Below are 115343 nucleotides of genomic sequence, written 5' to 3'. Positions count from 1 at the left end.
TCTGGAAGGAATGGGCTTTAACAACGGAAACATCAAGAAGACCGGTCACACCCGCTTTTCTTACAGTTCTATGAACAGTGACAATGCACAACGCGTGGTAGCCCTGCGCGATGGAGGAACAAACCAGATTGTAGCCATCGGATTCGAAGACAATACAGACTACGACTACTGTGACGCCACATTCTATGTCAAGATAGCAGAAGCCAATGCCATTGACCCTGAAGGACCAGAACTGCCTCCGGTAGATCCGCCCAGCAGCCTGGAATATACTGTTTATGGTACACTGACCTATGAGGACCAATGGCCCTCTGAAGGAGATTATGACATGAACGATGTAGTGGTCGAATACCAATCCACCATCTACAAAAGTGCTCTGGACGATAAGATATATAAGATTATGGATGAGTTTACCCCTATCCACAATGGAGGGAGCTACGTTTGCGGATTCGGTTACCAACTTTCCAATATCGACCCGTCCAAAGTAAGGAGCATCAATGTCACCGGTTCAGACAGCTGGGAAATGGAAACGGGACAGTCACACCCCACCATCACTCTTTTTAACGATATCAAGAAAGTGCTGGGACAAAAAATCACTGTCACCACTGAAGTGATAGACATCTCTTCCAAAGACAACTCTGTGAATCCTCCCTACAACCCGTTCATTTTTGTCAACGACAGAAACAGAGAGGTACACTTAGTGAATTATCCGCCCACCAACAAAGCCGATATGGAGCTCTTCAATACCCAGGACGATGTGTCGAACACCTCAGCAGGAATCTATTATATTGCACGCTATAAAGAGGAAATACAACTGATGCCCTTCGGAATCAACCTCCCCAACATCGTAGATTTCAATATACCTGCAGAGGGCGTAAAGATATACAACACATATCCCGACTTCATCGAATGGGTCAAATCGGACGGAAGCACCCACAAAAATTGGTATAAGAAATAAAGGACATGTTGCAAAGCCAACAATAGAACATAAAACAGAAAAACGGAGCATAGCCGAGAATCAATCCGGCTACGCTCCGCTTTCATTTATAAGAAACTTGCGTAAAGTTACATTCTGTCAGGTACCTCAATTCCCAGTAAGCCCATACCTAAGCGTACCACCTTGGCTACATTTTCGGACAATGCAAGGCGGAATATCTTCACTGCTTCGTTCTCCTCACGCAAAATGCTGAAGTCATGGTAGAACTGGTTATATTCCTTCACAAGGTCATACGTATAGTTTGCAATGATGGACGGACTGTAATCCTCACCTGCCTGCTTCACAATAGCGGCAAAGTCGGCAACCATCTGTATCAGTCCCTCTTCCTTCTCACTCAGTTCAATGCCGGCAGGTAACTGGGCAGGGATTTCGATACCGGCCTCTTTTGCCTTGCGGAGAACAGACTGGATACGTGCATAAGTATATTGGATGAACGGTCCCGTATTACCATTAAAGTCGATGGACTCTTTTGGATTGAATGTCATGTTCTTGCGGGCATCCACTTTCAGGATGAAGTACTTTAAGGCACCCAGACCAACGATACGGGCGATATTGTCTGCCTCTTCCTTTGTCAGACCATCCAGCTTACCCAGTTCATTGCTGGTTTCCTTGGCTGTATCAATCATCTCCGCCATCAAGTCGTCAGCATCAACTACTGTACCTTCGCGGCTCTTCATCTTGCCCTCGGGAAGTTCCACCATACCGTAAGAGAAGTGCACCAACCCTTTACCCCATTCGAAGCCCAGTTTGTCGAGCAGGATGGACAATACCTGGAAATGGTAATTCTGTTCGTTGCCTACCACATAAATCATCTTGTCGATGGGATAATCTGCAAAGCGGAGTTTGGCAGTACCTATATCCTGCGTCATGTAGACGGATGTACCGTCCGCACGCAACAGCAGCTTGTGGTCCAACCCCTCACCCGTGAGGTCTGCCCATACAGAGCCATCTTCTTTCCGGTAGAAGAAGCCTTTCTCCAGGCCCTCCATTACCTTCTCCTTACCTTCGAGGTACGTGTTTGATTCGTAATATATCTTATCAAAAGTTACACCCATCATACGGTAAGTCTCGTCAAAACCTGCATACACCCAGTCGTTCATCTTCTTCCAGAGCGCACGTACTTCCGGGTCATTGGCCTCCCACTTTACCAGCATTTCACGAGCCTCCTTCATCAAAGGAGATTCAGCTTCCGCCTTGGCTTTGGCTTCTTCCTCATTCATGCCTTCGCTTTGGAACTTGGCCATCAGTTCTTTCACTTCCGCTTTATAATGCTTGTCGAAGGAAACATAGTAATCGCCAATCAAGTGGTCTCCCTTCTTGCCGGATGATTCGGGAGTTTCACCATTCCCGTACTTCTGCCATGCCAACATGGACTTGCAGATATGAATTCCACGGTCATTGACAATATTTGTCTTTACTACCTTATTACCGTTGGCAGCCACTATATTAGCCAGCGCATTTCCCAAAAGATTATTGCGTACATGGCCCAAATGAAGCGGTTTGTTGGTGTTGGGAGAAGAATACTCAATCATCACCAATGGAGAGTTGTCAGTAGCAGCCACGATACCGTACTGCTTGTCCGCATGAATGCCATTCAACAATTCTATCCACGCAGAGGAGGCAATGGTCAGGTTCAGGAAGCCCTTGATGACATTAAATGCTGCAACCGAAGGCTCGTTTGCCTGCAAGTATTCACCAATTTCCTGGGCCGTCTGCTCCGGTCCTTTCTTGGACATACGGAGGAAAGGGAATACAACCAGCGTGAGGTGTCCCTCAAATTCTTTCTTGGTTTTCTGCAACTGCACTTGTGCGGCAGGAACATCCTGTCCGTAAAGCGCTTTCAGTCCGCCGATGACGGACGATACCAGTTTCTGTTCTATATTCATGATTCAAATGTATTTTCCTGCGTGCAAAGATAGCGTAAACCGAAATCAGTACAAAACAAGCAGGCTTGTTTTTATGGCCTCACAAGATATTCAACATACAAAGAGGGGACGCTCTTTGTAAAACGTCCCCTCTTTGTATGTTGAGTATACTGTTCTTATTCAGCTGTCAATTCCGTACCTGGTTTGAATTTAACAACTTTCTTTGCAGCAATCTCGATAGGCTTTTTAGTAGAGGGGTTGATACCCATACGCGCTCCTCTTTCCACCACACTGAAAGTTCCAAAACCAACCAATGATACTTTATCACCGGCCTTCATTGCCTTAGTGACTGACGCGATAAATGCATCCAATGCTTTCTTTGAATCAGTCTTTGACAAACCAGACTCCGCTGCCATAGCGCTAATAAGTTCCGCCTTATTCATAATGCTTAAAATTAATTAATATGTTACACAAAAGATATTTTTACTTTTCATCACAAACCTCCACAAAAATAGAGCAATATTTCTGAATATCAAATAAAAACATTAAAAAAATATTGGAAAACAACGAAAAAGAAGGAATAGAATCTGCTTTTTCTGTTATAGAACAGAATTTATTCGTATTTTTGCCGGAGAAAGCAAAAACAGACAACTGTTTTTGAACTGTAAAATGAATTGAAACAACAGATTATGAATACTATACCTACTGTAACCAAAAACCTTTTAATCATTAATGTGCTGATGTTTTTGGGCACCATTGTCGCCCAAAGCTACGGCATCGACCTCGCCCAATATCTGGGATTGCATTTTTTCCTTGCCGAAGATTTCAATGCAGCACAATTGATAACATATATGTTCATGCACGCCGGATTCGCGCACATATTTTTCAACATGTTTGCTGTATGGATGTTCGGACGTATTTTAGAGCAGGTATGGGGGCCAAAACGATTTCTGTTCTACTATCTGGTGTGCGGTATAGGAGCCGGAATTATCCAGGAGGTGGTACAGTATATTCATTATGAGACAGTACTTTCCGCCTATGACAGCGTAAATACTGGCATGGCCATCATCCCGATGGAGGAATATCTCAATATGATGACTACCGTGGGAGCTTCGGGAGCAGTATACGCCATTCTGCTGGCATTCGGCATGTTGTTCCCCAACCAGCAAATGTTCATCTTCCCGTTACCGGTTCCCATCAAGGCCAAATATTTTGTTATCGGATATGCCTTGATTGAACTTTATGCCGGATTTGCAAACAGTGCAGGAGACAATGTGGCTCACTTCGCACATCTGGGTGGTATGGTATTCGGCTTTATCCTAATTATGTACTGGAGAAAAAAGAACAGAGGAAATGGCTACTATTATAACTGATTTGAAAGAAACCTTCCGTAGGGGGAACATTTATATCCAACTGATTTACATCAATGTAGCGGTATTCATACTTACTACGCTAACCGAAGTCATGTTCCAGTTGTTCAACCGGAGCATAGCAGGCGTATTCGAATGGCTGGAACTGCCGGCATCAGTCCTACGCTTCATCCTGCAACCATGGTCACTACTGACATATATGTTCATGCATGCAGGATTCATGCACATTCTTTTCAATATGCTGTGGCTTTACTGGTTCGGTGCACTGTTCCTGAGTTTCTTCTCTGCAAAGCATCTCCGGGGTGTATACATTCTGGGAGGAATTTGCGGCGGTCTGCTCTATATGGCCGCCTATAACATTTTCCCGTATTTCCGTCCCATGACAGACTATTCTTTCATGCTGGGCGCTTCTGCCTCTGTACTTGCCATTGTAGCCGCCACCGCCTATCGCGAGCCCAACTATCCGATACGGCTACTGCTGTTCGGAACCATCCGGCTGAAATACCTGGCACTCATCGTTATAGGCACCGATTTACTGTTCATCACCTCCAGCAATGCCGGTGGACACATCGCACATTTAGGAGGTGCGCTGGCAGGGGTATGGTTTGCCGCCAGCCTCAGCAAAGGTAGTGACCTGACCTCATGGATAAACAAATGTCTGGATACCTTAGTTTCCATCGTCAGCTTCAAACCCAGAAAGCCGAAAATGAAAGTACACTACGGTACTGGCAAACAAAAAGATTATGATTACAACGCACGGAAAAAAGCCCAATCCGACGAGATAGACCGCATTCTCGACAAATTAAAGAAATCGGGATACGAAAGCCTTACTACAGAGGAAAAGAAAAGCTTGTTCGACGCGAGTAAACGTTAAACCAATGGAAAATGGAAAACGGAAAATGAAAAATGAGAATATAACCGCCACTCTTATTTTCAGTTTTCACCTTTCAATTTTCAACTATTATAATGAAGCATCTCGGTAATTTTGTCGCTCTCCTGATTTTAGCGGTCAATGCCTTATTTACGGGCCTATTACTGTTCACCGCCTATAGTCCGCACATCCAGCCGGTCACACATCCGGTGCAATCGTGCCTGGGGCTGACATTTCCCGTGTTCCTGATGATAAATGCCGGCTTCCTCATTTTTTGGCTGGTCATCCAGCGCTATAGGTCGGCTTTGCTGCCCCTAATAGGGATGTTGCTCTGCTATTCGCAGATACGCACCTATCTGCCCATCAACTTCCATACAGACCACTTACCGGAAACAAGTATCAAACTGCTCTCCTACAACATTATGGGATTTGACGGTGCCGCCAAACAAGATGGCAAAAACCCGATATTGACCTATTTGAAGGAAAGTGGCGCCGATATCCTCTGTCTGCAGGAATATTCCACAGTACAATCCTCAAAGCATCTTTCGCAAAAAGACGTAGAGCGGGAACTCAAGGCATATCCATACCACCGCATCAACACAGTGGGTAGCGGAAAGGGACATACCAACAAGATAGCATGTTACTCTAAATTTCCGATTCTCTCGTCACGCATATTGGATTATCCCAGCGAATACAACGGTTCGGTACTCTATGAAATCAAGATTGGGGAAGACACGGTTACCCTCATCAACAATCATCTGGAGTCCAACAAGCTGACCAAAGCCGATAAAGTCGTGTACGAAGACATGCTGAAATCTCCCGAAAAGGAAAAAGTGAAAAGCGGCGCACGCCTGCTCATACGCAAGCTGGCAGAAGCATCGGCCATCCGTGCCCCGCAAGCTGACACTATTGCACATGAAATAGCCGCTTCACCGCATCCTTACATTATTGTATGCGGCGATTTCAACGATACCCCCATCTCCTATACCCACCGCACCATCGCCCAGGATTTGGACGACGCATTCACCCAATCAGGACGGGGGCTGGGCATCTCCTACAACCAAAACAGATTCTATTTCCGGATAGACAACATACTGACAAGCAAGAACCTGAGAGCCTACAATTGTACAGTAGACCGCTCCATCAAAGAGTCAGACCACTATCCGATATGGTGCTATATCACTAAGAGATATTGAAAATTAATACTTAACCATTTAATACTTAGAAAACAATGTTCAAGAAATGTATTCTAATTTTAGCAGTAAGTTGTATGATGTACTCCTGTGCCACCCAGACGGAAAGCAATCCGTTCCTTACCGAGTTTCAAACACCCAATGGCGTGCCTCCATTCGATAAAATCAAGTTGGAGCACTATGAACCCGCATTCCAGAAAGGCATGGAAGAGCAAAATGCCAACATCCAAGCCATCATTGACAATACGGAAGCCCCTACTTTCGAAAATGTCATTGTTGCCCTTGACAACAGCTCTCCCACCCTGGACCGTGTAGGTGGTGTATTTTTCAACCTGACGGAGGCCGAAACTACCGATGAACTGACAGCCCTTTCCATGAAACTGGCTCCAACATTGGCCGAACATGAAGACAACATTTCCCTCAACCAAGAGCTTTTCAAGAAAGTGGATGCTGTCTACAGCCAGAAAGATGCTCTCGGCCTGACCCGCGAACAACAAAGGCTGCTGGAAAAGACCCATAAGAAATTTATCCGTTCCGGTGCCAATCTTCCGGCCGACAAACAAGCCCGTCTGCGTGAGATCAACAAGCAGCTTTCCACACTCGGAATCACGTTCAGCAACAACATCCTGAACGAAAACAACGACTTCAAGCTTTATGTAGGAAAAGAGGAAGACCTCGCCGGACTTCCCCAATGGTTCCGCGAAAGCGCCATGGCTGAAGCCCGTGCCACCGGACAGGAAGGCAAATGGCTGTTTACCCTCCATAATGCAAGCCGCCTGCCTTTCCTTCAATACTCTGCTAACCGGCCGCTACGCGAACAGATGTACAAGGCCTACATCAACCGCGGCAATAACAATGACAAGAACGACAACAAGAAAATCATTACCGACATCGTACGCCTGAGACTTGAAAAGGCGCAACTGCTGGGTTTCGACTGTTACTCCAACTTTGTATTGGACAATACAATGGCAAAGAATTCCACCGCCGTGATGGACTTCCTCAACAACTTGTGGAGTTATGCACTCCCCAAAGCAAAAGCCGAAGCAGCCGAACTGCAAAAGCTGATGGACAAGGAAGGCAAAGGAGAGAAACTGGAAGCATGGGATTGGTGGTACTACACCGAAAAACTCCGTAAAGAGAAATATAACCTCGAAGAAGAAGAGATTAAGCCCTACTTCAAACTGGAAAACGTACGTGAAGGCGCCTTTGCCGTTGCCAATAAGCTCTATGGCATCACGCTGACAAAGCTCGAAGGTATCCCCGTCTATCATCCCGATGTAGAAGTGTTTGAAGTGAAAGCCGCAGACGGCTCACAAGTAGGAATCTTCTATGTAGATTACTTTCCCCGTCCCGGCAAAAGCGGTGGTGCCTGGATGAGCAATTACCGCGAACAACAAGGCAGCATACGTCCATTGGTATGCAACGTATGCAGCTTCACCAAGCCCGTAGGCGACACTCCTTCCCTGCTGACCATCGACGAAGTGGAAACTTTGTTCCATGAATTCGGCCATGCCCTGCACGGATTATTGACCCAATGCCAGTATAAAGGTACTTCAGGCACCAATGTCGTACGCGACTTCGTGGAACTCCCCTCTCAAATCAACGAGCATTGGGCTACCGAACCCGAAGTGTTGAAAATGTATGCCAAGCATTACAAGACCGGCGAAGTCATTCCCGACAGCCTGATTGAAAAGATACTGAACCAGAAAACATTCAACCAGGGTTTCATGACTACCGAATTGCTGGCCGCCGCCATCCTCGACATGAACCTGCATAACCTGACTGATACCGAAGGTCTTGATGTCGTTGCATACGAAAAAGAAGCGATGGACCAACTGGGGCTGATTCCGGAAATAGCTCCCCGCTACCGTACCACATACTTCAACCACATCATCGGCGGTTATGCTGCAGGCTACTACAGCTATCTCTGGGCCAATGTTCTGGACAACGATGCCTTCGAAGCTTTCAAGGAACACGGTATCTTCGACAAGCAGACAGCCGACCTCTTCCGCCAGAATGTTCTGGAAAAAGGAGACAGCGAAGACCCGATGACTCTCTATAAAAACTTCAGAGGAACTGAGCCTCAATTAGACCCGATGTTAAAAAATCGCGGTATGAAGTAAGATTTGTGAAAAAAAAGCTATATTTGCAGCCTTGTATGCAACAGAATTTAATTAAAAAGTAATCATAATAAACTAAAAGTAACATGCAAAACAAAGGATTTGTAAGGGTTTTTGCGATATTGCTCACACTGGTGTGTGTGTTCTATCTCTCCTTCTCTTTTGTAACTCGCCATTACACAAGTAAGGCCAAAGAGTTTGCAAAAGGCGATGTGAAAGTAGAGCAGGACTACCTCGATTCTCTGGCTAATGAGAAAGTGTATTTCGGCAATTGGACGCTGAAACAATGTCGTGAGATGGAAATCAGTTTAGGTTTGGACTTGAAGGGTGGTATGAACGTCATCCTTGAAGTTTCCGTACCCGATGTCATCAAAGTATTGGCTGACAACAAGACTGACGAAGCATTCAACCAAGCATTGGCCACTGCCGCCAAGCAAGCTACCACAAGCCAGGATGACGTGATCACCCTATTCGTCAGAGAGTATCACAAGCTTGCTCCGGGTGCTCCGCTGTCACAGCTGTTCGCAACCCAACAATTAAAAGACAAGGTAACTCAGAAATCTACCGACGCGGAAGTTGAGAAAGTATTGCGCGAAGAAGTAAAGGCAGCTGTTGACAACTCCTACAATGTACTTCGTACCCGTATCGACCGTTTCGGTGTAGTTCAGCCCAATATCCAGAGTCTGGAAGACAAAATGGGCCGTATCATGGTAGAACTTCCGGGTATCAAAGAGCCTGAACGTGTAAGAAAATTATTACAAGGTTCTGCCAATCTGGAATTCTGGGAAACATACACAGCAAAAGACGTTACTCCCTATCTGCAAGCTGCCGACACCAAGTTGCGTGCCATCGTTGCAAGCGAAACTCCGGCAGAAGAGGCAGACAGCGCAGCTACCGAAGCTCCTGCCGTAGCCCAAGCTACCAGCACAGCCGACAGTCTTGCCGCTGCTTTAAAGGGTGAAAACAAGACACAAACCGCTGACCTTGCACAAATAAAGAAAGAACACCCGCTGTTCGCAATCTTGCAAGTCAACCCCAGCGGACAAGGTCCTGTTGTAGCCTATGCCAACTACAAGGATACAGCTGAAATCAACAGATACCTTTCCATGCCGGAAGTTCAAGCCGAAATGCCGAAAGACTTGCGTCTGAAATGGGGAGTATCTCCTTATGAATATGATCCGAAAGCTCAGACTTTCGAACTTTATGCCATCCGTTCCACAGAACGTAACGGCAAGGCGCCTCTGGAAGGTGATGTAGTGGTTAGCGCCAAAGACGAATACGACCATTACGGTAAACCTGCCGTAAGTATGTCTATGAACACTGACGGTGCACGCCGTTGGGCTCAGCTCACCAAGCAGAATATCGGCAAGAGCATCGCTATCGTGCTGGACGGTTACGTTTACTCCGCACCGAACGTAAACAATGAAATCACTGGTGGTAACTCACAGATTACCGGTCACTTTACTCCGGAACAAGCAAAAGACTTGGCAAACGTATTGAGATCAGGTAAGATGCCGGCTCCCGCACATATCGTACAAGAAGACATCGTTGGTCCTTCACTGGGACAAGCTTCCATCAATGCCGGTATCATGTCATTCATCGTAGCATTGATTCTGCTGATGGTTTACATGTGCTCCATGTACGGATTCATTCCGGGTATGGTGGCCAACGGCGCTCTGGTGCTGAACTTGTTCTTCACGTTGGGTATCCTTTCTTCTTTCCAGGCAGCATTGACGATGTCCGGTATTGCCGGTATGGTGTTGGCGCTGGGTATGGCTGTGGATGCCAACGTATTGATTTACGAGCGTACCAAAGAAGAACTCCGTGCAGGCAAGGGTGTGAAGAAAGCATTGGCTGACGGTTACTCCAACGCCTTCTCTGCTATCTTCGACTCCAACTTGACGTCTATCATCACCGGTATCATCCTGTTCAACTTCGGTACAGGTCCTATCCGCGGTTTTGCCACTACACTGATTATCGGTATCTTGATTTCGTTCTTTACTGCCGTGTTCATGACACGTCTGTTCTATGATTATTTCATGGGCAAAGACAAATTGCTGAACCTGACATTCTCTTCCAAGATTTCCAAGAACCTGATGGCGAACGTACACTTCGACTTCATGGGCAGAAACAAGCTGTGGTTGACCATCACCGGAGCTGCCGTAGTTGTATGTATCGCTTTCCTCGCTACCCGTGGACTGAGCCAGAGCATCGACTTCACCGGTGGACGTAACTTCAAGGTACAGTTTGAGAACAAAGTGGAACCGGAACAGATTCGTGAACTTATCTCCAGCAAGTTCGGCGATGCCAATGTCAGCGTTATCGCTATCGGTACAGACGGCAAGACTGTACGTATCAGCACGAACTACCGCATTGAAGAAGAAGGTAACAACATCGACTCTGAAATCGAAGCATATCTGTATGAGACTCTGAAGCCGGTATTGACTCAGAACATCACTTTGGAAACCTTCATCGACCGCGAAAACCATACGGGCGGAAGTATCATCAGTTCCCAGAAGGTAGGTCCGAGTATCGCAGACGACATCAAGGTTTCAGCCATCTGGTCTGTTGTACTTGCATTGATTGCCATCGGTATCTATATCCTGATCCGTTTCCGCAATATTGCATACAGTATCGGTTCAGTAGCCGCATTGGCTTGTGATACCATCATCATCCTGGGTGCCTACTCCATCTGTTGGGGCTGGATGCCGTTCTCTCTAGAAATCGACCAGACCTTTATCGGTGCCATCCTGACAGCTATCGGTTACTCTATCAATGACAAGGTGGTAATCTTCGACCGTGTACGTGAATTCTTCGGTCTCTATCCGAAGCGTGACAAGTTCCAGTTGTTCAATGACTCATTGAATACAACTTTGGCACGCACCATCAATACTTCACTGAGTACCTTGATTGTATTGCTGTGTATCTTCATCCTCGGTGGTGACTCTATCCGCAGCTTCGCATTCGCCATGATTCTGGGTGTTGTATTCGGTACAATGTCTTCTCTGTTCGTTGCATCTCCTATCGCTTACATACTGATAAAAGGCAAAAAGAGCAGTGAACTTAATGAAGTTTCAGAATAAAAGGATTTTACTATAATAATATCCCTAATTAAGGGGCTATTCGAAAATAGATAGCCCCTTAATTAGGGATATTCAGTAAATGTCATAAAAAAGTAAGATGGCATATGCAGATGATTTGCTCCTACCATCTCATATGCCATTTTATTGTATTTTCTCTCTCTGAGCTAAAATCTTATCCGTTTGGAAGAAGCCTAACAACTTCCTCTATAGGATTTCTGTTTTCCTGTTCCGTACTTTAATTTTCGATAGTGAGTAATACTGTTTTTGTGTACCGAAACGGCCTTCGAGCCTGGTGGCTTTGAAAATCCTATAAACAGAAGTTACTTAACACCTATTCAATACAAGCGATGATATTCAATTCTAAAACTTGAAGCATAATTGTAAACTTCAGCATGGCCAAGCGAAGGGTTACATTTGCCAAGTTGAGATTGATAGGGCCCGGTACCTTTCACTGAAAAGATCTCTTAATCAAGCTTCATATCAGAATGAGAAACACGAGACCTAAACAATGCCAGCTAGGCATAAAACTGATTGGTCATTTCGACTCCTCCTTGTGATTAAGCCATCAGACAAACGTTACTTATGAACATTTTTAAGTGTTTTCCCAGGGACATCATGCAGTTTCGGGCGACTTGGACGTACGTTATAGATGCTCATCCATTTCTCAAGAATATCGCGTAATTCTTGCAGTTTCTGGCCATATGAGTTTTCCATTATCAGGTTTCTCATTTCCCCTCTGTCATTTTGCATATCAAACAGCTGTTCGCGATATCTTCCTTTATCGTAAAGCACATATTTATAACGTTCGCTACGTACTACCCAGCCCCTCGTCTTGCTACCGTCAAACCGTGTTTCGGTGATGATATATTCTTGATGTAAAGCTTGCGGATTTCCTTCCTCTGCAATTTTCCGGAAAGACTTTCCTGCTGCTCCCTTCGGCATTTTGGCACCTGCCCAGTCACACACGGAGGCAAAGAAATCTACACCGTTACTAATAAGCTGGGGTAACACTTTGCCTGCATTCTTCTTGCCTGGCAGCGTTACAATAAGAGGGATATTGATAATCTCCTCATATAAAGCAGACTTCTGGTTCCAACGATGGGCACCTATACCATCGCCGTGATCGCTGGAAAAGATTACCACTGTATTTTCCCAAAGATTATTCCGATCGATGGCATCAATAATCTTTCCTATTTCTCTATCTACTTTTTCTACCAAGCGATAATAAGTATATCGGTACATACGCCAGTCTTCGGGGGTAAAACCAGCGGTTGGATATACATTGTAGTTATTGATTCTTTCACTTTCAATGACGTCAGCATCATACGGGTTTTTGGCAAAATTGGCAGGCAATCCCGGACAATCCCGTATATCAGGTATATCAATATTTCCATAAGGGAAGTTCTGACGACGTGCATATTCGCAGATATTATGTGGGTTGTCATAGGAAGCCACCAAAAAAAACGGCTTTTTATGTTTGCGCGAGAGATATTCGGCACAAGCTTCTGCCAGCCCATCATCACTATGTTTATATATATTGTCGAAGCCATATTCTTTGTCTGGAACTTCGAGTAAAGGAAGATGCCATTTACCGCCATAGGCACAATCATAACCGGCATTCTTTATTAAAGTGCCCAGTGTTTGTGCCTTAAGAGAGTCGGGCATCGGTGATCCGTTGACAGACAGCCCTACTGCATCCGGATAGTACCCTGTAAACATAGCTCCACGTGAGGGGCCACTGAGTGGAGCTGTACAATAAGCGTTATTAAATAGTATACCGGCCGCTGCCAAACGGTCAAGGTTGGGAGTGTGCAGATCCGGATTTCCGGCACAGCTCATGGCGCTGGCCGTTTGCTGATCGGTGAAGATGTAGATGATGTTAGGACGTTCGATGGCAGAAGCCATAGAAGAGCATAACAACGAAAAACAAGCCAAATACTTCATTGAATTTTCTTTTACCATATTATTTCAATAATTCAATTTTGTTTTAAAGTGATATCATATTTCAAGTTCCGGTAAGGCATCAACCAGCCTTTTTTCTACTTTCTTTCCGTCTACCCGATCTATGATGGTCGTAGCACCTTTGTTTGAGTCATAATTGAAGTCCAGCGAAACACCGTTCTGTTTATTCTCTATATACAAGAACGCATTACCTTCACCTTCCAGATTACATTCGATAACCCATTCTTCTACTGTTATGCGGTTCCTTTCACGATTAATTACAGCATCGGCACGGTTGTTTCCATGTACATCAATCACATTGAGAAAACAGATTTTGCTGCAAGAAGCTGTCGTTGCTGTAAAATGATAATGATTGGAGAGAGTTTTGCCAAGTCGTTTTTTCCAATCAACAGCAGCCACAAAAAAGGTGTCTGTTTGCGCATAAGTCATTTTCTGTGAGGAGAACAGATGAGCTATAGATACTCCGTCTGCCTTGTTCTTTCCTAAGATGCGCAATCCGTCTTTCTCTTCAGCGACTTCCATGGGCAGTTCTACCGTATGCAGCAGATAATTCCATTCTACCGGTTCTTTACCAACCAGTTCGTCATAAACAACGAACAAACCCGAACGTCCCAGCTGAACAATATGTCTTCGAAAAAAATCCAGTTTATTCTCATCCCAACCTTTCTCCGGTGTATACTGAGTACCAGACAAGCGCCCACGTTCCAGCCACAACGGAGAAACCACTTTTCCATAAGCGTTAGAAGCATCACCTACAACGTAGGAGATTTCTTCTCCTTCATAATAGCGAGGAATCCATCCATAACCTTCCGTTCCAATCTTTTGTCCCATACCATTCACCAATATGGAATTATGGGCGCGAGTATTCCGATAAGCATACATGCAATGGTCATCTGTAAAGCCGGTACGATGTCCACTGCTATAGAAAATTGCCTTTCCACCAAAGAAAGTATTGAAGGCGTTTTGATTAGCTAAAGCATGGGAAGTGGCACCATAGGGGCTGCTACGGAAAGAGAGCATGGCATTGTTGGTGTGATGTCCTATGTCTGTGTTCATCAGTGCAGTGCCTGTCTGGCTGAAAACTTTGGACTGAGGCAGCTCCAACAGCTTGCTACTATAAGCAGGCCTCTCCTTTTTTGTCGTACAACGATACCAGGTCAAGTCCGCCGGTTTGGCTTCAAAAGCTTTCGACAGAATATCAGGGTCTTCCTGCATAATTTCGTGTACATAAGCTGCCGCCCACGGATTGTTACATTCGCGTGCCAGCGCATCTGCATATCCTACGCGACCTCCATTCGGAGTGCGCTGTCCCTCATGCGAATTGCCATGTCCTCCGGATTTGGAAAAGGGAGGTTGCTGGTAAATGACATATAAAGCATTGTTGTTATACCACGGATCGGCAAAGAAATTGAAACCGGATATACGGGAGAAAAAGGCCGGTACCTCTATCAGTGTGCGTATATTTACATGAAAATATGAATCTCCATTATGCCAAGCACCATCCTTATTCAGTCCCGGAAGACGGGAGATCCATTCATTATAGCAATAATCTGCCCACACGGATGCTTCCGGAATCTCACCAACTGTGGCAAAGGCCGCCATTGTAAGAATGCGGAAAGTCATTTGCCATACATGATTGTCTGCAATACGGTTCTCCAGATGATTAACGTATTCATTATAGAATTTATTCCCGATATTCCGGATATTATCTAATAATAACTGTTTTTCTGACGGAGACAACAGGTTGTAGAACCCGTCGTACGCCGATGTGCTCATAGAGAGCAAAGTGGATAGATTGAAGTCACCTGCAAAGTATTTGCTTGTTTGCCAGGAAAGGATTTCACTCAACCGGTTGATGCCTTCACGATAATACTTCTTGTCTTTCGTCAGCAGATAGGCGCGTACCAATGCTTCCACATTGGCTTCTTCTCTATCCACAATCTTACGGCTCTCGCGGATAAGGGCTGACTCACGCTGTACTACATTGGTTAATGTAACTACATTTGTTGTATCTATCTCTTCCTGAAGATGCTTCAACGGATGAGAAATGCACCGGGAAGCTTTGTCCATATAGGCCTGAGCTTCCGGATTATTTTTATTCTTCGTTATAATTTCCTCCCAATCATCCGCATCCAATAATACGCGTGGGTGGTGAGACGTATATTTTGCCAAGACTTTCTCCAATGTGGGCGGATTAAATTCCGGTGTATCTTTACCTATATGGAATTGATAAACCGGTGACCATTCTTCTTTACCTCCAGGAGTGACGTAAGCATATTGCCAGTACCATTTTCCCTGAGCCAGGCACTGGAAAGGATTGAAAAAAGCCCAGGCGCGTTCCCCAATCAACACTTCCTTTTGAAAGTTCTTGTCCTGAGAAATACGAATCCGATAGACTACTTTCGGTTTTTCATCCACTTGTCCCGGAACTCCATCCAATACCGGACCTAAATGCGGGAATTTATCCGGCCACATAAAGCGCGGCGGATTCATCTTAACGCAAGCACCATTCGCAGGAGAGGGAGTTGCACGAACTTCGTGCATCAATGTCTCGTCGGAAACTGTTATGACAGCAGATTGCTCGGAACTGCCACATGCCATCAATAGGCAAAAGGCGGGTAAGCCTAATAATATCTTTCTCATTTCAGTATTTTATTTTTGTTTTTGAAACCAACCAGTTCTTTCAGGCTGACTGTCTTATTGTTGACCAGTGGATGTGCCCAAAAACCGATAAACGTAATATATCCCATGAAAACCAAGATAAGGAGCATTCCTATGCGTAATGAAGTGGTATCGGATAGCAGACTGACAAACAGCGGACCTCCTGCGCCTCCCACAATTCCGGAGCAAAGAATACCGGCAAAAGAACCGTGATTCTGGGCTACTGTGTTCAGAGCCAGTGAGAATACGATGGAGTACATCATTGAAATGCAGAAACCGATTGCCGGAAATGCACATACCGCAACTTTTGCAGAACCGAACAATGCGATCAAGAGTAAACTCATGGAAAGCAGTCCTGATATTTGTAGGAGACGTTTACTGTCTATCAGCTTCAGCAAGAACATACCAAATAGGCAACCGACGGTCATCGAACCCCAGAAATAACTGATACTTTGTGCACCGACAGTTCTTGGATCAATGCCATGATACTGTTCCAAGAAGGTACTCATAAAAATAGAGACACCCTGTTCTGTACTGACATAACAGAAGATTCCCAAAAAGAAAAGCCATACGTATTTTTGACGGAACAATTTTTTATAGGAAGAGGAGGAACCACTGCGTTCATCATCTTTCAATTCAATGCGCGGAAAATGAACGAATGACACAACGAGCAGCATAGCCAACAACAGTGCTGTAAATACCCAATACAGAGAAACCCAGGGAAGAGTAACCGGAGTAACTTTTGCCAGAATATCCAGCAAAAAGTTCTGTCCCTGCTGATAAACTTCCGGTTCCAGTGCATGTATCAGCCAAGTGTAAACCAAGGGACTGATAAAAGAGGCTACTCCGAATACAAACTGTGCCAACTCTGCTATAAACGCATAATTCTCCTCTCCGCCGACAACACGTTGCAAAGGGTTGATTACAGTTTGCAACATGGCCATTCCCAAACCAATGATGAAAGAAGACAGAAGCAGTATCAGGTAAAAAGGGAAACATGCAAACAAGGTAGTACCTATAAATGGCATTAGGAAGCCGGTAAATAGCACCGGCTTTTCTCCATATTTATCTATTAATATACCTGCCGGTATCGACATGATGGCATAGGCCAAGAAAAAAGAGGTCGGAATAAACCCTGCCATTGCCAGATCCTTCAGTTCAAAGTTATGGATAATGTCGGGGATTAACGGCCCGAGAATATTCGTAATGAATGAAATAGTAAACCAAAACATCATGATTAATGTCAGCATACTCCATTTCTTGTTACTTTTCATGATATATCGTTCATTTTAAGATTAATGATGCCGCTCCGATAAATCCGGCTTTATTACCCAATGATGCGGCTACAATTTCTGTATTTAAGGCACAATCGGCTATAACATGCTCTCGAACCACTTCCCTTATTTTCTCTAAATAGAAAATACCGGATTCTGTAACCCCTCCTCCCAATACAATCCGTTGAGGGCTGAATATATTGACAAATCCGGCAATTCCTCTTCCCAAATAGTAAAAGTGTTCACTCATGCATTCAACAGCCATCGGAAAATTTTCATGATACAGGCGGACTATTAGTTCTCCGTTTATTTCCATATCAAAACTCAGATTCCGCTCTTTAGCCAACGTGCTGAAATGCCTTACCAAAGCAGAAGTCGAGGCATAATGCTCCAGGCAGCCGATCGCTCCGCAGGCACAACGTTCACCGTTAGCAATCAATGGCACGTGTCCCAGCTCCGTACCCCGATTGGCATAGCCGTTGAATAATTTGCCATCAATGATGACGGCTCCACCGATGCCGGTTCCCACTGTCAGAAACACCACGTGGGTACACCCCCTCCCTGCACCATATTTCGCTTCCCCCAACCCCATCAGGTTGGCGTCATTTCCAACGACTACCGGTAGTTTCATCTGTTCTTCCAAAAGAGAAGCCACATCTATGTTTTCCCAACCGATAATATTTTCTGCACCTCCCAATACGATACGGTTCGTCTCATCTACAATTCCGGGTGTACCAAGCCCAATGCCCAATACTGTCCAGTTTTGTTTGGCAGCTTCATCTTTTAACAACATGACAGCTTTTATCAACTGTTCTATTACTTTTGCAGCTGAAACAGAAGCAAAAGAGGGTAATTTTCCCTCAAAGAAAGAATTACCCGCTTTATCCACCAAAGCATATTTTATAGATGTACCACCTAAATCAATGCCAATTGCATATTCCATAGTTTATTATATCAAATAAGGAAACATTATGTTCTTTCTACCCATATAGGAGAACTCCATGCCCATTGCTGGTCACGCTGGCGAACCCTGACATAGTAATAGTCCGTATCTCTTTCGGGTTGGGTATCCTCCATATAATGCTCAACCGTAAAGCAACTTTCCGGCATTGCACGGTTGAAGAGAATAGCCTCACTGAGCCACCCTATCATGAAATGTGAACGGGAACCTTCCAAAAGTTCACCCAACGAATGCTCAAATTTCTTGCCATTGAATTCGGCTGTAATCACGCCATCTTTAGGCATAGTCACATCCAGAATGACAGCTTGCGTGGCAGGAGTCGTGGTATTGGGGTTTTTGGAACTGTACATATCCAACTCTGCATCCTTACTTGTAACAGACACAATACGGTTAACTTTTGTCTCAAACTCAGATTCTCCCGGTTGCGGAGAAGTGAAAGCGGCGCCACGGAAGCAAGGTTCCACAGCATTGATAGTTCCTTTATTTATGGACAGCTTTCCTTGCCAATGCACATACTGTTCTTCGCGGTTCCAACCGAAATCAACTTTTACCTTGCAACGTACCATATCTCCTTCTGGCATCTCGGGCAACAATGGGCCACTTAAACGAGCAATGCACTTTCTGTTCTTAACGATGTCAATATAATCAATACAGCTACCTCCCTCCACATTCAGATAAATACGACGGCTATTTCCCCGTACGACATCACCCGGGAACGCATCATTCAAACGAAAATCTATATTTATTTTATCACCGGTGGCACAGCAGACATGACGGTTCTTCATGGCATCCCAGATTTTATCACGGCTCAACGATTCTGCAAGGATACCTATGCGACCGTCACCGTAACTGCCCGGATAACCTGCATGTTGGTCGGTCGAACCCATAATACCGAATTTCTTACCTTGCTCCAATCCGCATTGAATAGTACCTTCCCATTGGCGGGGACCCATGTCATGCAGATAACTGTAATCTCCCTGATCGCTTTCTGCCAATCCATGGCGGGAATACATCTCTACAAACGGGGTCTGGTCTCCTTCCGTAAAGAAGTTCCAATTGTATCCGCGATAGCCTGTCTGATATCCCATATGATGCGGAGTAATAAATACCTTATGCCCGCGGGCTTTCCGTTTCCAGTCTTCAATGGAGGTACATTCCACCAGCGGTGCGTCCAAGTCATAATTCAGAGCCACATGGTCGCCATGTTCCATGCTGTGCGCCTCATAACCAACAAAAGCCAGGAATTCTCCTTCCTTATTGTATTCATTGGTCATGGCGACATATTTCTCATAACCTCCCTCTCGCAAACGCTTGAAGGCACCGGTATGATAATCGATCACCCACTTCAGACGGGGATCATCGGCTCCGGGAATATCCGGCCACATGGCATGAGGAGTGACAGATACAAAATCCAGTTGTTCTTTGGCAGCCTCAAATGCAGAACGCATGTCGCCATGACCGTAGGTTATGTTACAATGATTATGCAAATCTCCCCAGAAATACTTCAGATTACTGGCAGAGGGCATGACTTTCTTTCCTGCGGCAGTTCCTTGCTGACATGCAGATAATAGGCTACCGGAAGCGGCCAGCCCGACAAGAGACCAGCCGGTATGCTTTAAAAAATTTCTTCTGTCCATAATTTAAATTTAGATTATCTGTTTTTCATCAATCGTCTGTCACCTTTGAATAACTCTTTGACCTTTTCATCGGGGTCATCATCCTTATACTGTTTTTGAATCTTTTTCAGCAATGAAATGAGTTCCGCTTGTTTGTCGGCATACTCCGGTTTACCAAACACACTGTTCAGTTCACTCGGGTCATTCTTCAAGTCATACATTTCCCATTCGTCCACATCGTTATAGAAGTGAATCAGCTTGAAGTCAGCGGTACGAATGCCGTAATGCCTTTTAACCGAGTGCTCTGCCGGATACTCATAATAGTGATAATAGGCGGCTTTTCTCCAGTCAGCCGGTGTTTTCCCCCCATTCTCCAGAATGGTCCTGAGAGACTGTCCCTGAATATCTGCTGGTATATCTACTCCGGCAAAATCCAGCAGGGTAGGAGCAAAATCCACATTCATGGCAATAGCGCTCGATACACTCCCCGCCTTGATGGCCTTCGGATAACGGATAACCAATGGCATGCGCTGGCATTCTTCATACATAAAGCGCTTGTCGAACCAGCCATGTTCGCCCAGAAAGAAACCCTGGTCCGAAGTATAGATTATGATTGTATTGTCCAATTCACCGTTTTTCTCCAGATAGCCGAGCAACCTTCCTATATTTTCGTCCACAGCTACAATAGTTGCCAAGTAATCGCGCATATATTGCTGGTACTTCCAACTGATCAGTTCTTTCCCTCTTAAGTTGCCGCTACGGTATTCTGAAATACGCTGGGCGTATACCGAATCCCACTTATCTTGTACATCAGCCGGCATACGCTTGTAGACTTGATAGAGGCGATTGGTCGTATCTTTCAGCATTTCTTCACGGGTCAGCAGTTTCAGATCCCAGTCATTGGTCAATGTATGCTCGATGGACATATCCTGTTCTATAGCAGCAGAGCCTCTGCCTTCGTATGTATCGAAAAGCGTGGCAGGTTCGGGAAACACGGTATTGTTGAACATTCCCAAATGACGAGGAGCGGGCATCCAGTTACGGTGAGGGGCTTTCTGGTGATACATCATGCAGAAAGGCTTGCTTTTGTCTCTGTGTTCCAGATATTCGATAGCCTTGTCTGTAATAACGTCAGTTGTATAGCCCTGCTCTACAATCTGCTTTCCGTTCTCGTTGAAATCGGGATTGTAATAATCCCCCTGTTCATGTTGTCCGGTCAGGATACACCAATAGTCAAATCCCTGAGGCTCGGTAATCAGATGCCATTTGCCGACAATTGAAGTCTGGTAACCGGCGGCCTGCAACAATTTAGGGAAGGTCTGTTGGTTACCATCGAAAGTGCTGGCATTGTCTGTGAATCCATTGATGTGGCTGAATTTGCCCGTCAGGATACAAGCTCTTGACGGGCCGGATAAAGCATTGACCGCATAACAATTGTCCATACGAACACCTTCATTGGCAATCCTATCCATGTTGGGAGTCTGAAGGAAACGTCCACCGTAACATGACATAGCTTGCGTAGTATGGTCGTCCGTCATCATAAAGATGATATTCGGACGTTTCACTTCCTCTTTGCCGGAACTGCAAGCGGACATTCCGATGGCAGTCAAAGGCAGAAATATGTATGATAAACGATTCATTATAAAAATCTTTTATAACCCGTTGGCGGAATTTAAGAAAATCCGGACGATTGTGAACTGCAATAAGGCACGGAACAGCAATCTGCATTCCTTACAAATAATACAGATGCAAGAAATAGCAGTATACTGAACCTAATTCAGTCGTATATTGAATGCCATTCAGTCGTATACTGAATAGGGTTCAATCGTATACTGAATGCAATGCATCCAATAGGTACTGATAATCAAAATATTACAAAGCAGATTCATACCTTCAATATATTACAACAAACCATTAAAGTATCATTGCAGTCATTCCGCAGCGGTAATGAATTAATTCCGCCAACGGGTTATTATAGTTTATATTCCAATTGACGTTTCTTTCCGCCAACAGATATTTCTATTTTCACCCCATTTTCGTCAAATGCCTTGTTCAGGAACTTAGCTTTGAATATAGGGAAGGAAGCTGTATTTTTCGACGGATAAAGAATAGTTATGTAACGTACAGCGTCCGAATCCTTTTTATCTATATCAAAAGATACAGTTGTACGGGGTACTCGTAAACGATAGGCAGTTGAACGCCAGCCTTCTTTTTCTTTCATTGAAATTTTCTTCTCGGCAAAGCATTGCAGTTTCACGTTGCTTGGGCCGTCATAAACTGTAGTCAGCATATTATTCTTTCTGTCTATATTTACAGTACCTTCACACAAATGGTAGTTCAGATTCACTACTCCTTGGGCGTTTCCCACGGCTTCATCTACAATTACAAAATAAGATTGGTCTACAAAGAAAACAGAACGTCTGTGTTTCAAACCATCATAATGCGGATTCTCAGTCACCAGAATCTGCTCATTGCCTTCGGGCTTCCATAGTTTGGTGACAGACTGGGTTGTTTGCAGGTTTTTCCCATCCAATGTCAACGTATTGTGAGAACTTGTCCGGCGAAACCAATTACGAAGTTTCATTACTTCATCATCACCGGCATAGACGTAGGAACCGCTATCCGGGAAGAGATTCCGGCCATTGAACCAAAACTCAAAAGTTCCGTTGTCCGGCTGGCAGTGCCATTCCCCTTTGGGACCGGCCTTTACAACCATTACGGTAGCATCCTGCTTCCAGCCGTTTCTGAAAGTAAAGAAGCCGGAAGTCTGCGCACCGTGAGAAAGGTTGGGCAAGGGAGCGCCTTCACGACCTTCTGTGGCATAATAACGAATCCACTCACAATCAGGAAATAGCTTGAGCCAATCCTGATAATTACGGATTTCTGCCGGACGGTCTCCCAACTTGGCATCACTGAAACAAGGATTGCTGTAATCCGGAAAACAAATGTTGGCATAAAACTCAATCATGCTCTTGACTGTATTCACGTATTCGGCTGGAAATTCCTGACGGAAGCCATTAACATCCGCCATACGCAAAGCCTTGCAGAAAATATTGATTGCCGCCAGATGATAATGCGGGTCCAATTCATATTGACCACCATCCGGATAGACTTGTTTTTTAATTTCGCGGTTCAAAATGCTTATCCCACTTTTTCTCCATTCGCTTGCTTCCTTAAATTCGGGGAAAAACGCACCCGCATATACCATGCGCTGAGCTTCAAACAACAAGTGGTTACCCTGATCCGAGTAATTGCCAAGAATATGCAGTGCATGCCGGTGATAATTAATCAGAAATTCAGTCAAGAACTCCGGAGTGAAAGCCTTTGAAGAAACGAACAACAGGAATTGCAGCGTTTGATCCTGCAAACGGTTGCTCACCTCCAGAGGACGCCATGCAAAGCGTACATTTTCCGCATTTCCCTTTACCTCGCCTGCGCTGACCAGTTCGTATTCTTCTTTCTCTACCGCTGTCAAAGGATTCTTTTTAATCCAATCCATATATTGGTATGCCCATTCTTTGGCATATTTCTCGTCTCCAGAGATTCGATATGCCTTACCCATTGGGGTGAACCATTTGTGGCGGTGCAATTGCCAGCGCAACTCATTGTCTTGTACCGGCCAATATTGCCAGTTGATATCTTTGCCGTAATTATAAGAAGGCTGATATCCTTTGTGCACAAAAAACGTATGTTCCAAGGCATCATCCGCCCATTTCTGTTCTTCCTTGGAGATCTTGATATTCTGCATATCGATATCGGGATGTCCTATGCCGGTACGTTGGCGGTAATAGTCCAATAAGGCTTTGGCAGCCTCATCCCATTGTTGTCGGTCACATGCAGCTTTCACTCTCTCCAATCCCGGATAATCCAGATTCAGTAAGTCGAAAGCTTCCTTCCGCAACTGCTGTGCTTCCGCACATAACACAACCAGCAGAAAAGTAAAGCTAAGAATATACTTTGTTATCTTCATGGTATATTAATTTTGTTTATAGCGATTTATAATCAATTCCTTTTACTTGCATATATCGGGTTAAAGCCTCCAGATAGTAATAATCGGCATAATTGATAGGTGTATCAATTTCAGAACCATTAGGCAATGAACCTGTAGAGTGCATCAGAATAAATCCCTGGTTGGTGCCGACTTTTGCCAAGTAAGCATCGGAAGAGAGAGACTTGAGCAGTTTCTCGGCGTAATCAAAATAGACTTGTCCGTCCTCTACAAGAGTACTGAGCTCTATCAGGGCAGAAGCTGTGATAGAGGCGGCAGATGCATCACGAGGCGTCTCCGGTGTGTTCGGGGCATCGTAGTCCCACAAAGGAATCGCATCGTCAGTCTTTACACGTTCCATGATTAATGCCGCGATATTTTGAGCCTGCTGTAAGAAAGCTGCATCTTTCGACTCGCGATAACAAGATGTATATCCATATACTCCCCAAGCTTGTCCGCGCGCCCATGAGGAATCATCATTTTTCCCCTGATGCGTACATTTCATTTCTACGCTGCCATCGCTATTGTAGCTTACTACATGGTAGGACGAATGATCATTCCTAAAGTGGTTTTTCATTGTTGTCTCAGCATGTTTCAATGCGACTTCTTTATACTTGGGATCATTCGTAAGATGATTGACGTAAAACAATAAATCCAGATTCATCATATTATCAATAATCACAGGGAAATTCCACTTCCCAAAATCCCAGGAACGGATACAGCCTATGTTCGAGTCGAAACGACCGCACAAATTATCAGCAGTCTGTACCAATATCTGACGGATAGTGTCGGCAGGAGACAGACGGTGCGCATTACCATAACTGCAATTCACCATGAATCCGATATCGTGTGTACCTTTATAATCTTTCAACGGATATAGGTAATTCGTAAATTTCACCGCATCTTTTTTCAAGTCTTCTATACCAGTCAACTGATATGCGTACCACAAGTTTCCGGGGAAAAAACCGCTTGTCCAATCATAGATGGAACTGCAATATCTACGGCTTCCCAAGGCATCTTTCACAGGTTTCATCCGCAAGGAGTCTTTAAAAGTTACAGGCTCTCTTTGTAACTGGCTACAGAGAAAATCCATATCGTATCCCGTCCAGATGGAACGGGGCAACAAGACTGAATCCCCTACATCCGCCACTGTTTCTTCCAGTTGTTGCACAGAAGTGTCTATCGCGTTTTTCAACCAGCCGTAATCTTCCTTTGGTTGACTGGGTGAACAGCCAGAGAATCCCTGCAATGTAGCAACTGCGTAACAAAATAATAAAAATTTCTTCATAAATATATGCATATTCTATAGGTTATATCTGCTCAAATTATCATCCTTACATACAAGGATGGAGAAACAGTAAGATGTTTATACTTTCTCCATCCATTGTCAGTTCATACCCAGAAAATGAAATTACTCAAATCCCGGATTGTTTTCTCCATTCAAAGCCGCGTTCGATTGGATTTCGGCCAATGGAATGGGGTAAAGTTCATGCTTGCCTGTGGTAAAGTTGTGGCCTGCTACGTAATTGGACTTAGCCCATTTCACCGGATTCCAATCTTTACGTGCAGCATCCGTTATATATTCATCTGGTCCCGGAATCCATGATTCCATGTAGTTCTGAGCAGCTTTTAAAGATGCTTCCAGAATACCCCATCGCAGTAAATCATATTTACGTTGACCTTCGTAGCAAAGTTCAAAAGCACGTTCCCAATACAATGCTGTACGGAATCTGCCGGCATCATCACCATCCGGAATAAATGGCAAATCATACAATTTCGGAGCCTTCAACAAGCTTGAATAATTGGCTGTACTTATAGGAGTAGCACCGGCACGTACACGGACGTCATTCAATAGTTTCCATGCTTCGGTTGTGTTGCCGATTTCGTTATAAGCTTCAGCTGCCATCAGAACAGCATCGGCATAACGCAACGGAGCATAATTGACGCCTGTATTGTTGGGATCCACAAAACCCGGAGCCATCCATTCTCTGCGCCATTTGCCCGGATATCTGTTCAGATTTTTGTTGATATCGGCAGAAGTATGCGATTTTTCCTGAGTTTCTTTATTTTTATTCCACTTGATAGCATAGTCCACGAAATTCACGTCACGACGTATATCCTTTATGCTTCCATCCTCATTTGACTCATAGAAAGACTTCCAATATGGTAATACCACAAAGAAAGCATTGGCACGTCCCATATAACTGCTTGTGCCGGGATAACTTCCCGGAGCATCTACAAGTGGCCCGTTGTAAGTTGCCCACACACCGGCATTGTCCTTCAAACCTTGGTTGGGTTCGAAAGCAATTTCCCAAAGAGATTCCTGATTGTCCAATATCAGCTGAGAATAGTTCTTAAACAGTTGCTCATAACCACCTGCATAAAAATCATGATAGCCTTCAGCCTTTAGAGCTTCCCATTCTTTAATCACCGCTTCAAAATATCCCTTTCGGGCAGTATCATCCGGACGGGTCAATTGACGCGATGAACGGTTCAGGCTATAACCAGCGCGTTGCAAATAGACACGCATCAGTAAAGTACGGGCAGCACCGCTACAAGGTATTTCAGAAGAAGCCACTTCACGACCAGATTTCAAATATGTTTTTGCATAATTCAAATCTTCGATGATTTGGTCATAAATCAGCTCACGGTCGGTACGAGGTTTGGATGTATTAGCAAAACCATTCGTATATTCCGTGCTGAACGGTACATCACCAAAGAATTTCACCAGGTCGAAAGCTATGTAGGCACGGAGGAATCGAGCTTGCCCGTCAATTTCCTGCAGGTTTTTGTTTTCTGCGAAACCCGACATGGCCTCAATGCTGGCAATAGCCACATTGGCACGGTCGAGAGCTTGGTAAGCACATCTCCATACACTGGCAATCCAAGTATTAGAAGCATTGTACAGATAGTGGGATATGTCACGGCGAGTTCCGTCCGAACCGGTTCCACGCACCATGAACATATCGTCCGACCCAAAGAACGGCATGATATTTTGTCCATAATAGTCTGTAGTTTCAAGACAGTCATAGATTCCGACTACAGCCATCTGGGCTTTTCCTTCTGTCACGAAATAAGTATCTTTCTCGTAGAATGAGCTGGGCTTTTCAGTCAGGTCACAAGAAGTAACCCCTACAAGCATCATTGCGCCAAGCGCATATATCATTTTGTTTTTCATCTTATTATTCCCTTTTTAATTCTAATTAAAATGCTACGTTCACACCAAATACGAAAGAGCGGCTTCTGGGGTAAGCACCGAAATCGACACCGGGAGTTAACGCGCTACTCATGGTAGATACTTCCGGATCGAAACCGGTATAAGGAGTCCATGTAAACAAATTATTGCCCGTTGCATACAGACGCAATTTGGTCAGACCAATTTTATTTATCACTTTCTTGGGGAAGGTATACCCTAAAGTGATATTACTCAATTTCAAATAAGAAGCATCTTCAATGGCCCAAGAATGAATGTAGGTGTTGTTGGATCCGTTATCACCGAAATGAGCTACTGTTTTTCCCTGGTTCACTGCTGCCAGTTCTTCCGGATTCGTAATCAGTTCACCATTGGCATTAATAGTCACCCAACGATGAGCATCATCAGCTACCGACAGAACGTTTTTATTAGTAAGGGCAGTCTTGGTATTGGTCAACTTAGTAGCATTCAGTACTTCCGCACCATAGCTGTAAGTAAAGAAGATGCTCAAGTCAAAATCCTTCCAACTGAAAGTATTGTTGATACCGCCATAGAAATCAGGCAAGGCATTACCAATAATGGTCTTATCACTTTCAGTAATTTGGTTGTCTTCACTACCGTCCACGTTCTTAAATTTCCAGTAACCTGGCTGGATATTCTTCTTGTCGCCATGATAAGGTACACCGTCCTTCAATGTATAAGTTTTGGTTGTAGCATCGTAATTGAAGTCTTCCACCTGATACAATCCGTCAGTCACATAACCGTAGAATTGTCCCAATGGTTGATTTACTCCAATCTGATGGGATGCCCCCGCACCACTATAACCAAAGTTGGCCAGATACAACTGTACATCTTCACCTGTCAGTTTCTTAACCTTGTTCTTGTTGTGGGAGAAAGTAACCGAAGTGTTCCAAGTAAAATCTTTGGATACGATGTTTGCCGTATTGATAGTCAAATCCACACCCGAATTTTGAGTTTCGCCTGCGTTGATAACCATACTAGTATAACCGGAAGAGTTAGGCAGTTTGGCATTCAGCAGCAAGTTGCTACTGCGATTGATGTAGAATTCCGGCGAGAATGTGATACGCTGGTTCAAGAAACCAAAATCTATTCCTACGTTGAATGTCTTATTTGCCTCCCATTTCAAATCGGGATTAGGCACCTGACGAGAAGCATAGCCTGCTTGTGCACCGTTGCCATTGGCAGCAGTAACAGAATTCATAAGAGCAAGACTTTGATAACTACCAATACGATTGTTACCCGCAAGTCCATAACCGATGCGGAATTTTAAGTCGGAGAAGATTCCCAGATCCTTGATAAATTCTTCTTCGCCTAAACGCCATGCAGCCGAGAAAGCCGGGAAATATCCCCACTTGTTGTTCTTACCGAACTTGGAAGAACCGTCAGCACGGACTGAAGCAGTAAAAAGATATTTATCCATCAGGTTGTAGTTTATACGTCCAAAGAAGGAAAGCAATTTATCATCGTAGTTTTCACTGGAAGTGGGAACACCCGGAACACCCAGTGAGAGGTCTCCCAAACCTATTTCATCATTCGGGAACTGACTGGCACTTGCAGAAAAGCTGCGTGACCATCTTTCCACATATTCATGTCCGGCAATGACTGTAAAGTCATGAATTTTGTTTTTCCAAGAATAGGTCAAAACATTGGAAGTCTGAAAACTGCTATTTTCCAAATTAGTAATTGAACCTTGAATACTGGAACGCTTACCTGTAATAGACTCATCACCATAGAATACATCATTACGGCGAGTCTGATAGCGCATACCTACCGTACTACGGAAAGATAGTCCTTTCAGCAGCTTAATGGTAGCGCCACCATTGGCCTGGAAAGTACGCCATTCCCTATCGTTGAGCTCTTCTGCTGCCGAAATCAGCGGATTCTGCATAACGTTGCCATTATCATCTGCCAACAGAGGATCTTCGCCGTATAATAAATCTTCATCTACCCCCATAATACCTACTGTAGGACGATACTGCAAGATGTGCTGCATCTTGTTGAAGCGGTCACCACCTTCTGATGTACCCATGCCTTCCACACGCATCTGGTCGTAACTGATACGTGAATTTACCGTTAACCATTTGTTTATCTCATGATTCATGTTGAATGAGATGTTATGCTTTTTACTACCGCTGTATACCATAGCACCTTCTTCGTTGTAGTATGAGTAAGCCAGACTGTAATTCATCTTCTCCGTCTTTCCGGATACACCTACACGATAGTTTTGAGTAATAGCATTACGACCCAAGGTTTCATCTTGCCAGTCGATACCCTTGCGACCATTATATATGGAAGCGAGATCGCTGAACTTACCGTATCTCTCTTCCCATTTGGTCATACCATCCGCACCGGAATCTCCTGTACCCATTCTCCACAATGTACGTTCGTAATCCAATCTGGCAAATTCACCGGCATTAAGTACATCCAATTTGTTTGCAATCTTTTTGACACCGACATAACTGTCAAAAGTCACTGTAGCCTTGCCACCTGATTTACTACCATTCTTCGTAGTGATTACAACTACACCATTGGCACCACGAGCACCATAGATGGCAGTGGCCGAAGCATCCTTCAACACGTCAATGGTTTCAATTTCAGCGGGGTCGAGGGTAGACATACCGTCTTCACTGGGAAAGCCGTCGATAATGTAAAGAGGTTCGTTACTTTGTGTGATAGAGATACCTCCACGCACACGTACGGAAATGGAAGCACCCGGAGTACCTTCACTCTGCTGCACCATCACACCTGCCATGCGTCCGGTCAAGGCTTGTGTAACATCACTTACTGGCACTTTAGAAAGTTCTTTGCTGCTAACGGAGGTTACCGACCCGGTCAAATCTCTACGAGGAACGGCAGCATAACCAATTACCACAACGTCTTCCAGTAATACGGCATCAGCCTGTAGAGTCACATTGATTACACTTCGGTTATTGACTTTCACTTCTTGCGGAGTCATACCTACATACGAGAAAACCAATACATCTTTGGATGCATCATTCACTTTCAGAGTATAGTTACCATTTACGTCGGTAACTGTTCCAACACCGGCAACACCTTTAATGGTTACACTACCTCCAATCACTTCATATCCTTCACTATCAATCACCTTACCGGTTACTGTCAAACTTTGTGCGTATGCAGCCAAACTGACAAAAGCGAGGATAAACATTAAAAACAATTCTTTCAATTTGTACATAATAAATAATCTAAGGTTTAACTTTAGAATTTTTCTGATGACAAACATACGACAAGCACTAAAAAAAGTGCAAAAGTATTGTTTTTGTTACTTTTACTTTTACACTTTTTCCATACCAATATTGTTCACTACACACTATTTTTGTGCAAAAACAACTTCACAGATTACCACAAAAGGAAAATCAACCGATTAAACAGTAGCTTTATCAACTTGTATTACACGAAAAACAAATTGTACAAAGCATCTTTTCAAGGCTTATTTCAAAAAATCAGCTCGCATCGGAGCAAAACAGTCAATCAAAACCCCGGGTTCCAGACAAACGCAGCCGTGCAAAATATCCGGTTCAATATAAATACCGTCTCCCACTTCTACAATCTTCTTTTCATCACCCACTGTAAACTCAAATTTACCACTTGCCACATAAGTCGTTTGCGTGTGGTAATGCGTGTGAGGAGTTCCTATAGCCCCTTTCTCAAATTTGACTTTAACCAACATTACTTGCCCATCATAGCCCATAATCTGTCTGGCCACACCTTCACCTGCCGGCTCCCACGCTTTTTCTTTCTCTATAATAAAAGTATTGCTTCTTGTTTTCTTAATAGGACTATCAGGCACTCTATTATTGGCATTCAAACCCGTTACCGCAAAAAGAACTACTCCAATCATACATACACATCTTTTCCATGTTTTCTTTTTCATAATTAGTAAACTTTAGTTGATTAAATATATTATTCTGATATTGTTTCAAATTTATAAATAGTGACCTGCCGATATATTTCTCCCGGCAACAAACTTGTAGCAGGAAATTGAGGATTATTGGGAGCATCGGGGAAATGCTGCATTTCAAGACAAAATCCATAATATCTGCCATATTTCTTTTCACCATGACCAATAAGATAATCCATATTTGAATTTGGAATATAAAATTGCATTCCCGGTTCAGTAGTGTATGCTTTCAACACTCTACCGGATATAGGTTCCACTACGATAGCTGCCAACTCTAACGAACCTGGGTATTTATCCAGTCTATAATTCACATCATATCCTTTTCCCATTTTCTGTACTCTTTTTTCCACCGATTGTGGAGAAGTATAATCATATACAGTACCCACCACAGGCATTAACTCTCCGGTAGGGATACCCATGGAATCTGTAGGAGTTATGGAATCCGCATAAATCCTATAAATATGATTCAACACGTTTCTGGTGCAACCTGTTAGATTAAAATAACTATGATTTGTAAAATTAACTACCGTAGGCTTATCCGTAGTAGCTGTATATTCCAGAACAATCTCATTATGATTAGTCAGTTTATAAGCTATTGAAAGTTCCAGATTACCGGGAAATCCTTCTTCCAGATGAATACTGCTATATTTAAAAACCACAATAGCTGTATCTTTTACAACATAAAATGTATCCGTTTTAAAGATCCGATGACTAAAGCCGTTTGTTCCACCATGGATAGAATGCCCATTATTATTCTTTTCCAGGTGATAAGTCTGCCCATTCAAACAGAATTCCGCATTTTTAATTCTATTGGCAAATCTTCCTACCGTAGCTCCCAATTTTGGATGTCTTCCCAGATAACATTCCAGACTGTCAAATCCCAAAACCACGTGTTCAAAACGCCCTTGTCTGTCAGGAACAAAGACGTCCGTCAGCGAAGCGGCATAATTCGTCACTTGAACAGACATTCCGTTCGCATTTACCAATGTAAACATTTCTACAGTATCCCTTCCGCTAAGGATGCTACTGTTCTTAAATACAGATAGCTGGCATAAAGAGGTTTGCCCACACGAAACTGATAAACATGAGATAATTATTAACGCCCCAATTACACATGCCTTCATAACCAAGTAACTAATATCATTTCTTTCCATATTCTGTAGGCAAACAACCGATATACTTCTTGAAACGTGCCGCAAAATAAGAAGGAGTGTTATAGCCCACCATAAAACTGATTTCTGAAACGGTATACTTTCCTTCTTTCAATAACTGACATGCTCGGTTAAACCGTATCTTATGTATAAAATCAATAGCAGATTTTCCCGTTATCGCCTTTAATTTCAAATGAAGATTCGAACGGCTCATATTCATCTCACGCGCGAACTGTTCTGTAGAAAATTCCACATTATCCATATTTTTCTCAACAACAGCAATAGCCTTCCGCAACAGTTCCTCATCCATCGTATTGTTCGTAAGCTTTTCCGGTTTTATTTCCGTCATATTGGAATATCGCTCGAATATACGATAACGTGTACGCAGCATATTCAGAATCTTGGTTCTCAACACTTCCATAGAGAACGGTTTGGCAATGTAATCATCGGCTCCTACCTGTAAACCTTCCAACTGATACTTGATATCTACTTTGGCAGACAACATATAAACCGGAATATGGCAAGTACGTAGATTCTGTTTCACTAACTTGCATAACCTAACGCCATCCATTATAGGCATCATGACATCTGTTATAATCAAATCTACATCCTTGTCTTTCAGAATATCCAGCGCTTTTTGCCCATTCTCCGTTTCCAACATATCAAACAGCGCAGACAGACCGTTCACCAAGTACCGTCTCAGTTCCCTATTGTCCTCTACGACCAAGATAGTACCACGTTTACCGTTTACTTCATCCGTACTATCCTCTTCCCCGAACTTTTCGTCATCACCGATATAAATGTCATTTGCATTGGTGGAATATACACGTTGTTCTCCTTCATTCCCACTTCCTCCAAGCAACTCTTCTTGCGTATATACGGATTCATCCTGCGGCAGATAAATCGTAAAAGTAGAACCTTTACCAACTTCACTCTGTAGAATAATCCGCCCATGATGTAATTCCACCAGACGTTGAACCAATGAGAGCCCGATACCACTCCCTTCACGTCCATTTTCCACCTGATAAAAACGTTCAAAAATCTTTTCCTGCTTCTCCAATGGGATGCCAATGCCTGTATCTATCACTTGCAAGACAAGATTGTCACCTTCTATGTAAAGTTTCACAGTGATACTTTCGCCGACTTCGGTATATTTAAAGGCATTCGAAAGCAGATTATTTGCAATTAAATCCAGATAGTTCTCATCGAAAAGAACATTTTTATCTTGCAACTCTGTATAGAAGTTATAGTCTATATCCTTCCTTTTAGACAAACTTTCATAATTCATAAAACAGTTCAATATCCGCTTATAAGCATTGGAATACACAGCCCTGAGTTCAAATATCCCTAACTCAGCACGCCGGAAATCCATTAACTGATTAACCAAATGCAAGAGACGGTTGGTATTCCGCTGCACATAAAGCAACCGTTCATGCTCCCAATGCCCACTGATACGATCAAGTAATTCCTGCAAGGGCGCAACAATCAAAGTCAACGGAGTCCGTAACTCGTGCGAGATATTAACATAAAAACGGATTTTCATCTGGCTTATCTCTTCCCGCTTTTCTTTATCAAGCCGTTCCATTCGTATTTCAGCCTGCATACTCTTGCGTAGCCAGAAGAAGCGTACGATACCGAACACCAACAAAGCAAACGACAAAGCAAACAAGGAAAGCGCCCACCAAGTAGAATACCAAACCGGCAATATATGTATATGAAGTATGGCGGGTTCCTCATTCCATTTACCATCATTGTTTGCTGCTTTTATACAAAAAGTGTAATCCCCTGCCGGTAAATTGGAGTAAGAAACAAGGCTGATATCATTCTGCTTATACCATACATTATCATATCCCTCCAGTTTGTAGGTAAATGTATTATGTTTACCCGCTATATAATTGGAAACGACAAAAGAAATGGCGAATGAATTCTGAGATGAAGATAAAGTTATACGATTCACGTATGTAATACTTTCCTTTAAGATTCCGGTTTCATCATCCGGTAATACCTCCTTATTATGAACAAATAATTTATTGATTACAGGTTTGGGAGCATAAGGATTATCAATCAACGTTTCAGGACGGAATGAAGTAATGCCGTTGACTCCACCAAACAACATGTAGCCATTGTCTTTTCGACAATAAGCCCCAGCATTAAACTGGTTGCCTTGTAATCCGTCCATAATCGTGAAATTACGAAACTTCCCACTCTCCGGATTCAGGCAACTCAACCCTTGATTCGTACTTATCCATAAACGCCCGTAAGCATCTTCCAGAATTCCATAAATAACATTACTCGGCAGACCGTTTTCTGTGGTATATTGCAGGAACTGCTTATCACTCTCTTTCAAAGCAAACAATCCGTTACGTGTTCCAATCCACAGATATCCGGAAGATGTTTCATAAAAACAATTCACAAACGCTTGCTTCAACACAGAAGCTATCTGAAAATCCGTATTAGGGAGCAAAGAGGTACCTACCTGGTTAAAAACAGAAATTCCCATTTCTCCCCCAGCCCATATACGTTTCTTTGAGTCACAAAACAACAAGCGATTGTATTGCTGCAATTTGTGCCCGTCCTCATCTACATCAACAATCGTAAAGTTGCGTTTATCTATATCAAAATGCAATAAATATTCCAGCGATGCCACCCAAAGCCCCCCATACCCGTCTGAAATGATAGAATAGATATTATTGCTCGGCAAATTGCTATTGTGACGATTATAATATTCTATGTAACCGGATTTACGATGCAAAACCATCATTCCTCCGGCATGTGCCCCCACATATATTCTATCTTGTACCTCATCTACATACACCGTCTTGATATCCTTGAAAGGTACATCCAGATTGCCCGAATTGAATAGATAATTCTTATATAGCTGAGAGGCATTATCATAGTAATTCAAACCGCCATCGCTCGTGCCAATCCACAAATTATGCTTGTTATCCTCAACAATGCAACTGACCACATTATTACTGAGTGAGTTCAAGAACGGGACATGTTTGATACGCTGGAAACGGTTACACAAAGGATGATAATAATTCAGCCCTCCCCAGTAAGTACCCAGCCACATGCCACCCTGCGAATCTCTGAAAATACTCCGGACCGAATTCTGCGATAAACTTCCTTCCTGAATCTCAGAGCTTTTAATGGACGAGAAACAGTCTGATCCCTCCTTGTAGATATTCAATCCACCATAGGTTCCCACCCATAGGCGATTCTCTGTATCCAGTGCTAAAGAACGCACATAGTTTGAGTTCAATCCTGATTTCCCATCTTCATAACGATAATTCTTCAGCTCCTTTGTCTTCATGTCGTACAGATAAAGTCCATCTCCCTCCGTAGCCAGCCATATTCTATTAAACATCTGGCACAGAATGGCATGAACCCGGATGCCGGCAGGCATATCCACCAGTTTCTCCAAAATACCGTTTGACAAAGTATAAATATATACACCTTCCTCAGTACCTATATAGATACAATCATCCTGACGTACCAAAGCTGCCGGCTGCAATCCATGCAAAGAAGAGGATAATGTATCCGAAAGGAAACACTCTTTCTTTACATCAAAAAGCAGAATGCCTTCGGCAGTACCCAACATCAACCAATCTTTTTTTATCGGGATAATACTGGTCACAGCTACGTTCAAGCCATTTCTCTTATAATAATAATTGGAAAATTCATCTTTATAATGATTGTAAAGAGACAACCCCTCACGAGTTCCTATCCAAATCCGGTCTGAATCATCCATTGTGATGCAACGGGATATATCGCTGGCAATACTATTGGGATGGGTATATTGATGGCGATATACAGTAAAGTTGTAACCATCATATTTATTCACACCATCATACGTCGCAAACCATAAATTCCCTCCCTTATCCTGATTAATCGCAAAAATCGTACTATGCGACAATCCTTCCTCCAAACCAATATGGGAAAAGTGAATATCTTCAGTGATATCGGCATTCAACATGTAGGGGAATAATACTTCTAAAAGCACTAACAAATATTGCTGTATTTTCATGTTTGTAATCTATTATGAGGCAAATAAATAAAATACATTAGCAAAAGTAAATATTAATCTGTATTTTCTTGCCAATACTTTCCGGTATTATTCGCAAAGGTACAAAAGAGAATCCTGGAACCGGATTAAAGATTCGTCCATCACTATCTGTCGGTGCTACATCTATATATCCTGCTTCGCAAGTGATGTACAATATCCCCTTATTTTTTTTTATGGAAGCTTCTCGCGTACTTATCCTCACCTCTTCTTTGGGCGACGCGATAACTGGCAACACAAGGTAAGCCGAGTCATTGCAACGTTCCACGCTTATGCTCACTCCTTGTTCTGAAAATGCATAGTTCACCTCTACCAGTACTTCTCCCTGCTTTGGAGACTGTTGATTGATATCAACCAAATGAGAATTTACATTGAATCGGCAGAACCCGTTTTCTATAAAACAAGTAATGTCCGTATTCAAATCGTCCAGATTACTATATGCAACTCCATCCTGAGTCAATTCAACCCGGGGGGTACCTCCCATCAGATATTTACGGACATTGTCCTGCATATTGGGAGCTTCAATCAGTTTATACTGGTTCATAGTCGCAGCAAATATAGGTCCTGCCTGAGCATGCCACAACAACGAAAGGGCACCTCCCATTGGATGAGTCCCTTTCACTTTATATTCGGCATCATATCCGGTAAATGTGGCACGCCAATCTCCTTGGGATAAAAGCCACGTACGAATATCCTTAAAATGCTTCACTCCGTAAACGGAGTCACGGGGAAGCTTTTCCAAAGAAGTCATTTTCACAGGAGGCAGTTCCAAAAAAGAAGCCAACGCCTTGGCATGCCCAAATGTATGATGAATACAAGGAGAAACACCGGATGCAAAATAATGCATTCCTCCATAAAGAAGTCCACCATGAGTAGCCTTACTCAATAAACGGATATTGCGGCGAATGGCTTCCAGACATTCCGGATGACGGGCAGCAGCCATCAGATAATAACCTCCCATAAAGCCATCACTGGTACGCCCGCCCCAATAAGTCCATTTAAAGCTTCGTGTTCCCCAACTGTTGTCCCAAGCGCCATCGGGTAACATAAACTCAAGATGAGTTTCCATAGAACGTTCCACAAGCGAAAATAGTTCCATGTCGTTTGCCATCACTGCATAATATGCCATATTAGGCAGTGATTCTTCTACATTATAAAGCAAATCTACCGGACGGCAACCGTTTGGAGTTTCTGAGGCGATATTAGGTCCCTCGCCATACAAGAAACAGTCATTCGCGGTAAAATATTCTTTTAATCCGCGAGCTATCTCTCCGGCTTCCTTCTTAAATTCAGGCCGATTGCACATCTCACCGATAGCGTATAGTGCATAGGTTGCCGAAGCAGAATAGTTTACATTCATATTTCTCATGCCTTCTCGCCTTCGGCTATAAATGAAAGGATTGTTCATCATAAACTCACCAGCCTCTACCAATCGCTGTTTCCAATGATGATGGGTTGAATCATCCAATAGATGTCCGTGATAATGCAAAGCTTCATAAAGAGCAATCGCTGCAAATACCGTCGTACCGTTCCAATCCGATACATGTACATCGTTCATCCATGACCCGTCCGGACGGTGTACATTCTCCATCCACGCCATCAAGCGCTTGGCTCCGAGCAAATATTTTTGGTTCCCGGTCTTTTCTGCCAAATACATCAAAGGAAGTACGGCATCACCTATACGTCCATGCATACGGGCACATGCAGGGCACAAGACTCCTCCATCAAGTGCGGAATCGGAACAAGTGTACTGATAAGCCAGAAAAGCATCCATCCATTCCGTCAACAGCTTATCCGCTTCACTACGCAATGAATCATCAAAAGAGTTCGCATTTACATTCCGTGCTTGTCCTGCCAAAGATGATACACAAAACAGCACCATCATAAACAACATGTTTTTCATATCTCTTTCATGGTTAGATTTTAATGCTCAAAGTTAGTCCTTTGTTATCAGTATTTCACTCTCTTTTTATTCAATATCATGCCAATGGGCGTTTAAACCTCTTGTAATATTGTTGAATCAATGCTAATATTGTTGAAAACTCACTTGCCAAAACAATATTGGTACACTTTTAAACATAAGGAAGTCTCGGTTAAACACAAACGGACTACTTTAGCTGCGGGAAACAAATGTTCTTAATTCTTAATGCCTTATGAGACACCTACCTTTATTAATGTGTACTGCCTTCTGCGGATTGTATTCCACACAGACAAAGGCGGCAGACACAAAAAACGAAAAGCCCAATATTCTTTGGCTCACCTTTGAAGATACTAGTGCATACGAATTCGGTTGCTACGGCAACAGAGGAGTACATACTCCCAATGCGGACAACCTTGCCGCCCGCGGCATACAGTTTATGAACGCATGGTCCGTAGCTCCCCAGAGCTCGGCTGCCCGTTCTTCACTGATTACCGGATGCTATTCAAGCACTTACGGCATGGACATCCATCCTGTGCCCTACGATACACCTGCTGACATCTTCTTTCCACAGAAATTACGCGAAGCCGGATATTACTGTACAAACAACAGCAAGACACACTACAACTCTACCACTGACAATAAAATATGTTGGGACGAATGTAGCAACAAAGCCTCATACAATAGTCCCAAACGAAAAAAGAACCAACCCTTTTTCGCTGTATTCAACACGGTAACCTCACACATGGGACGCATCCGAACTTTCCATACAGACGGACGCAGAGATTACACACGGGAAGGCATATACCCGGCACTGCTTTCATTGCCTGCTTATGTTCCCGACTTGCCGGAAGTACGTTCCGACTATGCCGGTCATTTAGAAGCAGTACAAGACGTGGATACCTGGCTGGGATTCTTCCTGAAAGACCTGAAAGAGAAAGGCTTGGATGAAAATACAATTATATTTTTCTTCAGTGACCACGGCGGTTGTATACCCCGTGGTAAAGGATATTTGTACGAAAGCGGTCTAAAAGTACCTCTGATTGTCTATTTCCCGCCCAAATGGCAACACCTGGCCAAGCAGGCTTCAGGCAAAGAGTACAGCCTGGTCAACTTCACGGATTTAGGGCCTACCGTACTTAGTCTTGCAGGGGTAAAACCACCCAAACAGATGCAGGGCAAAGCACTTTACGGCAAGTTTGCAAACAAAGAAAAACGCCAGATGCAATTTGCATTAGCAGCCAATCAATTGCATCATTTCATGCCGGTACGCGCCGTTACCGATGGGCGTTTCAAATATATCCGTAGTTATATCCCCTATCGTCAGTTTGCCCTGCGCAATTATTATCAATGGGGAATGCCTTCCAACAAAGCATGGGATAAACTAGTATTGGAAGGGCATAATACCAACCCTAACTGGAAACTGACTTTCGAAGCCCATCCGGCAGAAATGCTGTTTGACCTTGAAAAAGATCCGGATGAACTGCACGACTTATCCGGTACTCCCGAATATGCAGAAATCTTGTCCAAAATGCGCCAAGCACTATCTGACCATATTCGTGTCACCGGTGATTTGGGGTTCTTCCTTCCCACTTCACGCACCGGTCATATTCTTTACGACAAAGTGCGCAAGGAGAAATATCCTCTGAACGAACTTTATACTCTTGTTGAAACAGCTGGAACAGCAACCACCGCCTCTCTGCCCATGTTAGAAGAAGCAATTACCAATCCGCTATCCGAAATGAGATTCTGGGGAGTAGTAGGATATGCCAAACTTGCCAGAGAAAAGCAAATATCTTCTTGTCCGCAAGCCTTGTTGGCACTCCTCCAAGACAGTAATCCCTACATCGCTTCCGAAGCCGCCTATGCCGCAGCCTATCTGGGTAAAAGTCAAGAAAGCGTTGCCCGCCTAATTATTCCCACAGAAGAAAAATACAGAAAAATAGGGTACTCTTCACTAGAATGCTTATCTTTAGATCCTGATATGCGTGACTGTATCCGTCCTTTCCTGCCGGAACTGAGAGAAGCCGCAGAAACCCTGCCACGCCTTGAAAACGAAGATGCCGGACTCATGGCACGGGGGATTCTCGTGAACTTGGGCGAAATGGATATCCAAGACTTGCATGGTCCTGAAGCTTATAAAAAAGGTTTGAAACTTAACTACGGCCGTAGGGCAATGATACCCCTACCCAACTAAAAGAAGAAATTTATGCGTACTACAATCAAAATCGTAATTTTATTGTTTTTCATATGTACTTCCATGTCCGGAACTTCGTCTCCGGACATGGAAAAGTATATGCGCCAACATGCCTTGATATGGGAACAATTACCCATGCAATGGAATGAAGGTGCTTTTTTAGGTAATGGATTGGTCGGCATGATGGTATATGCCGATTCCACACTCAATGCATTAGTTTTCCATCTGGGACGTCCCGATGTCACAGATCATAGGAAAGCTCCCTACCGAAAAACCTCCATCGGCACGGAAGAGGCAGATAAAATGGTGGATTTTTGCAGGCTTGATATCGGTAAAATGTTATTATTCCCTGAAGGGAAGATACTTTCAGGCACTTTTTATCTCGACATTTACAATGCCGAACTGACCGGACACCTAAAAACTGACAAAGGTGACTTGACTTTCCACGCCTATACTCCCCAACCCGAAGAAGTGAATATCGTGGAAGTTTCCTCCGGAATCCCTTACCGTTGGAAGGGGATTCCCGGGAATCCATGCTCTCCCCGCATAAGAGTATTTCCCCATTTGAAGGAAAAATTGAAATACAAGGACAACCCCGTACCTGTCGTCAACCAAAAAGACAAAGAAGGTAGTTGGGTACAATCCTTGTTGGCAGGAGGAGACTATGCAACCTACTGGAAAGAAGTGCCGGACGGAAAATCACGCTCCGTATTGTACATATCTACAGCCAATGAAGTACCGGCTTCATCCCTTTCTCTTGCCAAAGCCATCAAAACCGTAGAAGCAGCACAGATTACAGGTACTAAATTATTGAAACAAAAGACACGCCAATGGTGGAACGCCTACCACGAACGTTCTTTCCTTTCCATTCCGGACAAAAAACTGGAGAACTTTTATTTCATACAGATGTACAAACTTGCCACTTGTTCTCATCCGGATGGCCCGGCAATGGACGTAATGGGCACTTTCTTCAAACTGAGCCCATGGCCCAGTTTCTGGTGGAACCTAAATATACAACTGACTTATATGCCCATAGGACCAGCCAATAGGATGGAACAAGGCAAAAACTTCCAGCGACTGATGGATGAAGTGTTTCCTTCACTTGTCCGTTCTATTGAACCATGCAAGATAGGTGACTACACCTGGGCATTGCAAAACTATTATATGTACCTGCGATATGCCGGTGCTGACTGGCAAGATATCAAACAACAAGTAGTTCCAAAAGCACTGGACGCATTTGCCGTATTCGATAAAATACTGTGTTATAAAGAAAACACATGGCATCTCACCCATATTGAGTCTCCCGAATATGAAGGGTTCCAAAAATACAATGACAGCAATTACGGATTAGCTTCACTGAGCTGGTTGCTCCAAACATTGATAGCATGTCATGACAGAACTTCAAGCACTCATCCCGACTATGCACGCTGGAAAGAAATCCTGACACGACTGGCTCCATATCCCACCAATGAAAACGGTCTGATGATTGCCGCCAACAAACCGCTGGAGAAGTCCCACCGCCATTATTCGCACCTATTGGCCTTCTACCCTTTCCGACTTTTACATCCCGATGTACCAGAGAACCGTAAACTCCTGGAGAAATCCATCGAACACTGGTTGTCTTTAGAAGATGGGAAAGGATTAGCAGGATATTCCTATACCGGAGCAGCTTCTCTATATGCCTATTTGGGTAACGGTAACAAGGCTTACGAACGCTTGGCACATTTCATCAACAAACCAATCGGAATCAGCATTCTGCTACCCAATACATTCTATGTGGAAAGTCAAGGCAAGAATCCGGTAATAGAAACCCCATTAAGTGCTGCGGCCTCCCTTACCGAGCTGCTTATACAAAGCTGGGATGAGACTATACGTATCTTCCCGGCTGTGCCAGACCATTGGAAAGATTGTGCTTTCCATGCCCTCAGGGCGGAAGGAGGATTTACCGTCTCGGCTCAACGCCAAGACGGAAGAACCGAATGGGTCAGCCTGACCAGTGAAAAAGGACAACCTTGCCGTATACAGTTATCCGGATGGGATGCCGTCCATCAGCTATCTGCAGGACGTACCGTCTCCATCAAACCGCTGGGTAATGAGACCTATGAACTGGACCTGAAAACCGGAGAAAGCGTAACGCTGGCCCCTGACAAATCAACAAAATGCAAACTACGCCTTATCCGGGCAAAAAACAAATCCCAATCCAACTTCTATGGAGTGAAATCAAGAAAAGGTTTGCCCGAAATAATGGAATGGCCGGAATTAACTCCCATCAAGGAACGTGTGAATGTACAGGCCGACTCTGCTCGTATCCGACAGATTGTCGACGGCTGTTGGGTGGCCGTAGGTACCAATAAGTCCCATGCCATACAACTGGACTACTCCCGTCCCTTTCAAGGACAGCCTTCTTACCGTTTTGAGCTGAAACAAGATGACAACACTCTGGAAGGCTACTCTAAAGGAGAAACCAAAGGTCGCGCCGAACTATGCTATTGCTATGCCGTATCCGACGATTTCAAAAACTATCCGGCAGATGAATATCCCAATGCTCAAAAGATGAAGACCGTCTATCATTATGGCAAGGGAAGTTGCCCGCAAGGTTCATCCATGAGCTACACATTCTCTGTTTACATTCCACATACCCTTGACAAAAACGTATCTACCATCTTTGCCCAATGGCACGGCATGCCAAGCCGTACACTTGTGTCCGATCCTGATGGCAAAGTAATGAGACTCAGTACCAAGGAGTTTCTGGAACTGGAGAGGCGAATGATTTTCAAGAAAAATACGGCATATGATAAAATTATCAAAATCAACGCCCAAGGAGATACCCTCTACAGAGCAGGGAAACCGAACGGTTGGCTGATAGAACAAGGCGGTTATCCCCCGCTTGCCTTCGGCTTTTCACAAGGTTATTTCTACATCAAAGCCAATTCGGACCGCAAATGGCTGACGGACAAGACCGACCGCTGTAATGCCAATCCTGACAAGGCAGAAATCATGCATCCAGTCACCTCTACCTTCAAAACCTCGACAATAGCATATAAAATGCCATTCGAGAATTTCCCCAAAGATTGCTGGATAACTTTTCAGGTAAATATAGACTGGACCGAATATGGAAAAGAAAAAGAAACCATTCTTAAACCCGGACTTCTTGACGTAACCATGTCCTACCGTCAATCAGAAAAGGAAGTGAAAGAACATATCGTAAACAATGAGGAGATACTGATTGGCCGCAATGACGAAGAAGGATATTACTTCAAATTCGGCATATACCGTGTCGGCAACAGTACCATTCCGGTTTGCTATAACCTAGCCGGTTATAAAGAGCAGTTCCGAAAAGTAACGACAAGAATCACGCAATTTTAAATCCCATATTTTTCAACTCAACACAGAACGATTGATTTCTTGTTTTTTCGTAGAAAAACAAAAAAGGAAGAAATAATAGCCGAATTCAACAAGCAACAAAAAGCCCGCCACCTTAATGGAGACGGGCTTGAAAAGTAGCTCCGAGGGGAATCGAACCCCTATCTAAAATTTAGGAAATTCTTGTTCTATCCGTTGAACTACAGAGCCTCAACTGATAATCAGCGGAATATGTAGAATATTTATAGAACTTCTACACTATTTTTACACGACGCAAGCTGATTACGGATGCAAAGATAATGTATTCTGCCGATTTTCCGAAAAAAGTTTTGTTAATCCGATTAACTTTCCGAAATTTGCTGCCTATGTAAACGGAATAGTAATCCTCAAATAATCTATAGTAATTCGTAAGTTATGGCAAACGACATGATGGTCAAAGAACTGGAGCAAGTGGTAGTCCGCTTCTCCGGAGATTCCGGCGATGGTATGCAGCTCGCCGGCAACATCTTTTCAACAGTTTCGGCTACCGTGGGCAATGATATCAGTACATTCCCCGACTATCCGGCAGATATCCGCGCCCCGCAAGGCTCACTCACCGGTGTTTCCGGTTTTCAGGTACATATCGGTGCAGAGAAAGTCTATACCCCAGGTGACAAATGCGACGTATTGGTAGCGATGAACGCCGCCGCACTGAAAACCCAATATAAGTTTGCTAAATCCACTGCTTGTATCATCATCGATACAGATGCTTTCCAGAAGTCAGACTTGGAAAAGGCCGCTTTCAAGACCGATAATCCGATAGAGGAAATGGGTATTAAGCAGGATGTCATCGCCGCCCCCATCTCGAAGATGGTGAAAGACTGCCTTGCCGACACCGGAATGGACAACAAGTCCATGCTGAAATGCCGCAATATGTTTGCAGTAGGCCTGGTATGCTGGCTGTTCAACCGCGATCTGAAAATAGCCGAAGATTTCATCCGCGAGAAATTCGCCAAAAAGCCCGAAATTGCCGGGGCAAATATCAAGGTCATCCATGCAGGATATGACTACGGACACAACACCCATGCTTCCGTAGCCCATACATATAAGATTGAAAGTAAGACTACCGTTCCCGGCAGATACATGGATATCACGGGGAACAAAGCAACTGCTTACGGTTTCATCGCCGCAGCTGAAAAGGCTGGCTTGAAGCTGTTCCTCGGCTCCTATCCCATTACTCCGGCAACCGATGTACTGCACGAACTCTCCAAGCACAAGTCTCTGGGCGTGATGACCGTGCAATGCGAAGACGAGATTTCCGGTTGCGCCACTTCTATCGGCGCCGCTTTTGCAGGTGCGCTGGCTGTGACCTCCACTTCCGGTCCCGGTGTCTGCCTGAAATCGGAAGCTATGAACCTGGCAGTCATTACAGAACTTCCGCTGGTTGTGCTCGACGTGCAACGTGGCGGTCCTTCTACCGGTCTGCCCACCAAGTCAGAGCAGACAGACTTGTTGCAGGCATTGTTCGGCCGCAACGGTGAAAGCCCAATGCCCGTCATCGCCGCCTCTTCACCCACAAGCTGTTTCGACGCAGCCTACATGGCAAGCAAAATTGCACTGGAGCACATGACCCCGGTCGTATTGCTGACCGACGGCTTTGTTGCCAATGGCTCCGGCGCCTGGAAGCTGCCCAAACTGGCAGACTATCCCGCCATCACCCCTCCCTACGTGACTTCCGAAATGAAGGACAACTATACTCCGTACAAACGCAATCCCGAAACAGGTGTCCGCTATTGGGCCATCCCCGGACAAGAAGGCTATATGCACATCCTCGGCGGTCTGGAGAAAGACAGCAATACCGGTGCCATCTCCACCGATCCCGAAAACCATGACTTGATGTGCCACCTGCGTGCCGAGAAGGTTGCCAAAATCCCCGTACCTGATGTAGAAGTGCAAGGCTGTGCAGATGATGCCGATTTGCTGATTGTCGGTTTCGGCGGTACATACGGCCACTTGTATTCGGCCATGGAAGAGATGAACAAGGCAGGCAAGAAGGTTGCCCTCGCCCACTTCACTTATCTGAATCCGCTCCCTAAGAACACGGAAACCGTTCTGAAGAAGTACAAGAAGGTGGTAGTTGCCGAACAGAATCTCGGACAATTTGCAGGTTATCTACGTATGAAGATAGACAACTTCACCCCGTACCAGTTCAACGAAGTCAAAGGACAACCGTTCGTCGTTGCCGAGCTGGTCGCAGCGTTCAATAAATTAATTGATAATTGACAGTTGACAATTGATAATAACCATGCGTAATATGCGGATTATCAATGACCAGCCACCAATTATCAACTATCAATTATCAACTCAATTAAAAAAGATTATGTGCGAATATACAGCAAAAGACTATAAAAAAGGACAACCCCGTTGGTGTCCGGGTTGTGGTGACCACTTCTTTCTGGCTTCACTGCACAAAGCAATGGCAGAAATCGGCAAAGCTCCTTGGGAGAATGCCGTCATCTCAGGTATCGGCTGCTCCAGCCGTCTGCCCTATTACATGAATACGTATGCGATGCAGACCATCCACGGACGTGCTGCTGCCATCTCTACAGGTGCCAAGGTTGCCAATCCCAACCTGACGGTATGGCAAATCTCCGGCGACGGTGACGGTCTGGCCATCGGCGGTAATCACTTCATCCACGCCGTACGCCGTAACATCGACCTGAACATGATTCTGCTGAACAACCGCATCTACGGTCTGACCAAAGGTCAATATTCTCCGACCTCTCCACGTGGTTTCGTCAGCAAGTCGTCTCCCTATGGTACGGTAGAAGATCCATTCCACCCGGCAGAGCTTTGCTTCGGTGCCCGCGGCCGTTTCTTTGCCCGCGCGGTAGCTACCGATGCTCCGGGGACAGTGGAAATATTGAAGGCAGCCATGGCTCACAAAGGGGCTTCCGTTTGCGAGATTCTGCAAAACTGCGTTATCTTCAATAACGGTACGCATGACTCCGTAGCCAAAAAGGAAGACCGCGCCAAGAATGCCATCTACTTGAAACACGGCGAACCGATGCTCTTCGGCGAGAACAACGAATACGGACTGATGCAGGAAGGCTTTGGTCTAAAAGTCGTGAAACTCGGTGAGAACGGCATTACAGAGAAGGATATCCTCATCCACGATGCCCACTGCATGGACAACACCCTGCAACTGAAGCTTGCCCTGATGGAAGGTCCCGACTTCCCGATTGCACTCGGTGTTATCCGCGATGTGGAAGCTCCTACTTACGACGATGCTGTTCATGAACAAATCGAAGAGGTGTCTGCCAAAAAGAAGTATCACAACTTCGAGGAGTTATTGATGACGAATGATACGTGGGAAGTAAAATAAACCACTAAGATTTATTAATATCATGTTTGCACGAAACAAATAAGGTGCAAACATGATATTAATTTCCTAAAAGTAAGAGTACCTCCCTATCCTTTCTCTCCCAAACATAGATACTTATTACGCCAAACATGCAGTTCTTCCATCAAGAATAACTATATTTGCCACAGTAACCATAGTAGTCACATTTTGAAAGTGATTCTCTGATTTATACTGGCTTAATATCAATCTCACAAACCGCAGGCTGATAGCTCTTTCGTTCGAGTAATCCTTCCCGGATAAAGGTCAAAAACACTCCCACCCTGAAAAGAAAATGCAACCACTGCAACTGCACCAGATTTTATTGTAGTGATAGAGCATACCTCCGATGAACAAGGCTACCAATAAGGGTCGACAACAAGACTTCAAGGGAAGAGAGGGAAATTGTAGAATACCTACTGTGGATTTTTTCCACATCTCCACACCACAAACACCCGAACTTTCCTTTTTCCCGATAGAAAATAAGCAATTGATTATCAATATCATTCATTCTTAAAAGGATAGTCTGCCTTTCGTTTGGCATACCTCTTGCTAAAATATCTGCCGAAAGGACGTAACATTTATAATAAGATAAATCAATTATTTTTCAGTAGTATGAAAATCAGGATGAGAAAACGGTGTGACATTCCACATTCAGCGTCGCACTTCCAAAAAAGTTTGATTATTGCAAGTTGGTTATTAACATTTCTTTTCACCGGAACAGCCTTTGCACAAGAGTACCGAACCATTACAGGCATTGTAAGAGATGTAACGGGAGAACCGCTTATCGGTGCCAGCGTCATACAGAAAGGCACCAACAACGGCGTCATTACCGATGTGGACGGCAACTTCACACTGACCGTTCCTGCAGATGCAACACTCTCTATCGCTTACATGGGCTATGCTACCCGGGAGATAAACCTGGCAAAACGAAAAAAGCAAGGCGACCTGAAGATTACACTCAGCGAAGATACCCAGCAACTGAAAGAAGTCGTAGTAACGGCAATGGGTATCAAAAAAGACACGAAACGTGTCGGCTATGCCATCAGTACCATCAGTGCAGACGAATTGGTAAAGGCAGGAGCACCCAACTTTGCCTCTGCCATGTACGGTAAAGCACCGGGAGTCCGCATCACACAGACACAAGGCGGTTCTGCCGGAGCTGTCTCCATCAACGTACGCGGACTGACTTCCATCACTGGAAATAACCAGCCACTCATCATTCTGGACGGTGTACCCATCCGCAACGGCGGCACGGGTAAAAGCACGGACTTCGCCGAATTTGGCAACGACGGACAAATCCGTTCCAATGGTCTGGTAGACATCAACCCAGAGGACATCGAGAGCCTCAGTATTCTGAAAGGAGCTTCCGCCACAGCTCTCTACGGCTCGGAGGCTGCAAACGGTGCGGTAGTCATCACTAGCAAGCGCGCCAAAAGCGGCAAGCTGACGGTGGACTTCAATGCCCAAGTCATGGCAAACTTACCGGCTTATCTGCCAAAAGTACAGACCGTATACGGGCCGGGAACCTACAACACCGCATACAGCGATTATGAGAAACAGACGGGAGGCTTCTATCAGAGAACCCTAAACGGACAAAGCTACAAAAGCCTCCGTTCCACCACCTTGTCCTTCGGCCCGAAATACGACGGCAGCGAGGTACTTTACTGGGACGGGAAGATGCGCCCCTACCAGGCACTGACCGACAACCCGTGGAAAGAGTTGTTTCGCACCGGCTGGACCCAGACTTACAATCTCGCCATCTCACAAGGGACGGAAACCACCAGCAACCGCTTCTCCTACACATTCATGGACGAGATTCCCAATGCCCTGACCGGAAGCTTCACCAAACACAACTTCAAGCTGACCGGTTCGTATCAACTGGCGAAACCGCTGAAACTGGAATACTCCCTTAACTACATCGTACAGAATGTAGAAGACCGCCCGCAAACCTCGCTCAACCTATACAGCGGTTTCGGCAACATGTTCTCCACCTTCCTGGACATTCCCTATCTGAAACAAAGTTACGTCACCAGTCTGGGATACCGTAATACCTTTGTCGGAGGAAACGCCACGCTGACTCCCGAGGAATCATGGGCCTACGACCCCAGTTACGCCACCGGAGTGAACAACATGCTGTGGAATATGTACCATCACCATAGCGACGAGACAGAGAACCGGCTCATCGGTATGATTCGCCCCACCTGGCAGATAACCAACTGGCTGAGTCTGCGTGCCCAGGTTTCAACTGATATCACAGATGTGAAGCAAACACTGAAATATGAAAGCGAACAACCCAATTCCCTATACGACCCCAACGGCAGCTTCCAGTCCATCAACCGCCGTTACGACATTGTTTATGGAGATGTTATGTTGAACTTCAACTATAATATCAACCGCTTCGACATTGCCGCCACCGTAGGCTGGACCGGACGCTACGAAAATATGAACAATATCAGGGTCTCCACCAATGGCGGGCTTGTCACGGAAAACTGGTTCGACCTCAATGCCAGCCGCTACACGCCAAGCAGTACTCTGCAACGTATGGAACTACTGAAAACCGGCTATATGGGTACACTGAGCCTGGGATGGGACAACTATCTATTCCTTGAACTGACCGGACGCCAGGAACGCTCGTCTACCCTAAAAGACCAGAGTTTTTTCTATCCTTCCGCCAATCTGAGTTTCCTCTTCACCCAAGCCTTCCACATGCCGTCATGGTGGAACTATGGAAAATTGCGCCTCTCATACGGTATCGTAGGAAATGCTCCTGAAACCTATACCGCCAATATCGTCTACGAGCAAGGTTCGGACAACGGATTCACCTGGAACACCATTCCCTCTTCATGGGGGAATGCAGATATCCATCCGGAAAAGAAATACGAATACGAGATAGGTCTGGAAAGCAAGTTTTTAAACAACCGGTTGGGTATAGATATATCCTACTACAACAACCGTGTAAAGGACCAGATACTCTCCACGCCGCAACCTTCCACATCAGGCGTAAAGAATGTGTTGATGAATGTGGGTGAGGTAGCCAACCGCGGCTGGGATATATCAATCAGTGCCACTCCCATACTGACCAGAGATTTCCGCTGGGACCTGACAGCCAACTATGGTGTATATAAGAACAAAGTGGTGAAACTGGCCGATGGAGTGCCCTATCTGGAAATACTCAACTCCGGAGGCAGCGGAATAAAAATACAAGCTGTGGAAGGCCAGCCAATGGGTGACATCTATGCACAGGTTCCCCAGGTGAACGAAAACGGTGAGTACCTCGTTTCCGATAAAGGTCTTTACCTCAACCAAACTGAATTGCAGAAAGTCGGCAACATCAATCCGGCAGGCGTAGGAGGTCTATTCAACTCTTTCTCCTACAAGAATGTATTCCTCGATTTCAGTATCGACTTCCGCATCGGAGGAGATGTCATCAACGAAATGAACCAATATGCCACCGCAGTGGGTCTGACACCCGAATCCCTGAAGTACCGTGATACGGAACACGGCGGACTATCCTATTACTATCCGGGCGACAACAATTCCAGCGGAATTCCGGTACAAGTAGACCCTTCCACGGGTGCCGGCCCCAACGGAGAGATAATCTACCACGACGGCATCATTCTTCCGGGTGTAGTGGCCTCCACTGGCGAAAGAAACACACGTATCATTCCGGCAGGCTATTACTACAACACCACCTATAATTGGGGAACGGAGGCCGAACAGCTGACATACCGCCATTCGGTATTCGACAATTCTTATGTCAAACTGCGTGAATTGACCATCGGCTACCAATTTCCCGAAAAGATGATCTCCAAACTGGGACTGGGCCGGCTGAGTGTGTCGGTCTTCGGACGTAATCTCTTCTACTTCTACAAAGCACTGAAAAACTACGATGCGGAGTCGTCCGTCGGAACATCCTGGGCCAACCAGGCTACCGTGGGAAGTTCTACCACAGCTACCCGCAGTTTCGGTGTTTCACTTCGTGCAAGTTTCTGACAAAACAACCATCCAAAAAACAACAAAGAGTATGAAAAAGACAAAGATATTATCTCTTGTTTCATTGGGAGCATTCCTCTTGACAACATCAGGCTGTACGGATTATGACTTCGACAGCAAATACGAAGACCCCTCCAAAGTAACCCAAGTCACCATCAGTAATCTGATGGTAGGAGTCTTCCAAAAAGTAAAGGACTATGATGTTTACGAATACAACCGGTTCTTCGGATTCGATTCACAGTTTACGGGCAAGTATGCACAAACCTTCGGCTACTCCAACACTACGGATATGTATACCCCCGGCTATATACCCGCTATTGACGGACAGTGGGACAATGTGTATTCGGCACTGGCCCAGTTCCGCAAGCTGGAATCTCTCTACGAGGAAGAAAGCGCGGCAGAACAAGCCCAGGACGAGGCATTCTATCTTGCCGCCAAAGTACAGTTGTACGATTTCTTTGCCGCCACAGTGGACGTTTTCGGGGATATGCCTTTCTCGGAAGCTTGTACGCTGCCGCTTACCAACGATGTAGGTAAATCGTATGCTCATTATGACAAGGCCGAGGATATTTATAAAACCATTCTTGATGAGCTCAAAGAAATTGCTCCGCGGTTCCGCTCCATCCCCACACCGAGGAACTTCAATACACAAGACTTTATCAACAACGGGGACATGGACAAATGGGAACGCTATGCAAACTCCTTGCGACTGCGCCTTGCCATGCGCGTAGCCGCGCAAGGAGACTTGCAGGCGGAAGGCCGTACCGCCATCAAGGAAATCCTGGAAAATCCGTCAGCCTATCCGTTGATAGAGGAACAAGAAAACAACATTCTCATTGTCAACCAGAAGTCTGGGCAACTGAACTTCACCGCAGGCCACGGACTGGGTGACTGGGTAACCAACCGACTTGCTTCGGGCGCCATCATCGACCGCATGCTGGGCCATGGCAACTATGATATGACCAGCAATGACCCACTGAGCGGCGTTTATGTGAAAGGAGAAGACGACCCGCGCATCCTGCTCAACTTCAATCCCGTGAAGATTACCAACCAGAACACCGGTCAATTGGACGAGCACCGTTATCTGGGTACAGACCTTACCGTGGCGGATGAGCTGACGGAATATTACAACTCGCAGGCACAAGACGAAGTCAATACCAGCAACACCGGTTTCTCACAAATCACGCAGAAAGGTTTCTTTTGGGAAAACGACAAATTCGACATGCTGATAATGGCCTCACCCGAAATCCATTTCCTGAAAGCGGAAGCCTATGAAATGGGGTATGGAGTGGCAAAGAATGAAGCGAAAGCGGAAGAAGAGTTCAAAAAGGCTGTCAGCCAGTCCATCACGCTTTACTACTATTACGATTCGGTAAGTACGGGTGAAAACGCACGCCGGTATGATGCCCCTACCGCCGAAGAAACCGCCTCTTTCGCCGCTGCCAAATGGAACAGCACGAAATATACAGACAAGCTGGATGCCATCATTACCCAAAAGTGGCTGCATTTCGGTTTCCTAGCCAGTCGTGAGGCATGGAGTGATATCCGACGTACCGGCTATCCGTCCGGCCTAGCCTTCCCCGAAGTGGCCGGTACCATCACAAATGTGCCGAACCGCTGGAGATACCCGAATACGGAAGTCAACTACAATCCCTACTATAAAGAGGTGTCAGCCGAAGACACTTACTACCACAAACTGTTCTGGGCAAAATAAGGACTTTGTTCGCAAACCCATTTTGCCCGAAGAGTATATCATACTCACCACAGAATAACACGGATTAACACAGATTGCCTTAGGAGTTCTGATAATAAAGAGCTTTTAGCAGTGTTAATCCGTGTTATCCTGTGGTGAGTATGTATTTGCCCCCTCTGTTTCTTTTATTCCGAACAGTATCCCTCCTTTTTTAGAAATCTTAAGGATTTCCCGGTAGGGAGATTGCGGGAAACCACTGTCTTTAATGAACGACGGACAAACATCGCTTCCGCAAAAACTGAACTATAACATAACGGACTAAATGAAAAAGTATCCAAATGACTTGATTGGCGACATCATGAAAGCCTTCGGCAAATATGCCGACCGACCGGCATTCGTCATCGAAGACACGGCCTGCACTTATGGAGAGCTGGCAACTTGCGTACAGAAAATATCCTCCCTATTCAAGGACAGAGAAGACAAAATTATCGGCATCGTCGCAGAAAACAGACTGGAAACATACGCATCCATACTATCTGCACTGATTTGCGGAAAGACATACGTCATCCTCCATCCTTCCTACCCCAAACATAGGAACGACAGAATTGCCGACTCGGCAGGCATTCGCCTCGTGCTGCATACCAAGAATATCCATGTCTTGAACCTCGACACCCGGAATCTGGAACTGATATGTACCTCCGAAATAGAGCAGGCAGAGAACTCCGCCACGTTCCATGCCGCAGAAGACATCCTCCATACGGCAGAAGAGGAAAATGCCTACATCATCTTTACCTCCGGAAGCACGGGCGAACCCAAAGGAGTACCCATCTCCCGCCGTAACCTGAATGCTTTCTATACCGCCTACCACCGCCTCGGCTGGCAACTGGACGAGAACGACCGGATGCTGCAGATGTTCGAACTCACTTTTGACGTTTCCATCGTATCCTTTCTATATCCGCTGACGCTGGGTGCTTGCATATACACCGTTTCTCCGGAAGGCGTGAAATACATCAACGTAATTGAAACTCTGGAAAAATACGACCTGACCTTCGCTGCCGTGGCCCCTTCACTGCTCCAGCTGCTACGTCCCTATTTTCCGGAGATACACCTCCCCGCACTTAGATATCTAGTGGTTACTGCCGAGGCTTCTGACGCGGAGCTGTTGGATGCTTTCAGAAAATGTGTCCCCAATGCCTCTTTCATAAACCTATACGGACCGACAGAGGGAACCATCTACTGCACTGCCTACCGGATACCCGTCACCTCCTGCAAGCATCACAACGGCATGACCGCTATCGGAAGGCCTTTCGAAGGCATCGATGCCCTAATTATGGATAACGACGGTCGCCCGCTGCCTACCGGAGAAACCGGCGAACTATGGATTAGCGGCAATCAAGTGATGGGTGGATACTGGAATGCTCCCGAAAAAAACGGGGAATGCCTCGTAGAGACCGCCAATGGAAAAGTATACTACAAGACGGGAGACCTCTGCCGGATGGATGCCGACGGTGACATCATCTATTGCGGACGAAAAGACTCACAGATAAAGATACAAGGATTTCGCATCGAGCTGAGCGAGATTGAACATGTGGCAAAAAACTTTTTCAACGGTGAATGCCGTGTAGTCGTCATTCCCAAATACGACAACGGCAATCAGTGCGAACTACATCTCGTCGTAGAGAAGAAACAGCTCGACAAACAGCAGATGGAGGAATATCTGTATAGCAGGCTTCCCTACTACATGATTCCCAAGCATATGCATTGCCTGGAACAGTTTCCGCTGAACACCAGTAGCAAAACAGACAGAAAGAAAATACAAGAACTAATTTAAACTTGACAATGGATACACAGACTATTTTGAATGAAATGAGCCTCATCTTTCGGGAGGTACTGAAAAGAGAGAACATTGTACTTGACAATGAGACCACCGCCCAGGATGTGGAAGGATGGGATTCACTGACCAACATGCAACTGATAAACAAGATAGAGAAGAAATTCAATGTACGCTTCACCTTCAGAGATATTGTAAAACTCAAAAACGTGGGAGACATCTGCCATGCCATTTTAACCAAAACCAACTAGGAAATGTCATTCATATCCCTGAACTTCGTCGTACTGTTTGCGTGTACTTTCATTCTATACCATACGCTTCCTTCACGATTCAGAAAAGCGACCTTACTGACAGCCAGCTGCCTCTTCATAGGCTTCTACCACCTCACTTTTCTGATAACGGCCCTCATCCTCACGCTTACCACCTTCTACCTTGGCAAATGGATAGGACAGACCAAGCGGGAAAGCAGCATGAAGGGAATTTATTTTTCAGGTGTGTGTTTTCTGGTCGTGAGCTGGTTGGCATTCCGGTATGCCGACCGGCTTACAGACTGCCACATCCTTTTTCCGCTGGGAATCTCTTTCTATACTTTCCAGGCCATTTCGTACCTGACAGAAATCTATTGGCAAGAAGAAGAACCGGAAAAGAGCCTGCCCGACTTCATGATATACATGCTCTTCTTCATGAAGTTCCTTTCCGGTCCCATAGAAAGAGCAAGTGACATGCTCCCCCAACTGAAGTCCTGCAAAGCTACGGACTATACATCCATGGTCTACGGAATGAGACTGATTGTCGTGGGACTAATAAAGAAACTGATACTGGCCGACTCCATCGCCCCATACATAGACGGTGTCTTCGGGTCGGTATACACAGCCTCGGGCGTGCAATTGCTGATGGCATGCCTCCTATATCCGATAGAGCTGTATGCCGACTTCTCCGGATATACCGACATCGCATTGGGAGGAGCGCGCATGCTGGGATTCAAGCTCAGCCCAAACTTCAACCGGCCGTTCATTGCACAGACCACTGCCGACTTCTGGCGCCGATGGCACATGTCGCTTTCATTCTGGGTACGCGACTATCTGTACCTCCCGTTGTCCTCGAACCTGCGTGGATGGGGACAATGGGGCGTATTTCTAAGTCTGGCGCTGACCTTCACGGGACTGGGTATCTGGCATGGTGCCGGATGGAACTTCGCTGTCTACGGACTAATTCAAGGTGTCATCATCTTCTACGAGATGAAGACCACAGCATTTCACCGCAGACTGAAAGCCCAATTGGGAAGCCGCTTATATGCCACATTATCCGTCGTAAGGACCTACCTACTTTTTGCCGTATCTCTGATATTCTTCCGGGCGGGCTCCATGGCCGAAGCGTTCCACTACATCAGCCACCTCTCCTTCGGCGTACATTACAGTTGGAAGGAAATGAACATCGGAATGCCGGACCACAACAGCATTGTGGCAGGAAGCGCACTCGTACTGATATTGGTTTACGAATATTTCATGTCCAAGCATGATTTGCTAGAAGCCCTCGGACGACAGCCGGCAGCCGTAAGATGGAGTATCTATTATCTGCTCGCCATAATACTTTTCACACTGGGACAGTTCAACTCGGACAGCTTCATATATTTACAATTTTGACAATAAAGACACATGATGAAGAAAAACAGCGAACGGAACGCAGCCATACGTTTCATGAAAAAGCTCTTTATCCTTTTTATCCCTTTTATAGCCCTACTGGCAGTCTATTTCCTGGACGACCCTTTCATGGTCCTGAAGAACTATGAACGATACGACCAAACCCCGGTTGTACTAAACGAAGGGCACGTGGGGTGGCAGATGTATCTGAACAACCGGGATACCATCCCCATCGACTCCTATATCATGGGAAACTCCTGCACTATGGCTTATCAATGCCATGAATGGGAGAAATACCTCCACGGCGGAAGAGCCGTACGGCTATTCGGAAATGCCGAAAGCCTTGCCGCCGTCTGCCTGAAGCTGAAGGCACTGGACAAGGCAGGTGCAACAATCAAGAACCTGCTGCTGATTATCGACAAGGAATCATTGCACAACGACCGTTGCCTGACCGGACATTCCAACATTCTGCCACCCGCCATATCGGGAATAAGCAGCTTCAAGTTTCAGAAGGAATTCTGCCAAGCCTTCTTCTACCCGAACTTTCTCTTCCCCTATCTGGACTACAAGCTGTTCCATACCTATCGCCCTTACATGAAAGGGGTTATAAACCCCTATGGCTCCACCCGAAACCCGGTAACCAATGACGTGTTAAATCCCAGAGAGAAAATGATAAAGGAAGAGGGAGATAAGTACTGGGAAAACCGGAAAGGAGAATTCACCAAAGAGAAAATGAAGAATTATAGAGACGGGAAATACCGGGAAGCCCCCCAAGTGCTCAGGGAAAAGCAAATCAATCTGTTGCAGGAAATAAAGTGGATTTGCCGGAAACATGATACCGATGTAAAAATCATTATCAGTCCCGACTACCTGCAAGTCAACATAAACCCTGCCGACGTAAAGACACTGAAGCGCTTCTTCGGAAAACGGAATGTATTTGATTTCACCGGTATCAACGAATACACGGAAGACATCCACAATTATTATGAACCGGGTCATTATAGGCCCGCACTTGGGAAAAGGCTGATGGAAAAGATATATGAACCTTATATCTTGTCACCGAACGCCAAATCTCCGGCATCTCCCAGCCCGGGAACGATATAGGAATGCTCGTTCATCTCCGGGTCGATTGCTGCACACCACAAGGTCACTTCATCTCCAGGGAACAGCTTTTCCAGATGCTCTACGCCCTGCCGGCTGGCTATGACACAAGCTATCTGCAACTTGGCCGGCATCCCCTTGGTGACGAAGGCCTTCCAGGCCAATTCCATACTTTCTCCCGTGGCAAGCATCGGGTCTACAATCAATAATGTCTTCTTGGACAAATCCGGAGTAGCGATGTATTCGATGTGTACATCCACCGTACGGCATTCCTTATCCTTATAATAACGGTAAGCGGAAACAAAAGCGTTCCCGGCATGGTCGAACATATTCAAGAATCCAGTATGCAAAGGCAATCCGGCACGGAAAACAGTGGCAATCACCACCTCGTCATCGGGTGTGCTGACCGACGCCACCCCCAAGGGAGTCTGTACCTGCTTGACAGAATACGTCAGTTCCTTACTCATTTCATACGCCATTATCTCTCCAATGCGTTCAATATTACGGCGGAAACGCATACGGTCGCCCTGGACTGCTACATCACGAATTTCCGCCACGTATTGGTTCAAGACAGAATTTGTCTCGGCAAAGTTGATAACCTTCATAACTATAAATGTGCTAATGTGCAAATATGCTAATGTGCAAATGTGGTGTACGTAATGCCGCATGGCAATTAGCACATTGGCATATCAGCACATTAGCACATTAAAATTTGCTGCAAAGTAAACGAATTTCACTCAATTTGCAACATTCAGTTAGCAGATATTGTTATGGTTTTATAAAAGATTTCCTATTAGAGAAAAATTTCTCTAATAGAGCTTTTCTTTAAAAAGAAAGTATTACTTTTGTAGGCGAAAAACAAGGGACCTGCTGAAAAGCAGGAAAAAAAGAGCTTTTCTACACCCGTTTTCCCTTGTAAATCAAAGGTAAAAGAGATTAAGGAAAGAGATTATAAACCAAATACCAACATTTTAAATCATTAAAAGAAATGGCAAATTTAGATTTAAGCAAGTACGGTATCCAAGACGTGAAGGAAATTATCCACAACCCGTCTTACGATGTACTGTTCGCAGAAGAAACCAAACCAGGTTTGGAAGGTTTTGAAAAAGGTCAGGTAACTGAACTGGGTGCTGTAAATGTAATGACAGGTATCTATACCGGTCGTTCTCCTAAAGATAAATTCTTCGTAATGAATGAAGCCAGCAAGGATTCTGTATGGTGGACTTCTGAAGAATACAAAAACGACAACAAACCTTGCTCTGAAGAAGCTTGGGCTGACCTGAAGGCTAAGGCTGTAAAGGAATTGAGCGGCAAGCGTCTGTTCGTTGTTGATACTTTCTGTGGCGCCAACCCCGCTACTCGTATGAAAGTACGTTTCATCATGGAAGTGGCATGGCAGGCTCACTTCGTAACTAACATGTTCATCCGCCCGACTGCTGAAGAACTGGCTAACTACGGAGAACCCGATTTCGTATCATTCAACGCTTCTAAGGCAAAAGTTGACAACTACAAGGAACTGGGTCTGAACTCTGAAACAGCTACTGTATTCAACTTGAAGACCAACGAACAGGTTATCTTGAACACTTGGTACGGCGGTGAAATGAAGAAGGGTATGTTCTCTATCATGAACTACAAGAACCCGTTGCGTGGTATCGCTTCTATGCACTGCTCTGCCAACACTAACATGGAAGGTACTGACTCTGCTATCTTCTTCGGTCTGTCCGGTACTGGTAAGACTACCTTGTCAACTGACCCGAAACGTCTGTTGATCGGTGACGACGAACACGGATGGGATGACGAAGGTGTATTCAACTACGAAGGTGGTTGCTATGCTAAGGTTATCAACCTGGATAAAGAAAGCGAACCCGATATCTACGCTGCCATCAAGCGTGACGCTCTGTTGGAGAATGTTACAGTAGCTGCTGACGGTAAGATTGACTTCGCTGACAAGAGCGTAACTGAAAACACTCGTGTTTCTTATCCTATCTACCACATCAATAACATCGTTAAGCCGGTTTCCAAGGGTCCTCACGCTCACCAGGTAATTTTCTTGTCTGCCGACGCATTCGGTGTATTACCTCCGGTATCTATCCTGAACCCTGAACAAGCTCAGTACTACTTCTTGTCTGGCTTTACTGCTAAGTTGGCTGGTACAGAACGTGGCATCACTGAACCGACTCCGACATTCTCTGCTTGCTTCGGTGCTGCTTTCTTGAGCTTGCATCCTACTAAATATGCAGAAGAATTGGTTAAGAAGATGAACAAGGTTGGTGCTAAGGCATACTTGGTTAACACTGGTTGGAACGGTAGCGGCAAACGTATCTCTATCAAAGATACTCGTGGTATCATCGACGCTATCCTCGACGGTTCTATCGACAAGGCTCCGACGAAGGTTATTCCTTTCTTCGACTTCGTGGTTCCTACTGAATTGCCTAATGTAGATCCGAAGATTCTTGATCCTCGCGATACTTACGAATGCGCTTGCCAATGGGAAGAAAAAGCAAAAGACCTGGCTGGTCGCTTCATCAAGAACTTCGCTAAGTTCACTGGCAACGAAGCTGGTAAGGCTTTGGTTGCTGCTGGTCCGAAGCTCTAATCTGACAATAAAGTTAGAAACATATGGAAAAGGTATCTCCTCCGGGAGATGCCTTTTTTCTTTTTTAATATCTCTATCTCATTGATAATCCGAAAGTTTTAGTAGTTTTGCAGAAACCATTATTCAAATAAAGCAATATGAAAAGTATCAGATTGATGTTGGCAGGCGCAAGTTTGTTACTGCTCTGCAGTTGCGGTGCCCAGGTCCAGAAAGAGACCCAAGTTGCCAATGCAAATGAAAGCAAAGAGAATGCGGTGATTGAAACCATCATGTCACGCCGCAGCATCCGCCAGTACAAACCGCAAGCCGTGAATCGCGACACCATGCAGATTATCCTGGATTGCGGTATCAATGCACCCAACGGACAGAACAAGCAATCGTGGGAAGTGCGTGTAGTGGATAACCCGGATTTCATCAACGGCATCACGGAAATCTACAAGAAGGAAAATCCCAAAGCCGCCGAAGACCCGAAATTCAAGAACATGTTTCGCAACGCTTCTACAGTAGTATTTATTGCCAATGACCCGTCTTATGACCTTTCGCAGATTGACTGCGGACTGCTGGGTGAGAATATGATTCTATCAGCCTGGTCCATGGGAATCGGTTCTTGCTGCTTGGGCGGTCCCACGCGCTTCATGACCTCTACTCCGGCTGCTGCCGAATACCTGAAGAAACTGGATATTCCGGAAGGCTATCAGCTACTTTACTGTATCGCTTTCGGCTATCCGGACGAAACGCCCACTGCCAAACCCCGTAATGCGGCAAAGGTAAAATTCATCGATTGACTTTCGTTTGAATGACGACAATAAAAAGGAGTGCCTCACCTTTCGGCGGGGCACTCCTTTCATATATAACAACTAAAACTCTTCTGTTTATCAGTTCTTGTTTGCGCGTTTACGCTCAAGCTCATCGAGGATAACCTTACGCATACGCATTGATTTAGGAGTAACTTCCACATATTCATCCTCCTTGATGTACTCCAGTGCCTCCTCAAGAGAGAACTGTACGGGAGGAATCAGACGTGCCTTGTCATCCGAACCACTGGCACGCATATTGGTAAGCTTCTTGGACTTCGTTACATTAATCACCAAGTCGTTGTCATGGGAATGCTCGCCCACTACCTGGCCTGCATAAACCTCTTCCTGCGGGAAAATGAAGAATTTGCCGCGGTCCTGCAACTTGTCAATGGCATAGGCAAAAGCCGTACCGGACTCCATGGCAATCATAGAACCGTTGGTACGCCGTTCAATCTCACCCTTATACGGTTGATATTCCTTAAAACGGTGTGCCATGATAGCCTCGCCGGCAGAAGCGGTCAACACATTGGTACGCAGACCGATGATACCGCGCGACGGCATGTCGAACTCAAGATTTACACGTTCGCCGGCACTTTCCATCTTCACCATTTCACCTTTACGACGGGTCACCATATCAATCATCTTGCTGGCATATTCTTCGGGAACATTGATGGTAAGCTCTTCAATAGGTTCGCATTTCACGCCGTCAATCTCCTTGAAGATTACCTGCGGTTGCCCTACCTGCAACTCATACCCTTCACGACGCATGGTCTCAATCAGTACGGAAAGATGAAGCACGCCACGGCCGGAAACAATCCACTTGCCGTCTTCCTCGCTCTTGCGCACGCGAAGTGCAAGATTCTTATCCAACTCCTTCATCAAACGGTCGTGGATGTGGCGGGAAGTAACAAACTTACCTTCCTTACCGAAGAACGGAGAGTCATTAATGGTGAAGAGCATACTCATCGTAGGTTCATCAATGGCAATAGGCGGCAACGCTTCCGGATTTTCGTAATCGCAGACCGTATCTCCGATTTCGAATCCTTCGATACCTACCAACGCACAGATGTCACCGGAAGACACTTCCTGCACCTTTACACGGCCCATACCTTCGAATGTATGCAATTCCTTGATTTTTGATTTCACGATACTCCCGTCACGCTTTGCCAAAGACACATTCATGCCTTCTTTCAATATGCCACGGTGTACGCGGCCCACAGCAATACGCCCGGTATACGAAGAATAATCCAGCGAAGTAACCAGCATTTGCGGTGTACCCTCCAACTGTTCGGGGGCAGGAATATTCTCCAAGATACAGTCCAGAAGCGGATAAATGTTATCAGTCGGCTGCTGCCAGTCGGTACTCATCCAATTATTCTTGGCAGAACCGTAGATAACGGGGAAATCCAGCTGGTCCTCGGTTGCATTCAGGCTGAACATCAAGTCGAACACCATCTCGTACACTTCTTCGGGACGGCAATTTGGCTTATCCACCTTATTCACAACAACGATAGGTTTCAGACCAATCTGCAGAGCTTTCTGCAATACAAACCGTGTCTGCGGCATAGGACCTTCGAAAGCATCCACAAGCAGAATGCATCCATCCGCCATATTCAATACACGTTCCACTTCACCTCCGAAGTCACTGTGTCCCGGAGTATCAATAATGTTAATCTTGGTGTCTTTGTAGTTGATAGAAACGTTCTTTGAGAGAATCGTTATACCTCGTTCACGCTCCAGGTCATTGTTATCCAACATTAATTCACCTGTGCTCTGGTTGCTGCGGAAAAGGTTTCCGGCCAAAAGCATCTTGTCAACGAGCGTCGTTTTCCCATGGTCCACATGGGCAATAATTGCAATGTTTCTAATCTTTTGCATATAATACCTATTATTTTCAGGCGACAAAGTTAGTGATTTTGGATTAGATATGCAGTATAGATATGATTTTTTTGCTGAATATCATTGTGATATAAAAGTTTATCCCTATCTTTGCAGCCCCGAAAGGGAATATTTATAATAACTTTTAATTAAACATTATGTATTTAGACGCTGCTAAAAAGCAAGAAATCTTCGGCAAATACGGAAAGTCTAACACTGATACTGGCTCAGCTGAGGCTCAGATAGCTTTGTTTTCCTACCGTATTGCTCATCTGACTGAGCACCTTAAGCTCAACAGAAAGGATTATAGTACAGAAAGAGCTTTGACTATGTTGGTAGGTAAACGCCGTGCATTGCTGACTTACCTGAAGGATCGCGACATCACCAGATATCGTGCTATTGTCAAAGAACTCGGCTTGCGTAAGTAATCTACTTGCGGCAAAACCATTAAAAAAGGAAGTTTTCCAAAAGGAAACTTCCTTTTTTGTTTATAATCCGATTTATACGTAATTTTGTATCCATGAAAAGGAAAGTATCAGCAGCAAATCTTTCGATAGCAATCACTTTTCTATTGGTACTGCTATCATTCGGCTTCGGTTATCGCAGCTATTCGCAGGCAGAACAACGTGTGGTCTCTGACCTGAATCAAGCGCTGCAACGCACAGTATTGCAGCACAAGGGATTATGGTTGAATGCAGATACCATCCAAACCTATGCCAAGTTGCAAGAAGTGATGGGCACTCCCGTTTCCGTAAGCGGTTTCCACAGAGCCTTTACCGAAGCATTGTCCATCACCGGATTGAAAGATGTTTCTACCCTTTCGCTACATATACTGAAAAAGAATGCTCCCGCCACCGTATTCAATGAGATTCCTGCCGGATGTCTTGCCAGCGACACATTAGTATGGCTCTCCACCACAGCCGATGCATCTGGGCTGACACTTTCTTTCCGGGGATATGCCCGCTGCTCAGCTGCCATGCTGTTCAGCTTATCCAAGCAGACAATTCCGGCAACATTGCTATTGGCCGCCCTGCTCTGGGGAGGATTCACTTTCTTCTATTTCCACCGGCACACAAAGACTAATGCCAGTAACGGGCAGCAACAAGAAAACTTCATTACCTTCGGCAACCTTTCGCTTTCCCTCCAGGAAGCCTGCTTCTATAACGAACAGCAGGAAAAGCTAAAACTCACCCCCATGCAGTACACACTGATGGAGATGTTCTACCTTTCTTCCTCACACCTACTTTTCAAATCCGACATCTGCCAATCGCTATGGCCGGGAAAAGACAATGCAGACGAAACGCTTTACACATTGATACGGCGTCTGAAGCCCATTGTCGAGGACAACAGCAACCTCAGAATAACAACAGATCGTGGCCGCGCCTACGGACTGGAAATAAAAACCTAAACATTATAGAATCATGAAGACTAACAAACTTATCCTATTAGGGCTAATCTGCCTAACTGTCGCAATGCCGACAACCGCCCAAAACCGTAACGAAAAGAAAGCGCGCACTGAACGTGCTGTAAAAGAAGCTATTGCTGCTAAACAATACAAAATCAACGTAGATCGGATGCAACCGATGAGAGGCGGTAGCCGTAACCTGACCACCAACTATACACTGGAAATTAGAAACGACTCCGTTTTCTCTTACCTGCCTTACTTTGGAGTGGCCTACAATGCTCCGTATGGAGGAGGCAAGAGCCTGAATTTCAATGCATCCATCACCGGATACACAACCAGAGCACTCAAAAAAGGCAAAATCCAAATAGACTTCAAGACCCGTAGTGATGAAGACAATTATGAGTATCGCCTCACCATCTTTCCCGATGGTTCTACCAGTATCCATGTGCAACCCATGAACAAACAGTCCATCTCGTTCACCGGAGAGATGGATACAGAAAAGTAATCATCTTCCCCCTTTAAAAGGACAAAAGAAAGTATTGTCAGTCTATTGTCAGGCAAATGTCAGACAACTATCCGCTTTTTATTTCTTCCATCCCGGCAGAAAGCGGATACCTTCGTGTCCCGAAATCAAACAACAACCGGAACATGAAACAGATAATATGTATTCTTGCCCTGCTCCTAATGAGCGTCACGACAACAAAAGCACAAACCAGCCCGGCAACACCCTCCATCCGAGGTAAAATTCTCACAGAGGAAAAGCAACCGATAGAGTTTGCCAACATCGCCCTCCTTTCCGAAGATTCCACCTTCATACAAGGAACGTGTAGCCGAAGCGACGGTAGTTTTGAACTTCTCCCTCCCGCTCCCGGAAACTATCTACTACAAGTTTCTTCCATCGGTTACAAACCCCTTTGCCAGCCTTGCCCCACCGGGAGTACCCACAACTGGATATTGCAAACCGATGCCGTGCTACTTGCGGAAACCGTCATCACCGCCGCCCGCCCCGTTTTCCGACTAAAGGGCGGAAAGTTGGAGACAAGCGTACGGCAAACCCTGCTCGCATCCTTGAATGATGCCAACGACGTATTGAAACATATCCCCGGACTGCGCTCCTCTGATGAGGGGTATACCGTTTTTGGCAAAGGGACACCGGTCATCTATATAGATAACCGCCTTCTGCAAGACAACTCCGAGCTGCAACGCCTCTCTGCCGCCGATATTGAAAAAGTGGAGCTCATCACCAACCCGGGTGCAGAGTACGATGCTACCGTTAAAGCCGTTGTACGCATACGCACCGTACGTAACAAAAGAGACAGTTTTGGCGGTAATTTCCGTGCAGGAATCACCCAACGGAGACGCAGCAGCCATTACGGACAAGTCAATCTGAATTATCAGAAGAAAGGACTGTCCCTGCTGGGCATGCTGTACACCAATTATGAAAACAGAAAACGCCACCAGGAGGTTCGCTACCAGATACCGTCCGAAATACAATGGGATGTAAATAACCGGGTTCACTTATATAATAAGGGACTACTTGCCGGAGGAAAAGCAAGCGCCAGTTACGACTTCACCCCCCAACACAGCCTCGGTGCCTCCTATGAGTTTCATCGTACCCCCGATTATCACAGCAGTGACCATTCGGCATATACCGTCCGGGCAAATGAAGAATTGGCCGATCACACCATACATTCCTCCCAAAACTTGCAGCAAACCAACCGGCACCAGCTGAATGCCTACTATCAGGGCAGCATAAAGCAACTCCACATAAACTTCAACACCGACCTGGTATACGGAAAAAGTTATAATCACCAGGAGGCTAAAGAAGAAAGCCAGACCGAAGGCAATCGCGACATCAGCTCTTTCAACCACGCCGACAACCGCCTTTATGCCGCCAAGTTGATTCTGACCCATCCCCTTTGGAAAGGTGAACTGAAGACCGGTGCCGATTACACCTTCATCCGGCGAAATGACAATTTCCTGAACCGGCAGCACATACTTCCCGATACAGACAGTCGAATCGACGAAAGCAAGTCCGCCGTCTTTGCCGAATACTCACTGACATTAGGAAAAATCAGCCTTCTTGCAGGACTGCGCTTCGAGCATGCCGTCTCCGACTATTGGGAGCAGGAAAAGTACGTGTCCGGTCAAAGTCGTACTTACAATGACTGGTGCCCCAACCTATCGGTAGACTTTCCTCTCGGCAAAGCCCAAGCCAATCTCAGCTATACAGCCAAAAGCAACCGCCCCAGCTTCTTCCAGCTACGTAGCACACTGAGTTATAACAACCGTTTCATCTACGAAGGCGGAAACCCACTGCTCACCCCCGAAACCAACCACGACCTGCAGTTCACGGCCCTTTACAAGTGGGTACAATTCGGACTTAACTACCAATACCGCCGCAATGCCATTGCCTTCATGACCAAAGAATACGAGGACAATCCGGATGTTGTCATCTTCACTACCGGAAATTTCAAACGGATGCAGTATCTCACCGCCTCTGCCCATCTGTCACCCACCGTCGGCATCTGGAAACCGGAGCTCGGCATCTACTTCGCCCAACCGTTCTTCAAAGTCACCAATCAAGGCAGTAGCAAGAATATGAACCGCGGCAGCATTTACCTCTTTCTGCAAAACAGTCTCCAGCTTCCGGACGAGTGGATTCTCTCCCTTGATGCCGACTACCAGAGCGAAGGCAACTTCGGCGCCATGCTGCAACGTTCCTATTGGGGCATAAACGCCGGCATCCGCAAAACATTCTTCAACAAAAGGCTGACGCTCGGACTGCAAGCCAATGACCTGTGGAATTCCCGGTATGGCTCCTTCATGCTGTTCGGTCCCCGGCTGACCTATACGAAAAAGGCAAACCCGGACTCGCGCAGCTTCTCCCTGAACCTAAGCTATCGTTTCAACGCAGCAGGCAAAGCGTACAAAGGAAAGCACGTATCGGAACAAGACTTGAAGCGGCTATAAACAGAACTTTGGGGAAGAAAGAGAAACAGAACAGAAGAATATTATACAAATAAGCCGACCACCGGAGATATTTCAGCAATATTTTCCCTCAGAATGTTGCATCAAGTAAAAGTTTCTCTTATTTTTGCGGTTTAACAGCTATAAATTATAACCTTTAGACAGAAAATACTATCATTATGGATACCAGCAAAATCGTAGGAGAAAAAATAAAATCACTCCGTGAAAGCCAATCCATCAGTATGGAAGAACTGGCACAGCGTTCGGGACTTGCTATCGAACAGATTGAACGTATAGAAAACAACATCGACCTCCCGTCACTGGCTCCCCTCATCAAGATAGCTCGTGTGCTGGGTGTACGTTTGGGAACTTTTCTTGACGACCAGGATGAGAACGGTCCCGTGGTCTGCCGTAAGGACGAGTCGCAGAACAGTATCAGTTTCTCCAACAATGCCATCCACAGCCGCAAGCATATGGAGTATCATTCACTCTCCAAATCCAAAGCCGACCGCCATATGGAGCCGTTTATCATTGATGTGGCCGCTACGGACGACAGTGACTTTGTACTCTCCTCACACGAAGGCGAAGAATTCATCATGGTGATGGAAGGGACCATGGAAATCAGTTACGGCAAAAATACCTACCTGCTCGAAGAAGGTGACAGCATCTATTACGATTCCATCGTTCCGCACCACGTACACGCCTATGAAGGGCAGGCAGCCAAGATACTTGCAGTAGTTTATACACCAATTTAAATTAATGGAAAATTAAAAGGTGAAAATGGAAAATGATAAATACTTTCTATTTTCACCTTTCAACTTTCCACTTTCAACTTCCACATCATGTTATACGAACGTACCCTCGGCCAATGGTTGGAACATTGGGCCGAAACAACACCAGACAAAGAATATATCGTTTACTCTGACCGCAACCTGCGCTTCACCTGGAGCCAGTTCAACCGCCGGGTGGACGACATGGCCAAAGGACTTATCGCCATCGGCGTGGAACGGGGAACACACGTAGGTATCTGGGCAGCTAACGTACCCGACTGGCTGACTCTATTATACGCTTGCGCCAAGATAGGTGCCGTCTACGTAACGGTAAACACCAACTACAAACAGTCCGAGCTGGAATATCTCTGCCAGAACTCCGACATGCATACCCTCTGCATCGTCAATGGCGAAAAGGACAGTGACTTTGTGCAGATGACCTATACCATGCTTCCGGAACTGAAGACTTGCCAACGCGGACACTTGAAAAGCGAACGTTTCCCTTATATGAAAAACGTCATCTACGTGGGGCAGGAGAAGCACCGGGGCATGTACAACACGGCCGAAATACTTCTCTTGGGCGACAATATAGAAGACAGTCGCCTGAATGAGCTCAAAAGTCAGGTCACTTGCCACGATGTAGTGAACATGCAATACACCTCCGGCACTACGGGATTCCCGAAAGGCGTCATGCTTACCCACTACAACATTGCCAACAACGGTTTCCTTACCGGTGAGCACATGAAGTTTACCGCCGATGACAAGCTCTGCGTCTGCGTACCATTGTTCCACTGCTTTGGCGTGGTACTTGCCACCATGAACTGCCTGACACACGGCTGTACGGAAGTAATGGTGGAACGCTTCAACCCGCTGGTAGTGCTCGCCTCTATCCACAAGGAGCGCTGCACGGCACTTTACGGCGTACCCACCATGTTCATTGCCGAACTGAACCATCCGATGTTCGACATGTTCGACATGTCCAGCCTACGTACGGGTATCATGGCAGGTTCCCTCTGCCCGGTAGAGCTGATGAAGCAGGTGGAAGAGAAAATGTACATGAAGGTAACCAGCGTTTACGGGCTGACCGAAGCTGCTCCCGGAATGACCGCCACCCGGATAGACGACCCGTTCGATGTGCGTTGCAATACTGTAGGACACGACTTTGAACATACGGAAGTAAAGGTTATCGACCCCGAAACCGGAGAAGAGTGTCCCGTAGGCGTACAAGGCGAAATGTGCAACCGCGGATACAACACCATGAAGGGTTACTACAAAAACCCGGAAGCCACGGCCGAAGTCATTGACGAGAACGGTTTCCTGCACTCGGGAGACCTTGGAGTGAAGGACGAGGACGGCAATTACCGCATCACAGGACGCATCAAGGACATGATTATCCGCGGTGGTGAAAATATCTATCCCCGCGAGATAGAAGAGTTCCTCTATCAACTGGAAGGCGTAAAAGACGTGCAGGTAGCCGGTATTCCCTCTAAGAAATACGGTGAAGCCGTAGGCGCTTTCATCATCCTGCACGAAGGAGTGGATATGCACGAATCGGATGTACGAGACTTCTGCATCGGCAAAATATCACGCTACAAGATACCCAAGTATATCTTCTTCATCAAAGAATTCCCCATGACGGGAAGTGGCAAGATACAGAAATTCAAGCTGAAAGACCTGGGATTACAGCTTTGCAAGGAGCAGGGGATTGAGATTGTGTGATAATAAAGGATAAGGGATTAAGGGTTAGGGATTATTGGGGTCGCATAGACTTTAATATAGGTATAAACCCATCCCTAATCCTTAATCCCTAACCCCTTATTTTTCTTCTTTTTCCGGATATTTCATATTCTCCTCTTTCATCTGTTCCAATACCTCATGCAGGTATTTGGCAGACTCCCATTTAGCCATCGGAAGGTCGTGGAGCAGGTAGTTGCCGCAATCTTGCGGAGCGGCACCGGGGACTTCACCTTCATATTCGGCAACAAAGCGGAAGGTGTCCTGCATCAGCACCAGTATGTCCTGCGGCTTCAAGTCACCTTTCATCAGCAGATAATTACCGGTGAGGCAGCCCATGGGGCCCCAATAGATAATCTTGTCCTGCCACTGCGGGTCATTGCGCAGGTAGGTGGCGGCAAGATGTTCGATAGTATGCAGAGCACCTTGTCCCAAGGCAGGCTCACGGTTGGGCTCTTTCATACGGATGTCGAAAGTAGTGACTGTTTCTCCGTTCACTTCATCCTGGCGGGATATGTAAATGCCGCGCAACAAGCGGATGTGGTCGATTGTAAAACTAGGAATCTTCTTCATGAGTTATGAGTTATGAGTTATAAGTTATGAGTTATAAATTGCTGGGAAGGGTGGAGAGGAAGGTCCATATCGTGAGGAACGAACGCTCTGCCATGGTTCCCCAGAAATCGGCATACTGCGAAGCATGGTCCTCTACTCCGGGTGTGTCGCTGATGATGCGGAAGCTGAGAAAAGGAACATTGTACAGATAGCAAGTCTGCGCAATGGCGGCAGACTCCATATCAACGGCAAGACCGTCGGGGAAACGTTGCTTGATGGTATCCAGCTCCGTACGGTTGGTGATGAACTGGTCGCCGGTACAGACAAGTCCGCTGTGGATGCGGCTTTCCATTCCGGCTTCGTTCAGCGACAAGGCATGTTTCAACAGAGAGGAACATCCCTCGTAAGAGGCGGGAAAACCTTGCACTTGTCCGTACTCGTTACCGTCGCCGCACCAGACGTCGTGATACACCAGACGTTGGCTTGCCACTACATCCGTCACCTTCAGGCAAGCATCAATGCCGCCCGCCACACCGGTGCTGACGATGCAGTCCGGAGAAAAGCGCCGTATCAGTTCCGAAGCTCCTACCGCTGCACTCACCTTACCGATGCCGCATTGCGTCAAGATTACATGGTTACCGCCCAATGTACCTTCCACATAGCGGAAACTACCATCGCCCGACGTATTCTTATCCTGCAAGCGCTCCACCAACCGGCGGTGTTCGCTGTCCATTGCACTGATTATCCCTATTGTCATATCTATAATAATTTAAGCTTGCATATTACCATTAAAGCACTTTAATCTTTTTTTGGAAAGGCAAAGGTACAACATTCTGCCGATAACGTGACAATAACAATCTGCATTTATGTATCTTTGCCACAAAAGCGAAGATAGGCTGCACCTCAACAAAACTTTTTCACGCAAGCATGAAAGTTCTGTATTCGGTTTGCACTATCTTTGCCCCACAATTGATTAATTGATAACTCATAACTTATAACTCATGAAGAAGCTTCTTCCCGACCTTATTGCCATCTTGGCATTCGTCCTCCTTTCCTTCGCCTACTTCTTCCCGGCGGATATAGAAAACCGTATTCTCTTTCAGCACGACACGGCTGCAGGAGCAGGGGCAGGACAAGAAGTCAAGGAGTATTACGAACAGACGGGCGAACGCAGCCGTTGGACAAACTCGCTGTTCGGCGGTATGCCCATGTATCAGATAGCCCCTTCGTATGACTCCACCAAGTCACTGCAGTGGGTACAGAAAGCCTACCAACTCTTCCTGCCCGACTATGTGTGCCTCACATTCATGCTGATGCTCGGCTTCTACATCCTGCTGCGCGTCTTCGGCATACCGGTCTGGCTGGCCGGACTGGGCGGTATCATGTGGGCATTCTCGTCCTATTTCTTCATCCTGATATCTGCCGGACACATCTGGAAGTTCATCACCCTTGCCTACGTGCCGCCCACCATAGCAGGCATTGTGCTCGCCTATCGTGGGAAACTGCTGTGGGGAGGCATCCTCACCGCCTTGTTCGTGGCCCTGCAAATCACCTCGAACCACGTGCAGATGTCCTATTACTTCTTCTTCGTCATCCTTTTCTTTGTGGGAGCCTACTTCGAGAAAGCATGGCGTACCAAGACATTGCCCCAGTTCTTCAAGGCAAGTGCCGTACTGATTGTGGCAGCCCTCGTCGGCATAGCCGCCAACGTATCCAACCTCTATCACACCTATGCCTACAGCAAAGAAACCATGCGCGGCAAAAGCGAACTGGTGCAGACCGGCGACGCTGCCAAGCAGACCAGTAGCGGGCTGGACCGCGACTACATCACCCAGTGGAGCTACGGCATCGACGAAACACTGACTCTGCTGGTGCCCAACTTCAAAGGCGGAGCATCTGCCGCCCTCAGCCAGAGTGAAACTGCCATGAGCAAGGCAAACCCGATGTACAGCAGTCTGTACGGCTCACTGACACAATATTTCGGTACCCAGCCCATGACGTCGGGTCCCGTCTACGTCGGAGCATTCGTCTTGTTTCTGTTCGTACTGGGATGCTTCATCGTGAAAGGACCGTTGAAGTGGGCATTGATAGGAGCCACCTTCTTCTCCATCGTCTTGTCCTGGGGCAAGAACTTCATGCCGCTGACGGATTTCTTCATCGATTACGTCCCGTTGTACAACAAGTTCCGCGCCGTGTCCTCCATCCTTGTCATAGCAGAGTTCACGATACCTTTGCTGGCTATCTTTGCCCTGAAACGCCTGCTCGAAGAGCCGGAAATCTTAAAACAGGAAAAGAAGCCCCTCGGCATCAGCCTGCTGCTCACTGCAGGCATCGCCCTGCTGCTTGCCGTTGCCCCGGGCAGCATCGGCTCCGGCTACGTGCCCGCCCAAGAGGCACAGATGCTGCAGAATGCCGTCAACCAGCAGATGATACCCGCCAACGAGCTCTCCGGCATCCTTGCCAACTTGGGAGAGATGCGTGCCGAACTCGTCAGCAGCGACGCCCTGCGTAGCTTCATCATCATAGGCATCGGCTGCAGCCTGCTCTGGCTCTATGCAAGCGGCAAGCTGCGCAGCTCGCTGACCATTGCAGGTATCACCATACTCTGCCTGGCAGATATGTGGGGGGTCAACAAGCGCTATCTGAATGATGCCCAGTTCGTGCCCCACTCCATCCGTACGGAAACCTTCACCAAGACGAATACAGACGAGCTGATACTGCAAGATACCAGCTTGGACTATCGTGTATTGAACTTTGCCACCAGCACCTTCGATGACAACAACACCTCCTACTGGCACAAAAGCGTCGGCGGTTATCACCCGGCCAAGCTGCGCCGCTACCAGGAAATGATAGAGCATCACATCTCTCCCGAAATGCAGGCGGCCTACAAGGCCATTGCCACCGCCGGAGGTGAGATGGACAGCGTGGATGCCAATAAGTTCCGCATACTGAACATGCTGAACACCAAATACTTCATCTTCCCTGCAGGGCAGCAAAGACAAACCGTTCCCATCCTCAACCCACACGCCTACGGCAATGCATGGTTTGTAAACAAGGTGCAGTATGTGAACAACGCCAACGAAGAGATTGACGCCCTGGACAGCATCATACCTACGGAGACAGCCGTAGTGGATGCCCGCTTCAAGGATGTGCTGAAAGGTGCCACGGAAAGTTATAAAGACAGCCTCTCCAGCATCCGCCTGACAAGTTACGCACCTAACCGCCTGACGTACGAAACGAACAATGCCCAAGACGGTATTGCCGTATTCTCCGAAATCTATTATCCGGACGGCTGGCACGTAACCATCGACGGACAGCCTGCCGAACTGGCACGCGCCGACTATATCCTGCGCACAATGTATGTTCCTGCCGGACAGCACACCATCGAAATGCGCTTTGACCCCACCAGCCTGCACGTGACGGAAGGCATCGCCTACGGAGCACTGGCACTGCTGGTGATAGGTATCATCGTGGCAGTGCTGATAGCCAAAAGGAAGTATGTAAAGGCATAAAAAAAATATCATATCATTCCCCCATAAGCACTCGACGCATTCCGCTATTCATACCCTGATACGGAATGCGTCGAGTGCTTATGTCCGTTCCGTTATCCCCTCATGTTTGTTCTGTCATTCCCTTATGTCTGTTCTGTCAACCCCTATATATTGATGAAAAACCACGGCTGTGAAGCATATTCTTCACAGCTGTGGCACGTCTTCTTCACGACTGTGGAAAAGGCGTACCACAGCCGTGCGTACATGATAAACCCAAAGGCTTCTCAAGACAAACCACCGTGCAAAACACAACAGAAGCCTATGTAACACACAACGGAAGCCTATGCAAGAGACAAGAAAGCCCGGTCAGATGCGCAAAAAAACCGTTTCTACCCTCCCGGGTAAAAACGGTTCAAGTCAATAATACATGAAAAAACGCTATTTAGAGAGAGTCTCTTCTATAACGGAATGGTTCTCTTCCTTCTTCACTCATCATCAGCAGTTCTCCGAACTGACATCAAAGTTAGGGAAGCATAACAAGAACAACAAATAGAATCTACGAAAAGGCATATCTCATCGACAGAACGGAAAAGAATGAACCCTACAATAGGGAAAAGAATGAAAAAAAAGCTATAAACAGTCGGCAGAACGATATATTTCAGTAACTTTGCTAACGTGAAAACAGGCTGCACCCCAGCATAAAAAAATGAACAGTATGGAAACTACCAGACAAAATAAAATAGCCCGTCTCCTGCAGAAGGAACTGAGTGATATCTTCTTGTTGCAAACCAAGTCCATGCCCGGCATACTGATTTCCGTCAGTGCCGTACGCATCAGCCCCGACATGAGCGTGGCACGCGCTTATCTCAGTATATTCCCCTCGGAGAAAAGCGAAGAAATAGTCAAGAACATCAACGGAAACATGAAATCCATACGCTTTGAACTGGGTACCCGCGTACGCCACCAACTACGCATTATCCCCGAACTGAAGTTCTTCGTAGACGACTCACTGGACTATCTGGAACGAATTGACGAACTGCTGAAATAATGTCCCTTCCCTTCTTTATAGCCCGCCGCTACCTCTTCTCCAAGAAGAAACACAATGCCATTAATATCATCTCCGGTATTTCGGTGTGTGGAGTGGCATTGGCTACGTTGGCGTTGGTATGCACCTTGTCCGTGTTCAACGGTTTTCAGGACATGGTGGCAGGCTTTTTCACAGCCTTCGACCCGGAACTGAAAATCACCGTCCGCGAAGGTAAGGTTTTCGACCCGCACGAAGCGTGCATCCGGCAAGTACACGCCCTGTCCGAGATTGACGTGTGGACGGAAACACTGGAAGAGAATGCCATGGTGCAGTACAAGGACCGCCAGGCAATGGCCGTCATCAAGGGAGTGGAGGACAATTTCGAACAGCTTACATCCATCGACAGCTTGCTCTATGGGACGGGAAAGTTCCTACTGAGCGACTCGGTGGTGGACTATGGTTTTCTGGGTGTGGAACTTATATCCGAGTTGGGCACCGGCATTCAGTTCGTAGACCCGTTGCAGGTCTATGCCCCCAAACGGAACGTACGGGTAAACATAGCCAACCCCACTGCGGCTTTCAACCGGGAGTATCTCTTCTCGCCCGGCGCCATCTTTGCCGTCAACCAGCAAAAATACGATTCACGCTACATACTGACGTCACTTGACTTTGCCCGCCGTCTGTTCAATTATGACACGGAAGTCTCTGCCATCGAGATGAAACTGAAACCCGGTTCCAACATCGGCTCCGTACAAAAGAAAATAGCAGGCATTCTCGGCGACCGATTCATTGTACAGAACCGCTACGAGCAGCAGGCCGATGTTTTCCGCATCATGGAAATAGAGAAACTCATCTCTTATCTCTTCCTCACCTTCATTCTGGGTATCGCATGCTTCAATGTCATCGGTTCGCTGTCCATGCTGATACTGGACAAACGGGAGGATGTGGAGACACTGCGCAACCTGGGTGCCGACGACCGCCTCATAGCGCGCATCTTCTTGTTCGAAGGCAGGATGATTTCTGTATTCGGCGCCCTCTCCGGCATCGTTTTAGGATTGTTGCTGTGCTTTCTGCAGCAACGTTTCGGGTTGATTTCATTGGGGGGAGGCAATGGAAGTTTTGTAGTGGACGCTTATCCGGTAAGTGTACATGCCACGGATATTATTCTGGTATTCTTAACGGTCATCACTGTAGGCTTCTTGTCCGTATGGTATCCGGTGAGATACCTCAGCAAGCGGCTGCTGAGAAAAAGATAAAAAAAACAGTTACTTCTTACGGATAATCGTCAATCCGTCACGCAGGGGGAGAATGACTTTCTCCACACGCGCATCCCACGCCACCAAATCATTGAAGGCTTTGATACTGATTGTCTGCAGGTCTGTGCGATGGGGTTGTTCTTCCAGCACATGGCCATCCCACAAGGTATTGTCGGCAATGATATATCCACCGCCGGAAAGGCGGGCGAGCACCATTTCATAATAATCGATGTATTTGCGCTTGTCTCCGTCAATGAAGGCAAGGTCGAAAGTGAGGTCCAGTTGCGGTACCAGCTCCAAGGCATCGCCAATGTAGAACCTGATTTTATCCGCGTAATCGGAATTCTCCAGCCACGGACGGGTGAAGTCCTCCTGCTCGTCGTTGATTTCAAACGTATGCAGCATCCCGCCCTCCGGCAGTCCTTCTGCTATGCAAAGTGCGGAATACCCGCTATAAGTCCCTATCTCCAGCACCTGCCGGGGACGAATCATCCGGACAAACATCTTGAGCATACGCCCCTGCAAATGTCCGGAAGCCATGCGGGGATATAGCAACTTGACATGCGTGTCGCGATAGAGCGCTTTCAGATAATCGCCCTCATCATCAATGTGCTGCAAAATGTATTCGTCAATCGTCACTTTGTTAATGGATTATAGGTTAGGGATAAGGGATTAGGGGTTAGGGGTTAGTTCTGCGCACAATTATTAATTAATCATTAACCGCTAATCCCTAACCCCTTATCCTTAATCCCTTATCCTACAAATATCTGTTACTGTTGGGCAACACACTATCTTCAGCATGTTTCAGGGCATCTTCCACCACGTTGATTTCGAGGAAAGAAGTGCGCGTACCGGCTTTACCGCTACTCAGGTAGCCCACCATGTCCGTAGGACATAAACGGCCTTCCTTCAACAAGCGGCGCAAGGCTGCAAAGTAATACTCCTGCCCGTTGGCAAGTTCGGGCATATAGATAGCTTCCACACCGTAGGAAAGGGCAAGGTGCCGCATGGTCTTTTCCTTGTAGCAGATGGCCAATACCGGATATTTGCCACGGAAAGCGGCAAGGTTACGGGCAGTACGGCCGCTGTAACTGTCGGTGATGATTGCACGGATTTTCAGTTTGGTGGTAGCCTTTACCGCTTGTTTGGCCAGGAACGCAGTCACGTCGTTGCTGTTCTCGTCCAGCGGAATACGGATATCGTTGTCAGACAGCTTGTCTTTCTCCGCTTGGGCGGCAATCTTGGTCATCGTCTTCACCGCTTCTACCGGATACTTTCCATAGGCGGTTTCACCGCTCAACATCAAGGCATCCGTACGATAATAGATGGCATTGGCAATGTCCGTTACCTCCGCACGGGTGGGACGCGGATTGGAAATCATGGTATGAAGCATCTGTGTGGCAACAATCACCGGCTTCTTGGCAAGAATACACTTGCGGATGAGCACACGCTGGATGCCCGGAATACGTTCCTGCGGAACTTCAATACCGAGGTCACCGCGAGCTATCATCACACCGTCGGCTACTTCCAGGATTTCATCGATATTATCAACGCCTTCCTGGTTCTCAATCTTAGCAACAATACGGATATCGCTGTTATGAGCGTCAAGAATCGCCTTGATGTCGAGTATATCCTGCTTATTGCGCACAAAGGAGTGGGCAATGAAGTCTATGTTCTTCTCAATAGCATAAAGGATATTGGTGCGGTCCTTCTCAGTCAGAGAAGGCAGATTGATGCGGACGCCGGGAACGTTGACGCTCTTGCGGCTGCCCAGAGTAGCCTCATTCTGTACTTCGCAGAGCAGGTAGTCGGGGGTCTTCTCTACAACAACCAACTCCAAGTCACCGTCATCAATAAGGATATGGCCGTCCACATTCAAGTCTTTGACGAAATGGGGATAGGATACCGAGATACATTCACGGGTAGTCTCCTGCTCCGGGTTGCCTACCACCTTCACGCGGTCGCCCGCCTTGAAAGGAATGGGCTCAGCCAGAACCGTCGTGCGGACCTCCGGTCCTTTCGTATCCATCAGGATAGCGATGCGGTTGGAAACCGAACGCACATTGTTAATCAACTTCTCGGCACCTTCACGGCCAAGATGTGCAGTATTCATACGTACAACATTCATACCTGCATCGAACAACTGCTTTATAAAATCAACATCACAGCGCTGGTCAGAAATCGTTGCGACAATCTTCGTTTGCTTCAATAACATAATCTATATACCTATTTTATTTAATAATCTTTTAATGCCTCCATGGCCAGACGGTAGGAGTTCAGCCCGAAACCGAGAATGACACCCTTGCAAGCGCAGGAAATCATGGACACATGACGAAAAGCCTCGCGGGCATGTACATTAGAGATATGCACCTCAATCACCGGAGAAGTGACCGAACGGATAGCATCTTGCAGAGCGATGGACGTATGGGTGTAAGCACCCGCATTCAAAATGATGCCGTCCACATCAAAACCTACCTGCTGAATCTTGTCTATCAGCTCTCCCTCAATGTTGGACTGGAAATAGTCAATCTGTACATCCGCATATTTCTTACGGAGTTCGGCAAGGTAGTCTTCAAAAGTAACGCTACCGTAAATGGAAGGTTCACGTTTGCCCAAGAGATTTATATTGGGGCCGTTAATAATCTGTATCCTCATAACACAATTTTTTATACCTTTGCGGTGCAAAGATAGTGCAAACCGAAAGCAGATGCAAATTTATTTGCAATTTGCTGAAATGCAGCCTATTTTCGCGAAGCAAAGGTAGAAAAAAGAAATGAAATCAGAAGAAAAATCCACGAATAAGGAGAAACAAACGCTGATAATCAGAAAGTACCACCAGTATCTGAAACTGGAAAAAGCACTCTCACCCAATACAGTGGATGCTTACCAAACAGACTTACAGAAGCTGCTGCACTTTCTGGAAGGAGAGGGTATCGCTATCCTTGACACTACCCTGGATGACTTGCAGCATTTTGCCTCCGGACTGCACGACATCGGCATCCATCCCCGCTCGCAGGCACGCATCTTGTCGGGCATCAAGTCATTCTTCCATTTCCTCGTCATGGCCGACTACCTGGAGGGAGACCCCAGCGAACTGTTGGAGGGACCCAAAATCGGATTCAAGCTTCCAGAAGTACTGACAGTGGAAGAGATAGACCGCATCATCTCCGCCATTGACCTAGGCACAAACGAGGGGCAACGCAACCGGGCCATCCTCGAGACTCTATACAGTTGCGGCCTACGGGTATCGGAACTGTGCAACCTGAAAATCTCCGACTTGTATTTCGACGAAGGCTTCATCAAGGTAGAAGGTAAGGGCAGCAAACAGCGCCTTGTACCCATATCGTCCCGTGCCATCAAGGAGATAAGGAACTGGTTCGTGGACCGCAATGGAGGCTGGAAAATCAAGAAGGACTTCGAGGACTATGTATTCCTGGCACGCTGGGGCAAAAATATCTCGCGCATCATGGTATTCCATCTCATCAAGGAACTGGCGAAGAAGGCCGGCATCACCAAAAACATCAGTCCGCACACCTTCCGCCATTCCTTTGCCACCCACCTGCTTGAAGGAGGCGCCAACCTGCGCGCCATACAAAGTATGCTGGGTCACGAATCTATCGCTACAACAGAAATTTACACACATATTGACCGGCACAGATTGCGCAGTGAAATCATAGAACATCATCCCCGCAATATAAAGTACCGCAAAGAGCGGGAAATTCATTAAATTATGATAAAATTGCTGCGCGAGTTAACAAACTGTAATAGGATTTAATATCTTTGCGTTGTTGTGTCCATGCCCAAACAGCACACTAAAATGGAATAGACAAATTTCAATTACAAACAATTAATTTATACCTAAAATGACTAAGAAATTGTATCTGCCGTTTTTAATGGCAATGGTTGTTGCATTAATGACATCGTGCAGCAAAAAGATGGGTGAATTGTCATCAGATTATTTCACCGTAACTCCTCAAGTTCTGGAAGCTGTGGGTGGTAAAGTTCCCGCTACAATCAACGGAAAATTCCCCGAAAAGTACTTCAACAAGAAGGCTGTGGTAGAAGTGACCCCTGTGCTGAAATGGAATGGCGGCGAAGCTAAAGGCCAGTCGGCTGTGTTCCAGGGCGAAAAAGTAGAAGGTAACGACCAGACTATCTCTTACAAGATGGGCGGCAGCTACACTATGAAGACATCTTTCGACTATGTACCGGAAATGGCCAAATCCGAACTGTATCTGGAATTCAAGGCTACAGTAGGCAAAAAGACTGTCACTATCCCTGCTGTAAAAGTAGCTGATGGTGTAATCTCCACTTCTGAGATGCTGGAACAAACATTGGGCAGCGCTAACCCCGCCAATGGTGACGACGCTTTCCAACGTATCATCAAAGAAAAGCATGACGCCAACATCATGTTCTTGATTCAACAAGCCAACGTACGCGCCAGCGAATTGAAGACTGCCAAAGAATTCGGCAAAGAAGTGAAAAACATAGACGAAGCTGAAAACAAGAAAATCAGCAACATCGAAATCTCCGCATACGCTTCTCCCGATGGTGGTGTAGGCTTGAATACTACACTGGCTGAGAACCGCCAGGACAACACGGCTAAAATCATCAACAGAGATTTGAAGAAAGCCAAAATCGATGCAGCAGTAGACACCAAGTATACAGCTCAGGACTGGGAAGGCTTCCAGGAACTGGTATCCAAATCAAACATCCAAGACAAAGAATTGATTCTTCGCGTTCTTTCCATGTATCAGGATCCTGAACAAAGAGAACAAGAAATCAAGAACATCTCTTCTGTGTATAAGACTTTGGCTGACGAAATCCTGCCGCAACTGCGTCGTTCACGCCTGACTTTGAATTACGAAATCATCGGTAAGTCTGACGAAGAAATCGCAAACCTCGCCGACAGCGACGCCAAGCAGCTGAACATCGAAGAATTGCTGTATGCCACCACCTTGACTAAAGATGCTGCCAAGCAAGAAGCCATCTTCACAAAAGCTACTCAAATCTACCCGAACGATTTCCGTGCTTACAACAACTTAGGTAAACTGGCTTATCAGGCTGGTGATCTTAACAAGGCTGAAAGCTACTTCAAGAAAGCTCTCTCCATCAAGGATGCTCCTGAAGCAAACATGAATCTCGGTCTGATTGCCTTGACCAAGGGCGACAGAACAGCAGCAGAAAGCTATCTGAGCAAGGCTTCCGGTTCTAAGGAACTGAACGAGGCATTGGGTAATCTGTATGTTGCTCAAGGACAGTACGACAAGGCTGTCAGCTCATTTGGCGACACTAAGACTAACAGCGCTGCTTTGGCACAAATCCTGGCTAAGGACTACAACAAGGCTAAGAACACACTGGCTGCTATCGAAAGACCAGACGCTTATACTGACTACCTGATGGCTGTACTTGGCGCAAGAACCAACAATACATCTATGGTAACCAGCAGTCTGAAGAATGCCATTGCAAAAGAACCGGCTTTGGCAAAGAAGGCTGCTTCTGACCTGGAATTCGCCAAATACTTCACTAACACTGACTTTATGAATATCATCAAATAATAAAGGTTAGATTGAAAAGAACGTGCCCGGCATAGAAATATGTCGGGCATTTCTTTTTATTCACACCAAAAAGAAGTATTTTCGCGACGAAGTATCAGAAAAAGAACCGGAATGAAGAAAATCTATCTTGCATACCTTCTGCTTATTATATTGTCTGCCTGCGGCAGCAAAAATACAAATTCAGTCTACCTAAATGGTGAAATCAAAGGGCTGGGGAATGATACCCTTTATATATATGGTACGGACAAGTTCTATAACCGTATGGACACTCTGCTTGTCAAGGATGACAAGTTCTCTGCAACCCTCACCACCGACACACTTGCCTCTACATGGTTGCAATTCAGTGACGGTACGGAATATCCGCTTTACCTGGACAAAGGAGACAACATAAAGATAAAAGGTTCTGCCGCCGAACTTACTTCACTGGAAATCACGGGGAATGTTCCCAATGAAGAACTGACCGCCTTTCAGAAAGAGTTGAAAGGTTTGAGTACTCCCTCGGAGAAAGCATTGGAAGAAAAAGCAGAAGCCTTCATCAACAGCCATCCTTCTTCACTGGTAAGTATCTATCTGCTGGAGAAATATTTCGTGCAAAAACCGCAACCGGACTTCTCCTTAATCAAAGAAATGACAGAACACATGACCGGAGGCCTGAAAGACCGCCCATATGTGGACAAACTGCTTGACCTTATCCAAGAAGAAGAGAAGGTATCCGTCGGGAAAACCATCCCTTACGTCAACCTGCCCAATGCCAAAGGCACACAAATCAGCCGTACTAGCTTTAAGGACAAATATCTGTTGATACATTTTTGGGCATCTTGGGACCCGCAAAGCATGGAAGCCAACGCTGCCCTGCGCCGGATTTACAAGAAAGAAGAAAAGAACAAGCTATTCGCACTCTGGGGCATTTCCTTGGATATCGACAGAAAGGAATGGGAAGAAGCAATCAAAAGAGATACCCTGAAGTGGGAACAGAGTTGTGATTTCTCCGGATGGAACACAGCGCCCATCAAACAGCTCGCCATACAAGCATTGCCTGCCAATCTGTTCCTTAGCCCTTCCGGAAAAATTGAAGGGAAGAATATGAGTGAGGAAGACATCAAAAAGAAACTGGAGGAGATAGAGCAAAAGGAAAAAGAGAAGAAAGAGAGTGAAAAGAAACTCAAAAAACAAAATCGACGGTAGCCTATCCTGCCATCACTAACCCCTAATCACTAAAAACGTGCTCATAAAAGTTTTTGGAGCGGCTGTTCAAGGTATTGACGCAACCCTCATCACCATTGAAGTCAACAGTTCCAGAGGCTGTATGTTCTATTTAGTCGGTTTGCCGGACTCTGCGGTCAAAGAAAGCCATCAACGTATCATATCTGCTTTGCAGGTCAACGGCTACCGGATGCCGACCAGCAATATTGTCATCAACATGGCTCCGGCTGACATCCGCAAGGAAGGTGCAGCTTACGATTTACCTTTAGCCATCGGCATACTTGCCGCCAGCGAAGTTATCCAGTCCGATAAGCTGGAACGCTATCTGCTGATGGGTGAACTAAGCCTTGACGGCAGCCTGCAACCTATCAAAGGAGCACTCCCCATTGCCATCAAGGCCAGAGAACTGGGGTTTGAGGGTATGATTGTACCGCAACAGAATGCCCACGAAGCGGCAGTAGTAAACAATCTGAAAGTGTACGGAGCGGGAAACATCAAGGAAGTTATAGAATTCTTTAATGGCACGCAGGAATTAACCCCTACGTTAGTCAACACCCGCGAGGAATTCTATTCCCAGCAGAGCAACTTTGATTTCGACTTTGCAGAAGTAAAAGGACAGGAAAATGTGAAACGAGCCTTGGAGGTAGCTGCTTCGGGCAGCCACAACATACTTCTCATCGGTTCGCCGGGCAGCGGTAAGTCCATGCTTGCCAAGCGTCTGCCGTCTATACTTCCTCCCCTCTCTTTGGGAGAGAGTCTGGAAACGACCAAGATTCATTCTGTTGCCGGAAAGTTGGGCAAAGACGGTGGACTCATCTCGAAACGCCCGTTCCGCGCCCCTCACCACACCATTTCTACGGTAGCGATGACCGGTGGAGGAAGTTTCCCCCAGCCCGGTGAAATCAGTCTGGCACATAACGGAATTTTATATCTTGATGAACTGCCAGAGTACAGCCGTAACGTATTGGAGGTTCTTCGCCAACCGCTGGAAGATAGGAAGATTACCGTGTCACGCATCCGATGCAATGTAGAGTACCCGGCAAGTTTTATGCTGGTAGCCTCTATGAATCCGTGTCCATGCGGGTATTACACGCATCCCACCAAGGCTTGTGTATGCAGTCCTGGACAAGTACAAAAGTACCTGAACCGCATATCCGGACCTTTGCTCGACCGTATCGACCTGCAAATTGAAGTCACCCCACTCCCCTTTGAAGAGATGGCAGATTCTCGCCCCGGCGAATCGAGCGCCACCATACGCGAGCGTGTGATACGTGCCCGACAAATTCAAGAAGCAAGGTATGCAGACATTCCCGGCATATATTGTAATGCCCAGATGAACAGTAAACTGCTTGCTCGCCACGCCCGTCCGGATGACAAAGGACTTGCCATGCTCAAAACTGCCATGAACCGCCTAAACCTTTCGGCCCGCGCCTACGACCGTATATTGAAAGTATCACGCACCATCGCCGACCTGGAAGGCTGCGAATTGATACAGCCGGCACACTTGGCGGAAGCTATCGGATATAGAAATCTGGATAGGGAGGACTGGGCAGGATAAATCGTCGCGAAATAAAAATATAAAATTCCGTGGAACTTCCCAGCCCCACGGAATCATGATCAAGAAATCTATTATCTTTTTATAATAGTAGTTCTCCACATATTATACAGAAGAAATTCTCACATCTTATTCTTCATTTTGAATACCGAGTATCATATACCCATAAGGAGGCAATGTAATATGATAGTCCTCAGACAATACAGGTGGTATATTATCTCCATCCAATAGATTTAGAGGAGTTTGTCCCAGCAAGATACCCGTATTCTTCAAATTCACAGAAATGGTTTCCGTACTATTCTGGAAATTCATAATGACTAGGGCCGAAACTTTCCCATCTTTATTGCTTCGTTTAAAGACAGTATACTTACTATCATCATTTGAAGGAATACAAGTGCGCTGTCCCATGGGAGCCAACCCGTTATAGCCATTCTGCAACCTGATTAAATCATAAAACTTCTTCTGGTCCTTTTGAGGCCACTTATCAAGAATTAATTGGGCTATATAATCCGAATGATGATCACCATAATGGTTTATTACTACTGTCCCCATGGAAATTAAATAAGCCAATTCAAAAAGGCGCTCCTCATTAGTAGCTGGAATCTCCCACATTGGTGGAGTAATAGTTGTTGCCCCCAATGCCACAATACGGTCTCTATAACTCTTCAACTTTCCATTCAATTCACATGGGTTCTGATTTCTTCTGGCATTTAAGACCTCACTTCTTTTTCCACCGCCCCAACCATACATATCAAAACCTTGAATTAGTTTAAAATCAAACCAGCTAATCCATTTTTCAATATTTGAAGCTCCCTCCGCATTAGTTAGAATGCCTCTACGATTTAAAACTTTTATAATAGACTCATTGATAATATCGTCAGTAATACCATCATAGACCTCAGGAGCATCCAGAAGTATTCCATCCACCCCCTTATCTGCCCAAAAGTCCAGATAATTCCGACACTCTTCCTGCCACTCCCAATTGTTAAAGTTGTAGCTTGGAATGCGTCCTTCAGCCCCATCCGAGTTTCCCCAACACGAATAGTAATAAGCCTGGGCTCTGTCACTCCAAAACCAATTGTCATTCAACTTCTTATCACTGAAATGAAACCAGTTCCTCTCCTTACTATATACACCATTACGCTGATCATCACATGCTTTTTCAAAGAAAGGAGCTTTATACCAGCAATAACCAACATTTCCAAAGAAAGTCAGCCTCATATCCCGTGCATGTACTTCACGGAGAAGGTCCTCAAAATCCTCCAATGTTCCAATAGACGGGTCTATGGCATAGTTATTTGTAGCTCCAAGCCCTCCCCACACACTAGGATCACCTTCATATATAGCCGAAAGTTCAATATTACGATAACCTTGTGCCTGCAATATATCCAAACTGTCTTTTATAGAGTTAAGCGTTTGGCGATAGTATTTGGGGTAATACCTTGTCATACCAGAAGTCTCTTCCCACCACGTTGCATTACGTGGTGAACCAAACCCCTTAATGACCAACGAACGGCTACCTGCTCTACTTTTACTTTTGGCATCCAATATAGTTAATTTGATATACCGATATACACCATTCAATTCTTTTACGTACTCAGTACCGGCAATACCCGAACGACAGTCTGCCAATAAGTCCCATTTTTTATTATCATTTGACCCTTCAATAATAAAGGACCAAACATCTTTTTCCACAAAAGTCTGTTTTATATTCCGAACATCACATGGCAAACCTAAATCCGCACATAACCATTGCGGATAAGCATTATTGTCCGCATACCAAAAAGTAGTATTGTCACCATCAAAGGCCTTCTTCTGAGTATGATTATTGTCGCAAAACGAAGAAGTGGCAGCTAAAGCATTAAAGGCCAAATCCTCAAGTTCCCGACCGCCTAAAGAAACCACATCTTTTTCTGTTCCAAAAACTCGAAATTCACAACTGTGTGCCCAATATCCCTTCGCTGAGCCCAAAATAGTCAGTCTAATATAACGGAATTCTCCTGAAACCGGAGTTTTGAAATCAAATCCACTAATACCATCTGTATTATCAACCAAAACAGCCCAGTGCAATTCATCATTGGAACCTTCAATCTTAAACTTCCAGCTATCATGGTCTTTAAAGATTTGCTGAATTCCAGATAACGTACAAACCTCTTCCAGATCAACAGTCAAAGATTGGGGAAACTGCTCATTATCAGCAATCCAATAGGTTGACATATTTCCATCCAAAGCATCATTCGGATTATGATCCTTTTGCAGCACCACATTAGTGCATTGCTTACCTAAAGCAATATTCTTATCCGCATTTGTTCCATTTATAACAAATTCTTTCGAAGAAGGCAGAAAACCATCTTTAGACTCAAGGACAGTTAATTTTACATAACGGTACACGCCACTCACACTTTCTGCAAAAACATCACCGGAAGCTCCTTTCGTCTTATCTACCAACAGCAACCAATTCTCTTTATCAACAGAGCCTTCTACCTTGAATTTCCAAACAGACGATTCATGAAATACCTGACAAATGCTAGTCAATGAATAAGAGGTTTTCAAATCTACTACAATCCATCCGGCAGACTGGCTAGATTGCCAGAAAGAAGTCAAACTACCGTCTACAGCTTTGGCTGAAGAATGCTTCCCTTTGGAAGAAGATGCCACAGTGGACGCTCCTACCGATAAATTTCCTTTCCTTACTTCAAGAATATCCGTTCCAGACCTTGCAAAAGAGAAACTATCACCATACTTTTCCCGAGAATAGCCATGAAGAGATAGCATCATCACCAATACCCATACAATCTTAAATTTCATAATCATCTTAAATTTGTTTATCATGTTTATTTGAATCTCATAGATAGAACGTTATCGAATTATCCCCCAACTTGAGTTTCATTTCCCCACAGTTTGGCACCATTACCCAAATTCTTTCGCCACTCATGCCTCCATCTATGTATATCCTGATCACGAATAAAAGCTTTAGGCCTTCTATCTTCTTTGGTCGGAGCAGGAGGTAGAACTCCAGCTTCTGATTGATACCAGTATACCACACTACTAATATCCAGTGTCAAATTATTATTATGCCCATGTTCTATTGTCCCTCTTAACGATTTCTCAAAATAAATCGGATCTGCCACAAAGAAACGATACACATGCGTTCTTCCCAACCAACCATTGTCATTATTAACCCTTGCATAACCATAATAAGGATGATTGAACAAGGTCTTCGGACACCACGAAGTATTAAAAAAGTCTTCAGTGCCCGTACCTAACAAAGATGCCTTTTCTTCACCATCAATGAATATCATATCATCTCCTTCTCCATACCACATTGTTGAAGGAGAATGGACATAATAATTTATCCCTACAAAATGTCCTTTACCCTTTATATCAGCAAACAGATAGTTATTAGCACCGTCCACATTATTACCCATTGGTCCTACCAATCCCCATTCGGTTTCACCTTCTGGTAAAGCTTCCGTCAATTCATGATTATACCATGCATGGAAACGTCCTGAGCCCACCGGCAATTTTCTCATTTCTACATAATCTACATAAAAATAGATGCAATCAATATTTATATCGCTTTGATTCTCTATCTCTAAACGGGCACCATTGGCAAAAGGCATCTGGAAATAAGAAACCAAACCAGTCCCATTTGTAGGACCAACTGCCAATGGGAGTGTAGCATATTCATAATGCTCGTCCCATCCATTTCCAAAAAAAGCAGCAATCGGAGACTCTACTGAAGGAGTAGACCGTCCATCCCAATATATCCTGAATATGAGATCATTTCTCATAATATGCATCGGGGCAATAGTAAACCAAATATGGTTAATAATACCAGTACCCGGAATATCAACACTCCATTTCTCTCCTGGTTTTATAGGACCTACATTATCATTATTATTCCCCGTTTTATCGGCACTACTTATTCTACGGTTACGGACACCTTCTTGAATAGTAGTCAACCCTCCTAGTTCTCCACCCCTCACTTGAGTATGACCATCTAAAGTTGCGAACATACTCAAAAAGAACAACATAATCAAATTTATTTTTTTCATTCTTAATGTATTAATCAATTAAACAATACACATATTGATTTTTTACTGGGTATTGGAAGACATGGAAGGTGGAGCATCTTGCGGCCTACTTCCCCATTTATAATTAGGCTTTTTCCCCATTATCAACTCCAGTTTCCCCCCATTTACCAGTTCAGAGTGATAGAACCAAGGTTTAGAAAGTTTCTTCCCGTTCAATTTGGCAGATTGTATATACCGATTCTCATTGGACACATTTTTTGCTTCAATTACAAACTTACCACCTTTATAGTATTTTTCATCCAAATGAATGGTTACCTTCTCAAATAATGGCGAACTAATCTCATAAAAAGGCTCCACACAGCCTCCTCCATTCACTTCAAACAGCCCCATTGCAGCCATTACAAACCAAGCTCCACCTTGTCCCTGGTCTTCATCACCCGGCCAACCATGAATAGGGGTCGAGCCATAATATTTATTCATCATTTCTCGTGCCCAGTACTGCGTTAACCAAGGCTTTCCAGAATAATTAAACAGAAAAGACGCCTGCATACACGGTTGATTACCGTGATTCACATAAGCCGCACTGAACCTATCACCCGGAGGAGAGAAACTGTATTCAGAAGAAATTTCAAATCCTTCATTTAACCGACGGTTAAATTCTTCCCTACCAATCATCTTAACCAACTCATTCATATCATGAGGTACCATCCACGTATATTGCCACGAGTTACCTTCTACAAATCCAGAGCCCAGCCACGACCAACTGGTAGAATGCTCATCTTTATTAATAGGTTCAAAATCCGGCATCCACGTTCCATCACTATATTTCGGCCGGACATATTTCGTTTCCGAATCGAAAACATTTTTATAATTATAAGCACGTCTTGTAAAATAATCATAATCCTCTTCATAGCCAAGAGCCTTGGCAAATTGTGCCGCATTCCAATCATCAAAAGCGTACTCCAATGTATTAGAAGTTGGCCCCTCATAGGTAGTTCCAAAGACATTATGATGAGATTTCTCACCATAAGGCACAAATCCATACTTCAAGTAAACATCCAAATGCCTATTGCCTACAATACCACCAGAAGAAAGTGCTGTTCCCTGTGTTGTCAAGGTCTTTTTAACAGCTTCATACGCTTTATCTACATCATAATTACGAATACCTTTCTGATATGCACTCACCATAAGAGGTATCTCATGCTGAGCTCCCATAATATCACAATACTCCACTCCCGGAGGTCCATTGGGTAACCATCCACCCACTCTGTAATACTCCAATAATGACTCTACCCACTTATTCATAATGTCTGGAGTAGCAAGTGCCCACAATTGATTGAGATTCCAAAAAGTATTCCAAAAAGCATCACAGCCATAAATAGGCGAAGCAGGATCTTTCAATTGTTGTGTTCGCTCATACATATCAACATATTGACCGTCCACATCACTGAAAATAGTCCTTGAACAATAAGAACGATATAAATTCGTATAGAACTTTCGTTTATCTTCCTCAGTTCCTCCTTCAATTTCAATGGTGCTTAAGATTTTTCTCCATTCATTAACGGCATATTTACGGACTGCATCAAAGTTCCAGCCAAAGCCTCCAGACTCCACTTCCAAATTCTTTCGTGCTTGTTCAATACTCACATACGATATAGCAGTCTTAAGCTGGATAATCTCACCCTCCTCCGTATCAAAATTCATAAAAGCACCGATATCATGTCTTCCCCAACAAATGCTTGAAGTAGTATCCACATACCCATTGACCCATGTTCCAAAAGATTTCATCGGTTTATCGACACGAGCAACAAAATATACTGTATAATCATTCAGCAGATTGGTTGGCTCATCATACGACGATTGGGTAGAGAAACCTTCTATTTCATAATCACTGACTTTGGATATAGAAGCCCATCTAACTTCATATGGATATTCCGAACCATTCTCCAAATCAAATAAAATACGGGAACTATCCGATTTTGGAAATGTATACCTTTGAAACCCCGTACGTGTTGTAGAAGTTAGTTCCGCTTTTATATTATAATCATCCAAAAGGACTGAATAATATGATAAAGAAGCTTTCTCATTTTTATGATTAATACGGGAGCGGTAGCCGCTATCAGGTTCGTTTTCTTCTCCCGGCTTAATTTTCAGAGGTCCGGTAACAGGCATGGTCAGTAAGCCCCCCATCGTCCAACTATGTATATGACTAAAACCTATGATCTGATTAATTTTATACTCATAACCACCTCTCCATACATTCCCCTGATTGTCCGGACTAAGCTTTACCATTCCGAATGGCATAGCTGGTCCGGGAAATTGCATCCATCTCGAATCAGAATTTCCAATCATAGGATCAACGTACTCTGTGACATCCCTTGACTGTCCCCAAAGAGAAGAGCTAAAGTATAACAAGAACAATAATATCACCTTTTTCATACTTATAAGTATATGAATTTCATATAAATACTTTACATGCCTACCGAACCTCTTTGATTAAGTTCAAATTCAGCTATCAATTAATTCCACCCCATCCCGGATTCTGTACAAAAATATCAGGATTCTTATTAACTTCATCTTGATGGAACGGCCACAAATAGTGCTTAGGTGCCTCAAATACTCTTTCCTCAACCAAAGTACGTTTAAAGAAACTATTATCACGGGCACCAATATCCATACCATGGACCGCTTTTACCTGATCGCTTATCTTCCAACGATTACAATCGAAATACCGATGAGTCTCCAAAGCTAATTCCACTTGACGTTCGCGTCTAATTTTTTGTCTCATTTCATCTTGAGACAAACCTGCCTTCAACCCTGGCAATCCCGAACGTTTACGAATCAAATTTACATATTTATAGACATCATCCACCGGACCAGAAGCCTCATTCAATGCTTCTGCATAATTGAGGTAAAGTTCCCCCAAACGGAAATAATTCCATGTCTTATTTACAAAAACTCCTCTTAAAATATCTACACCATCCTCATCCAAAAACTTACGCATCAGATAACCAGTAGTTGTATAGTCAGGTCCACCAGTACGTCCATCAGGAGCTCCCATACGGAAATCAATCTGACGTCCTCTCCAGTAAGCACCGCTATAAGTAACTGTTGCATAGAATCTCGGTTCTCTGTCTACAAACATATTAAAAGTATTTTCCGGATAATACCCCTCTGCATCTGCCTCTTCCGTAAACCCTTCTTCAGAATATCCTGATTCAGAATTAATTATTGGACTACCATCAGCATTATATCCTAAAATAGGAGTTGTACCATCTGCCATTTCATATGCATCAACAAGCTCCTGAGTAGGACATAAGCCTGACCAACCGCCTAAACTGAGCGGAGCGGCAGCACGTTCCATCTGGTCATAAATCGCCACATTCTTTGCAAAAATAATCTCCTTATTCCAGTTCTCTACAAACAAGTAACGGTAATTCTCCATTGGGTCACCTGACGGTGCATAATACAACCCATAACCTGCCTTTTCCATTTCATCTATACATGTTTTGGTATATTCGGCAGCAATCTTCCAACGTTCCGCTTCATAAGAGAGGGGGAACAAGTGATTTCCTTCTTTATCTGTAAAGTTTGCATAATCAGGATTACCATTCCACAAGGGGCTAGCCCTATAAAGTAAAGCCCTCGCCTTTAATGCCATAGCAGCAGCTTTTGTCACACGACCATATCTGTCTGCTCCTTCTTTCATTTTCAGCATACCTCCAGCCTTATCACACTCGTTAGTAATAAAATCTACACACTGATCTAACGGCATTCGTTTACACAATTCTGAAAAATCTTCATTGGGATCAAATACTTTCTCTGTAATGTGTATCGGCCCATAAATACGCAATAATTGGAAATGAAAAAATGCACGTAAGAAAGTAGCCTCTCCAATCCAACCGGCACGCTTTGACTCATCCATAGGAACCTTAGCTACATTTTCAAGAAAGATATTCGTTTTTCTAATACCCTGGTATGCCATATTGGAAATATCTTTTAAAACATTATCAGGTGTCCAGGACCCATTATTCATGAAGTAGGCAAAACAATTTGTATAAGGATAATCCAGCTCATCTGCCGCACCAACGAATGGATTGTGCCCCCAATCATTCGTGAAATTCAATTCCCAGGGCATATTCCAATAAATGGATGATAAGAATTGCTCTGCATAATTCTCTCGTGTAAACACATCATCAAGGGTCAAATCTTCATCAGGTGCTTTATCTAAGTAATCAGCACATGAAGTATTTACTCCCAATAATATCATCAACAAAGTGATGCAAACTATATTAATACGTTTCATATTCGCTCAAGTTTAATCGTTCTACTTTTTAAAAATCCACTGCAAGTCCAAAATTCACAGCCCGTTGAATAGGATACCAATTATCAGATTCCGGATCAATTGTGTGATTAATCTTATCCCATGTATAAAGGTTAGTTCCGTTTACAAACACTCTGAGATTATTGATCTTCAATTTACTTACAACTTTCTTTGGCAAAGTATAGCCAACTTCCAGATTCTTCAAACGCAAATAACTAGCATCTTTCTGCCAAACCGTCGACCGCCGCATACTTTGTACATTAAAGCCATCCGTAACCACCGGATATTTTGCTGCACCAGCAGTTTCAGGTGTCCAACGATTGTCATAAATTTCCTTGAATACATTGAAAAAGCCCATACCACTAGCAAATGGCCAGAAAGTACGATCTTCGAAGAAAGTACTCGTACGAGCAGCACCTGTAAAATAGGCACTCAAATCAAATCCCTTATATTCAATCGTACCACCAAATCCAAAAACCAATTCTGGTTCACGAGTATAACCTATTGCGCATTGGTCATTTGAATCAATAATATTATCTCCATTGATATCCTTATATTTCACATCTCCCGGTATTGGACGTCCACCCAATAAAGACTGGTCATACCAATTGTCAATATCTTCTTCTGATTCAAAAAATCCAGCAGCTACCAAACCGAACGGTTGACCGATAGGATGTCCTATCTCGGACAAATTTGAATAGAGTGGATCGGCTTTATCATTCTCAAGTACTTTACTACGAGCAAATGTTACATTCCCGCGTAATGAATAGAACAATCCGGAAGAAGTACGATCTTTAAATTCCAACAATGCATCAAAGCCTTTATTTTCTGCTTTTCCCAAATTACCCCATAAAACACTTGCAGCCAAGAAACCTGCTCCCGTTGGTACAGATTGGCGTTGCATTAAAATACCCTTTCTTTTTTCATAGAAAAAATCCATCTGTAAACTAAAACGGTCTTTCCACAAACCTAAATCAAGTCCTAAATTCGTTTTAACCGCAGTTTCCCAAGTAACATTGTTGTAGCCAATCTTAGATTCAATAATACCGGGCCATCTAATTTGATCTTGTCCAAAATAGTACACTTGTTCCCAATTCTGATCCATCTTTGTCAAATACAAAAAACGATCACCACCAATTTGGTCATTACCAACTTCTCCATGTGAAAATCTTAATTTCAAATTGCTTACTAAATTATCTTTCCAAAAAGATTCTCCAGAAACTAACCATCCTAAAGATATAGCAGGGAAGAAGCCCATTCGCTTTCCTTTCGGAAAGTTCTCTGATCCATTATAGCCCGCATTAAATTCTATAAAGTATCGCTGTGCATAGTCATAAGTCGCGCGCATCGCCAAACCTTGACTTCGATAAGGTAAATTCATAATAGAAGTCCCAGCAGACAAATTATCATATTGTCGACGATTTAAAAGTAACATACCTGCAACAGAATGTTTATCGAATGTGCGTTGATAATTTACCGAAAAATCCATATAGATAGCACGATTTGAATTTTGTTCGATACTATACCCCATTGCCTTATCGTCCCGGTGTGTAATATATTGATCTTCTCCAGTTTGTTCATTCTTGCCAATATATTGCTTTATACCAAATTCCTTATATCTCAATGCTTTGTTTGCGTGATAAAAGTCAAAAGAGAAATGCCCCTTCACCGATAGTCCTTTTGTTACTAAACGAGATAAGTCCCAGGTTAAACCTGCTGTAGATTGTATAGTAGTCAAATGCTCATCAGAGTAACCCGTTTGCGTAGATTGTCCCCATGGATTAGAGCCGATATACGTAGGCAGACCACTGATACTTCCATCCGGATTCGTCACAGGAAATGCAATAGGTCCAGTATCACGTAAACCATTAAAGATACCTGCTGCACCAGCACCCGGATAATTACGGTCATCAATAATACCACCAACACCCAGCTCTACAACCAAGTCTCTAGTCAAGTTTATATCTACGTTAGAACGATAATTATATCTGGAAACTTTTGCATTCGTATTATGAGGATTACTTTTATCCGTTTTATATATACCTGTCTGCATTGAATATCCCAAATTCACGTAATACCGTACTATTTCATTACCGCCAGTTACACTCAAATTGTTTATTGTCTGATATGAATTTTTATTAAGAACCTTATCTATCCAATCCACATTCGGATATAAATAAGGATCTGAACCTGTACGGAATTTCTCCAACTCTTCATTAGACCAACGAGGAGCCTTGCCCACATTAGCCAATCCCTCGTTCATTAATGAGGCATATTCATAACCGTCAATATAATTACGCTCGGCCAAGCTGGAAAGAATAGCAGATTCTGTTCGGAACGAGACTTGAGGCTTACCTTGCTTACCTCTCTTTGTATTAATCAGAATAACGCCATTAGCACCTTTCACACCATAAACAGCAGTTGCCGAAGCATCCTTAAGTACAGACAAACTTTCGACTTCATCTGGATTTACTGAACTTATAGACCGCTCAATACCATCTACTAAAACCAAAGGTGCCTTTTCTCCCCAAGTTGCAATACCACGAATATAAATAGACGCAGCATCAAATCCTGGTTCACCAGATGTCTGTCGTGTTATAATACCTGGCATGCGACCAGAAAGCGCATTTGGTAGTGAAGTGGTTGCAGTTTGCTTAATAGCTTTAGGAGCAATGTTGGATATAGATCCTACTACACTGACCTTTTTCTGAGTACCATACCCTACCACCACAACTTCTTCCAATTGAGTATCTCCCTCTTTCATTATGATTTCCAGATTCTCTTTTCCATTAACTGGCAGTTCAAGATTTCCAAAGCCAACATAAGTAAACAACAATACACCGTCACTAGGAGCTTCTAATGTAAATTGTCCATTAGCATCAGTAATCGTACCGATAATTGTTCCTTTTACTACAACATTTACACCAGGAAGAGTAATACCAGCCTCATCCTTTACGATACCCGTAACTTTAATCCTTTGAGAAGGAGACATAAAAGCAACATTGTCTGTGTCAAAGGAAACAGATTCACCTAATACATTCAAGGGAAATGCCAAACACCCTATAAATGCATACAACTTAAAATTCCAAAGAAAACTCTTTTGAACTTCTGTTCGAACGTTTTTGTTTTTCATAATTTTAAATACCATATTTTTAGTTCAACAAAGAAGTAGATATAGTAATTTACCCATACCTATTACTAAGAGCAAAAGTAGACTATAGAACAGTATTTCGATGAAACAAATGTCTCATTAAATACCATAAACATCCCCTTAAGGAGAAAAAAATAGAATTTTTTTCCTATACAGAACTAATAGGAACTTTGTTGTTTCTTATCAGAATACACAATATATTCCCATGAACGCAATAATGCATTAACATTCTGTTTATCAACCACTACCTTGATATTATGTTTACCATTGGGCAATTGATAATTCCAGAAAAGATCTAAACGACGATAACGGAAACTTGTTGGAAACTCAGCTTCCTCTACAAAATGATTATCAATATAAAGTTTTGCTTTTATAATATCATCCGGTTGACTATAGTCCCTACGAATCGCCTCACCCCTAATTACAAAACCAACCCCATCTATGTCAAAAGATAAAGTATCAATATCTGTACAGTTCAATCCTTTCTTAACCAGCGGATACACTCCTTCAAAACATTGTTCTAAACGTACAGCAGTAGGCTTTTGTATCGGTAGCATTACCTGATTGTCAAACACCGTCCCTCCATTTTTCTCTATCATTAGAAGAGCATGTCTATAACTAATAGCATATAAATCATCTAAACTCAATGAAGTATATTTAAATTTCTTGACTTCTGCTCCTCTCAAACCTTGCATCCAATATTCCGGAATCTGACTATAGCCCAGCATCACACCTAAAATACCACCGGCAGAAGAAGGATTACAATCAGAATCTTGCCCAGCACGTGTAGATATTTCCATTGTTTTAGTAAAATCTCCATTACCATACAACAAACCAAGAACAATATAAGCTGCATTTATCTTTGCATCAATATCTAATGGTGCAAAAACTCCATCAGGACATCCAACTTCTTCCGAATAATGTTTCTGCAATTCAAACCATGTCTGTTTCCAATCATCCGGGTATTGTTTATGCCATTTTATTACATCCGAAATACATTGATAGAATGTACTTTCAATAGGTATGGTTTTCAAAGCTTCCTCCACAATATACTGAATATCATTTGATATAAAAGCCAAACTATACATCGCACCCACATATACTCCACCATACCAACCATCACCATAACACATAATATGTCCAATCTTATCGCTAATCTCAGAAGCAGAATTTGGCATACCAGGATTCATCAAGCCAGCAAAATCAGCTTCAATCTGATAATCTATATCATCCGCATGGGGATTAAACAACCAATGCCCAGACTCCTTTACCCCATGTAAAATATTGTATCTAGCAGCCTGATTAGCATGCCACAAATTATAGTCTGCCGTCGCAAATGCAATGGCAGAAGAATCAACAGGAGCGTCTAGTCCAACTCTTTCCAATACATCTACAAATGTCAAATCCATATAAATATCATCATACAAATCGGGCCAAGAATCCATTAACTCTTGTACATAGCCTTCATGCCATGGGATAGACTGATAATCTTGTATAAATGTTCCCTGATATCTGAACTCCGTATGACTGCCAAAACTAACTCCAATGGTTTGTCCTGCCCATCCTCCTTTTATTTTATCCAAAAGTTGGCTTGTAGACATGGTATTTGTAACTGACGAAGATTGTTGGTGACAAGAAGTCATTGTTCCTCCAGCCAAAAACAAGATTAATACAATAACTAATTTTTTTCCGATTGTTTTCATAATATTATCTCATAAGTATTCTGCAAATCCAATAGCCTATAGTATTCTATTGCGCATAAATTCAATTACTTCTTTTTGATAAGGAATCGAAACTTGCGCTCCAATTCTTGTGACAGACAAAGCAGCAGCTGCTGTTGCAAACTGTACACAATCCTGTAAATCTACTCCTTCCACCCACTGAGCTACAAAAGCACCACAGAACGTGTCACCAGCTCCTGTCGTATCTACTGTATTCACTACATATGAAGGAATCTGTTTCTCCATCTCATCCGAAACAATAACCGACCCCTTTGCTCCCAATGTCAGAATTACGACTTGTCCTACTCTTCTCAATAGACTTCGAGCAATACCTATCGGTTCCGAAAAGTCCAATGACTGTCCTGCTATAAGCATAGCCTCAGTCTCGTTCAGAATAAGAATATCCACTTTCTCCAGGATATAAGAAGGTATCTGCTTGGCCGGAGCTGGGTTCAAAATGATTTTAGTGTCAACAGTATGAGCATACTCAATCAACGAAATCACCGATTCATAAGGAATCTCCAGCTGCAGCACCAATGCATCCGCTTCTTTTATAACTGGAAGAATAGTATCCATTCTTTCTCCTCGCAATAAATTATTTGCCCCTGGAGCCACAGCAATGCAATTCTCTCCATTTTCCGCAACAAAAATAAAAGCAATCCCAGTAGAGTGTCTCACACACTTCTGAATATAATCCACATCAATTCCACTATCTACAAAAGAGGTTATAAGTGTATCTGCATAGGCATCATCTCCCAGACAAGAAATAAATGAGACATGTCCTCCTGACCGGGCAGCAGCAATTGCCTGGTTAGCTCCTTTGCCTCCATATGAAAGGCAATATTCTGCATCTCCTATTGTCTCACCCGGTTCAGGCAGGTGACTGACGCGGGCAATCAAATCAACATTCGTGCTACCGACCACAACTATTTTCTTACATTTTTCCATTTCATCATTAGATATATAAATTACCATTTAAAGTCCCGCATAAATAATCAAACCGATTCCAGACAAGAACAGAATGAACATACATGTCAGTAAAGCTCTGTTTATTTTAGGACCTCCCACAAATTCTTTCCAAATAAATACACCCCAGAATGCAGCCACCATCGTAGCACCTTGTCCCAATCCATATGAAATGGCAGCACCAGCTTTTTCCGTCGCCAACAAACTGAACAGATTGCCAATACCCCAGATTATACCACCCAATATTCCTACAGCATGTAAACGGAAACTACCTGCAAAATAATCCTCATAAGATGTAGGTGTACCGACAAAAGGATGCCTCATTGCGACTGTATTGAAAATGAAATTACTGGTGAAAATACCAATAGAAAAAATCACCATTGCTGTATAGGGAGTCATCTTACCGACTTCAGGACATTCAAAATTCTGCAAATCCATAGAACTTGCAATAAAGCGGAAAAAGAAAGACATCATAATACCTGCCACTATAGCTATCACAATACCTTTTGTTTTTTGTTGCTCCCCACCTTTTCCCATATTCTTATAGGCCCAAGCATTAAAGACAATCGCCACAATCACCAGCAGAACTCCTAAGAAAAGGAATACCGGACTACCTTGCGGTGCATTAAAATAATTAATGAATACTCCCAGAACCAAAGCCAGCCCTACTCCCAATGGAAAGGCCACAGACATACCTGCAATAGAAACAGAGGCAGAAAGTAGAATATTGGAAAGGTTGAATATGACACCCCCGATAAGAGCCGAAGCCAGATTAGATGCGTCAGCCTGCAACAAATCATCAACAAAACCTCGTCCCAATTCCCCTACGCTCCCCATTGTAAACGCAGCCAGAAGTGACAAAAGTAACACACCTATTACATAATCCCAATAGTAGAGTTCATATCGCCAGACACGACTGCCCGCTAGCTTCTGGGTATTGCCCCAAGACCCCCAACACAGCATTGTTATAAAACAAAACACTACTGCCAACGAATAATTTTCAATGATAAACATAGTATTAGAATTGAATTATTAGAATTAAATACTCAAACAGCTACTGACCACAAAATTAACCTGCAAAAAGGATTTAGCATATAATAAATGTCCCAATAAATAATACAAAAGTCTCAATCCCATTCCAAACTATTTCACATCTTATATCCTGAGACTATTTTACCTTTTCTACAGTCAAATAGTCCAATCCTATCAATGAATTAACTGCCTTTTCATTTTTATCCAGCTGTACAAGTTTCAAGAAATTCTCCCCTTTCTTCAGCTCCAATATACCTAGTTCAACTGTCATCATGCTCAACTTTGAATTATAAGTATCAACAGAGGGAAGAACCGGACTTTCATTTACCTCAACAGAAAAGCGACCATAATCTGGGGCAATCGTAAACCTGCACTTTACCGAATATTTTCCTCCCTCATCAACCACAAAACCTAAATTAGCACAATCTCCTTTCCTACTTTCTCTCCATATAAACTGTACTCCATTACTCCAATTCATCTCAGGAATACACTGCGTTCGTTCCATGCCACCAGTTACAGAAATATTCATAAATTCTCCCTCCACTTTTCCATTTTTGTCAACAGAGTTACTCACCAGGTCATTCTTATGCTTCGCTATATCAATTACAGCCATCTTTTCTTCTGGTTTCCGGTTCGTTTTTCCTCCCGGAAGCATATACCAATAAGTAGTCGGTGCGTAATTGACATATGTCGCACTCTGATGCCAAAATTCCATATCAAAAACAAGAGATTTCTTAAACGTTATGCCATCCAACCCACGATATCTCAAATTTGCCACGTGTCCAGGCTGATAAGCTCCTGTGCCATCGGGTTGGGCAATAAAAGGATGTTCAAAGAAATTTGGCATACACCAAGCATAACCGTAATAATCCTCCGTCCCGGTCCCAAAATGTGACGGGAAACTTTCTCCATCAATATATACCTTTTCATCCCCTTCACCCCACCAATCACCAACTGTATTAAAGATTGTTATAGCATCACCAACATAAACACCTTGACCAGTTAAAGTTACAAAGTTTATGTCTTCTGCATCCAATGTCCCATTGATACTCTTATGTAACCCTGTATATTTACGATGATATTCCATCCAGCCTACGCCGAAATACATGGTTCTCTCATTCCATTCCCAATCAGACGAATAAACAGTAAGAGATGTACTCACTACTTCAGTTCTCAAATTCTCCAGAGAAATTTCACATTTATCTTTATACGGCATCACCCAATAACAAGTCATCATAGAATCTTTGCTTACAGTAGTATAAAACGAACTATAAGGCGAAAGACGATTACCCGTTCCATAAAAATCACCAACTGGACACCAAACTGTCTGATTACCATCAAAAGTAATTCTAAGTATCACGGAACGTAAAGCTTGAGCCAAATCATCAGCAGATAGTTTAAGTTGTATACCACGTATAGCTCCTCCACCCTCTAGAACAATCCGATTCTCTCCCGATAAATTCGTAATAGCCTTATCCCCAGATACTTTTTTTTGATATTTTCCTTCAAGAATAGGTTGTTCCATCAGTTCCCTCTGTGTACCATCAAGTACATCAGCTTCCTTTTTCAAATCATCCAAAGTAAATGTTTTTACAATACTTCCCTTATCATATGTGCGATAGTTTACACTATAAAAGAAGTTCTCTCCGGGTGGACGATTCCCTGCTGCAGTGATACCAGGAGTTTCATAAGTAATCTTGCAATGCTTTGCATAAGGAATCGGTAAATACAAATCATGTCCCCGTTGTTTATAAGGAGTCAAAGGAGATACAGACGTAGATATAGGCGCATCTGCCAGAAAGTGACCACTGATAAGACTCAGTACCTCACCTTCAATAGCTGGTATATCCGAATCATCCAAATAAAAACGTAATATACCGTTATCATTATAGTTGGCCACCGTAATCCATATACGTACTACAGCACCAGGTCCTTCTGCGTCAAACATAACAAATTCCCTACGTCCATCCTTTTCTTCCGTACGAAGAAACTGGCTAAAATCCCAATTGGCAAACCAGTCATAAGAACCTTTCACTGCATGATCTGAGAAACGGTCATAACTGCTGAACTGCCGCACAGTGTAATATGGAGATGGATAATCAACCAATGACTCACGGTTGGTCATCTCCTGCAACAAAGAGGAAAAAGTTATCTCATTACCATTAGCAAACGAAGAAAGTATAAACACCTGCATCAGCAAGACCAAAAAGAATTTACTACATGTCATTATTTGTCATGATATTAAAATTATACCAGATATTTTCTATACCAATACATAAGCTCCCTTACAGTCCATACATAGTCTTAGTCAGTATCCCGACGTCAAACGTTGGGGTGTATTCAAATATTTATGGACTACCGGATCTTCCGGTGCCTCTGGAGTATTCACAATAGACATCGGAATATAATACGAATCAGCCATATCAGTGAGCTGCTCAACAGACTGTTTCCCTTCACGGTATGTCAAATCAAACTCAAAATTCATTTCACCGGGAGAATCTACACAGAAGTTAACTACCCATAAGTTATTGTAAAGCATACCATAAAGTTCATTTTCTTTTTTAGGAGCATCCTGCAATCGCATCCCCATATGATGTCCTCCAAAACTGACAATTGGAACGTCTCCTGACGACCAGATCCGTGCACCATCCTCCGCTTCATATTTCACCCAGCTGTCTATAACAAAAAAGTCCTTGCATGAGTTAGGTATTTGTTCTTTGTACAGCTCATAAGGAATTCCTCCATTGGTAGCAACCGGTTGTCTACAATCCTGAGGAAAAGGAAACTTAGCATAGAATACTTCTGGTGCTATTGATGAAATTCTGTCAAAGAAAATATTAACCTTCGCTCTCGGAACCTCTTTGAAAATCTCAACCTGACGGTTCATATTCTTCACCCTTGGATGTTCCATATCCTGCGAAACAATCCATGAATAAGGTGTTTCTCTCACTTTAGCCTTACTTTTCGGTTTTGCCCACTCCATTCTAGTAATCTCATTGAACTTCTCTATACGTTGTGCTTCATCCATATGCATATAGATATCACCTTGAGACCATCTGTCCATATCATTGAAGTGTACTACCATGAAGTCGGCAAGCCCTTCCGTAAACAACGGTTCATCCATACCTTTCCAGCGTGCAGATGTCACCCAACCGTTCTTATCAAAAGATAACTCCGGCAAATCTATTTTCTTATCAATAATCTCTACCTCCGAGGTATCAAGTGCAAAACGAGTAAACGAATTAGCCGGCATATCAGATACCCAAAACCATGCCTCAGTTCCTCCGGGAATCGCCTCACGACTAGTATTAAGATTCTCATCAACTACCCAGCGCCAAACATAATCTCCCTCTTTAAACAAAGGATATGACTTTCCATTCTCCAAGTTTCGTACAGATTTATAGTCTACCTCCCTAAAACCGGTAACATCCAGTTTAACCCATCCTGTATAAGATGCATTTGCCGCATTAACAACATACAAACCAGCATCTGCCTGCGCGAACTTATTACGTGCCAGTTGTGCCAGTAAATATTTTCCCCGCTCCCACGGACGATAAGCAAAACCATTCTTTTCATTCAGCTGTCCTTGCGTATATAAACTATAAGGTGCCTCTGAAGTCTCATTAGAACCATATGTATGTTCAAAATAACGGCATAACAAACGGTTAATCTCTTTCAATTCATCTTTAGCTCCACTATTCAGTTCTCCCCATACTGGCGAACTGATCGCTTTTGTATGGTAAACAGCACGACGTGCCACTTCCATCTCGCGTGGCATAGCTGCACCACCAAAAGCCCACCAATCTTGCCACTCACCTTCGAAAGTTCTCAATTGATTTCCAATCTCCTTTTCTATATTCCTCATCGCCTCACCTGCTGTTTTCATACGCAACATAGGCTTGAAACCCATCTCATTCCATTTTTTGATAAAAGCAAGCAACTGTGGCATAGGACCATCATTATCACATCTCCACTCATTGGTAAAAGTCAATGTAAGGAAGGGGTAATCGTACCCTTTTTCTCTCAAATCCTTCAAGCGTTTCACACACACATCATATGCTCCATGCATAGATACATCATCAGTCTGTAGAATATTACCATTGCGCGGCCATGATGTTTGCGTATTGGCATATTCCCGCTGTTGTAAACGCCACTCCTTTTCCGCAAAGAAAAGATAACCTTGCCAATAAGGATATCCTGACCAAACCAAAAGTTTTCTATCATCAGGCATTTTCCACCAAAAAGCACCAGGTTGCTCTACCGGAGAACCACCCCAATGCGGATTAATGCCAGTCCAAATATAATGTATGTCACGGTCAAGTAACCTTGTTGCTGCTGCACGTGGGAAACCATTCACATCATGTTGCATACCCACTTCAATATCCAATTGAGACCACATATCTTTAGGAATCCAGTCAAACATCTCATCCCATTGTTCCTTATTGGCATAAGGGTGTATATGAAAAGGCATAGCATTGATTCCAATCTGTTTGTTTTCAATCATGTCTAGCATTGATTCCCGTCTGTCCTCAGAAGCTGAATTCCACCATGAGTAAAATGGATCTAACGCTTCTACTGTCCATGCAAACCGATTCTCCGGAATTTCATCTTTGGTCTTCAATGCCAAATCCAATGCCACATCAATAAAACGTTTATGCAAATCAACAGCAATCAATGCATGGTCAGTATAGCCATAATCAGTATGTGTGATATGAACAATATCAATATACTTAAATCCTAGTGTGTCTTTTCCCTCTACACTGCTCTCTACCGTATTTTCCGTTGTGTTTTGACAACTGCAAACCAAGGCGCCCAAAAGGAACAGTGCACCGATAAATAGTTTGTTAACCATACATTTCATAATATTCCGATTTTTGATATTTATTTTTTATTGAAAATACATACTTTACCCTGAGACCTTCCACTTCAGTCCACAAAATCTTTAGGTAATACCCCAAATTGTTTTAAGAAACATTTGGAAAAATAAGAAGGAGAATTGAACCCTACCATATAGCAAATTTCATTGACCCGATTTTCACCATCCTTCAACAATTGGGCTGCACGCTTCAGGCGTTCTATACGCAAATATTCATTAGGAGTCAAATCAAGTACTCCCTTTATTTTCCGATAGAAATTAGAACGGCTCATATTCAGCATTTCAGCCATATCCTCCATACTGAACTCCGGACTATGAAGATTAGAAAGAATTATTTCATTCAGCCTTTTAATGAATTCCTCATCAGCCTTTGTCAACGCCATTGTATTGGCAGCCACAAAGGGAGACTTGGCAAAAGTTTGACGTAGCGTTTCTCTATTCTTAATCAAGCTGGCAATCGCAGCCAAAAGATATTCCGGTGAGAAAGGCTTCTCAATATATGCATCAGCTCCTAGCTCCAACCCCTCTACTTTAGACTGTATATTAGTTTTAGCTGTCAATAGGATGATGGGGATATGACTATAATCCAATTTGGATTTTACAGTCTTGCATAACTCAAAGCCATCCATTAGTGGCATCACGACATCACTTACAATCAAGTTCACAAAATTTTCATCCAATATACGCAAAGCCTCTTCTCCATTGACAGCTGTCAGAACGATATACTCATGCGACAACTGCCTACTTACGAAAGAAAGCATTTCCGGATTATCTTCAACTACCAATACAGTATATCTGTTTTCATTATTTTCTTTAAGCTCCTCCCACTTCGCCTGGAGTTCGGCAGAAGGTTCCATATTACTGACATCCCCAGATTCCATCGTAATAGCATTATCTTGGGTGAGTGGTAGAGTAAGGCAAAATATATTTGCGTCTTCTCCCTCCACCATTCGTAAACTTCCCCGATGCAGTTCAGCCAAAGAACGGGAAAGCGCCAGTCCAATACCTGTGCCGGAAACCACCTTTCCATTTTCCTCCCCATTAAAACGGACAAATGGTTTGAATATTTCCTCCTTCATTGTATCCGGTACGATAGGCCCATCATTCACCGTCCGAATATGGAATATTCCATTCTCCACAGCCATATCCGTTTCCAAGAAAATCTGCACATAGCTCTCTGCATACTTCATGGCATTGCTCAACAGATTACTGAGTATCTTGGTAAAAGCTTCTTTATTGACATGCGCGTAGCAAGCCCGTTCAGGTATTTTCAAAGTGAGATCCAGTCCTTTCTGTTTGGCAAGAGAAGTAAATCTCAAATGTGTCTTCTGTACTACTTCCGTTATATTGCATCTAGTGAAATTCAAACTGAATCCTTGACTTTCAGTCTTGCGAAAATCCAATAACTGATTCGTCAGATTCAGTAAGCGTTCCGTATTCTGTTCCATGATATTCAGATCCTCACGAGTTTCCGCATCAACATCTTTTTTTAGAATGATATTTTCCAAGGGTCCTTTAATCAAAGTTAAAGGAGTACGTATCTCATGTGCCACATTCGTAAAGAAATCGAATTTTGCATTATAGATTTCACGTTCTTTCTCCTGCTCGAACTTTTCCATCTGCCTTTGTTGTTTTCTGTTATTCCGCTGCTTCAGATAGAGATAAAGATAGGCAAAGAAAATCAAGAACAGTAATGCATAAACGACATATGCCCAAACAGAAAGGTAGAAAGGCGGCAGAATACGGATATGTAAAGTCGTCTCTTCTTCATTCCATATTCCATCACTATTGCCTGCCTTTACCCGAAACGTATAATCTCCATAATGCAGGTTAGAATAAGTCACCAACGGACTCTCCCCTACAGTCAACCACTCACTATCAAAACCATCCAACTTATACATCAGTTTATTCATCTTCGGAGCCTGATACCCCAAAGCAGCAAGCCGGAAAGAAAAAGAATTTTGCTCCGCACAGAGTAACAACTTATCCGAGAAAGTAATATTTTCCTGTAACGGCGAATTCTCAGCACCAGCCCGCATCTCTTTATTGAAAAGGAGAAAATCGGTAATGACGGCAGAAGGAACATATTTATTTTCCGAGAATGTCTTTGGATTGAAGGCGACAAAACCGTCAATACTACCAAAATAGATAGTACCGTCCTTATCTTTAAAACTGGAACGATAGTTGAATTGGTCACTCGGCAACCCATTTGCCATCGTATATACTTTTACTGCTCCTGAAGTTAAATCAAAACGGGCTAAACCATTATTCGTCGTTAACCAGAATACCCCGTCTTCATCTTCTGCAATTTGGTAAACCACATCATTCGGCAATCCATTACCGGTATCATAGCGCGTAAAATTGTCTGTTTCCGGATGAAACAGACAAATTCCTCGTCCCTGGGTAGTTAGCCAGACATTCCGGCGTGAATCTTCAAAAACACTCAGAACCTTATTGTTGGAAAGGCTCTTTTCATCTTTTTCATTGTGTACATAATTCTTCCATTCTTTCTTACTGACATCATAACGAAAAACCCCACAAACATATGTAGCCAACCACAAGTTTCCACTGGTATCTTCCTTAATGTCATACACAAATATTCCTACTAATTCCGGAATTATATCAAAACTGTCCGTTTGTCTGTTATAACGCATCAAGCCACATCCTGTCCCAATATAAATGTCCCCTGCAGCAGTCCTGCAAATAGCAAAAACATTATTGTCATTCAAGGAATGTGGGCCGCCGTCATATTGATATGACCTTACAATAGTTTCCGTACGGGTATCAATTACCTTCAGTCCTTTGGAAAAAGTTCCTACCCAAAGCTCATTCTCTACCGAACACAACCCATGCACATTTGTAAAACCAAGACTCGGAGTAAAGAACTTGAATTCCTTCGTCACCGGATCAAACCTATTCAATCCACCATCTTCTGTTCCAATCCATAACTTTCCCTGACTATCCTGGCAGAACTCACGTATCCGTTTCCCATGTAAGCCATCATTCACTCCCTTCGGATAATATCTTTCAAAACAAGTATATGAATGCGGATAGTAATTGATACCTCCAAAATAAGAGCCTATCCAAACGCCACCTTCGCAATCCTTACACAAAGAATAAACTGCATTATCCGACAGTGAATACGGATCATACATAGAACTTTTCAAATGCACATATTTATCTGTTCGAAGATTATAAATATAGATCCCAGACTCACATCCTATCCATAATTCATCGTCAGAAAAAGACATCAACTCACGGCACCATATCCGTTCCCCCGTCTCATCTGTCAACAGCAAATCGCGGACTTTTCCCGAACTAAGATTCATTTCCTTTATACCTCCACCGACAGAAGCTATGTAAAAGCAGTTATAAGCCCCCGGCAGTACCTTCATGAGCGGATCACCTTCAAAGACCTTCTTACCATCGGAAGAGACAAAAGGATGAATCGTCTTGAGTCCGTCTTTTGAATAGAACAATCCGTTTCCATAAATCCAAATCGTTTCACTGTTATCAAAAACAACACAATGTACATTCGAAGTCAAAAAAGGGAACTCCTTAAGTGTATGGTTCCTCAATGCCTTTGTCTGCAAATTATAATGGAATATACCCTGGCGTTCTACCGTAATCCACACATCTCCATTTTTGTCTCCAACAATCATGGCTGCAGCATTATCTATGGTAGTACCTTCATCACTTAACTGTTTGAAAGGCTCAAAAACATCTCTTTCCGGATAATATATATACAATCCCATATCCGTACCCACCCAAATATTGCCTTCCACATCTTCATATAGAGCAAGTATATAGTTGTTCCCAAGACTATACTCATCTGTCCTATCATATTTGAATATCTTAAATGACGAACCGTCATAGCGGTTTAGACCGTCTTTGGTTCCAAACCACATAAAGCCGGCTTTATCTTGTAGAATATCGTATACTGTATTTTGAGATAGTCCGTCCCGGATAGTAAGACTATTAAGATAATAGTGCTCCCCGATTGTTTGTGCATAACAAGTGAAAAAACATATCAGGCATATAAAAGCTATCAGCATTTTCTTCAGATTCGTGTTCTTCATCGCTCTATTATTTAGACCTCAAATATAGGCCATTTTGCCAACGAACGATAAAAAATGCGTCCCAATGAATGAAAGATTCGTCCTATCCCCCTCTATCTCGCTAGATAAGGGGGATTTAGAGCTGCAATATTTCCTACTTCTTTTCTATCCGAATGCGCGCATCCACCGCTATCACCTGCTTTTCAGTCGCCAACAATGGATTGATATCCATCTCCTTGATTTCCGTTGCAAAGCGCAGCAAGGTGGAAAGCCGTACAATAATTTCGGCAAATTTATCTTCATTCACTCCCTTCTGCCCACGCGTACCTTTGATAATCTTATAGGCACGCAACGAGTGAATCATGGAGTAAGCCTCCTCGTAGGACAACGGTGCAAGACCGGAAGATATATCCTTCAGCACCTCCACAAAAATACCGCCCAGGCCGCAGAGTACCACATGTCCGAACTTCTCTTCATATTTGGCACCGATAAACAATTCCGTCCCTTTCAACATCGGCTGCACCATGATAGCACTAGCTTCGGGAATCTGCATCATACGGTCGAATTCCAATGCCAAATGCTGTTCACTCTTGATATTGAGCACAACACCGCCCACATCCGACTTATGCACCGGCCCCACCACCTTTGCCACCACCGGGAACCCCGTGCGACGCGCAAAGGCAAGCACTTCTTCCTTGTTGTCCGAAACAAACTCCTCCACAATAGGAATACCTGCAGAGCGGAGCAATGCCTGCACATAGTGCGGGGCGATATAACCGTCCGCAGGAATGGAATCTATAATCCGGCGGATACGGGGAACATCCACTCCAAAGAGCTCGATTTCATTATTGGCAGGCCGCGGGGCATTCATTATCCGCGAAAGTGCCGTGCCGAGAGTCACCTCATCGGCAAAGTTCACATGGCCCTTTGCCAGGAAAGCGGCAACCTCGGCTCCCGCCGTATTGATGGAAGGAAGAATCGGAAAAATCGGCTTCTTGCAATGCAGCATCTTCTCGTGCAGCACATCATACATTTCAAACATGGTCACCAGCCCCGGAGTGCCGAAAATAGCCATTACAGCATCAATATTGTCAAACTTCTCCTCACAATACTCCAGACAGAGGCGCAGATGTTCCGGCGTACCCGTAGCCAGAATATCAATGGGATTCCCCACAGCCGCACCGGGGAAAAGCTTACCCTTAAGTTCCTCCGCCACCGGTCCTTCCAGTTTCGGAACATTCAGTCCACCCTTACTCAATGCATCGGTCAGCATCACTCCCGGACCGCCGGCATGAGTAATGATGGCGAAGTTTTTCCCTTTCAGTTCCGGCAGTGTGAAGATACAACCTACGGTCGTCAGCTCCTCGCGCGAATAGCAACGCACAATACCCGCCTTACGGAACAAGGCCTCTACCGCCGAATCGCTACTGGCAATGGCCCCCGTATGCGAACTCGCCGCCCGGCTGCCGCTTTCGCTACTGCCCGCCTTGATGGCCGCAATCTTGCAGCCCTTCTTGATGAGCGAGGATGCATGAAACAGCAGACGGTCAGGGTCACCGATACTCTCTATATAAAGAAGTTTTATTCTGGAATCCGCTTCCGGATTGAAGTGTTCGTCCATGTATTGCAACACATCCTCCACGCCGATTTGCTTGGCATTGCCCACAGACCATACAGAGTTGAATTGCAATCCCTTGGTCACGGCGCTCTCCAATATGAACACCGCTGTGGCACCGGAGCTGGAAATCAGGTCCACCCCTTGCGGATGCAGTTGCGGGATGGGCTGGCTGAATACACTGTGATGCCACGAGTTCATAAAACCGATACAGTTGGGGCCTATCAGAGAGGCTCCATACCGGTTCACCGTTTCCAGTATGCGATCTTCCAGCACAGCACCCTCATGGGTCTCCTCACCAAAACCGGCAGAAAGGATAATGAACGCCTTCACCTGCTTCTCCGCAGCAAGCATCTCCACCGCATCGGGACAAAGCGCGGCAGGTATGGCAAGGATGGCTAGGTCCGTATCGGGAATGTCCTTCACATCCGCAAAGGCAGCAACACCCTGCACTTCAGTCTCTTTCGGATTCACGGCACGAAGCTCACCGGTATATCCGCCGCTAAGCAGATTTTTCAGGATAGCCCCTCCGGGTTTGTGTACATTGTTGGATGCCCCCACTACCACAATACTGGCCGGGTGAAGTAATTGGCTTGTTATCATAGTCTGTTTTACATTAAGTTAATGATTCATGCACAAATATACATTTTCCATGCATAAAAGCAATCGGTAAAAGAGAAAATAAGCTTAATCCCTTTGCAAAATATAAATAAGTTTACGGAAGTATATATATTTGTGCCATCAATAACAATACGCAGAAAACTACCCTATATGGAAAGCCGTGTCAAAGAGATAGATTATCTGAAATGCATCTTCATCACCCTGATGATTATCTTCCACCTTGTATACATAGGCGACAAGTATCCGTATGCGAAACAAATCGTCTATACGTTCCACATGTCCGCTTTCCTGATTATTTCGGGCTATCTGGCCAATAATCGGAAGGATGCCCGGAGCTTTCTCCGCAAGTTTCTATGGATTTTCATTCCGTATGCCTGCATGGAGGCGGCCTATACGGTGATGTCGCATTTCCTGCCCGTACGCGAAAGTGTAGATGCCATTACTCCTGCTATATTGCTCGACAAGATATTCCTCCATCCGATGGGGCCTTACTGGTATCTGCATACACTGATTCTGTGCAGCCTCATCTATTATATCACATTCCGCTATGTACGGCTGTCGGTTGTCTCCCGGCTGGTTGTGGCCGGTGTCTGCCTGTTTGCCCTTTCCTATTGGGGAGGATTGATGAACTTCTCCAATGCCCTCTATTTCCTTATCGGCATGACAGTGAGCCAAAGCGGGCTTCGTTTTACACAAGTCTTTCGCGCCACAACCTTCGCCATTGTTCCATTCGTAATACTATGCTGTTTTCCCGCCAATCTGGATAGGGGTACTCTGGCAGGAGTCGCCATCACCTGGCTTTCCATCAGCCTGCTGTTGGCAGCCTACGGCTATCTGCCGGTACAAGCCAAACGGCTTTCCTTCTTTATAGGGCGCAATACGCTGGTCATACTCCTTTTCTCACCCATTTTCACCATTCTGTCCAAGGCGTTCCTGTCCGTGTTCGCCTTCGACCCTACGGGGATGCTGTTCCTTGTCACTGCCACCGCCTTCACTCTTAGCGGCTGCATGGGTATGGCGTGGGCTATGGACAAGATGCACGTTTCCAGATTCTTCTTCGGGAAGAGGACTATATTGTGCTGAGACGGTTCACGTCTTCGCCCACAAAGGGAAGTTTCACCACAAACTCCTTTTCGTCCTTAAGAATCTCCACCAGCGTGCCGTATAGGGCATACTGCCGTTGCAGGTTCTTCAATCCCGCTCTATTACTGGCCACATAGTTGCGCAACTGAAGATTGTTGCGTACCGTAATCCCTTCGTTTCCTATGGATATATGGACTATCAGCGGCGACTTCTTTGTACTGATATTATGCTTCAAGGCATTCTCCACAAGCATCTGTATGCTGGCAGGAATGACGAGACAATGATGATTCCGCAAATCATCTTCTATCTCCACATGCAGCGCATCGCCAAAGCGGATATGCTCCAGGTATAAATACGACTCTACGAACGACAGTTCTTCCTGCACGGTCACCGTAGCTCTGCCATGCGTAGTGAGCAGATAACGGTACACCGTAGACAGCTTCTTGGCAAACCGGTTCGTCTTTTCGGTATCCTGATAAGCAAGGGAGGCAAGGACATTCAGACTATTGAATAAGAAATGGGGATTAATCTGGTTTTTCAGCACCTCGAACTGATACAGCGCCTTCTCCTTCTCGATGACAGCCATCTGCTTCTCCATCTCCGAACGTTGCAGGCTATAGAAGAATATCTCTATCTGCAGAACGATAATCCAGTTCCACGGCACTACCGGCAGGGAGCTTCTCAAGATATGCCAGAAATTTCCATGCCCGCCCATCAGCAGGAAGTTCAAGATGTACGTCAACAGAACAACCAGTGCAGTGGTCAACACAATATCCACCAGAATCCTCACCGCATTGTTGCGCTGTTTCAGTCTTTTATATATCAAGTTGATAACCCCAAAGTCGATGAACCCCAGCCCTATGCACAAAGGAAGATTCAGAAAGAACTGCACCATGATATTCGCATACCACGGCTTACCGCTGATGACGTTATAAACGCACCCTATGACAAGCAACGAGACGGAAACCGTCAGTATAAAAAGGAATATGTATCTCTTATGCCTCATAACTTATAACTCATACCACTCCGTCCACCCATTTCAAGAAATCGGCCACGCGACTGCGGCTCACCAATACCTCGTGCGGGCACTCCGGCTCGAAGTAAAGCTTCAAGCGACTGCCGAAGTACCTGGAACTCTTCCGGATGGACCTAATGTTGGATATGCAGCTCCTTGAAACCCTAAAGAAAACATCCCTATCCAGCATTCCCTCCAACTGGTCCAGCGAGTAGCTGATGATATACCGTTTCCCGAAGAAGAGGTGCAGATAAGTCAGCTTGTCCTCACTATAAAAGAAAGCGACATCCGGAGTTTCTACGTAGCGGAAGGTATCGCCCACCTGCACCAGAAAACGGTTCTTCTTGTTGGCTGCCAAGTAGCCGAGTTCCAGTTGCCGATATTCGGGAGCCGCAGTACGGAGGGCACTGTTGCGCTCGAACTTGCACAAGGCTGCTTCTAGGTCGCTTTCTTCAATGGGTTTCAGCAGATAGTCGATGCTGTTTACCTTGAAAGCCTTGATGGCATATTCGTCGTAGGCGGTGGTGAAGATAACGGGCAAATCGACGGGACACTGCTCGAATATCTCAAAGCTCAACCCGTCGGACAAGCGGATATCTACAATCATCAAGTCCAGGCTGCCCTGACGCAAGAGCAGTACAGCCTGCTCCACGCTCTCTGCCCAGCCCGCCAACTGCCAGGAAGGGCGCAGCCGTTGCATCATACGCTTCAGCTCTTCGTAGGCGAAGCGCTCATCTTCTACTAATAAATACTTTACCATAAAACGTGTCTGTTATTGCGACAAAGATACTATTTTACCTCTTGTCTTTACTAAAATGGCATTTGTCATTTCAGCGTATACCTGAATCCCACCGTCAGGCGCAGAGTCGGTCTGAAGCAAGGCTCGTCCTCATCGTTCTTGAAGTTATTGAGAAAACCTTTCAAACTACGGTCCGACATACTTATTCCGCGTATCCAGTTACCGCCCACTCCCAGATAAACAGCCGTCTTCCTACTCAACTGGTACGAAGGACTGATGTATGACCTCAGCATGACGGTAGAATAGATTTTCGATTTCCCGTCGACTTCCATCACGGCAGACATGCCGTCCATATCGAGGGCGGTCAGTTCCAGCTTCAGCTTCTTGTTCAGCCAGGTGGCGACGGACACTTTCATGCCGCTGGACATATCCACTTTCAGTTCATACCTGCCGGCATTCCTCCAACTGAAGTACATCATGGGCAGTATCATCGGGATACCATAAGAGTTCGTCAACCCCGCACCGATGCCCAAGTCGAGGTTCTTCCGCAGTTTATAGACAAAGATGATTGCTCCATTAGCCAGTAGGGTCTTCATGGAAACCCCGTCCAACGGGGCATAGACACCGCCGCCCACAGAGGCTATGATACTCCACTTGTCGGACAGGGGACGGATGTGGGAGATATTCAGACTGGCATTCAGCAGATTGTCCGGATTCAACTCCCGCGCCTGCCCCTTATTATGGAATACGCCATAGGCAGCATTGACGGTTGCCGACCACGCCACCAGCCTGCCCTTGTCGTCATGCCTGACGGAAAGCGGCAGGTTATACCTTCCCGATACCATCATCAGGCTGCCCGAACCATACTCGTTGCCGAGGTCATCCTTCAACGAACTTTCGGGCAGATAGTCGTAACTGATATAGCCTTGCCCCCGGCAGCAGAACGGCCACGCCGCAAGCCACAACACCAATAGAATCACAGAGTTTGTCCTCATGGGAATATGCAAATGTTTTCTGCAAATATAGTCCTGCGGCAAGTAAGCGGGAAGCATTTACGGACGGGGTGCGGAATGGGGAGGACGAAATGCGGAAACCGGAAGGCGGAATGATTCCATGTTTTACGTTACGCATTTCACGTTACGTAAAATACATAATATTTTCGGGATAAAACAAATATCAGGTGAAGCACCCATCAATCTCCAAACTAATTGTACCTTTGCGGAACTTTAAACAAAAAAATGATGAAAGAAGAAACTTTCGATTATTCCAAAGTTCCCCATAACTTCGGCTTATGCGCTACTGACACATGCCCTTATACTGACACCTGCCTGCGCCGGATTGCATATACGTATGCACCCTCAAACAACATCTTCCTATATGTACTGAATCCGAAAGCAATAGAGTCCACAGCGGGAAAATGCAAATATTATTGCTCGAATAAGAAAGTGCGCTATGCCAAAGGCTTTATCCATACGGCAGAAGCCATCTCTGTCGGCCAGTCCGGCACGTTCCGCTACCGGCTCATCGGCTTATGGGGTATCCGAAGATATTATCAGAAGCGGAAAGGGGAAACTTTGCTCTCACCAACCGAGCAGCAACAAGTCATTGCAATTGCCCGTAACTTAGGACTCCAACGGGCGGAGTACTTCGACGCTTATGTAGAAGAGTACGACTTCACATGACGGCTCCGGTCACCTCACATGATAACTCCGGTTACCCCAAACGGTAACTTCATTTACACTACGAGGTAAAAGGCTTTACACTATGGTGTAACGACCGTTACAATATGGAGTAACGGCCGTTACACCCTATGGTAAACTGCTTTACATTAGAAGGTATGTCTTTTCCTGATTTAGCTAGACGCTTTTTCTTTTTATAACCGATATC

The 115343-nt window shown here is 44.7% G+C and carries 71 protein-coding genes, 1 tRNA gene and 1 pseudogene (1 of these 73 running past the window's edge); 34 read left to right on the top strand and 39 right to left on the bottom strand.

Annotated features, from left to right (window positions below):
• Window positions 1–955 carry the 3' portion of an LruC domain-containing protein gene (locus DW039_RS07655; RefSeq protein WP_117963250.1) on the top strand. Its footprint begins 950 nt before the window's first position, so 955 of the gene's 1905 nt are visible here — the last part of the coding sequence; the start codon falls outside the window, past its left edge; its stop codon occupies window positions 953–955.
• A gap of 107 nt (window positions 956–1062) precedes the next feature.
• Here the strand turns inward: DW039_RS07655 and argS are convergent, their stop codons facing one another.
• Window positions 1063–2880, bottom strand: a complete 1818-nt coding sequence (gene argS, locus DW039_RS07650) for an arginine--tRNA ligase (RefSeq protein ID WP_117749461.1) — start codon at window positions 2878–2880, stop codon at window positions 1063–1065.
• A 155-nt stretch (window positions 2881–3035) separates the two neighbouring features.
• Window positions 3036–3302 (bottom strand): HU family DNA-binding protein, encoded by a 267-nt coding sequence (locus DW039_RS07645; protein WP_005830643.1) that lies wholly within the window; start codon window positions 3300–3302, stop codon window positions 3036–3038.
• A 246-nt stretch (window positions 3303–3548) separates the two neighbouring features.
• On the opposite strand from DW039_RS07645, the gene DW039_RS07640 reads away from it, so the two are divergent.
• The 5 genes from DW039_RS07640 to secDF all read left to right on the top strand — a co-directional run bounded on the left by DW039_RS07640 (window position 3549) and on the right by secDF (window position 11496).
• Window positions 3549–4232, top strand: a complete 684-nt coding sequence (locus DW039_RS07640) for a rhomboid family intramembrane serine protease (RefSeq protein ID WP_005830648.1) — start codon at window positions 3549–3551, stop codon at window positions 4230–4232.
• Window positions 4213–5103, top strand: coding sequence for a rhomboid family intramembrane serine protease (locus DW039_RS07635; RefSeq protein ID WP_005834433.1), 891 nt, complete (start codon window positions 4213–4215; stop codon window positions 5101–5103). The genes DW039_RS07640 and DW039_RS07635 overlap by 20 nt, the downstream gene beginning before the upstream one ends.
• A gap of 92 nt (window positions 5104–5195) precedes the next feature.
• Window positions 5196–6296 (top strand): endonuclease/exonuclease/phosphatase family protein, encoded by a 1101-nt coding sequence (locus DW039_RS07630; protein WP_005834432.1) that lies wholly within the window; start codon window positions 5196–5198, stop codon window positions 6294–6296.
• A 35-nt stretch (window positions 6297–6331) separates the two neighbouring features.
• On the top strand, window positions 6332–8416 hold the full coding sequence (locus DW039_RS07625; protein WP_005834430.1) for a M3 family metallopeptidase: 2085 nt from the start codon (window positions 6332–6334) through the stop codon (window positions 8414–8416).
• A gap of 83 nt (window positions 8417–8499) precedes the next feature.
• Complete coding sequence (gene secDF / locus DW039_RS07620) at window positions 8500–11496, top strand: protein translocase subunit SecDF (RefSeq protein WP_057088677.1); 2997 nt, start codon at window positions 8500–8502, stop codon at window positions 11494–11496.
• Between the two features lie 576 nt (window positions 11497–12072).
• Here secDF and DW039_RS07615 read toward each other — a convergent pair.
• From DW039_RS07615 to DW039_RS07550, 14 genes are all read right to left on the bottom strand, one after another.
• Complete coding sequence (locus DW039_RS07615; protein WP_238615503.1) at window positions 12073–13440, bottom strand: sulfatase; 1368 nt, start codon at window positions 13438–13440, stop codon at window positions 12073–12075.
• A gap of 54 nt (window positions 13441–13494) precedes the next feature.
• Window positions 13495–16101, bottom strand: coding sequence for a DUF4962 domain-containing protein (locus tag DW039_RS07610; protein ID WP_016272390.1), 2607 nt, complete (start codon window positions 16099–16101; stop codon window positions 13495–13497).
• Window positions 16098–17393: a sugar MFS transporter gene (locus DW039_RS07605; protein WP_057088681.1), complete on the bottom strand. Its 1296-nt coding sequence runs from the start codon at window positions 17391–17393 to the stop codon at window positions 16098–16100. Before DW039_RS07605 ends, DW039_RS07610 begins: the two co-directional genes overlap by 4 nt.
• 10 nt (window positions 17394–17403) lie before the next feature.
• Window positions 17404–18336 carry an ROK family protein gene (locus tag DW039_RS07600; protein WP_016272388.1) on the bottom strand — a complete coding sequence of 311 codons (933 nt, stop codon included), beginning with the start codon at window positions 18334–18336 and terminating at the stop codon, window positions 17404–17406.
• Window positions 18337–18362: 26 nt separating this feature from the next.
• Window positions 18363–19991 (bottom strand): hypothetical protein, encoded by a 1629-nt coding sequence (locus DW039_RS07595; protein ID WP_022402182.1) that lies wholly within the window; start codon window positions 19989–19991, stop codon window positions 18363–18365.
• 14 nt (window positions 19992–20005) lie between these two features.
• Window positions 20006–21610 (bottom strand): sulfatase, encoded by a 1605-nt coding sequence (locus DW039_RS07590; RefSeq protein ID WP_057088683.1) that lies wholly within the window; start codon window positions 21608–21610, stop codon window positions 20006–20008.
• A gap of 332 nt (window positions 21611–21942) precedes the next feature.
• On the bottom strand, window positions 21943–23940 hold the full coding sequence (hepC, locus tag DW039_RS07585; RefSeq protein ID WP_120381841.1) for a heparin-sulfate lyase HepC: 1998 nt from the start codon (window positions 23938–23940) through the stop codon (window positions 21943–21945).
• 16 nt (window positions 23941–23956) lie between these two features.
• Window positions 23957–25246 carry a DUF4995 domain-containing protein gene (locus DW039_RS07580; protein ID WP_120381849.1) on the bottom strand — a complete coding sequence of 430 codons (1290 nt, stop codon included), beginning with the start codon at window positions 25244–25246 and terminating at the stop codon, window positions 23957–23959.
• Between the two features lie 123 nt (window positions 25247–25369).
• Entirely contained in the window at window positions 25370–27136 is a 1767-nt protein-coding gene (locus DW039_RS07575) for a RagB/SusD family nutrient uptake outer membrane protein (protein ID WP_016272383.1), read from the bottom strand.
• Between the two features lie 25 nt (window positions 27137–27161).
• The gene (locus DW039_RS07570) at window positions 27162–30368 is read right to left on the bottom strand and encodes a TonB-dependent receptor (protein WP_120381840.1); all 3207 of its coding nucleotides are present in this window, start codon (window positions 30366–30368) and stop codon (window positions 27162–27164) included.
• A 255-nt stretch (window positions 30369–30623) separates the two neighbouring features.
• Window positions 30624–31067, bottom strand: a complete 444-nt coding sequence (locus DW039_RS07565) for a cupin domain-containing protein (RefSeq protein WP_229081847.1) — start codon at window positions 31065–31067, stop codon at window positions 30624–30626.
• A gap of 29 nt (window positions 31068–31096) precedes the next feature.
• Entirely contained in the window at window positions 31097–32218 is a 1122-nt protein-coding gene (locus DW039_RS07560) for an aldose epimerase family protein (RefSeq protein ID WP_057281527.1), read from the bottom strand.
• 16 nt (window positions 32219–32234) lie between these two features.
• Window positions 32235–36272 (bottom strand): two-component regulator propeller domain-containing protein, encoded by a 4038-nt coding sequence (locus DW039_RS07555; RefSeq protein ID WP_022402190.1) that lies wholly within the window; start codon window positions 36270–36272, stop codon window positions 32235–32237.
• Between the two features lie 37 nt (window positions 36273–36309).
• On the bottom strand, window positions 36310–38211 hold the full coding sequence (locus DW039_RS07550; protein ID WP_057088693.1) for a hypothetical protein: 1902 nt from the start codon (window positions 38209–38211) through the stop codon (window positions 36310–36312).
• Between the two features lie 250 nt (window positions 38212–38461).
• Here DW039_RS07550 and DW039_RS07545 point away from each other — a divergent pair, with 250 nt between their 5' ends.
• The 3 genes and pseudogenes from DW039_RS07545 (at window position 38462) to DW039_RS07540 (ending at window position 43789) form a co-directional block, all read left to right on the top strand.
• Window positions 38462–40423 carry a sulfatase gene (locus tag DW039_RS07545; protein ID WP_120381839.1) on the top strand — a complete coding sequence of 654 codons (1962 nt, stop codon included), beginning with the start codon at window positions 38462–38464 and terminating at the stop codon, window positions 40421–40423.
• A gap of 12 nt (window positions 40424–40435) precedes the next feature.
• A pseudogene (locus DW039_RS21465) lies at window positions 40436–42547 on the top strand (glycoside hydrolase family 95-like protein); the annotation flags it as partial.
• A 120-nt stretch (window positions 42548–42667) separates the two neighbouring features.
• Window positions 42668–43789, top strand: coding sequence for a heparin lyase I family protein (locus DW039_RS07540; RefSeq protein ID WP_117589189.1), 1122 nt, complete (start codon window positions 42668–42670; stop codon window positions 43787–43789).
• 135 nt (window positions 43790–43924) lie between these two features.
• Here DW039_RS07540 and DW039_RS07535 read toward each other — a convergent pair.
• Window positions 43925–43996 (bottom strand) — tRNA-Arg (locus DW039_RS07535).
• A 204-nt stretch (window positions 43997–44200) separates the two neighbouring features.
• Here DW039_RS07535 and DW039_RS07530 point away from each other — a divergent pair.
• The 8 genes from DW039_RS07530 (at window position 44201) to DW039_RS07495 (ending at window position 57429) form a co-directional block, all read left to right on the top strand.
• On the top strand, window positions 44201–46048 hold the full coding sequence (locus DW039_RS07530) for a 2-oxoacid:acceptor oxidoreductase subunit alpha (RefSeq protein WP_005830698.1): 1848 nt from the start codon (window positions 44201–44203) through the stop codon (window positions 46046–46048).
• A 97-nt stretch (window positions 46049–46145) separates the two neighbouring features.
• Window positions 46146–47150 (top strand): 2-oxoacid:ferredoxin oxidoreductase subunit beta, encoded by a 1005-nt coding sequence (locus tag DW039_RS07525; RefSeq protein WP_005834397.1) that lies wholly within the window; start codon window positions 46146–46148, stop codon window positions 47148–47150.
• A 630-nt stretch (window positions 47151–47780) separates the two neighbouring features.
• Window positions 47781–51161, top strand: a complete 3381-nt coding sequence (locus DW039_RS07520) for a SusC/RagA family TonB-linked outer membrane protein (RefSeq protein ID WP_371682765.1) — start codon at window positions 47781–47783, stop codon at window positions 51159–51161.
• A 31-nt stretch (window positions 51162–51192) separates the two neighbouring features.
• On the top strand, window positions 51193–52875 hold the full coding sequence (locus DW039_RS07515) for a SusD/RagB family nutrient-binding outer membrane lipoprotein (RefSeq protein WP_005834395.1): 1683 nt from the start codon (window positions 51193–51195) through the stop codon (window positions 52873–52875).
• Window positions 52876–53176: 301 nt separating this feature from the next.
• Window positions 53177–54685 carry an amino acid adenylation domain-containing protein gene (locus DW039_RS07510; RefSeq protein ID WP_120381837.1) on the top strand — a complete coding sequence of 503 codons (1509 nt, stop codon included), beginning with the start codon at window positions 53177–53179 and terminating at the stop codon, window positions 54683–54685.
• Window positions 54686–54693: 8 nt separating this feature from the next.
• Entirely contained in the window at window positions 54694–54936 is a 243-nt protein-coding gene (locus DW039_RS07505) for an acyl carrier protein (protein ID WP_005830717.1), read from the top strand.
• A gap of 3 nt (window positions 54937–54939) precedes the next feature.
• Window positions 54940–56328 carry an MBOAT family protein gene (locus DW039_RS07500; protein WP_117703816.1) on the top strand — a complete coding sequence of 463 codons (1389 nt, stop codon included), beginning with the start codon at window positions 54940–54942 and terminating at the stop codon, window positions 56326–56328.
• A gap of 12 nt (window positions 56329–56340) precedes the next feature.
• Complete coding sequence (locus DW039_RS07495; protein WP_005830721.1) at window positions 56341–57429, top strand: hypothetical protein; 1089 nt, start codon at window positions 56341–56343, stop codon at window positions 57427–57429.
• Here the strand turns inward: DW039_RS07495 and upp are convergent.
• Complete coding sequence (gene upp / locus DW039_RS07490) at window positions 57372–58031, bottom strand: uracil phosphoribosyltransferase (protein WP_035457545.1); 660 nt, start codon at window positions 58029–58031, stop codon at window positions 57372–57374. The two genes, DW039_RS07495 and upp, sit on opposite strands and share 58 nt — an antisense overlap.
• 383 nt (window positions 58032–58414) lie before the next feature.
• Between upp and pckA the strand changes: the two genes are divergently transcribed.
• On the top strand, window positions 58415–60022 hold the full coding sequence (gene pckA, locus DW039_RS07485; protein ID WP_005830728.1) for a phosphoenolpyruvate carboxykinase (ATP): 1608 nt from the start codon (window positions 58415–58417) through the stop codon (window positions 60020–60022).
• A gap of 137 nt (window positions 60023–60159) precedes the next feature.
• On the top strand, window positions 60160–60807 hold the full coding sequence (locus DW039_RS07480) for a nitroreductase (protein WP_022400767.1): 648 nt from the start codon (window positions 60160–60162) through the stop codon (window positions 60805–60807).
• 90 nt (window positions 60808–60897) lie between these two features.
• Here the strand turns inward: DW039_RS07480 and typA are convergent, their stop codons facing one another.
• Entirely contained in the window at window positions 60898–62697 is a 1800-nt protein-coding gene (gene typA, locus DW039_RS07475) for a translational GTPase TypA (RefSeq protein ID WP_005830735.1), read from the bottom strand.
• Between the two features lie 158 nt (window positions 62698–62855).
• On the opposite strand from typA, the gene rpsO reads away from it, so the two are divergent.
• The 6 genes from rpsO to DW039_RS07445 all read left to right on the top strand — a co-directional run bounded on the left by rpsO (window position 62856) and on the right by DW039_RS07445 (window position 69561).
• Entirely contained in the window at window positions 62856–63125 is a 270-nt protein-coding gene (rpsO, locus tag DW039_RS07470) for a 30S ribosomal protein S15 (RefSeq protein ID WP_016272369.1), read from the top strand.
• A gap of 92 nt (window positions 63126–63217) precedes the next feature.
• Window positions 63218–64105 (top strand): helix-turn-helix domain-containing protein, encoded by an 888-nt coding sequence (locus DW039_RS07465; protein WP_044468332.1) that lies wholly within the window; start codon window positions 63218–63220, stop codon window positions 64103–64105.
• Window positions 64106–64118: 13 nt separating this feature from the next.
• A complete protein-coding gene (locus DW039_RS07460) occupies window positions 64119–64607 on the top strand; it encodes a DUF4251 domain-containing protein (RefSeq protein WP_005834391.1) in 489 nt (162 codons plus the stop codon).
• A gap of 143 nt (window positions 64608–64750) precedes the next feature.
• Window positions 64751–67075 carry an outer membrane beta-barrel family protein gene (locus tag DW039_RS07455; RefSeq protein ID WP_117703830.1) on the top strand — a complete coding sequence of 775 codons (2325 nt, stop codon included), beginning with the start codon at window positions 64751–64753 and terminating at the stop codon, window positions 67073–67075.
• Between the two features lie 176 nt (window positions 67076–67251).
• The gene (locus tag DW039_RS07450; protein ID WP_005830747.1) at window positions 67252–67827 is read left to right on the top strand and encodes a helix-turn-helix domain-containing protein; all 576 of its coding nucleotides are present in this window, start codon (window positions 67252–67254) and stop codon (window positions 67825–67827) included.
• Between the two features lie 87 nt (window positions 67828–67914).
• Entirely contained in the window at window positions 67915–69561 is a 1647-nt protein-coding gene (locus tag DW039_RS07445) for an AMP-binding protein (protein ID WP_009037622.1), read from the top strand.
• Between the two features lie 96 nt (window positions 69562–69657).
• On the opposite strand, the gene DW039_RS07440 is transcribed toward DW039_RS07445, so the two are convergent.
• Both DW039_RS07440 and DW039_RS07435 read right to left on the bottom strand, forming a co-directional pair.
• The gene (locus DW039_RS07440) at window positions 69658–70149 is read right to left on the bottom strand and encodes an S-ribosylhomocysteine lyase (protein ID WP_120381836.1); all 492 of its coding nucleotides are present in this window, start codon (window positions 70147–70149) and stop codon (window positions 69658–69660) included.
• Window positions 70150–70180: 31 nt separating this feature from the next.
• Window positions 70181–70885, bottom strand: a complete 705-nt coding sequence (locus DW039_RS07435) for a 5'-methylthioadenosine/adenosylhomocysteine nucleosidase (RefSeq protein ID WP_005830756.1) — start codon at window positions 70883–70885, stop codon at window positions 70181–70183.
• Window positions 70886–71129: 244 nt separating this feature from the next.
• Between DW039_RS07435 and DW039_RS07430 the strand changes: the two genes are divergently transcribed.
• The 3 genes from DW039_RS07430 (at window position 71130) to DW039_RS07420 (ending at window position 75902) form a co-directional block, all read left to right on the top strand.
• Window positions 71130–73640 carry a YfhO family protein gene (locus DW039_RS07430; RefSeq protein ID WP_035447195.1) on the top strand — a complete coding sequence of 837 codons (2511 nt, stop codon included), beginning with the start codon at window positions 71130–71132 and terminating at the stop codon, window positions 73638–73640.
• Between the two features lie 694 nt (window positions 73641–74334).
• A complete protein-coding gene (gene rbfA / locus DW039_RS07425; RefSeq protein WP_005834378.1) occupies window positions 74335–74667 on the top strand; it encodes a 30S ribosome-binding factor RbfA in 333 nt (110 codons plus the stop codon).
• Window positions 74667–75902, top strand: a complete 1236-nt coding sequence (locus DW039_RS07420) for an FtsX-like permease family protein (protein ID WP_005830763.1) — start codon at window positions 74667–74669, stop codon at window positions 75900–75902. Before rbfA ends, DW039_RS07420 begins: the two co-directional genes overlap by 1 nt.
• Window positions 75903–75911: 9 nt before the next feature.
• Here DW039_RS07420 and DW039_RS07415 read toward each other — a convergent pair whose 3' ends face one another.
• From DW039_RS07415 to aroQ, 3 genes are all read right to left on the bottom strand, one after another.
• A complete protein-coding gene (locus DW039_RS07415) occupies window positions 75912–76541 on the bottom strand; it encodes an O-methyltransferase (protein WP_035447197.1) in 630 nt (209 codons plus the stop codon).
• A gap of 118 nt (window positions 76542–76659) precedes the next feature.
• Entirely contained in the window at window positions 76660–78117 is a 1458-nt protein-coding gene (gene pyk, locus DW039_RS07410; RefSeq protein ID WP_009037618.1) for a pyruvate kinase, read from the bottom strand.
• 20 nt (window positions 78118–78137) lie between these two features.
• Window positions 78138–78557 (bottom strand): type II 3-dehydroquinate dehydratase, encoded by a 420-nt coding sequence (aroQ, locus tag DW039_RS07405; RefSeq protein ID WP_005834372.1) that lies wholly within the window; start codon window positions 78555–78557, stop codon window positions 78138–78140.
• Between the two features lie 118 nt (window positions 78558–78675).
• Here aroQ and xerD point away from each other — a divergent pair, with 118 nt between their 5' ends.
• From xerD to DW039_RS07385, 4 genes are all read left to right on the top strand, one after another.
• Window positions 78676–79629, top strand: coding sequence for a site-specific tyrosine recombinase XerD (xerD, locus tag DW039_RS07400; RefSeq protein WP_005830767.1), 954 nt, complete (start codon window positions 78676–78678; stop codon window positions 79627–79629).
• A 136-nt stretch (window positions 79630–79765) separates the two neighbouring features.
• Window positions 79766–81460, top strand: coding sequence for a tetratricopeptide repeat protein (locus tag DW039_RS07395; RefSeq protein ID WP_120381835.1), 1695 nt, complete (start codon window positions 79766–79768; stop codon window positions 81458–81460).
• 111 nt (window positions 81461–81571) lie between these two features.
• On the top strand, window positions 81572–82645 hold the full coding sequence (locus tag DW039_RS07390; RefSeq protein ID WP_120381834.1) for a TlpA disulfide reductase family protein: 1074 nt from the start codon (window positions 81572–81574) through the stop codon (window positions 82643–82645).
• 37 nt (window positions 82646–82682) lie between these two features.
• Window positions 82683–84221, top strand: coding sequence for a YifB family Mg chelatase-like AAA ATPase (locus DW039_RS07385; protein WP_005830774.1), 1539 nt, complete (start codon window positions 82683–82685; stop codon window positions 84219–84221).
• Window positions 84222–84347: 126 nt separating this feature from the next.
• Here DW039_RS07385 and DW039_RS07380 read toward each other — a convergent pair whose 3' ends face one another.
• The 12 genes from DW039_RS07380 to DW039_RS07325 form a co-directional block, all read right to left on the bottom strand.
• Window positions 84348–87032 (bottom strand): discoidin domain-containing protein, encoded by a 2685-nt coding sequence (locus DW039_RS07380; protein WP_243635018.1) that lies wholly within the window; start codon window positions 87030–87032, stop codon window positions 84348–84350.
• A gap of 53 nt (window positions 87033–87085) precedes the next feature.
• Window positions 87086–88276 (bottom strand): glycoside hydrolase family 172 protein, encoded by a 1191-nt coding sequence (locus DW039_RS07375; protein WP_005830778.1) that lies wholly within the window; start codon window positions 88274–88276, stop codon window positions 87086–87088.
• A gap of 42 nt (window positions 88277–88318) precedes the next feature.
• On the bottom strand, window positions 88319–90694 hold the full coding sequence (locus tag DW039_RS07370; RefSeq protein ID WP_120381832.1) for a GH92 family glycosyl hydrolase: 2376 nt from the start codon (window positions 90692–90694) through the stop codon (window positions 88319–88321).
• Between the two features lie 76 nt (window positions 90695–90770).
• Complete coding sequence (locus tag DW039_RS07365) at window positions 90771–92561, bottom strand: RagB/SusD family nutrient uptake outer membrane protein (protein ID WP_008662530.1); 1791 nt, start codon at window positions 92559–92561, stop codon at window positions 90771–90773.
• Between the two features lie 28 nt (window positions 92562–92589).
• Window positions 92590–95712, bottom strand: a complete 3123-nt coding sequence (locus DW039_RS07360) for a TonB-dependent receptor (protein ID WP_243635017.1) — start codon at window positions 95710–95712, stop codon at window positions 92590–92592.
• A 176-nt stretch (window positions 95713–95888) separates the two neighbouring features.
• Window positions 95889–97433 carry an ADP-ribosylglycohydrolase family protein gene (locus DW039_RS07355; protein ID WP_117878801.1) on the bottom strand — a complete coding sequence of 515 codons (1545 nt, stop codon included), beginning with the start codon at window positions 97431–97433 and terminating at the stop codon, window positions 95889–95891.
• 36 nt (window positions 97434–97469) lie between these two features.
• Complete coding sequence (rbsK, locus tag DW039_RS07350; protein WP_243633654.1) at window positions 97470–98399, bottom strand: ribokinase; 930 nt, start codon at window positions 98397–98399, stop codon at window positions 97470–97472.
• 27 nt (window positions 98400–98426) lie between these two features.
• Window positions 98427–99431 carry a GRP family sugar transporter gene (locus tag DW039_RS07345; RefSeq protein WP_118264478.1) on the bottom strand — a complete coding sequence of 335 codons (1005 nt, stop codon included), beginning with the start codon at window positions 99429–99431 and terminating at the stop codon, window positions 98427–98429.
• 154 nt (window positions 99432–99585) lie between these two features.
• Window positions 99586–101676: a glycoside hydrolase family 172 protein gene (locus DW039_RS07340; RefSeq protein ID WP_005830792.1), complete on the bottom strand. Its 2091-nt coding sequence runs from the start codon at window positions 101674–101676 to the stop codon at window positions 99586–99588.
• An 81-nt stretch (window positions 101677–101757) separates the two neighbouring features.
• Window positions 101758–104310: a hypothetical protein gene (locus tag DW039_RS07335; RefSeq protein WP_117878795.1), complete on the bottom strand. Its 2553-nt coding sequence runs from the start codon at window positions 104308–104310 to the stop codon at window positions 101758–101760.
• 65 nt (window positions 104311–104375) lie between these two features.
• Window positions 104376–108389 carry a hybrid sensor histidine kinase/response regulator transcription factor gene (locus DW039_RS07330; protein ID WP_181986318.1) on the bottom strand — a complete coding sequence of 1338 codons (4014 nt, stop codon included), beginning with the start codon at window positions 108387–108389 and terminating at the stop codon, window positions 104376–104378.
• A 148-nt stretch (window positions 108390–108537) separates the two neighbouring features.
• Window positions 108538–110601, bottom strand: a complete 2064-nt coding sequence (locus DW039_RS07325) for an acetate--CoA ligase family protein (protein WP_008662517.1) — start codon at window positions 110599–110601, stop codon at window positions 108538–108540.
• 168 nt (window positions 110602–110769) lie between these two features.
• Here DW039_RS07325 and DW039_RS07320 point away from each other — a divergent pair, with 168 nt between their 5' ends.
• Window positions 110770–111702, top strand: coding sequence for an acyltransferase (locus DW039_RS07320; RefSeq protein ID WP_117703811.1), 933 nt, complete (start codon window positions 110770–110772; stop codon window positions 111700–111702).
• On the opposite strand, the gene DW039_RS07315 is transcribed toward DW039_RS07320, so the two are convergent.
• From DW039_RS07315 to DW039_RS07305, 3 genes are all read right to left on the bottom strand, one after another.
• Window positions 111689–112708 carry a sensor histidine kinase gene (locus tag DW039_RS07315; protein ID WP_117703810.1) on the bottom strand — a complete coding sequence of 340 codons (1020 nt, stop codon included), beginning with the start codon at window positions 112706–112708 and terminating at the stop codon, window positions 111689–111691. The two genes, DW039_RS07320 and DW039_RS07315, sit on opposite strands and share 14 nt — an antisense overlap.
• Before the next feature lie 10 nt (window positions 112709–112718).
• Complete coding sequence (locus DW039_RS07310) at window positions 112719–113477, bottom strand: LytTR family DNA-binding domain-containing protein (RefSeq protein WP_117703809.1); 759 nt, start codon at window positions 113475–113477, stop codon at window positions 112719–112721.
• A gap of 65 nt (window positions 113478–113542) precedes the next feature.
• The gene (locus DW039_RS07305) at window positions 113543–114451 is read right to left on the bottom strand and encodes a DUF6268 family outer membrane beta-barrel protein (RefSeq protein ID WP_061412155.1); all 909 of its coding nucleotides are present in this window, start codon (window positions 114449–114451) and stop codon (window positions 113543–113545) included.
• 246 nt (window positions 114452–114697) lie between these two features.
• On the opposite strand from DW039_RS07305, the gene DW039_RS07295 reads away from it, so the two are divergent.
• On the top strand, window positions 114698–115138 hold the full coding sequence (locus DW039_RS07295) for a DUF6078 family protein (RefSeq protein ID WP_005834355.1): 441 nt from the start codon (window positions 114698–114700) through the stop codon (window positions 115136–115138).
• Window positions 115139–115343: the final 205 nt, after the last annotated feature.

This window comes from Bacteroides sp. AF39-16AC, assembly GCF_003602735.1.
Taxonomy (GTDB): Bacteria; Bacteroidota; Bacteroidia; order Bacteroidales; family Bacteroidaceae; genus Bacteroides; species Bacteroides uniformis.
Note: the sequence above shows the minus strand (reverse complement) of the source record. Positions and strands in the feature narration are given on the sequence as shown.

Coding starts and splice junctions, on each gene's coding strand:
- argS (WP_117749461.1), bottom strand. CDS start 2,880: ATGAATATAGAACAGAAACTGGTATCGTCCGTCATCGGCGGACTGAAA.
- DW039_RS07645 (WP_005830643.1), bottom strand. CDS start 3,302: ATGAATAAGGCGGAACTTATTAGCGCTATGGCAGCGGAGTCTGGTTTG.
- DW039_RS07640 (WP_005830648.1), top strand. CDS start 3,549: ATGAATACTATACCTACTGTAACCAAAAACCTTTTAATCATTAATGTG.
- DW039_RS07635 (WP_005834433.1), top strand. CDS start 4,213: ATGGCTACTATTATAACTGATTTGAAAGAAACCTTCCGTAGGGGGAAC.
- DW039_RS07630 (WP_005834432.1), top strand. CDS start 5,196: ATGAAGCATCTCGGTAATTTTGTCGCTCTCCTGATTTTAGCGGTCAAT.
- DW039_RS07625 (WP_005834430.1), top strand. CDS start 6,332: ATGTTCAAGAAATGTATTCTAATTTTAGCAGTAAGTTGTATGATGTAC.
- secDF (WP_057088677.1), top strand. CDS start 8,500: ATGCAAAACAAAGGATTTGTAAGGGTTTTTGCGATATTGCTCACACTG.
- DW039_RS07615 (WP_238615503.1), bottom strand. CDS start 13,440: ATGAAGTATTTGGCTTGTTTTTCGTTGTTATGCTCTTCTATGGCTTCT.
- DW039_RS07610 (WP_016272390.1), bottom strand. CDS start 16,101: ATGAGAAAGATATTATTAGGCTTACCCGCCTTTTGCCTATTGATGGCA.
- DW039_RS07605 (WP_057088681.1), bottom strand. CDS start 17,393: ATGAAAAGTAACAAGAAATGGAGTATGCTGACATTAATCATGATGTTT.
- DW039_RS07600 (WP_016272388.1), bottom strand. CDS start 18,336: ATGGAATATGCAATTGGCATTGATTTAGGTGGTACATCTATAAAATAT.
- DW039_RS07595 (WP_022402182.1), bottom strand. CDS start 19,991: ATGGACAGAAGAAATTTTTTAAAGCATACCGGCTGGTCTCTTGTCGGG.
- DW039_RS07590 (WP_057088683.1), bottom strand. CDS start 21,610: ATGAATCGTTTATCATACATATTTCTGCCTTTGACTGCCATCGGAATG.
- hepC (WP_120381841.1), bottom strand. CDS start 23,940: ATGAAGATAACAAAGTATATTCTTAGCTTTACTTTTCTGCTGGTTGTG.
- DW039_RS07580 (WP_120381849.1), bottom strand. CDS start 25,246: ATGAAGAAATTTTTATTATTTTGTTACGCAGTTGCTACATTGCAGGGA.
- DW039_RS07575 (WP_016272383.1), bottom strand. CDS start 27,136: ATGAAAAACAAAATGATATATGCGCTTGGCGCAATGATGCTTGTAGGG.
- DW039_RS07570 (WP_120381840.1), bottom strand. CDS start 30,368: ATGTACAAATTGAAAGAATTGTTTTTAATGTTTATCCTCGCTTTTGTC.
- DW039_RS07565 (WP_229081847.1), bottom strand. CDS start 31,067: ATGAAAAAGAAAACATGGAAAAGATGTGTATGTATGATTGGAGTAGTT.
- DW039_RS07560 (WP_057281527.1), bottom strand. CDS start 32,218: ATGAAGGCATGTGTAATTGGGGCGTTAATAATTATCTCATGTTTATCA.
- DW039_RS07555 (WP_022402190.1), bottom strand. CDS start 36,272: ATGAAAATACAGCAATATTTGTTAGTGCTTTTAGAAGTATTATTCCCC.
- DW039_RS07550 (WP_057088693.1), bottom strand. CDS start 38,211: ATGAAAAACATGTTGTTTATGATGGTGCTGTTTTGTGTATCATCTTTG.
- DW039_RS07545 (WP_120381839.1), top strand. CDS start 38,462: ATGAGACACCTACCTTTATTAATGTGTACTGCCTTCTGCGGATTGTAT.
- DW039_RS07540 (WP_117589189.1), top strand. CDS start 42,668: ATGGAATGGCCGGAATTAACTCCCATCAAGGAACGTGTGAATGTACAG.
- DW039_RS07530 (WP_005830698.1), top strand. CDS start 44,201: ATGGCAAACGACATGATGGTCAAAGAACTGGAGCAAGTGGTAGTCCGC.
- DW039_RS07525 (WP_005834397.1), top strand. CDS start 46,146: ATGTGCGAATATACAGCAAAAGACTATAAAAAAGGACAACCCCGTTGG.
- DW039_RS07520 (WP_371682765.1), top strand. CDS start 47,781: ATGAAAATCAGGATGAGAAAACGGTGTGACATTCCACATTCAGCGTCG.
- DW039_RS07515 (WP_005834395.1), top strand. CDS start 51,193: ATGAAAAAGACAAAGATATTATCTCTTGTTTCATTGGGAGCATTCCTC.
- DW039_RS07510 (WP_120381837.1), top strand. CDS start 53,177: ATGAAAAAGTATCCAAATGACTTGATTGGCGACATCATGAAAGCCTTC.
- DW039_RS07505 (WP_005830717.1), top strand. CDS start 54,694: ATGGATACACAGACTATTTTGAATGAAATGAGCCTCATCTTTCGGGAG.
- DW039_RS07500 (WP_117703816.1), top strand. CDS start 54,940: ATGTCATTCATATCCCTGAACTTCGTCGTACTGTTTGCGTGTACTTTC.
- DW039_RS07495 (WP_005830721.1), top strand. CDS start 56,341: ATGATGAAGAAAAACAGCGAACGGAACGCAGCCATACGTTTCATGAAA.
- upp (WP_035457545.1), bottom strand. CDS start 58,031: ATGAAGGTTATCAACTTTGCCGAGACAAATTCTGTCTTGAACCAATAC.
- pckA (WP_005830728.1), top strand. CDS start 58,415: ATGGCAAATTTAGATTTAAGCAAGTACGGTATCCAAGACGTGAAGGAA.
- DW039_RS07480 (WP_022400767.1), top strand. CDS start 60,160: ATGAAAAGTATCAGATTGATGTTGGCAGGCGCAAGTTTGTTACTGCTC.
- typA (WP_005830735.1), bottom strand. CDS start 62,697: ATGCAAAAGATTAGAAACATTGCAATTATTGCCCATGTGGACCATGGG.
- rpsO (WP_016272369.1), top strand. CDS start 62,856: ATGTATTTAGACGCTGCTAAAAAGCAAGAAATCTTCGGCAAATACGGA.
- DW039_RS07465 (WP_044468332.1), top strand. CDS start 63,218: ATGAAAAGGAAAGTATCAGCAGCAAATCTTTCGATAGCAATCACTTTT.
- DW039_RS07460 (WP_005834391.1), top strand. CDS start 64,119: ATGAAGACTAACAAACTTATCCTATTAGGGCTAATCTGCCTAACTGTC.
- DW039_RS07455 (WP_117703830.1), top strand. CDS start 64,751: ATGAAACAGATAATATGTATTCTTGCCCTGCTCCTAATGAGCGTCACG.
- DW039_RS07450 (WP_005830747.1), top strand. CDS start 67,252: ATGGATACCAGCAAAATCGTAGGAGAAAAAATAAAATCACTCCGTGAA.
- DW039_RS07445 (WP_009037622.1), top strand. CDS start 67,915: ATGTTATACGAACGTACCCTCGGCCAATGGTTGGAACATTGGGCCGAA.
- DW039_RS07440 (WP_120381836.1), bottom strand. CDS start 70,149: ATGAAGAAGATTCCTAGTTTTACAATCGACCACATCCGCTTGTTGCGC.
- DW039_RS07435 (WP_005830756.1), bottom strand. CDS start 70,885: ATGACAATAGGGATAATCAGTGCAATGGACAGCGAACACCGCCGGTTG.
- DW039_RS07430 (WP_035447195.1), top strand. CDS start 71,130: ATGAAGAAGCTTCTTCCCGACCTTATTGCCATCTTGGCATTCGTCCTC.
- rbfA (WP_005834378.1), top strand. CDS start 74,335: ATGGAAACTACCAGACAAAATAAAATAGCCCGTCTCCTGCAGAAGGAA.
- DW039_RS07420 (WP_005830763.1), top strand. CDS start 74,667: ATGTCCCTTCCCTTCTTTATAGCCCGCCGCTACCTCTTCTCCAAGAAG.
- pyk (WP_009037618.1), bottom strand. CDS start 78,117: ATGTTATTGAAGCAAACGAAGATTGTCGCAACGATTTCTGACCAGCGC.
- aroQ (WP_005834372.1), bottom strand. CDS start 78,557: ATGAGGATACAGATTATTAACGGCCCCAATATAAATCTCTTGGGCAAA.
- xerD (WP_005830767.1), top strand. CDS start 78,676: ATGAAATCAGAAGAAAAATCCACGAATAAGGAGAAACAAACGCTGATA.
- DW039_RS07395 (WP_120381835.1), top strand. CDS start 79,766: ATGACTAAGAAATTGTATCTGCCGTTTTTAATGGCAATGGTTGTTGCA.
- DW039_RS07390 (WP_120381834.1), top strand. CDS start 81,572: ATGAAGAAAATCTATCTTGCATACCTTCTGCTTATTATATTGTCTGCC.
- DW039_RS07380 (WP_243635018.1), bottom strand. CDS start 87,032: ATGATTATGAAATTTAAGATTGTATGGGTATTGGTGATGATGCTATCT.
- DW039_RS07375 (WP_005830778.1), bottom strand. CDS start 88,276: ATGAAAAAAATAAATTTGATTATGTTGTTCTTTTTGAGTATGTTCGCA.
- DW039_RS07370 (WP_120381832.1), bottom strand. CDS start 90,694: ATGAAAAAGGTGATATTATTGTTCTTGTTATACTTTAGCTCTTCTCTT.
- DW039_RS07365 (WP_008662530.1), bottom strand. CDS start 92,561: ATGAAACGTATTAATATAGTTTGCATCACTTTGTTGATGATATTATTG.
- DW039_RS07360 (WP_243635017.1), bottom strand. CDS start 95,712: ATGAAAAACAAAAACGTTCGAACAGAAGTTCAAAAGAGTTTTCTTTGG.
- DW039_RS07355 (WP_117878801.1), bottom strand. CDS start 97,433: ATGAAAACAATCGGAAAAAAATTAGTTATTGTATTAATCTTGTTTTTG.
- rbsK (WP_243633654.1), bottom strand. CDS start 98,399: ATGGAAAAATGTAAGAAAATAGTTGTGGTCGGTAGCACGAATGTTGAT.
- DW039_RS07345 (WP_118264478.1), bottom strand. CDS start 99,431: ATGTTTATCATTGAAAATTATTCGTTGGCAGTAGTGTTTTGTTTTATA.
- DW039_RS07340 (WP_005830792.1), bottom strand. CDS start 101,676: ATGACATGTAGTAAATTCTTTTTGGTCTTGCTGATGCAGGTGTTTATA.
- DW039_RS07335 (WP_117878795.1), bottom strand. CDS start 104,310: ATGAAATGTATGGTTAACAAACTATTTATCGGTGCACTGTTCCTTTTG.
- DW039_RS07325 (WP_008662517.1), bottom strand. CDS start 110,601: ATGATAACAAGCCAATTACTTCACCCGGCCAGTATTGTGGTAGTGGGG.
- DW039_RS07320 (WP_117703811.1), top strand. CDS start 110,770: ATGGAAAGCCGTGTCAAAGAGATAGATTATCTGAAATGCATCTTCATC.
- DW039_RS07315 (WP_117703810.1), bottom strand. CDS start 112,708: ATGAGGCATAAGAGATACATATTCCTTTTTATACTGACGGTTTCCGTC.
- DW039_RS07310 (WP_117703809.1), bottom strand. CDS start 113,477: ATGGTAAAGTATTTATTAGTAGAAGATGAGCGCTTCGCCTACGAAGAG.
- DW039_RS07305 (WP_061412155.1), bottom strand. CDS start 114,451: ATGAGGACAAACTCTGTGATTCTATTGGTGTTGTGGCTTGCGGCGTGG.
- DW039_RS07295 (WP_005834355.1), top strand. CDS start 114,698: ATGAAAGAAGAAACTTTCGATTATTCCAAAGTTCCCCATAACTTCGGC.